Raw genomic sequence first — 115,343 nt, forward strand, 5'->3', positions numbered from 1 at the left:
ATGCAGCCCACCGGCTGTACAACCCGGCATGGGATGAAGCAACCAACGATAGGGTGTTTGGTAAATGCAATAACCCGAACTTTCATGGGCATAATTATGAACTGATCGTGAAACTGGTTGGCGAACCGGACCCTGCCACGGGTTATGTATACGACCTGAAACGGCTGAGTGACCTGGTCAGGTCAACGGTTATTGACCGTTTTGATCACAAAAACCTGAATGAGGACCTGGTAGAATTCAGGAACCTGAACCCTACCGCAGAAAACATAGTAGTTGTTATCTATAAAATATTAAGGGCAAAGATCGACCCGAAATACGACCTGCACGTGCGGCTTTATGAAACCGAACGGAATTTTGTGGAATACCCTGCGAACTAACAACAGGCAAACTTGTTTAACAGGCATTAAAGTAAAATAAATGGCTTATAAGAAGATCGAGCAGTATGATGATGCAACCACATCCGGGCTCATGAAGAATTACCGGAGTACCTTGCAATTGCTGGGAGAAGATCCGGACAGGGAAGGATTGCTGAAAACCCCTGAACGCCTGGCACAGGCCATGCAGTTCCTTACACAGGGATATGGCATTGATGCAAACGAGATACTGAATTCAGCCAAGTTTCATGAAGAGGTCAGCGAAATGGTGATCGTGAAGGATATTGAATTGTACAGCATGTGCGAGCACCACATGCTGCCCTTTTATGGGAAAGCACATGTGGCTTATATTCCCAATGGATACATTACCGGGCTGAGCAAGATCGCACGGGTGGTGGATGCGTACAGCCGCCGCCTGCAGGTACAGGAACGATTGACACACCAGATACTGAATTCGATAAAGGAAACACTGCAGCCATTAGGTGTTGCAGTGGTCATTGAAGCATCGCACCTGTGCATGATGATGCGGGGAGTGGAGAAACAAAATTCGGTTACGACCACATCCGCATTCTGGGGTGAGTTTGAAAAGAATGAGACCCGCAGTGAGTTTGTGAAACTGATCAGCGCCAAACTGCACTAAGTTTATTTGTTTATTAGTTTACCCGTTTATTTGTCGTTAGAACTTTTTAACTTCAGATAAACTTTTTTTATGCATACCCTTGAAGATCTGGAAGTTTATGACCTTTCCCAGGATTTTAGTGACCCGATATGGTTTATGGTAGATAAATGGGAAAATTTTGCGAAGTTTGGTATTGGGAAACAAATGACTGCAGCAGCAGATTCTATTTCAGCGAATAAAGCAGAAGGATATGGACGTTTTTTTATAAAAGAGAATATTAATTTTTGCTTTTACAGCAGGGGTTCAATTTTGGAGACAAAAAACTGGCTGCAAAAATCGGCCAGAAGAAATTTAGTTGATAAAGAAGAATATGATATTCTGGTGAATCTTTTGGAAATAATCCATGAAAAATTGAACGGGTATATCAAAGTACTGAAAGAGAATCTGAATAAACAAAAAAAGGACTGATCTCCAAACGAATAAACCAATAAACCAGTAAACGATTAAACGTCCAACGATGGCTCATGCATATATATTCCCCGGGCAGGGATCCCAGTTCAGCGGAATGGGAAAGAACCTATACGACTCAGATCCTTTTTCAAAAGACCTGTTTGAACAGGCAAATGAGATACTTGGTTTCCGGATATCGGATATCATGTTCAATGGCTCGGATGAGGACCTGAAGCAGACCAATGTTACGCAACCGGCCGTATTCCTGCATTCCGTGATCGCTTTTAAAACATTGCCTGATGCCAGGCCGGGAATGGTGGCGGGCCATTCCCTGGGAGAATTTTCAGCACTGGTGGCAAACGGCGCCCTTAGTTTTGAAAATGCATTGATGCTTGTTTCGATCAGGGCACAGGCCATGCAGCGGGCCTGCGAAATGAACCCTTCCACCATGGCAGCGGTGCTGGCACTGGCCGATGAAAAAGTAGAAGAGATATGCAAGGCCGTAACTACTGAAACAGGCGAAGTGGTAGTTCCTGCAAATTATAATTGCCCGGGCCAGCTGGTCATAAGCGGAACCATTAAAGGAATTGATATTGCCTGTGAACGGATGAAAGCCGCCGGTGCAAAAAGAGCGCTGGTCTTGCCGGTAGGTGGCGCTTTTCATTCACCACTGATGATGCCGGCGAAAGAAGAATTGGCAGCTGCCATTGATGCCACCCATTTCAACCATCCTTCCTGCCCGGTTTACCAGAATGTGGTGGCAAGGGCAGTAACCGATGCCGCAGAAATAAAGCGGAATTTAATTGACCAGTTGACCGGTGCGGTTAAATGGACGCAGAGTGTTCAGGCCATGATCGCAGGCGGTGCAAAACAATTCACAGAGGCCGGACCGGGAAAAGTGCTGCAGGGGCTGGTTTTGAAAATAAATAAAGAAATGCAGGTTGACGGGGTGAGTTAGTAAGAATCATCTTTGTTTTACCGGATGATCGTGGTTGCCCCCTTCCGCATAATGGTATTTCCCTTATAATCTATTCCTTCTCCTATCCAGATGAAGGTTCCGTAGTCCAGCTCCCGCCCGTTTATTTTCCCATCCCATCCTTTTGAAGGATCTGTAATGGTATACAGCAATTGGCCGAAACGGTTAAAGATCTTCAGGTAATGAAACTCCACCAGGCCAACCGGTATGGGCTTAAGCACATCATTCAGCCCGTCCCCGTTCGGCGTAAAAGAATTGGGTACATAAATTTCAGGTCCCCTGAATACCTTGATGCTGATACGGGCAGTTGCTGTGCAATGATAGGTGTTTGTTGCCTGCACGGTATACGTCATATCCCTGTCTAATTTTGCCACAGGATTTTTTATGAAGGGATTATTCAATCCATGGGTCGGCGACCAGCGGTAATCAATAAAGCCGCCATTGGCAGGGTCAATGGCGTTCAACTGTAATGGTTGATTGAAGGCAACAACGCTGTCGGCGTCAATAAAGACAGTGGCGGGTGCTGCAAATGTTATTTTCACCTCATCAGCCGTTTGCGATTCACATCCATTCACATCTTTTACTTTCAGGTGATAGGTAATGCTGCCTGATGTTCCCGGGTTTTTAACAACGGGGTTTGCAATATTTGCATTGTTCAGATACGTATCGGGAGTCCACAAATAACTTACACCACCACTTCCTTTAAGCTGGATATTATCTCCGGAGCAGGCAACCGTATCAGCCCCCGCATTGGCTTTGGGAGAAGTTAATGGCTTTACTTCCACGGGGGCAATAACGCTGCACCCGCCTGCTGTAACAGCTTTGATATAATAAATACCTGCTTTTGTCTTTGTTGGATCGGGATGAGGAATTGTTGCGGCTGCATCTAACCAATAAGTAAATGTTAAGCCAGGTGCCGAACCTGCAGTAATTGCCGGGTCTGTAAGATCAACAGTGCTTACGCCACAAATTCCTGCCGGGTTATTTACTTTTAACAAAGGAGGAGCGGCGGTTGTAAAATCTTTGACCGCCCGGGTACCGCTGCACGACTGGTTTATGACAGCAATGATCCGGTAATTTTTTCCAGCTGTTAAACCGGTAAAAATTCCTGTGGTATTGCTGCTGACCAGCACAGCGCCATCATACAGTTCATACGTAACTACAGAGCCCGTTGGAGGCGCAGGGTCAACGGATGCGGTAACAGATAAAGAAGAGCAGTCTGAATTCAGATTAATATTATAAACAGCAATCGTGCAATAAGATGACAGATCGTATGAAGCAACAAATCCATTGCCGCAGGCGTATAAAAGATTCTTGCCCTGGTCGTAGGCAAGATCATATACCGCAGCGGAAGGATTGCCTGTTATGCTGATATCCGGTGCCGCATTATCGTCAAAGGCAGATCCGTTGAAATTAAAAACCTTAATGATCCCATTCGATGAACCGACAAAGACATTATTGCATTCATCCGCAACGATGCCTCCCTGCATCAGCATTGTATTGGTTGAAAGGGTGAATGGCGATCCGGCAGGCGATCCGTCTGATTTATTAAAAGCAGCCAGGTTTTCCCATCCCAGTAAAAAAGGTACCGGGAATTAACTGCCAGAGTGTTGCTGGAATTATCCAGTCCGTTCATATAAGGCCGGTTGCTTGGCTCCCGCAGGGCAAAATAACCGGGCGATCGGGCCCATGCCATGTCTGCCGGGCTATACGGTGCTTTGTGTTTGTAGATATTATTGTCTCCCCCAGGATTGAGAACGGAGGTGGAAAATATGGTATACAGGTCATCTGAAACCGGGTCGGAAACAATATCTGAAATATCATTATGCCCCGTACTCATGCCGGTGATGTTTGACGCGTGGATATCGGTTGAAGGAGGCGAAAGATAGGCAAGTTCAATATTGGAAGAACTTCCTCCGCCTGCTATCAGAATCTTCGGTGTGCCCCCATTGCAGTTCCAGAGCATTTTCCAGTTTTCGGCAAATAAAGGATCAGCAGGCGTTATGTAGTTGTCGTACGAACCACCGGATGTAAGCCGTATTACCCTGAAGCCGCCGCCTGCCAGGCCCTGGCCCAGGTAAATATTACCGCTTATTTTTTCAACCACCCATCCGCCGTGTGCCCCTCCAAAATTCCAGGAAGGGCTGCTCAGCGAACCATTGAAGGTCCATTGCAGCGCACCGGAAGCATTGTATTTGGATAAACGCTGTACCGTACCATCACCACCGCCCACAACATAAATATTGCCCGCATAATCAAAATCAATGTCTTTTGCTTTACCACCGTCTGTGCCTGAAAGCCCCCCCGTACCTGAAACAAAGGGATCGATCACCAGTGTTTTCTGCCTGTCATAATCCCCAGGCAGTTTAAAATGGATGCTGTTGTTATTAATTTTAAAAGGCGATGTGAATTTCCGGTTACTGTTATCATTGTAATAACATTGTGCAACGGAAACAGAAATGCTGCCTGTATCCGATGCAATGACCAGGTTTCCATTCTTATCCTGCCGGATGTTTTTAACCTCCCCGCCGTATTTCATTTTCACTTTGCTGATGTCAGCGCCGGGCTTTGCAATAAGGCTGTATTCAAATCCCCCCTTTTTACCGGCTGCAAAAGAATAGACAAGGTCAATACCGGGATAAAGTTCTTTGTAGGTGATCTTCCGGAAAGTTTTTGCTTTTTGTGCCAGGAGCCCGTACGTGAAATAATCCGGATTTTCTTCTTCTGCAATAATGCCTGGAGCAGGGTTGGCATTGACCCATTCCATGCTGATGGTGCGGTTAACGGTATAATTTCTTATGATATCCCTTTCTTTCCATCCTTTTTTTTCCAGCCGCTCCATTTCTTCATGTGATAATTTTTTTGTCGCCCGCTGCAGGTGTATCAATCCCTTTGCCGTAAACAATACGGGCATATCCAATCCTTCATACCCGTAAAGGATCCTGCCCATCCTTCCGTAGTTGGCCAGGGTATACTTATACTGGCCTATGTTCTCTATAAAAGAACCGGAAGTTCCAAAGAGGTCATTTTGAGGGAGAGAAGTTAAACGGGAAGGAATATTTTTGCCGGATCCGGGATTCAGGTTTGCCACCTGGGCAATACTGTTGCCGCACATAAGCAGAGGTAGTATATAACATAGACCGGGGAGACGCCCCCCCGGACTCTTGCGATTGGTTTTCATGTACGTTAAGTAACGAATTAAAGGTAGCAATATTTCATAAAAAAGGCCCCTTTATTTTTATAAAGGGGCCTTAATAACCTATTGAAAATGAATCAGAGACTGAGGGTAGCCAGTACATCATTCATATTTCTTACCGCATCGGCGCTTTTGTTGAAAGCAGCCTGTTCTTCGGCATTCAGTTTATAGTCCACAATCTTCTCCCAGCCATTCTTTCCAACCACCACCGGTACACCTATGCAGATATCTTTTTGGCCGTACTCTCCTTCCAGGTAAACACAGCAGGGGAATAGTTTCTTTTCATCCCGTACAATGGACTCCACCAATGCAGCTCCGGCAGCACCGGGTGCATACCAGGCAGATGTGCCGAGTAAGCCGGTCAGTGTTGCTCCTCCAACCATGGTATCCGCCACTACTTTTTTCATCGCATCGGCATCAAGGTAATTGGCCACAGGTGTTCCCTGGAAGGTAGCTAACCTTGCCAATGGGATCATGGTGGTATCCCCGTGCCCGCCCACAACAACGGCCTGCAGGTCGGTAGCCGTGCAACCCATGGCTGTTGACAGGTAGTATTTAAAACGGCTGCTGTCCAGTATACCGCCCATGCCAATGATACGGTTCTTGGGTAACCCGCTTGATTTTAATGCCAGGTATGTCATGGTATCCATCGGGTTGCTGATAACAATGATGATGGCATTGGGTGAATGCTGTAAGATATTCTGTGTAACGGTTTTTACAATGCCGGCATTGATACCGATCAGTTCCTCCCTTGTCATGCCCGGCTTACGGGGAATACCGGAAGTGATCACGGCCACATCCGTACCGGCCGTTTTGGTATAATCATTGGTACAGCCGGTTATCCGGGTATCAAATCCAAGCAGGGTGGCGGTCTGCATCATATCCATCGCTTTGCCTTCGGCAACGCCTTCTTTGATATCCAGTAATACCAGTTCGGTACAAAGTTCTTTACGGGCAATATTGTCGGCACAGGTTGCACCAACGGCACCGGCACCAACTACAGTTACTTTCATGTATGATCTATTTATACGTTGAAGAAATTATTTCCGGCGCAAAGGTAATTAATTAAGGCCTCGGGAAAACTGATTTTATAAGATTTCGGCGATCTTTTTAATGGACTCGGGCCTTTCAAAGGCGGCTACAAATTTCCCTTTTTTATTGTAAACAAATACGGAGGGGATGGTACGGATGTTGAAAAAGGTTCCGAAAAAATTACCGGGATCCCTGCCCATAACGATACCGGGATAATCAGCGATCCGGTACGCTTCATAGAATTTTTTCAAATGCGCATAGTCGATGGGAGAGGCCATAATGATCAGGGCCTCTTTAAAAAGCCCGATATTGGCTTTCAGCTCTTCTGTTTCATGCTTGCAATGGTCGCAAAAAGGATTGAAAATAATGAACACCGTAGCTTTCTTATCTGCCAGGTCGTCTTTTGTAAACTGGCTGCTGTCTGCCAGATTTGTAAGGCGGAAGGGGGGGATCGTGGGAAACCGGAGGTAGATTCCGGCAGTATCGGCCTGGGCCATTCCCTGGTACCCTGCACAAACTAAAAACAGTATTAAAAAGGCCTTTTTCAAGTATCGTTTTTTTACAAAGCTACAGGTAAATGTGATAAGCGGGTGTTACGTGCGCAACGGGTTTTTGTTGACCTTGAATTTCGGATTTAGCCCCAGTATCATTACTTTTGCAGCCTCCCGGTAAAAACCGGGATAAAAAACAAGATATTATGGCAACAACAGCAGATATGCGTTCAGGGCTCATCATCAAAGTAGATGGCAGCCTGTACAGTGTTATTGAATTCGGGCAGAATAAAACAGCCCGCGCCGCAGCAAAGGTTTGGGCTAAACTTAAGGGGGTTGATAACAGCCGTACCATAGAAGTTACCTGGAACAGCGGTGAAACCATCTACCCGGTAAGGGTGGAGAAAAAACCTTACCAGTTCCTCTATAAAGACGATACCGGTTACAATTTCATGGATACCGAAACCTTTGAGCAGATAGCGGTACAGGAGAATATGGTAGATGCTCCTAAGTTTTTGAAAGACGGCCAGGAAGTATCTGTATTGATCAATGGCGAAACAGACCTGCCAATGGGGGTAGAGTTACCGGACAAGATCGTATTGCTGGTTACATACAGCGAACCCGGTATGAGGGGGGATACTGCCACACGTACCTTAAAACCCGCCACCGTTGAAACCGGGGCAACGGTAAACGTACCTTTATTCGTAAATGAGGGTGAACTGATTCGTGTAAACACCAAAACCGGTGAGTATGTTGAGCGGGTGAAGGACTAAAAAATTGATTGAACAAGCCTCTAAAATGGGTAATTGATACATCAGTTACCCATTTTTGCTTTTAGTAACTTTGCTGATTTTTTGGCCATTTTTGGGGTATTTTTGGCCATTTTTGGCCATAAAAGGCCTGTTTTCGGCTTATTTTTAAATTTTAGGTTGCAGTTATGATCAATCTTACCCTATCTTAGCAGCCGGTTTCAATATCAATACTTAACTACTTAAACCAAGCACATGGACATCAAGCAAATCCAGGAGTTAGTAAAGCTCATAAACAAAACCAATATCGGCGAGATCACCATTGAGGAAGAAGGGGTAAAGATCACAGTAAAACAGAAAAAAGATCCTGTACAGAAAATATATACCGGCGGTTCGGTACCGGCTTACCCGGCACCTTCCGTATCCTCACCGGCTCCGGCAGCTACGGCTCCGGCAGCATCAAAACCAGCGGCTGAACCGAAGGCCGATAACCTGGTTACCATAAAAAGCCCGATGATCGGCACTTTCTACCGCCAGGCAGGTCCCGGGAAACCCATTTTTGTAAGTGTGGGAGATGAGGTTACTCCCGGAAAGGTAGTTTGCATCATTGAAGCCATGAAGCTTTTCAACGAAATTGAAAGCGAAGTGAAAGGAAAGATCGTGAAGATATTGGTGGAAGATGCCAGCCCCGTTGAGTACGACCAGCCCCTGTTTTTAGTTGACCCTTCCTAAGTAGAAATTAAAAAGTCAAAAGTAAAAGGCCACTATCCCGGTTGATGATTTTTTAATTTTTAATTTTTAATTTTTAATTCAAACTATCGTGTTTAAAAAGATACTGATTGCCAACCGTGGAGAAATTGCTCTCCGTGTCATACGTACCTGCAGGGAAATGGGTATTAAAACAGTGGCCGTATATTCTACCGCCGATAAGGACAGTCTTCATGTGAAGTTTGCCGACGAAGCAGTTTGTATCGGCAAACCTGCCAGTGCCGACAGCTACCTGAATATGGCACATATCATGGCTGCTGCAGAGATCACCAATGCAGATGCCATACATCCCGGCTATGGTTTCCTGGCCGAAAATGCCAAGTTTGCGAAAATATGCGGCGACCATGGAATAAAATTCATTGGCCCCAAACCAGAGATGATCGATGCAATGGGGGATAAGATCACCGCCAAGGAAACAATGATAAAGGCAGGTGTGCCCGTTGTGCCCGGCGGCGGCGGACTATTGCAAAGTATTGAAGAGGCAAGGTCGATCGCCAAAGAAATTGGTTACCCGGTAATATTGAAAGCAACTGCCGGCGGGGGTGGTAAGGGTATGCGTATCGTTTGGGAAGAAAGCGAACTGGAACGTAACCTGGACTTGGCCAAAACAGAAGCCGCTGCCGCTTTTAAGAACGACGGGATTTACATGGAGAAATTTGTGGAAGAGCCCCGCCATATTGAGATCCAGGTGGCTGGCGACCAGTATGGTACTGCCTGCCATTTAAGCGAGCGGGATTGTTCAATACAGCGCAGGCATCAAAAACTGGTGGAGGAATCACCTTCCCCTTTTATGACGGCTGAACTGCGGGATAAAATGGGCGCCGCTGCAATCAAAGCCTGCAATGCCATCCGTTACGAGGGAGTGGGTACGGTAGAGTTCCTGGTTGACAAGCATCGCAACTTTTACTTCATGGAAATGAACACCCGCATACAGGTAGAGCATTGTGTAACGGAAGAAGTGATCAATTTCGACCTGATCAAAGAACAGATAAAAATCGCGGCAGGGGAAAAAGTGAGCGGAGTAAATTACCTTCCCCAGATGCATGCCATTGAATGCCGTATAAATGCAGAGGATCCATACAACGATTTTCGTCCCTCTCCCGGTAAGATCACCGTACTGCACCAGCCCGGCGGGCATGGGGTACGTGTTGACAGCCATGTGTATGCAGGATATGTTATTCCTCCGTACTACGACAGCATGATCGCCAAACTGATCGCTGTGGCACAAACCCGCAAAGAGGCCATTGACACCATGAGCAGGGCATTGAGTGAGTATGTGATCGAAGGCGTGAAAACCACCATCCCCTTTCACCAGCAGCTGATGAGAGATGAGAATTTTATCAGCGGGAACTTTACCACCAAGTTCCTGGAAAGTTTTGTTTTAAAATAACAGGGCTTCCCGGTAATATTATTCACAGGCATCCGCCCGCCGGCGGATGCCTTTTTTATGTTGACCACTTATCATTATTATACCCCGGGACTGCCTTTTACTATTTACATTTAGTCACTAAAACGACTGTTATGTTATTCAGAAGATCATTTCTTGCATTAACTGCATTGCTCTTTTCTTCAATTTCCTTTTCCCAGATTCTTCATACAATAGCCGATGGAGGTAATAAAAAGGCATCCGTATCGGAGCGTATCGGTATTACGGATGTAACCATTCAGTACGACCGGCCTGCTGTTAAGGGCAGGGAAGGTAAAATATGGGGGGAGCTTGTTCATAAAGGATTTGCCGATCTCGGGTTTGGAACGAGTAAAGCTGCGCCCTGGAGGGCAGGCGCCAACGAGAATACAACCATTTATTTCAGCACCGATGTGACGGTAGAAGGGAAAGCCTTGCCGGCCGGCACCTATGGTCTGTTCATGGCAATGGGAGACGGGGATGCAACCATCATCTTCAGCAAGAATTCCACTTCCTGGGGGTCTTATTTTTATGATCCAAAGGAAGATGCATTGCGGGTGCATGTTAAAACCGCTTCCTTGCCTGAAAGCGTGGAACGGTTGAGATATGAATTCATGGATGAGAAAGAGAACAGTGCCGGCATTGCATTGCTCTGGGAAAAGTTGAAGATACCTTTCCGGGTAGAGGTAGATTATGTTAAGACACAACTGGAATCTTTCCGGAAAGAGTTGCGGAACGAAAAGGGATTCCGCTGGGAAGCCTGGGTGGAAGCCATTGATTTCTGTGTGCAGCGGAATGTAAATCTTGAAGAAGCATTGCAGTGGAGTGATTATGCCATCACAGGCGTATTTGTAGGACAGCGGAATTTCAGGACGCTTGGTGCGAAAGCATCGGTATTGGCCAAACTGGGGAAAAATGCTGAAGCAGAATCCCTGATGAAAGAAGCCATGCCATTGGCCACCTTGCAGGAACTGCACAATTACGGAAGGCAATTGCTGCGGGAGAAAAAACCGGTACAGGCACTGGAAGCATTTAAACTGAATGCACAAAAGAATCCCAATGTTTATACCACGCACATGGGACTGGTGAGGGGCTATTCGGCCAACAGTGACTTCAGGAATGCATTGAAATACGCCAAAGCAGCCCAGCCACTGGCACCGGATAAGGCCAATAAAGATGTTCTTGATGGATTTATTAAAATGCTGGAAGCAGGAAAGGATATAAACCAGTGATAAGTTTTTTCATGTGCCGGTCAGGAAAGCCGGCACATCTTATTTCAACAACCCGATACAATTTTTGAGACTTTCTTTCCATCCGGGGATCGTAATACCAAATGTTGCTTTGATCTTTGAGGTATCCAGCACCGAGTAAGCCGGTCTTTTTGCAGCCGTGGGATAAGCGGACGTTGGAATTGGATTGACGGTACATACAGAATTGGTTAATTCTTTAATGGCGAGAGCAAATTCATACCAGCTGGTGATGCCTTCATTGCAGTAATGATAGATACCCGGCTTGCTGATCCCCGATGAAATGATCTTGATGACCGCATCTGCCAGGTCTGCTGCATAGGTAGGACAGCCAAACTGGTCGTTCACCACGTTGATGTTCTCCCGTTCTTTCATCAACCGCAGCATGGTCTTTACAAAGTTGTTCCCAAATGATGAATACAACCAGGATGTCCGGATGATGATGGAGGAGGGATCGTTTTGCAAAGCCCCTGTTTCTCCTATGTGCTTGGAAGCTCCATAGATTCCCAGGGGGCTGGCCGGATCTGTTTCTTTGTATGGCTGATCCGTGTTGCCGTCAAAAACATAGTCGGTGGATATATGGATGAGCTGAACATCCTGTTCATTGCATACCCTGGCAAGGTTTGCCACCGCATCTGCATTGATGCGGAATGCGCTTCCGGCATCTGCTTCTGCCTTATCTACAGCCGTATAGGCTGCGCAATTGATGCAGTATGCTACGGGGTTCTCAGCAAAGAATCCTGTTACCGCAGCAAAATCATCAATGGCCAGTTCCTTGTGTGAAACAAACAGGAAATGGTACGCAGGGTATCTGGAAGCAATGACTTTCAGTTCATTGCCCAGTTGCCCGTTTGCACCGGTAACCAGAACAGCATGGGTATTATTTTTCAAAAAACAAAATTGTTTTTACAATTTGCAAAAGAGGGATTTTCCAGGTCTTTGCCGGATACCACTTCCGTGCCGGAGGGTATCTTCCAGTCAAAATTCAGAACAGGGTCATTGTACAGGATCCCGCCTTCCGATTCTTTATTATAATAGGCGCTGCATTTGTAAAGCACTTCAGCCGTTTCACTCAATACCGAAAAGCCATGGGCAAAGCCAGCGGGTATGAATAACTGTTTTTTATTTTCAGCAGACAGTTCTGTTGAAAATACCTTGCCAAATGCAGGGGATCCTTTGCGTATATCAACAACCACGTCCAGGATATTTCCGCTTAATGCCCGTACTAATTTGGTTTGCGCATGCGGGTTCAGCTGGTAGTGCAGGCCACGGATAACCCCATGGAATGATCTTGACTGGTTGTCCTGCACAAATTTCATATGGATGCCTTCTGCGGCAAATACCTTTTCATTATAGCTTTCAAAAAAATGTCCACGGCTGTCTCCATAGACTACGGGTTCAAAAATGAGCAAGCCTGGAAATTCTGTTTTAGTGAATGGCATAATGAGGCCCTTATCAGGAATATTTTTTCTTAAAGAATTCGATCGTCTCAGCCAGGCCATCCTCAAACTTCCGGGTCGGCTGGTAATCCAGTAATTTTTTTGCCAGCGAGATATCAGCCAGTGAATTCCGGATATCTCCTGCCCTGGATTCCCGGTAAACAGGGGCTGCATCACTGTGAAGCTGATCGCAGCAGGCCTGGTACAGGTAATTCACTGAAAAATTCTCACCGATGGCCACATTGTACACCTTATTCAGCGCTGCTGCATTATCGGTAAGCATTCCTTTGATATTTATCTGAACCGCATTGTCCACATAAGTAAAATCACGGGTCTGGCCACCATCCCCATTGATATAAACGGGTGTTTGCTTCATGATGCTTTTTACAAACAGGGGAATAACGGCCGCATAGGCCCCGTCGGGGTCCTGGCGCGGGCCAAATATATTGAAGTACCTTAATCCCAGGAGCTTAATGCCGTAAACGTCTGCAAAGACCTGCGCATATAATTCGTTTGTCTTCTTGGTGGCTGCATAGGGAGATAAACATTTTCCCACCCGGTCTTCCTGTTTTGGTAAAGTTGGTTCATCGCCATACACGGAGGAAGAAGAGGCATAAACAAATTGTTTGATATTATTATCAACAGAAGCTTTGAGCATATTCACAAAGCCGCCCACATTCACTTCATTGAAGTAAACAGGCTCTTTGATACTTCTTGGTACGGAACCCAGCGCTGCCTGGTGGCTTACATAATCCATGCCTGTACAGGCATGGTGGCAGGTATCCGGGTTACGGATATCTCCTTCCATGAATTCAAAAGCCGGGTAATTTTTCAGGATATCAAGATTGGATTGAAACCCGTTTGACAGGTTATCAAGCACCCGCACCTTTTTTGCCCCATGCTTCAATAAGTATTCTGCTATATGGCTTCCGATGAAACCGGCGCCACCCGTTACCAGAAAAGAGGAATGCGTAAGGTCTTTTGTATGAAAACCCCCATCCCCTGAAGGGGGGATAATTGACGATTCTTTTTTTTGTACACTCATTTTCTCTTTATCTGTTATTGCTTATTCGTAATACATTTACAACTCTCCGCCAGCCGGCGGATATGGGGTTACAAACTCCAGTACCTTCTGGAACTGATCCTGCCACGGTAGATCCCTTTAAGGTCTGCCAGCATTGCATGTTCCTTGGTAATGGAAGCAAAATATTTATCGTCCAGATCTTTATATTCCTTGTGAGGTACGGTCACTATCACCGCATCGTAGTCGTTGCCGGGTGCAGGGGTGAGTTCAAAGCCATATTCATGTTTCAGTTCATCACTTTCTGCGTAGGGGTCGGTCACATCCACATTTAAAGAAAATGACCTCAGTTCCTTCACCACATCCGCAACTTTGCTGTTGCGTATGTCGCTTACATTTTCCTTAAAAGTGGCACCCATTACCAGCACTTTTGCCTCTTTCACATTGCCGTCGTAGCGAATGATATGCTTTAATATCTTTCTTGCCACATAGCCTGCCATGGCGTCATTGATGAACCTGCCGGCCAATATCACCTGCGAATTATAACCCAGTTTCTTTGATTTGTAGGTGAGGTAATAAGGATCAACACCAATGCAATGCCCGCCCACCAGGCCTGGCTGAAACTTGAGGAAATTCCATTTGGTCCCGGCTGCTTCCAGCACTTCATAGGTGTTGATGTTCATTTTATCGAAGATGATGGAAAGTTCATTCATCAATGCTATGTTCAGGTCTCGCTGGGTGTTCTCGATGATCTTTGCGGCTTCGGCCACTTTAATGGAAGATGCCCGGTGAACGCCGGCCTTTACCACCAGTTCATACACTTTGGCAATGGTATCCAGGCTCTCCCCGCAGCACCCGCTCACTACTTTGGTGATGGTGGTAATGGTATGTTCCTTATCACCCGGGTTTATCCGCTCGGGCGAATAGCCGATCTTATAATCATCCACCATTTTCAGGCCCGATAATTTTTCAATGATGGGCACACAGTCTTCTTCGGTGCAACCCGGGTAAACCGTACTTTCATAGACCACATAATCTCCTTTCTTAATAACCTTGCCGATGGTTTCACTGGCACGCTGCACCGGTCTCAGGTCGGGTACATTGTGTTCGTCCACAGGAGTGGGGACCGCTACAATAAAGAAATTAGCCTGGCGAAGCACATCCAGGTCATTGGTGAATTCAATGTCACATCCATCAAAGTCAGCTGTTTCCAGTTCCTGGCTTGGATCGATCTTATTCCGCATCATCTCTACCCGCTGGGCATTGATGTCGAAGCCGACGACCTTTATCTTTTTGGCAAACTCCAGTGCAATGGGCAGGCCAACATAGCCAAGGCCAATTACAGCCAGTTTCTTTTTCTTATCTAATAATTCCTGGTACATAATAAATGAAATGCCCGAAACCCGCCAACCGGCGGACTTTAAGCTCTTTTGGTTTTTATATTGTATTCCTCTTGTTTAACATTGTATCATCCAAAGTTTCAGGCACTGAAGTCCCCTTTAGGGGATTTAGGAGCGAATTCTTTTGGCAATTTATTCAATTCTTCTTTGGGCAGGCTTTTGAAATATTCATACGTGATCTTCAGTCCCTCTGCCCTGGAAACTTTTGGCTCCCATCCCAGCAATTTCCTTGCTTTGGTAATATCTGGCTGCCGTTGCTTCGGATCATCTTTTGGTAATTCCCTGTAAACGATCTTTTGCTTTGTCCCGGTAAGCCTGATTATTTCTTCGGCAAAATCTTTCAAGGATATTTCGTCGGGGTTACCGATGTTCACGGGTAATGCATAATCACTCATCAGCAACCGGTAGATGCCTTCAATAAGATCATCCACGTAACAAAAACTGCGGGTCTGGCTTCCATCCCCAAAAACAGTAAGGTCTTCGCCCCGGAGTGCCTGGCCAATGAAAGCAGGCAGGGCCCTTCCGTCGTTCAGCCGCATGCGCGGGCCGTATGTATTGAATATGCGTACGATCCTGGTCTCTACATTATGAAAAGTATGATAGGCCATTGTCATGGCTTCCTGGAAACGCTTTGCTTCATCATATACTCCCCGCGGGCCAACCGGGTTCACATTGCCCCAGTACTCTTCATTTTGAGGGTGTACCAGCGGGTCACCGTATACTTCACTGGTGGACGCTACCAGTATCCTTGCTTTTTTTGCCAGCGCCAGGCCCAGGCAATTGTGTGTACCCAGCGAGCCCACTTTTAAGGTCTGGATGGGGATCTTTAAATAATCGATCGGACTGGCAGGCGATGCAAAATGAAGGATATAATCCAGGTTACCGGTCACATGAATGAACTTGGAAACATCGTGGTGATAGAATTCAAATTCTTTCAGTTTAAAAAGATGCTCAATGTTCTTCAGGTCGCCGGTGATCAGGTTATCCATACCGATCACCTGGTATCCTTCTTTGATGAAACGGTCGCAAAGATGTGAACCCAAAAATCCGGCAGCGCCGGTTATGAGCACTTTGCCCCTGGCCTTGCCACCATCCCCGCCAGCTGGCGGGGTGTTTGATTGCGTCATATTTTTATCTGCAGGCACTTCGGTAACTTAAATTGATCTTTAATTTTAGTATGCTACGTTCCCCTTCAGGGCTTAGGGACAACTGCCTTTCTTCCCACACTTTCGTAATGAAATCCCAGTTCTTCCATTTTTACCAGGTCGAAGAGGTTCCTTCCGTCGAAAATTACTTTATTTTTCAGTAAGGCGATCATATTGGCAAAATCGGGCGTCCGGAATTCACTCCATTCTGTTGCGATGATGAGTGCATCGGCATCCACCAGTGCATCATATTGCCTTTCTGCAAAACGGATCCGGTTTCCCAGTAATGCCTTTACATTGGGCATTGCTTCCGGATCATAGGCAGAGACCGTTACTCCTTCCGCCAGTAATGCTTCGATCATATTCAATGCAGGCGCTTCCCGTATGTCATCGGTGTTTGGCTTGAATGATAAACCCCAGACAGCGATCTTTTTACCCTTCAGATCATTGTTGAAATAGCTTTTTATCTTGGGGATCAGGTGCATCTTCTGCTTTTCATTCACTTCCATCACCGCATCCAGTATCTTAAAGTTGTAGGCTGCATCTTTTGAGGATTTGGCCAGCGCCTGCACATCTTTGGGAAAACAACTGCCGCCGTAACCGATTCCCGGGAATAAAAAACGCCTGCCGATGCGTTCATCGCTGCCGATGCCTTTGCGAACCATATCCACATCGGCTCCCAGGCGCTCACATAAATGCGCTATCTCGTTCATGAACGTGATCTTCATGGCTAAAAAAGAATTGGCTGCATATTTGGTAAGCTCCGCACTTTTTTCATCCATGTAAATAATAGGATTGCCCTGGCGTACGAATGGAACATACAGGTCGTTCATTATCTTTTTTGCCCGTTCGGAACCGGTGCCAATGATCACCCGGTCGGGTTTCATGAAATCATCCACCGCAACTCCTTCCCGTAAAAACTCCGGGTTGGAAACCACATCAAATTCAACCCGGGCATTTTTTGCAATGGCGGCCTGTACTTTTTCTGCTGTGCCAACGGGTACGGTGCTTTTATCAACGATCACCACATATTCCGTTATTAATTCTCCCAGGTCACCGGCTACACCCAGGATGTATTTAAGGTCGGCACTGCCGTCTTCGCCGGGAGGCGTGGGCAGGGCCAGGAAAATGATCTGTGCTCCTGCAATCCCTTCTTTCAGGGAAGTAGTGAAATGCAGCCGGCCTTCTTTTTGGTTGCGGATAAAAAGTTTTTCAAGCCCGGGTTCGTAAATGGTCAGTTCTCCCCCTGATAATTTTTCGATCTTTGCTTTATCTATGTCAACACAGGTAACGCTGTTGCCTGTTTCGGCAAAACAGGTTCCCGTGACCAATCCGACATAACCGGTGCCAACAACTGCAATTTTCATGTACGTTATTTGTTAATAGTTATCTGTTATTTGTTTGTGCCGGCTTCTTTTGCCTTTTTCAGATAGTTAATATATCCGTTTAAAATTGCCAGACATTTATTGATCTGTTCTTTTCGTATGCTCAATTCTTCCGGCGTTATATAATTTTCTTCAGCAGCAATTATCAAATGATCTGTTATTTCGTGCAAAGATCCTCTGCTTATCCTGCAAAACTGGATATTTTCCTGGTGATTAAACCGGCCGTATCCTTCTGCAATATTATTTGTTACTGACCTCAGGCACCGAACCAGTTGGTCCTTCAACCTGTATTCCTCATTCTTCGGCAAACCATCGATCAGTGGTTTTAATTCCCTTCTTAATATTACCGCTTCTTTCCAGCAATTCAACTCTTCGAATGACCTCAGGCTGTCCATACCGTTAACTTTTAACAGATAACCATTAACGATTTACAAATTCAAGCACTTTACTTACAATAAAACGTTGCTGTTCTTCATCCAGTTCGGTATGGATGGGCAGGGAGATCACTCTTTCCGTCAACCAGTCTGTTACCGGGAGCTCATAACTGCTTCCGCCAAATGCATCAAACATCTTTTGCCGGTGTGCCGGTACCGGGTAATAGATCATGGAAGGCACGCCTTGTTCTGATAAGTACTGGTTCAGCCCGTCCCGGTCAACCCCATTCAATACCAGCGTATACTGGTGGAATACGTGTTTATTGTTGCCCTCCCTAAACGGAATAGATATGTTTTTATTTTCTGCAAATGCCTTATCGTAAAAATCAGCCGCTTTTCTCCGGGCAGCTATGTATTCGTCCAGGTGTTTCAGCTTGATATTGAGTATGGCGGCCTGTATGGCATCCAGCCTCGAATTGCAGCCCACCACATCGTGGTAATAACGTTTGCTTTGCCCATGGGAGGCGATCATCCTGAGTTTACCGGCCAGGTCATCGTCATCCGTGAACATGGCCCCGCCATCGCCAAATGCCCCCAGGTTTTTGGAAGGGTAAAATGAGGTACAGCCGATATGACCAATGGTTCCTGTCTTTTTGATCGTTCCGTTGCTGAATGTATAATCGCAGCCAATGGCCTGTGCATTATCTTCAATCACAAACAGGTTGTGTTTTTTTGCAATGGCCATTATTTTTTCCATATCGGCAGCCTGGCCGTACAGGTGTACCGGAATAATTGCCTTTGTCTTTGGGGTGATGGCTTTTTCAATAGCAGCTGGATCTATGCAAAAGGTCCTTTGATCCACTTCAATAAAGACCGGCTTAATATTCAGCAGGGCAGCAACCTCCACCGTGGCTATATACGTAAAGGACGGGGTGATCACTTCATCCCCGGGCTTTAAGCCCAGCGCCATCATGGCGATCTGGAGTGCATCGGTTCCGTTGGCACAGGGGATGCAGTGTTTGCTGCCGTGGTATGCTGCCAGGTTTGCGGCAAATTCATTCACCACTTTACCACCAATGAACATAGAACTTTCCATCACTTCTGTCACGGCATCATCCACTTCCTTCTTTATTTTGTGGTACTGGGTCTTGGTATCAACCATTTGCAGGGGCCTCATATATATGTTTTTATGCGGCGCAAAGATAAGGATTGCAGTATGAATGAAGAATTTGTAATATACACCGGCTGGTATTAAAAAATAGCCTTTAGATTTGTTGAAATTACATGCCGGGTAAATTCTTATACGATCTGTTCCTTGTCTTATATACTACAGGTATAAGGATCGCCTCTGTATGGAACCCCAAGGCCAGGAAATGGCTGGATGGCAGAAAAAACATCTTCGCTGAGGTCAACTCCAGGCTCCGCCCCACGAGCGCCAAAACAATATGGATGCATTGTGCCAGCCTGGGCGAATTTGAACAGGGCAGGCCTTTGCTGGAAGAAATCAAAAGTCAAAATCCAGAGATCAGAATTGTACTCACTTTTTTTTCTCCAAGCGGTTATGAAGTGATGAAGGATTATAAAGGCGCTGATCATATCGTTTACCTGCCGGTGGATTCTCCTTCCAATGCAAAACGGTTTTTGGATGCGGTGAACCCATCCCTGGTGCTTTGGGTGAAGTACGAATACTGGTTTTATTACCTGAAGGAAATAAAAAGGCGTAAGGTACCTGCATTGCTTGTGTCGGGCATATTCAGGCAGAACCAGCCTTTCTTTAAAAACTATGGAGGGATATGGAGGCAGATGCTGCAATCCTTCTCCCATTTCTTTTTGCAGGATTCAGCCTCGGGGGAATTATTAAGAACGATCGGCATAACCGAAAACGTAAGCATCAACGGCGATACCCGGTTCGACCGGGTGATCCGGATCGCAGAAACCCATCAGCCGGTTCCCCATATTGAAGAATTTTGCGGCAACCATATTGTGCTGGTGGCCGGGAGTACCTGGGAAGAGGATGAGATCGAGTTGATCCATTTTGTAAAACAGCATCCCCGGGTAAAATTCATCATCGCACCACATGAGATCGATGAAGAGAATTTAAAAGATGTAAAAGCAGCATTCCCGGATTCAATCTTCTATTCCCAGCTGGCACAAACCACAAACCTGCCTACCGGACAGGCAGGCCACAAACCTCAAACTTCAAACATTTTGATCATCGACAACATCGGTATGCTCTCCCGGTTATACAGGTATGCAACCATTGCCTATGTAGGTGGCGGTTTTGGAGAAGACGGGGTGCATAATGTGCTGGAGGCTGCTGTTTATGGCAAACCGGTGGTATTCGGGCCGGTGTATGATAAGTTCATTGAGGCGGCCGGTCTTGTGGAGGCAACAGGAGGCATCAGCATTGATGGCCCGTTGAATTTAGAGGGCACATTGAATAAACTGCTGGCTGATGAAGATGAATTAAAAAGAAGGGGCGAAGCGGCTAAGAACTATGTATATGCAAACGGGGGTGCATCCGGGAAGATCATTCAGTTCATTCAGGAAAAACGCCTTTTAACGAGATGATAGAACTGCTGAACGATCTCGTTGCTGTCGTTCCAGCCATTCTTTACTTTCAATTCCCGCTGTATCCAGTACTCGGCTTCGGGGAAAATGGAAAAACTGTTGATGGTCTTGATGCTTCTTTCATAGGCCGGTTCATCGCCCCGGAAAAGTTCATTGATAAACAGGAACCGGTCGTTAACGCCGATGGCTTTCCGCAGGTCGCGGATGGGAACTTCTGTAAGGGTATCGCCCAGGTCGATCCTCGATTGTTTTAATTTTTCATTCAGCGAAGCGGAGATATTGGTACCAACCGTTTCGTTTATCTCCTTTTTATCCTGTCCGGGTTTTGGTTTGTGGTGATTTTGATGCTGGTGGGTAAGGGTAGGGATGTCTTCTTCGCTGTCGATAATGATATGCGGCTTGTTCTGGATGCTCATTTTCTGCACGGCTTCAGCATTCCTTTTTATCTCTTCCAGCTCGGCTTCGATCTCGGCTTCATTTACCTGCAGCACTTCCACTGTTTTTATCTCCATATCAATATGGTTGTTGCCCGGCTGGTTTACCGCGGCCATCATGGCTGAAACAGTTATTGCCACATCCTGGTTGATCACAGAAGGCCCATGACTGCCCTGCAGGTGAAGCAATTCCGCCTGTAGCATCTGAACGGTAAGCAGCAATTGCTCCGGGGAGGCATTTTGCGTAAACTGTTCCTGTAATTTTTTAAGGAGTGTTTCCACTCTTTCCATGATAATTAATATACTTTTGATGCCCGGTTTAGGGAGGCAGGCGTAAATAATGCGTTGCGGTCCCCAAGTTACAAACAGATTTTTAAAAAATATAGCTAAATGTTTATTGAACCCAACCTGAAGGGAGAGCGGAGAGGCTGGATAGAAGTGATCTGCGGCAGCATGTTCAGCGGAAAGACCGAGGAACTGATCCGGCGTTTGAAGCGGGTGAAGATAGCCAACCTGAAGGTGGAGATATTTAAACCCGCCATTGATGTACGCTATGACCAGGAGAAGATCGTAAGCCACGATACCAATGCCATACTTTCCACGCCGGTAGATAATTCGCAGACCATTTTATTGCTTGCACAGGATGTGGATGTGGTGGGTATTGATGAAGCCCAGTTCTTTGATGACCAGATAAGTACGGTATGTGAGCAACTGGCCCAGAGAGGGATCCGGGTGATCGTGGCGGGGCTGGATATGGATTACCTGGGCAACCCGTTTGGACAGATGCCCAACCTGCTGGCCAAGGCTGATTATATTACCAAACTGCATGCCATCTGCCAGGTATGCGGCAATATTGCCAACATCAGCTACCGTAAAATAAATGAAGGCGGGCAGGTGCTGCTGGGTGAAAAAGATGTGTACGAACCCCGGTGCAGGATCTGCGCCCAACTGAAAGATTAACCTGCAATGATGACCAAACGGATATTTACACTCGTAAAAAAAGATGTATTGCTTGAGTTCAGGCAGAAGCATACTTTTTACGGTATCCTGCTTTACATCGCCTCCACCATTTTTGTTCTTTACCTGTCGATCGACCGGCCGGATGCCACGGTCTGGAACGGGTTGTTCTGGACCATCCAGCTGTTCATCTGTGTGAATGCCGTGGCCAAAAGTTTTTTGCAGGAGAGCAAGGGACGGATGCTTTATTTTTATTCGGTTGCATCGCCGGTGGAATTCATTGCTGCCAAGATCATTTACAACCTGGTATTAATGATCCTGATGAGCCTGATAAGCCTGTTCATGTTCTCTGTTTTTTTAAACAACCCGGTTGATAACGGTCTTCTCTTTACAGGGATCGTGGTACTTGGCGGCGCCGGCATCAGCATCGTATTCACTTTAATGAGCGCCATTGCTGCCAAGGCCCAGCAGAATGCAGCGCTCATTGCGATACTTGGTTTCCCGGTCATCTTACCGCAACTATTATTGCTGATGCGGCTCAGTAAAGCTGCTTTTGCCGAAGTCTTCAAAGAAGGAGCCGTATTGCAAATGGCAGGTCTCATTGCCGGGCTCGACGTATTGGTGATTGCCATGGCGGTAATATTGTTTCCTTATTTGTGGAAAGAATAAATGATCAGGGTCCGGATACTGGAGGCCAGATACCAGATACCAGATACCGGATACCAGATACCAGATACCGGATACCAGATACCAGATACCGGATACCAGATAGCTTATAATAACTAAAGACCTCTTAAATTCTCAGACTGTATCCAGTATCTTGTATCCTGAATCCTGTATCCGGCATCCTGAATCCTGTATCCGGCATCCTGAATCCTGTATCCGGCATCCTGAATCCTGTATCCGGCATCCTGAATCCAGTATCCAATATCAGTCTTTAAAAATAAACCTGACTTCCCTATCTTTGCCCCCTAATAAATTTTTCTTTTTTGAAGAAAAACTGGTGGAAAATATTATCCCTGCTTTTATTAATCTACACCGTTGTAGCTGGTTTCCTGGTAGCAGTACCCGACCTTCCCATTATTCATCAATCCATCCGTAACCTGTATTTCCACGTGTGCATGTGGTTTGGCATGATGATACTCTTTATCATAAGCTTTGTATACAGCATTAAATACCTCCGCGGGTTCAACCTCCGCAACGATATTTATGCACAGAATTATGCGGCGGTGGGTACCCTGTTCGGAATGCTTGGTTATGTAACCGGGGCCATCTGGGCCAATTACACCTGGCTTACTGACCAGAACCAGTCGTTGGGGTCTGTGCTGAAAGAACCTAAGCTGATCGGGGCTGCCATTGCCTTACTTATATACGGGGCTTATTTTGTTTTACGCGGCTCCTTTACCGATATCGACAAGAAAGCGAGGGTGAGTGCGGTCTATAATATTTTTGCATTTGCCATGCTGTTCCCCAGCATCTGGATCATTCCCCGGCTGGTTGGGAGTTTGCACCCCGGTGCACCGGGCAGCGACAGCGGTAACCCTGCCCTGAATGCCCAGAATGACCTGGACGCCGGGATGCGGATGATCTTTTACCCGGCCGTGATCGGCTGGACCCTGCTGGGCGTGTGGATCGCCGGTTTAAAAATAAGGTTACAATTGATAAAAGATAAAACCCTGCTAAATGAATAAGTTTATTTTACGTCTGGTGTTTTGTGTTTTGAGTTTTTTGATGTGCGGAGTTTCCTTTGCACAGGATAACACAGGATCTGCTGATGTGATGCGCAGCAATGGAAAAATTTACGTGGTGGTGGCGGTTTGCCTCACCATCCTGCTGGGCCTGTTCGGGTATGTTTTTTCAATAGACAGGAAGATATCCCGGCTGGAGAAAGAGAAATAATAAACAACAGGCAATGTGCAACAGGCAACAGGGCCTTTGCAGGAATACATTTTCTGCGTATTGCCTGTTGTCAATTGCCAATTAGAAAAAACGATTGCTAAATATTAAACCAATTTTATGAGTGCGCAACAGCCTTACAGTTTCTTCCACAGTGTGGAACGAAGTTTTGACAAAGCCGCCAAATTCACCAAGTGGGATTTGGGCATATTAGAACAGATAAAAGCATGTAACAGTGTTTACCAGATGCGTTTTCCCGTAAAGCGTGACGACGGAAGCATAGAAGTGATAGAAGCTTACCGTGTGCAGCACAGCCAGCACAAATCACCTTGTAAGGGGGGTATCCGTTTCAGCGATGAAGTAAACCAGGATGAAGTGATGGCGCTGGCCAGCCTGATGACCTACAAATGCGCTATTGTAAATGTGCCGTTTGGCGGCGGAAAGGGCGGTATCAAGATAAATCCCCGCAAGTACAGCGAGTATGAACTGGAGAAGATCACCCGTCGTTATACATCAGAACTGGTCAAGAAAAATTTCATTGGCCCGGGCATTGACGTTCCTGCACCGGATTATGGTACCGGCGAAAGGGAGATGTCGTGGATCGTGGATACCTATGGTTCATTAAAACCGGGCGAGATCGACGCAGCTGGTTGCGTAACCGGTAAACCCATCACCCAGGGTGGTGTACGTGGACGTAAAGAAGCAACCGGTTTGGGCGTGTTCTTCGGTATCCGGGAGGTATGTAATATGGAAGACGTGATGAAGAAACTCGGTCTTAAGGTTGGGGTAGAAGGGAAAACGGTAGTGGTACAGGGATTGGGTAATGTGGGCTATCACAGCGCCAAGTTTTTCCGCGAAGGCGGTGCTACAGTAATTGCACTGGCTGAATACGAAGGAGCCATCATGAATCCGGCGGGGCTGAATGAAGAAGAAGTATTCCAGCACCGGAAAAAGACCGGAAGCATATTGAATTTCCCGGGGGCAACCAACCTGGCAAAAAATACCGATGCACTGGAACTGGAATGTGATATCCTGATCCCGGCCGCATTGGAGAATGTAATTAATGGCGACAATGCTCCGAGAGTAAAGGCAAAGATCATTGGCGAAGCAGCGAATGGCCCGTGCACACCGGAAGCAGATGAAGTATTTGCACAAAAAGGAATTCTTTGTGTGCCGGACATGTACCTGAATGCCGGTGGGGTAACGGTCAGCTATTTTGAATGGTTGAAGAACCTGAGCCACGTTCGTTATGGCCGTATGGAAAAACGCTTTAACGAGAACATGAACATGCAGATCATTAACCAGATGGAGACCCTGACCGGAAAAAAGTGAGTGAATCCGGGAAGAAATCCATTGTGCATGGTGCAGATGAGCAGGAACTGGTGCACAGCGGACTGGAGGAAACCATGATCAGCGCAACCCGGGAGATAATGGATCTCTGGAAAAGCAATCCCGGTATACCCGATATGCGTACAGCAGCCTATGTGAGCGCCATCAACAAAGTGGCTACCAGCTATGCTGAATTAGGTATTTTCCCATAACAACTACACATCAATCCATAAAGATCCCACCTGCTTTTCAACAGGTGGGATTTTTTATTGGGGTTAGTGAAATCTATAAGGTCTGCAGTGAGGCCAACAAACCCGGCAGACCTTATAGTTTTATCCTGGTCTATAGTTTTACCACATCCATCTGTTCGCTGACTTTTTTCTGCCTGCTTACCTGGTATGTTACGGTCTTGCCTGATTTTTTTCCGGTGATCTCAAAATTCAGAACAGCGTCACCCAGGTCATCGGTGTTGAGCAGGAACTGTTTTGAGAAATGCTCCCCCTTTACATTGGCAGCATAAAGTACAACACCCGATTGATCGGTAATGGTGATGCTGAATGCATTCTCTTCTTTTGTTCCGGAGAAGTTCAGCTGTATCAAGGGCTGGTTCTTGTAATTGCCGGCATATTTCAGTTCTACGGGCAGTGTGCCGGGGCCGGTTGCTGTATCTGCGGCAGCGGCCTGCGTAAACAGCATTACAGAAAGAAAGGTGATCGCGATGAAGATGTTGTTGCGTTTCATAAAGTTTAATTTAATGGTTAATAAAAAGATCGCCAGTAAGCAACCGGATCATTTCAAACAGCAAGAAGGTTAAAAAAGAAGCGGAAAGATCCCGCGGTACGGACAGCAGGCAGGACGCCTGTTGCTTGGATGGTGTAAAACTAATCAACCCATCACGGGTATGCAAACCAACTTATAACATGAATTGATTTCTCCAAAGAAAAGAAACAAGGCTGAAATGCCTGTTAATAAAGGGTTTGAGAAAATAAACGGTATGACAGCCAACGGGGATCCCGGCCTTTTTTACTGCTTAGAATTTTATCAGGGGCAGGTCATTTTTCATTTTTGTTAACGTTCCGTTCACCTGCAACTGTTCATTTTTCCGGGTAACAGAGAGATCGATCTCTGCAATATTGGATAAACTTCCGGCCATGGCATCCGGCAAATACCTGAAAAGATCCTTCGGTATTTTTGTGAGCGCCAGGCGGAAAAAAAGAACCGCTTTGATGCTTTCATCAACATGGGCACTGCTGTAATTGGAGGAAGTGATGGATATGCTGGTGGCCGTTTTTTTATTGCAGTAAGACTTCACCAGCGGCATGGGTAAAAAAACATCCCCGGAAGCAGTACTTTCCAGTTTATTGTTGCGCTGCAGGTAATTGTAAATGGAGGATATATCCTTCCCGTTGATGTAAAGAGCGAAAGAAGGCTCCTGTATCCTGTTCACCACCCGCTTTTCCACTTTGTTGAATTCATCATCGTATGTGTACGTGATGGCAGAATCAGTCCGCTCTGTTATGTTCTGCAGGTTTAAACTATACGATGTGTTGCTTTGAACAAATACAGAATCCATATCCAGGCTTAACGCTTTCGAAATGTTGTTTTTATTCAGCAGGTCAAAAACAGCAGGGGAGGGTTGTGTGAACCCCAGGACACAAAGTGAACCGGACGGGTAAATAAATCTCTCTTCTTCAAGGCTGTATTGGTTGCGGGGAATAACCGCACCGTTTATCCTGATTTTCTCCTTATCAAAACCGGCAGTGAGGATACCCGTTTCCCGGATCAGATCATTGGCTGCCATATAAACAGCCAGGTGGCTTTTTGCATCGATGGCTTTTTTTAATTCAGTACGGGCAATGAATTTCTTTTCTTTGAAAAGTTCCTTTGCCACCTGCCTGATGAGGTTGCTGTCCTCAACAGGGATGTTACCCGCCAGGATCTTTTCATCCTGCGCCAGCAGATAGATACCCCCGGGTTTGCTCACGTATTCATTGCTGTTTATCATTTCAAACCCGAATTTTTTCAAACCGGCTTCAAAGCCTGTTTGGCTTTTTATTTCAAGCAATACAAACCAGGTATTGAGCGGTTGTCCTTTGGAATGAAAGGCAAGGATATAATCGGGTAGTTTAACCATGTCACGCCAGCTTGTATCCCTGCTTTTCTTCTGGAACAGTTTGCCGGTCTTCCATTGGCCGGGGGTGGTTAGAAAATTCCAGATCAGGGTATTTGTCACCCTTTTTACGTCGAGGGCAATAACACAATCCGCACTGGCGGGCACTGCATTTTCACTCCAGGTCTTGTAAAAGAGTTTTACATAGCCAAATACCAGCAGGAAGGCCAGTATGATCCATACCCATTTCTTCCTGCCCATTTAATAAAGCTTTTTCTCTTTTTCCTGCCTGTCCTTTTCCATGATGCTGTTGATGGCATCCATCATGTTGAAAAAGAATTCCAGGCTGTTGCTGTGGTTGCCGGTAATGTTCAGGGTGGTGGTACCCTGTATCATGCCGTCCTTCAGGCTGCTTTCCATCTTCAGGTCGCCCAGGTTCTTAAGCAGGTAATCGGTGATCTTCTTATTTACATCCGTGCTTACCTGGGTCTCCAGTTTCGCGATCAGCTTTTTGCTGTTGATGTTCAGGGAATAATTATTGCTGAGGATGGAATTCCTTGTCTTTTCATCCGGTGCGAACCCTTTGTTGCTGATGGTCATGTCGATCACCTCCTTCGAAGTAGTGATGATCACTTTGCCATCCTTCACCATAAAGAACAGGCTGCTGAACGGGTATTGGCCTTCTTTAAAAGCAAGCTCATAATAGCCCCCTTCTTTCTCTTTATAGTTGTATCCGTCCTTCTCCGCATATTTCAGCGGAAGGCGGGTTATCTTTTTCATGAAATTCTCTCTTCTTGTTTCCAGTGCAAAAGTAAAATCAGGCGACAGTTCCTTCCTGGTCTTTTTCACTTCCTTGCGGTTGAATTCATCATCATACTCGTAATCGGTATAGTTCACGATCTGTGGTTTCATGTCGTGCATCACAAACAGGTAATTACCGGGCAGCAGTTCGGCAATGGCTTTTTCATCAATGATGATCTCCAGCAGGTCAATGTACAGGTCCATGATATCTGCATAGTCCTTTGTGCCGTAGATATTGGCCAGGTACTTCTTCATGTAGGTATAGTAATAATTGGCCATGGCCTCGGTATTGATGCTCATGGAGAAATAGCCGATGTTATCCGGGTTCACGTAGTTTACCAGCCCGTTGCTTTGTTTGCTGTTCATTACATTTTTTGCCAGCGCATCCAGTCTGGCATTTGCCGAGAATGTTTTTTGCTCCATCCGCAACCGCTCTTTTTCAAAATACATATTCACCGAGGACTTAAAGCCGTCTGATGTATCGGCATTGTAATTGCGGTAGCTGTTCAGGATATTAAAGGATCCCCGGTAAAAATATTTCCAGTACTGCTCCATGATGCTTTCTGTATTTATCCATACACTGGCATGGGCTGCCGGGTCAATGATCCGGGTATAGCTGATGTCATTCTTTATGGAAGCGATGTTCTTTGAAAAACTCCGCCCCATGATGTTCTCCGAAGCAGCCCGTTGCTGTTTGCCGGCGATCATATCCTGTTGCTGCCACAGTTCCCATTTTAAATTATTGAGGCTGTCCCGTATCTTATTTTCTAGATCTTCGTTTGCTTCATCCGATTCGGTTTCCATGGGAACCACTTCAATGGCCATGCTGTCCGGCATTATTACTGCGGTATCCACCGCAGGTACTTCCGTTATGGTAACAGCGGTATCAATCATTGCAATGGCCGAATCAGCAAGGGATACGGGCGCTTCAACCACCACGGCCGTGGAATCAGACGGGTAACTATAATAATTATCGTAATAGCTTTTCCGGTTCTGGTAGGTGGCATTCACGATCATGGCCGTGGTCTTGTTCCAGCCAATATAGGACCCGTCGGAAACGGGCAGGAAGTTGAACCCGTTTTTTTTGATGGTCTTCTTTTTAGCGCTGTAGTTTGCCTTCACCAATTTCAGGAACTGTGCCTCGTTCTTCAGTGGCAGCAGGGTTATAAAGTTCATGCAGGTATCTTCTATAGAGACATACTGGTAAATATCTTTCTCAAAATCGATCCCTATGTTCTGCAGCGATGTAAGCGTATCGATACGCAGGGTCTTAAAGAAGTCGTCCCGGATGAAACCATAGCTGTCTAATTTTTTCAGTGGCAGGCTCCTGCTGAAATTCTCCCCGGAATATTTAATTACCATTGAAGCGGTGGACGGTACCCGGTTCAGCAGTTCCTGTGCCTGCGTGGTTTTACCGGCAAGGCAGAAAAGGGCGAGGGATACGATGATCTTTTTCATTTGCATTAGTTGGTTAAGTTGATCTTGTTTTCTATTGATCTTTTTTCGTGAATAACATCCAGGGCATTCAGTTTCAGCATGACGGCCTTTTTGCTGGGTGCAATCCTGGTTTGGGTATTGCTGGCTCCCGCTACGGTAGATTCAAATTTAAATACCGCCGTGTAATTAGCTGTGGCAAATATTTCCTTGTCGGCATTGCTCAGCTTCTTATAATCGTCTTTAAAGGAATACTTGTTGAGCCTTTCAAATACACCGGCATGGTACTCATAGATCTTTTCCGGCGCTTTTTTGGAAGCGTTTTCTTTTGTATAAATGTTCTTCACAACATCATTCAGCCGGGCCACATTTTTAAAATCGCAGCTGATGCTGGTGATGAAGTTGTCAAAGTCAACCGATGTTTTTACGCTGCTGATGCCGGGGGTTTTGGCCACCGTCTTTTCGATCTCTGCTATGCGGTTCTTTATTTCTTCTTTGGATGGTACATCATGCCCGTTGATCGTTTTCATCTTCATAATGGAGTTAATCCTTGTTTTGCTCCTGCTGAGGTTGAGTACCAGTTGAAAATTCCCGGTGCCATCGGATTTTAGGAATACCTGCTCTACAATTTCAAAGCAGCCCGAAAGGGTGATGAGGCAGGAGAACAGGAGTAAATAGGCGGCTGTTTTCATGAAGGGTCAAGTTACGGCAAAACTACAGATTTATACAGGTAAGCTCGTGCTACAGGGCATGAATTTTTAGCCGGGAGGCCGGAAAGACACGACCTTTGATCTTATTGTCGTACCGGCTCAATAAGATCCCACAGGTTACCGTACAGGTCTTCAAAAACCGCAACGGTTCCGTAGGGCTCGGTTACAGGAGGCCGTACAAAATTTATTTTTTGGGAAACCATGTTGTTGTAGTCTCTCCAGAAATCATCCGTATATAAAAACAGGAACACCCGGCCGCCTGTTTGATCCCCCACCCGGCTTGCCTGTTCTTCGCCGGCGTCCTTTGCCAGTAATAAACAGCATTGCCCTTCGCCGGCTGGTTTTACCATCACCCATCGTTTTGTTTCACTCAGCCTGCTGTCTTCAACCAGGGTGAAGCTGAGTTTTTCAGTGTAAAATTTTATGGCTTCATCGTAATCGTTCACTACAAGCGCTATGTGGGCCATGTGTTGGTTCATTGGGATCTTTTAATAGTGCTGCATCAACCAGGATCGTATTGCATTCATTGACAAATGCTGGCCAGCCAGGATCCCATTTTCATCGATCAGGAAATTGTCGGGGATGGCATAAGTATTGAATCTCGCCGCAAATTTATTTGCCCTCCAGTCTGTTAGTTCGCAGTAAGCCTTCCAGGGTTGTTTATCGGCCTGGATAGCGGCAAGCCATTTCTCCTTACTGGCATCCATCGAGATGCTGATCACTTCAAATCCCTTGTTGTAGTATTTTTTGTACAGTTTTCTCAGATCGGGTATCTGTTCACGGCAGGGTACACACCAGGAACTCCATACATCGAGTAATATCACTTTACCCTTCAGGTCTGCAAGCAACAATTCATTGCCGGCTGTATCCGTTAAGGTCAAATGCGGGAAGGGTTTCCCGGTTTCTGCAACTGCCAGGCGCTTTAAGGTTATATCAGCCCAGGCCCTGGTTGCTGAATGCTGAATAGAACTGTCAACAAGGCTTACCAGTTCGGCTGCCTGTTTGTATGAAAGATTTATTCCCCAGTATATAAAAGTGAAATTAAGTTCATGGGCGGGATGTTCAGTTATAAATGAACGGATCTTGTTGAAAAGGTCCTGGCGTTTTACAGAATCAGAAGTATTTGAACTTTCATTCTTCTGAATGAAATCCTGCATTTGAGATAAATAAAGATTATTTGCCAGGCCCATACTGTCTGTTGACTGGCTGAAAGAGTGATTGAGGCAGGTGATCAGTATGAAAAACAGCAGGTGCCGCATGATTGTATATATTCAAAAAACAAACTAAAGGAACGACAATTTTTCCGGAGCAGGAATTATTTCCTGTTACAGTTTAATGATGTCATTGACCCCTGCAATATTAAACCCGTTTTTGATCACCAGCCCGGCCTGCCTGCTTTTTTTGTTCAACACCGGGTTGGTATGATTGAAGTGAATGAAGTAGATCTTTTTCTTTTCCAAAGGTTTCAGGTCTTTGAAAAGTTTCATGCTTTCAATGATGAACGGGTGCGGAATTTCCGAGATATCCCGGTTATTGATCTCCGCTGCATCATAAAAAGTGCCGTCAATAAATGCATAATCTACCCTGGCAATGGCTTCAATGATATTGGTCTTCCATTTCTCCCATTTGTCAATATCCGGGATAAAAAGGGCTGTTTTGCGGGGCCCGGTTATCCGGTAACCAACTGTTTCAGAAAACTCATCCCGGTGCGGAACGGTAAACGGGATGACCTTCAGACCGGGACTTAGCCGGATCTCTTTTTCATCATTCATTTCCTCCAGCAGAATATTTTTATTGGCCAGCAACTGGCTCCAGGGGCCGTTCTTTTCCAAAAATGTTCTCATCCGGGGCATGGTATATACGGGAACATTGGTTGCATTCATGGCCTCTTTGCCCAGGTACATCAGGCCGGAGTAATGCCCGATATGTGCATGCGTTAAAAAAATACCATCTGGTATCTCATCTCCCATGGCGGATGAAGCCTCATACAGCATTCTCATTTGTGCCGGCATATCGGGGTGGCTTCAAACAGGTATTTTTTGTTGTTTTTTGCATCGGTCAAACCCAGTGAAACCACTTTCCTGCTTTTATCGGGATGCAGGAAAAGGTCTTTGCAGCAATCCTTTTTACAGCCGATCTGGGGCGAACCGGCATCCTGCACCGTACCCAGTACGGTCAGGTATACATCGTTTAAGACAGGGGTGGCGATCATTGCCTTGCCGGACCCGGCCGGTTGTTTGCCCGCCACAGGCAGTGATAGTAAAAAAAAGAAAGTAAAAAACTTCATCGCATACCGTAAATGATACCTGTTAAAGAAACGAAATATAATTTAAAACAGGAAACATGCATCCTGTCATCTGCAATGAAAATTTAGTGTGTATTGCATATTCCGGAGGGGAGAGCAGGTTCGCCGGAAGAAGGGAGCGATTGTGGCGAAAACTTTTTTTTACATCGCCTTGCATCAGCATTTCCAGTTCTAACTCTACATGCAAACGGTATTTCCTGTGTCCCAGGATACGGGCTGCCATATAACCGGGTGAGATAGACCCCCTGCTTTTAATGGATGATTTACCCGGTAAATTATTGGCACGGCCCTGCCTGGTAAAATACATAGTATCCCTGTCGGTCTGGCCACCCGTATAATAATGGTAAAATTCCCGGTGCTGGTTATAGAATATTTCCACCCGCTTCAACTGGTGCAGCCAGTATGTAACAAGCTGGTCCTTGTCGTTTGATGGTTTAAATAAAACGGCATGGTAACGCAACGTGTAATATTCCATGGCAGCAATGAATAAGGGCTTGATGTTCTTAAAGAAATTTATCTCATCGGTCTCATGCCTGAATGCAAAGGACTCTGAATGGTTTTTTATCTTATTCAAGTAAAGAAGGGCGATGTTAAAACAGCTTTCCACCTTTTGTATTTCATTTTTGCAATGAGCTTCTGCCTGGTTGATCTCTTCCTGCATTTGTGCATAAAGCTGAAACGAACTGAGGTTCATACTTTTTTTATTTAGTACCTGTGACTGATCCCGGTTATATTGTCATGCTGAAGCGCTGCAACGGTTTCATGCAGGACCAAAAAAGGCCCGATTAAAAAAGGATATTATTGTTTAACGATCTTCCGTTTCCATACATGGTCCCCGGCCAGTATGGTCAGTATATAGATCCCGGCCGGGACCCGGCCGGGTATTCGTACCTGCCATTGGTTACCTGAACGGACAAGTTGCGGGCTGCTTATCTCATCACCAAAAGCATTGGCAATGGTTGCGGTAGCCACCGGGTAATTGCCGGGTAAACTAACAAAGAGCCGGTCAGAAAAGGGATTGGGATAGACCTGTAATGAAGAAGGGGGCTTTTGCACCGCTATTGCAACCGGGGAGTACGTAATGAATTTTGAGGCTGTGTCGGCATATTTTATCCTGTAATAATTCAAGCCTGTACGAACGATCGCATCCGGGTAGGTATAAAAGCCGGTATTGTTTTGCTTATCCGCAGCAACGGAATGAAACTCTTTAAATTGCCGGCCGTCTGCTGATGTCTCAATATAAAATACAGCGGTTGAAGAAGGGTTTTCCATTTTCCAGTAAAGGGTATTTCCACCGGGATGCTGCGCTGCATAAAAAGAAGTAAAACGGGTTGGTAAAACATGAATGGACCCGCAACTGACACAGCCATTGAAAATATTGGCCATTCCCCACGAAGGTTTGCAGCCAAAAGGGATGCAGGTGGAATCGATACGGTGGGTAAGCCCCAGGCATACATTGATGTACGGATTGGCGGTCGCAAGGGTATCCCAAAGCTGGGAAAATTCTGATACCGATACGCAGGCAGATGGTTCAGGAGCAAAATAACTATTCTTCACCTTGTTGTAGAGTACGGTCATTACGGTCTCACTTCCTTTTCCAAGACAAACACTGCCCACAGAAGACTGCGGATCGGTTATGATCCCGTGAAAATATGCTTTTCCCTTATTTACGAACCAGGAGTTGGCGTTGTTGATCACGAAGTACTGGTTATTCATTTTAAAAACGGATGCAGGAATGGCATTGATCACCACATTGGGTTTTGACGGGCTGGCCCAGCCGTTTTCCAGGGAAAGGTTCCGCAGCACTTCCAGGGTGCCGTAGTTATAAAAATAGCTATGGCCTCTTAATACGAGGCCGGCACCTTCACCATTACCGATCACGAAACGGGCGCCGGGCTGTACGAAAATTTTACCCGAGTCCATATAGAACTTATCGATGGTAAGATTGCCGCAGACGATCAATGTCCCTCCTTTAAGTGTAAGCATGTTATAGGCAGCCACGGGACCGTAATACCATTTGGTGGTACCGGCATTTAATACTTCACCGTCGGTTACCAACGGTTCTGTATTTGTGCAGGTTGCCATGGGGGCTGTTAAACATTGACTGAACAGGTGGGAGAGCGGGGTGCAGGCCAGGCATAAAACAATGACCAGGTACATGAAAAGGTTTTTCATACTGTTGAATTTTAGGATATAGAATTTGCCGGTGTTTATAATAGCAGCAACCAATACCAGCGGTTTGCAGCAGTTGCATGGTAAACCTATGGACTTACCCGGCGAAAATGTAATGAACCTGCAGCAGTTGAAAAAAATGCTGCATTAGTTGTTGAAATCTGAACACAAACAGGAACAGGGGTGCTATTCCCCCAGCCATTTTTTAAAATTGACGATCCGTTCCCGGCTGACGATCATCTCTTTTTCAACCGCAGGGTTCAGGTTTATTTTAAAACGGTTGCCGGGGTATGCATGAATGACCAATATGGAATGTATGGAGATGATATAAGACCGGTTGATGCGGAAAAACAGCTGGGGATCAAGAATGGTTTCCAGTTCATCCATCCGGTATTCAATCAGGAATTTCCGGTTGTCGAACGTTTTAAAGAAAATGAACCGGTTATCGGAGAAGAAATAAGCAATTTCCTCCACGGCAATGGATAATAATTTCTGCTGGTAGGTTACCAGGAACCTTCTTTTGATCGCCTGTTGCAGGGAAGCTGTTCCAACCGCCTCGCCCGGGTAACTTCCATTGTGATCATTCCTGTTCTTTGGCAGATGTACATCCCCACCCGGTGGCCCTGGGTTCAGTAAATATTTTTGCAGGTATTCCAGGTTACTTACCCGGAAGGCAAGATAGACCAGGTGGTTGCTGCTGGATGTGATGATGAGTTTTGCTTCTATGTTCCGGTGTGTGGTTCCCAGGATCTGCCGGTTGATAAGTACCAGGTCGGGAAGGGGGGCGGTATTGATCCTTTTCAGTAATGTTTCCACATCTTTCACCGCCGGCAGCACTTCAATACTGCTGTCGATGGAGTACAGGGTACGTATCACTTTACGGACCACGTGTTTTTCCGGCTCCACTATTATTACTTTCATAGACGTTGAAATGGCTTACTTTAACTGCAAGTTCATTTTTTCGACTCACCCGTTCAAGTGCAACAGGAATGAACCGGAAGAATCAATGGATGAGTTGTGCCCTGTAGAAGCGGAATTTCAGCGGCGACAGAAAGAAAAGGCAAAGACTTTAAACCAAAGCATCAAGGTAAGAGACCGGGACGAGAGATAATCGGTGTTAAGAAATAAAATTTTATTTTAATCCGGGTTTATTGCAATGGTTTCAATGCCGGACTGTTCTCCAGGAATAACCGGAAATTATGATCAGGCCGGTTGATGACGTCATTATGTTCTTTAAGGCTGTGGACGAAAATGACCTGGTTTGACCTCAGCATAGATGCGTTCACTTCTTTTTCCCCGGGATTTATGAAAGGAATATTTTTTTCACGCAGGCCCTGCATCATTTTCTCAGACACTTCATCTGTTCCACCTCCTTTATTGGTATAAAGATTAACGAACCGGTGCGACGGGGCTGCCTGTATCCAGTTCGTGAATTTATCCACCTGGCTGTACAGGCCATCGAATAAAATGGTTTGCTTTACTTCCACCCCTCCGTTCTGTAATATATGTGCCATTATCCGGAAGGCGCCGCTGTGTCCCGCCAGAACAATGCTGCCTGCTTCCGTTCTTTTCCCAATGATCTTTTCCAGTTTTAATTTATCCAGCACATCCTGTAACAGCAGTTTAAAAATATCTTTCTGCTCCAGTTTACCGCCATAACTATCCGGTGCATTCTTTGCGGATTCGGGTAAAACAAGTACCGCATTCCGGTTTGCTGCCAGGAATTGTTTTGCCAGTTCGAAGTATTCGGCCGAGCTATCAATCGTATTTCGCCATCCGTGAAACCAGAAAACCACATCCACCTGCTTCTTTACCTTTAATTTTTGCGGCACCATGATAAGTACACTGCTGTCGCTGTAATGTTCAGCCGCTGCATAAAATATGTTGTCATAGCGATGTCCTTTGACCCTGCCGGTATCCGGGAAGGAAGTGTACGAAGAAGCAATGCGGAAAATGAGCGGCTCCGTTTGGGCTGCGCATTGGTTTGATAAAAAGAACAAAATAACAGGCAGTAGTTTGTACATGGATGGTAAAGTTAGAAATTTTAAACAAGGCCTCTTTACCCGAGGCAGCGATGATGCGATAAGTTTATACGGTTGTTAATGATCCTTAACAAATCATGGCAAGGTATATGTTTAGTTGGGTTTACAAGCATAAAAACAGAAACATGAAAAACCCAGGTCTAAAAACTTCCCTCTTTCCCTTCAGGTATTAAATCCCCTGAGCTAACATAAATTCAGATTTTCCGGCGATGCAGATCCAGGTCCGGCGGGCATCTCATGCCCGTAATAGAATTACCAAAATTAAGTTCCTGCCAGAGCTATCAATTTTCTGAGAAACCAGTTTCTCTTATTTATTATTTAATAACCTATAAATTAATCCACTATGAAATGTGTAAAATTTAAAAATGCAATTGCCGTTTTAGTGATCGTGGCTTTTGCATTCAGCGCCTGCAAAAAGGAAGATATTGCAAAACCTGTGGCTGGTGCAGCACCTCTCACCGATTCAGTACCCACGGCGGATACTGCCCTGGGATCTTTGGAGAAAGTCACCGTTGCGGGAACCTACTACATCAGTCCGCTTGGCAGTAATCTGACCGGCGATGGTTCATTGGGTAATCCCTGGAAAACATTGTACAAGGCAACGAATAATGTTGGTATTGCAGGGAGCATCATTCATGTTAAAGCAGGTACCTATACCGAAGCCAATCAATGCAACCTGGCCCCCGGGGTAAGTATTGAAGGAGAAGGTGCTGCCACTACCATTGTCCGGAGTGTAAAAACAGGCGACTGGTCAACATTCCTTTCATTGGAATCTGCTTCAGATGTCAACGGAAATCAAAGTATCTCAAACATTACTTTCAACGGACTGTATGTGAGTGAGACCAATTTTAAAACCTGGATGGGGATATGGGTGTCCCGCAGGAGCAATGTTGTTATCCGCGATTGCAAGATCATAAATTTCCGCGACCGGGGCGTAATATTTGACGGCAATGGGGTACAGAATCCTTTATCGGATCCCGGTCATTATGCCACCGGAAACAAGTTCTATAACAATACGATATTGAACTCAGCACAAAATAATGGCCAGTATGGTGCAGGTTGTTTAAATATCGGTGGTCAATCGGGGATGGAAATCTACGGTAATACCATTATTCAGAACCAGCGTCCGAATTTCAAAAATGGCTGGCCCATTAAGTATTGGGAGAATGGCTGGCTGAAAGGTGTGAAAATTTACAACAACACCCTTAAGAAAGCCTACTACCAGGGTACGTATCCGGGTGAGAACGGGGATTGGGACTTCGCCATTGAACTGTTCAACATCAGCGGCCTGGAAATTGCCAACAACAAGATCCAGGGCAGCATCGACCTGAACTACAACTACAAAGGTGCTTACAATTACTCTGCATGGATCCATCACAACGTATTGGATCACCCAACCGTAAACTCGAAATTTGAAAGCGGTATCATCCTCGAATTTGCAACACAATCCAGCATCATTGAAGACAACGTCATCAACAACAGCAGTACCGGTATCCAGTTCAACACCGGGGACCCGGCAATAGCGGTGGTTACACATACCCGGCTCCGGCGGGAGGATACAGCGCACTTACAAACAATATCATACGGCGTAATTTATTCTCCAACATTTACCGGGGCAACGGAAGCGGTATCGGTATTTTCAGCGAAGGAACAGACGACCCGTATGTGAACGGTTTGCATATATATAATAATACCATCGTTGCCAGGGCGGGTGATGCACCGTGGTGGGGTATCGATTTCTCATCGCAGCCAAAAGGCAACTGCAGCAATATTAATATCCGAAATAACATTGTAAACGGTTTTGCAGGTGCTTGGATCGTGGGATCAACAGGTAGTACCCGTATTACTGGTATGGTTTTAACGCATAATGATGCTTTTGGTAATGGAAATGGGAATAGCCCTTCCTGGCCAGCAGGCAACCCTGCCAGTTATACCTACAGTAATAATTCAGCGGTTAATCCTTTATTTCTATCTGCCACTGATTTTAAATTGCAGGCTGCATCACCCTGTATAAATACAGGAGTGAATGTAGGATTACTTTTTACCGGTATTGCTCCCGACAAGGGCTATGCAGAAACCGGACAGTGATAATTTAATATCCGGCCAATTAAGCAAAGAGTCTCAAAAGAGGCTCTTTGCTTTTAAGTACAAAGACGGGGGGGAAATGGTTCGTGACAGGGACCAGGGTGATGCCTGCATGCCGGGACCTGTATGAAAATGGAAAAATATATGCAAAAAAAGATCCCGTCCGCAATCAGCAAACGGGATCCTCTTATAACTTATTACTTAAAACCTCCTACTTATTCTTCGGCCTGTCCCTCATATAATCAAAACGCTTGCCGCTCACCTCAGCCATGTCGGGGATGGATTCCACTTTGTATTCTCCTGCATCGAGTTTTTTCTTGGTTGCTTCAAATGCCTTCAGGGTTGTTTCAATGTCTTCATCGGTATGGATGGCAGAAGGAATAAGGCGGTAAATGATATGTCCCTTTGGAATTACCGGGTATACCACAATGGAAGCAAATATGCTGTAATTCTCACGGAGGTCCATTACCATGGCAGTGGCTTCTTCCACGCCGCCCTTCATATACACCGGGGTAACCACGCTGTCGGTATTGCCGATATCAAATCCCCTTTCCTTTAAACCCTTTTGCAGTTTCAATGCATTGCTCCATAGTTTTTCTTTCAGCTCGGGGTGATTACGCAGCAGTTCAAGCCGTTTCAGGTTGCCCACCACCAACGGCATGGGTAAGCTCTTAGCAAATATCTGGCTGCGGATATTGTAGCGGATATAATCAATGATCTGCCGGTCGCCCGCAATGAAAGCGCCGATGGATGCCATTGATTTGGCAAACGTAGAGAAATAGAGATCAATTTTATCCTGGCATCCCTGCTCTTCACCGGCCCCGGCCCCGGTTTTACCAAGCGTGCCAAAACCATGTGCATCATCCACCAGCAGGCGGAATGAGTACGTATCTTTCAGCGCTGCGATCTCTGTTAATTTGCCCTGGTCGCCTGCCATTCCAAATACGCCTTCTGTGATTACGAGTATACCGCCGGTCCCCTGTTTTTCAACCAGGGCTGTGGCACGTTGTAATTGTTTTTCAAGATCAAGAAGGTCGTTGTGCTTGAATACATAGCGGTGGCCTGCGTGCAAACGCAATCCATCAATGATGCATGCATGGCTTTCGGCATCATATACGATGATATCGTGGCGGCTGCATAGTACATCAATGATGCTTACCATGCCCTGGTAACCATAATTAAGTAATGCAGCATCTTCCTTCATTACAAATGCAGCCAGTTCCGCTTCCAGTTGTTCGTGCAGGTCGCTGTTGCCGCTCATCATCCTTGCGCCCATGGGTAAAGCAAGTCCGTATTTGGCAGCACCTTCTGCATCGGCTTTGCGCACTTCGGGGTGGTTGGCCAGGCCCAGGTAGTTATTCAGGCTCCACACGATCATCTCTTTGCCGCGAAACTTCATGCGGCTTCCTATCTCACCTTCCAGTTTTGGGAATGCAAAATAGCCATGGGCCTTTGCACGATGCTGGCCGATGGGGCCATAATTCTTTATCAGTCTTTCAAAAATATCTGCCATAATTATAATTGTGAATTTACGATCGGGGGGTTAAAGAATCTTTGTTGTTTACGTTAATAATTGCAGCGCAAAATTAAGGTTTTGGAGGCAAAACGCATAACATTGGCATAACATGGAGGAGGGGCGGGATAAAACCGGTAATAATTACCTTTGTGCAAATTCAAAATATGAAGCGTAGGTACTTTCTCATTTCCTGTTTCCTGTTTCTTATTTCTTATTCCACTTCAGCCCAGGTAAACAGGCCAAAATTATTGGTGGGCCTGGTAGTGGACCAGATGCGTTGGGATTACCTGTACCGCTACCACGATATGTATGGCGCTGATGGATTCAAACGCCTGCTTAACCAGGGGTTTAGTTGTGAGAACACGATGATACCCTACACGCCTCCCGTAACAGGCGCCGGGCATACCTGTATTTACACGGGCAGTGTGCCGGCCATTCATGGCATTGTTGCCAATGATTGGATCGAAAGGGAGACCGGTAAGCGGATGTATTGTGCATCGGACAGTACGGTGAGGCCGGTTGGCTCTGCCAGTTTATGGGAAGGCCAGATGAGTCCACGCAATATGCTTACCAACAGCATTGCCGATGAACTGAGGCTGGCAACAAATTTCCGCAGCAAGTCAATTGGCATTGCATTAAAAGACAGGGGAGGGATATTCCCCGCGGGGCACAGCGCCAATGCCGCTTATTGGTTTGATGATAGAACAGGACAATGGATCACCAGCACCTATTACATGAATGAGTTGCCTGCCTGGGTACAACGTTACAATGACAGGCGCATACCCGATTCGTTGATGCGGACAGACTGGAATTTACTTTATGACAGATCGAAGTACATACAAAGTACGGGAGACGATATGCCGTACGAGCGTTTGCTGGAGAGTGACAAGAGCCGGACATTCCCGCATAAATACCAATCGGTGATCGGCAGTACGAGGTATGATCCTTTCCGGTCAAGTCCTTATGGAAATATATACACACTCGATTTTGCAAAAGAAATAATCCGCAATGAAAAGATGGGGCAGGGGGGTGAAACGGATATGCTTTCCATAAGCCTTTCATCCACCGATTATATCGGGCACCGCTTTGGCCCCAATTCCCTGGAAGTGGAAGATCTGTACCTGCGGCTGGATAAGAATATCGCCGATTTTTTAAACTACCTGGATAGAACCCTGGGTAAGAATAATTATTTGCTGTTCTTAAGCGCTGATCATGGCGCATCCCAGACAGCCGGATTTTTAAAGGAGAATAAATATCATACGGCCGGCACATTAAGTTCAGATGAAATGGCAAAAAAAATGAATCGTTTTTGCCAGGAAAAATTTGGTGACAGTATGCTCGTGAAAAAGATCTACGACTTCCAGGCTTACCTGGATAAAAAGCGCATCGAATCGCTTGGGCTGAATATGAAAGATGTCAAAAAGACGTTGGTTACCTATTTAAAAAGCCAGAATGAAATATGGAATGCTTTGGATGAGGAAGACCTGGCAACCACCATACTCCCGCCGGTTGTAAAAGAAAAATTAATGAACAGTTATTATTTCCGCCGCAGTGGTGACATACAATATTTTTATAAAGCGCAATACCTCGAAGGGGTAACAGCGGGCACTGAGCATGGGGCATGGTATCCGTACGATTCGCATATCCCACTGGTATGGTTTGGCTGGAATGTTAAACCCGGTAAGCTGAACAGGGAAACCTATATGACAGATATTGCTCCCACGATTGCTGCCATGCTGAAGATACAAATGCCCAGCGGCTGTATTGGTAAGGTGATCACGGAAGTGGTGAAATAGGCTAAGGGATGAAAAGGGGAGATGGAAGTATGCGATCTTTATCCTCTTTTATGCGCTTAGCAGGTTTTGCTTTTAGCAGGATCAATTTAACGAAACAACAATTACTGCTTGATGAACTTCGTCTCTGCAATCCGTTCATTGTTGCTGATGAGAACTACCATGTAACTTCCTCCCGAAAGGTTTGAAACATCCGTTGCAATGATGTTGTTGCCCGAAACGACCGAAGCCGTTAATGATTTGACTTCCCTTCCATCGGCATTATAGATTTTGCAGAGGATGGTTGCATTCTCCGATGTGGTCAACCGTATATTCAGATTATTGTTAACCGGGTTGGGGCTTACGCGGATATCTTTTACAACAGACTGGCTGAAGAGTACCGGTATGATATCCGAATAGTTGAAATTTCCATCCCTGTCAACCTGTTTCAGGCGGTAAAAATTCATTCCTTTGACCGGGGCGGCGTCAAAAAATTCATAGTCGGTAGGAGTAGCGCTGTTTTGATACCTGCTGTAAACCATGCCTGCCTTTTGAAAATCGGTACCGTTAAACGAACGTTCGATGTCGAAATGACCGGCATTCACTTCCTGTGCTGTGGTCCAGTTCAGTTTTATCTTATCATCCTGCTGGATGCCGGTGAACCTGGTTAAGCTGATGGGAACTACCACGCCGTTCCGGTATACCCAGATCGGGGCCGTCCAGATGATATCACCACCAACCTGCGTGATCCTGGCGAAATAATAATAGGGGGTGTTGATGGAAGAGGTATGCGAATAATTCAGGGTGGTACTCCCGGTATTGGAAGCCAGGATCGTTGCATTAACACCGCTTCCGGCAATGCCGTAATAGATCTCGATCTTATTGATATTGTCATTCGGGTCGCCGGGCGCATCGGGGTCAGTAATGGTAACAGCGATATTGGAATTATTGGTGGTCACAAAATCCCTGCCCATATAATTGCCGTTAATGCTGAAATTAACCTGGGCATTCCAGTCGTCGGATGCATAGAACCGCCTTGCCTTAAAGGCCGCCATGATGCTGTCCCTGTTGAGGCTTGTAGCCAGCACAACTGTTCTTGTCATGTTGGTCCTTCCAAACGTGGTATAGTGATTATCATGGTCAATATTGGGACCTATGTGATAACCAACAGCCAGCGCTTTTAAAAATTTAGATTCATAGGATGTAGCCGGTGGATCTGTGTACGTAGTGGTGGTGGAGTTTGCATTGCCGCTGCGTATGGCGATGCCTGAAATTACACTGTCTGTATTTGCATTGTATGCAGCCCCGTCCAACAGGTTTCCGTAATCATTTGTCTGGGTATGGGCCAGTGTACAAAAAGCCGTAGGATAGGTTTTTACAAGGGGCCAGAAACTGGCGAAGTCGCCCTTGGCGCAGTAGATATCATAGTTGTTGGTGGGTCCCCATCCGCCGCTGCCGCTTTCCCAGCCAATCAATTGCGGAACGCCATATACCACCACATGCCCGCCCTGGCTGATGGTGCCCCATTCCATGCCGTACATGGCAACAAAACTGCCGGCGTGGGTGGCGGTATCTGCCTGGTAAAGTCCCATGGGGTAATGCCCCACATGCATACCGGGATTATTGGTGGAACTGAAATGGTTATGCTCGGCAATGCCCAGGAAGTCCATGTGATAACTGGCTTTGGCATAGTTGTAATCATTTCCGGGATTGTAATAGCCGGTGGCAACGCTGTCCTTATTCCCATCTGAATAGGAAGAATGGCTGTGTAAATTGCCAAAGTAAAAATTGTATTGGCAAAATACGGTGATGCTGCTCAGTAATGGTATGATGATAAAAATGCGTCTCATGCCAGTTGACAAAATTAGATTTTTTAATCTAAACGTCAGATACAACGGGAAAAGTGTGACTTTACGTAATTAAAGATCATCATATCAAACCCCGCCCTGTTCTTAAATAAAAAAGGGACCGGAAATTCCCGGTCCCTTGGTTGGGTTACTAGGATTCGAACCTAGACAAACAGAATCAAAATCTGTTGTGCTACCTTTACACCATAACCCAGCTTTAATCGGGTGCAAAAATAAGGTTTCAACCTTTTTCGGCCAAAAGGATTTTGAATGGTACCAAAGTGCCGGCTTGAACCACATAGGCACATAGAAAAAATGGTTTCCTGTAAAGAGTTTGGAAATCATAATCATATAGGGACAAGGGTAAAGAACACCGAACCTGCCTGCAGGCAGGTTCATCATTCCGTTTCTTCTCTTGCTTTCAGTTCCTTGATCTTATCCAGCGCCCCTGCCACCACATCACACATGATGGTATATAATGCGCCGGGTACCTGGTTTGCATAGATATATTCCAGCGCCTCGTTCTCATTGGCAATGGTAAGGGTGGGTACATGGGGGTTCACTTTATCGATGCCTTGTTTCAGTAAACCGATGATCTCATCGGCGGTACGGCCACGCAGGTTCTTATCGCAGCGGATGATGATCTGGTCGAAGTATTGTGCTGAGATCTCACCCAGTTCCATGATGTCTTCATCCCGCCGGTCGCCGGTGCCGCTGATCACACCCACTTTTGTTTTGTATTCCAGTTTGCTTACAAAATCGCAAAGCAGTTTTAATCCATGCGGGTTATGGGCAAAGTCGGCCAGGAACGTGATGTTCCGGAAGTTGAAGAAATTCAGGCGGCCGGGTGTCAATGCTTCCCCGGGCATAAAGGTCTGCAATCCCAGTTTTATATCATCAATGGAAATATCACGGTATAAATAAGTAGCCAGTACGGCCGGTAAACAGTTGGCAATATTATGCACTGCCTTTCCTTCATAGGTAAGCGGGATATCCTTTGCTGCCATCACCCGTATCTTCCAGTTTCCCTTCATGATGGTTACAAAACCGTTCTCATAAACCGTTGCCAGCCCGCCGCCGGCACAGTGTTCTTTTATCCGTGGGTTATTTTCATCCATGCTGAAAAGGGCAATATTGCATGTCAGCCCGTCTTTCATTGCATAAACAAGGTCATCTTCTGCATTTAAAATGGCATAGCCATGCGGAAAGACAGTTTCCGGAACCACCGATTTCACTTTTGCCATTTGCTCCACGGTGTAAATACCGCCCAGGCCAATATGGTCAGCGGCCACATTGGTCACAATACCCACATCGCAGTTCTGAAAAGCCAACCCGCTTTTTAAGATACCACCCCTTGCACATTCCAGTACGGCAAAGTCAACCGTAGGGTCTTTCAGCACAAACGTGGATGAGATGGGCCCCGTACAGTCACCCTTCATCATTAACTGGTTCTGTATATATACGCCGTCGCTGGTAGTATAGCCCACTTTCTTGCCGGCGCTCTTTGCAATATGTGCAGTTAACCTGGTCGTGGTCGTTTTGCCATTCGTTCCGGTTACAGCAATGATCGGGATCCGCCCAACACTTCCTTTGGGGAACAGCATATCGATCACCGGTTCGGCAACATTGCGGGGCAGCCCTTCTGCCGGATCGATGTGCATGCGGAATCCCGGCGCTGCATTCACTTCCAGGATGGCGCCTCCATTTTCACTTACCGGGGTACGCAGGTCCACTGCCATTACATCAATGCCGCATATATCAAGGCCGATGATCTTTGCAATGCGTTCAAACATGAAGATATTGGTCGGGTGCACTTCATCGGTTACATCGGTTGACGTGCCACCGGTTGATAGATTGGCCGTTGGCTTCAGTAAGACCCGTTCTCCTTTTCCAGGGATCGTTTCCAGCGTAATGCCCGCATCATCCAGCATTTTTTGGGTGAACTGGTCCATGGTGATCTGCGTCAGCACTTTTTCATGCCCATAACCCCGGCGTGGGTCCTTATTGGTCTCATCGATCAGCCACTGGATGGTATGTACGCCATCACCCACCACCGAAGCGGGGGTACGCAATGCTGCACAAATGAATTTATTGTTGATCACCAGGCACCTGAAATCATAGCCTGTAATGAACCGCTCCACGATCACATTGCGGCCATATTGTTTGGCTGCTTCCAGTGCTCTGATCGCCTGCTCCCGGTTGGTGATGTTGGTAGTGTTGCCTTTGCCATGGTTGCCGTCGATGGGTTTTATCACCAGGGGATAACCAAATTTCTGTATCGCTTCGTCAAGCCCTGCTTCTGTCCGGATCACCGTTCCCCTCGGGACAGGGATCTCTGCTGCTTCCAGCAGCATTTTTGTTTCTTCCTTGTTGCAGGCAATATCCACTGCAATGTTGGAGGTGGTGGACGCAATGGTGGCCCTGATCCTTTTTTGATTCACGCCATAACCCAGTTGCACCAGGCTCTGTTTATTCAACCGGATGTATGGGATATTCCGTTTTGCGGCTTCATCCACAATGCAGCCGGTGGAAGGGCCGAGCCTTGTATCTTCCCGTATCTCCCTTAATTTCTGAATGTCTTCATCCAGATCATATTCCACGCCGTCCGTCACTGCCTGTGCAATGCGAACGGAGGCCTTGGCGGCATACACACCGGCATCTTCTTCCATGTACGTGAAGCATACATAATACACACCCTCTTTTTCATTGGCTGTTCTTGTTCTTCCAAAACCCACATCCATGCCGGCAAGGGTCTGTATCTCCAGCGCAATGTGTTCGATCACGTGGCCCATCCAGGTACCTTCATCCACCCGCTCAAAGAAACCACCCCGGTGCCCCACGCTGCAGCGGTGTTCGATCATGGTAGGGAACATTTTTTCCAACCGCTGCCTGAAACCATCAATCGAATTGGTGGGCCTTTGTTCCATCTCCTCCAGGTCCAGTTTCATCTGGATCAGTTTGGTCCTCCGCACACTCCAGTAGTTCGGCCCCTTGAGCACTTTGATTTCAACGATCTTCATAATTCAGTTTGTAGGTTTGATGTTTGCCCCTATTCCCTAACGGGGAACCCGGGAGACTAATGTATTATCGCTCTTTTTCTTCAGGTATACAGGATCATTGAAATGAAAATATTTTTATTCGTGATACCCCTTGTCCCTCTTTAGGGGATAGGGGCAAAATGGAAATTACCAAAATCATCTTGCTTTGCAAAAAACAAAATTTGTACATTGTAATTCTAAAATAATTCACATGTCCAACCGCCGTTCTTTCCTCAATAAAGCAGGGTTATTGTCTGCATCTGCGCTCACAGCCGGTTTATTTCAGCCGGCATGGAGCCGTGATCTGCAGTCGGCATTAAAAAATGCAGCGGCGGTACCACCGGCCGGCCTGGCAACCGATGAGGAATTCTGGTATTATGTGCAGCAGTCCTATACCATTGCGCCCAATTTTATCAACCTCAATAATGGGGGCGTGGCCCCTGCTCCTAAAGTAGTGGCCGATGCCATGAAGCGTAACTATGATTTCAGTAATGAAGCGCCCAGTTATTTCATGTGGCGCATCATTGACCAGGGAAGGGAGCCGCTCCGGAAAAGCCTGGCCCAGCTGGCGGGATGCGATAAGGAAGAGATCGCCCTGCACCGGAATGCATCGGAAGCACTGGAAACCGTGATATTCGGGCTCGATCTGAAAGCCGGCGATGAAGTGGTGCTGAGCAAACAGGATTATCCCAACATGATCGGGGCCTGGAAGCAACGGGAGAAAAGAGAAGGCATCAGGCTGGTCTGGATAAATCTGGAACTGCCCAGTGAAGATGAGAATTACCTGGTGAAACAATACACCGATGCATTCACTGCAAAAACAAAACTGGTGCAGGTTACCCACATGATAAACTGGATCGGGCAAAAGATGCCGGTACGGAAAATCGCCGATGCGGCGAAGAAGAACAATATTGACGTGTTGGTGGATGGCGCCCATACATTCGCTCACTTTGAATTTAAGGTGCCGGAACTTAACTGCGATTATTTCGGTACCAGCCTGCACAAGTGGCTGGGTGCGCCCATCGGTACCGGACTGTTGTATGTACGCAAGGAAAAAATAAAGACCATCTGGCCCTTGTTTGGCGCCGGCGAAAAAGAAGAAGCGGATATCCGCAAGTTTGAACACCTGGGCACCCGCCCGTTCTTTATTGAAGAAGCAACGGATAAGGCCATTGATTTTTATGACATGATCGGGGCCAAACGTAAAGAAGAAAGATTGCTTTACCTGAAGAACTACTGGATGGAACGGGTGAAGAATATTCCCAAAGTAAAACTGCATACTTCATTTAAAAAGGAATTCGGATGCGCCATTGGCCTGGTGAGTGTGGAAGGGAAAAAACCTGCAGAGCTTGACAGTTACCTGTGGACTAACTTTAAAATACACAGCGTGGGCATTGAGTGGGAGAATATCAGCGGTGTGCGCATTACCCCCAATGTTTATACCAGTACCAAAAACCTGGACAGGCTTGTAGAGGGAATTGAAAAGTTTGCAAAGGGCATTTGAACCGTTTCAGTCGTTTAAAACGTTTATGACGTTGTGCTTATGCTGATTTGAAACGGGTTAAACGAATGAAACGTTTTTAAACGAATGAGCATAATTAACAGCCCTTGATAAGTAGTTCTCACCTGCCAAACACGAATTCCCGTATTTTTGCGTTAATCATAAAAAGATTAAATGCAATTTGCTAAAGGAAAACTGATAGCGATTGGAGGAGCGGAAGACAAGGGAACAGACCTGGAGAAAGGAGAGATCCATCGCAATAACCTGAACTTTTTTGAACTCGGTATCCTCCGCCGCATTGTGGAAGAAGCCGGCGGCCCTCTCAGCCGTATTGAAGTGATTACTACCGCCAGTACCATACCCTACGAGGTGGGCGACAATTACCTGAATGCTTTTGGAAAGATAGGCTGCACCGATGTGGGTGTGATGCATATCCGTAACCGGGCCGATACCGGTAACCGGGAATACATCGATCGTATAGCTGCCTGCACGGTAGTAATGTTCAGTGGCGGTAACCAGTTGCGCCTCAGCAGCACATTTGGCGGTACTGTTTTTTTTCAGACAATAATGGACCGTTACCTGGATGAGGATGGCTTTGTTATTGCCGGCACTTCGGCAGGCGCCATGGCCATGAGTAATACCATGATCTATGAAGGGAATGCAGCAAGGGCCCATTTAAAGAGCGAAGTGAAGATCACCACCGGCCTGGGATTCATGGATAACGTGATATTTGATTCACATTTTGAAAAGCGGGGAAGGTTTGTTCGGCTGGCACAGGCCGTTGCCAGTAACCCGTCCTGCATAGGCATTGGCCTGGGGGAAGATACCGCCATGCTGGTAACGGGTGGAAATAAAATGGAAGCCATCGGCAGCGGGCTGGTTACGATCATCGACGGGCACGAGATGCTCCACTCCAATATTGCCGATATACCCGATGGCAATCCCATCAGTATCGAAAACCTGAAAGTGCATTTTTGTGAGCATGGAAACGGCTATCTTTTAAAAGAGCGTAAATTTTTAATGGAAGCCGGTACCGGTTCGCTGATAAAGAAACAGGTGGATGTGGAATAGAAACTCCTGAGCATTTATCGGATATCTCTTTATTCAATCCCGTTAGGGGTGATATTTTTGAATATCACTCCCGTGAAGCGCTTAAAACATCCCGATAACTATGGGACAGGCTGACATCCCGTTTAACTTCTGAGTCTTATTATTTTCTTTTACCTTACCGCCATGAACCGGAAAAAATTCATCCAGCAATCGTCTCTTGCATCGGCAGCTTTATTCATGAGCAATTATTCCTTTGCAGAACGGAACAATGATTTTCCCGTGGTAAGAGTGCCGGAAAGCCAGCGGAAATTCAAAAGCCCGGCAATCGAAAAACTGATCGCTGAAATAAAAAAGAACACCGGCAATAAAGAAATTGCCTGGTTGTTTGAGAACTGTTTCCCCAACACCCTGGATACCACCGTTGATTTTGAGATCATCAACGGTAAGCCCGATACCTTCGTCATCACCGGTGATATTGACGCCATGTGGCTGCGGGATTCTTCGGCACAGGTATGGCCTTACCTGCCACTGATGAGAGAAGATAAGAATTTGCAGGAATTGATAAAAGGGGTGATCAACCGCCAGGTAAAATGCATTTTAAAGGATCCCTATGCCAATGCTTTTTATAAAGATGAGAACAAGATCAGCGAATGGAAGGACGACAAGACCGAAATGAAACCCGGCATTCACGAACGCAAGTGGGAGATAGACAGTTTGTGTTACCCGATCCGGCTGAGTTATGGTTACTGGAAAGAAACAGGAGATGCTTCTGTATTTGATAAAGACTGGCAGGAAGCGATGCGGTTGATCGTAAAGACATTTAAAGAACAGCAGCGCTTAGAGAATAATGGCCCTTATAAATTTGAACGTACAACGAGTTGGGCAACCGATGGGGTACCATTGGGAGGTTATGGTTATCCAACAAGCAAAAACGGGCTGATACATGCAATGTTCAGGCCGAGTGATGATGCGACGGTTTTTCCATTCAACATTCCGGGTAATTATTTTGCAATGCTTTCATTGTTGAATTTGATTGAATTACATGAAGACAAGAATTTTACTCATGGTTGAAAAGCTAATAAAAAAAATTGCTGACGGAATTTGGAGCACAATGCTCCTAATTGAACAAAAGGGATTCGGCAAAATATATGCCTATGAGATAAATGGTTTTGGAAGTTTTAATTTGATGGATGACGCAAATGTTCCCTCATTACTTTCAATGGGTTATCTGGATACAAGAAGCCTAAATGACGAAATCTATAGAAATACGCGAAAATTTGTTCTTTCATCCGAGAACCCCTTCTTCTTCAAAGGCAAAGTGGCCGAAGGCATTGGCGGCCCGCATGTGGGTATGGATTATATCTGGCCGATGAGTATCATCATGAGAGCACTGACCAGCAATGATGATAAAGAAATAAAGATGTGCTTGGATATGTTGCAGAAGACCCATGCCGGCACCGGTTTCATGCATGAATCGTTTCATAAGGACGATGCCACAAAATTCACCCGCAAGTGGTTTGCCTGGGCCAACACGCTTTTTGGAGAATTAATATGGAAAATCTATAAAGAAAGAAGACATTTGCTGAATTGATCTTTTATGAAGACGCTGCTTTTTACCTCCATTTTCGCTTTAATTGCCTTGCTTATGCCTTCCAGTCTTAAGAAACGGGTCATCTTTTTCGGGGATTCCATTACCGAAGCGGGGGTACATCCGGGCGGGTATATCCTGCGGATGGATTCGATGATCACAAAGCAGGGCCTTGGCGACCGTTTTGAATTGCTGGGATCGGGGGTTAGCGCCAATAAAGTGTATGATCTTTTTCTGCGTATGGAAGATGATGTGCTGAAAAGGGAACCGTCCATTGTGGTGATCTATATCGGGGTGAATGATGTGTGGCATAAACGTACCGGTGGCACCGGCACCGATGCGGATAAGTTTGAACGGTTTTACGAGGCTATTATAAAAAGACTGTCAGATAAGAACATCAAAGCAGTACTCTGCACGCCGGCAGTGATCGGGGAGAAGACAGACTTCAGCAACGAACAGGACGGCGACCTGAATAAATACAGCAATATCATAAGGGATATTGCTGCCAGAAATAACCTGCCCCTGGTTGACCTCCGCAAAGCCTTCCTGGATTATAACCTGAAGAACAATCCCGGCAATAAAGAGTACGGTATCCTTACCACCGACCGGGTTCACCTGAATGCCCGCGGGAACCAGCTGGTTGCGGAAGAAATGTTAAAAATCATACTGGCCTTATAATTCACTGCTGAACCTTTTATTGTCTTTAAAAAAGATTTATCTTCAACTTCTGCTTACCTGGTCCCCACAGCCTTTACTCACCAACAAAACAAACGCCATGAAGATCATTCAAAAACAAGTGCTGTGGCTGTTATCAGCGATCCTGATCACGGTTTCGGCCTGTACCTCCAAAACAGAAAAAGAAGAAAAGCCGCCGCTGGTAGCGCTGGAAGATTTTTTCAAAAATGCCGATAAGACCGGCTGGCAGATATCTCCCGACGGGGAATACATTTCTTACCGCTCCAATCATCTGGGTCATATGAATGTATTTGTTCGGAGGATATCGGATTCGGTTGGCATCCCGGTAACCTTCGATTCGGTAAGGCCTATTTTTCAATATCAGTGGAAGGGCAACCGCATATTATACCTGCAGGATGTAGGGGGGGATGAGAACTTCCAGTTGTTCTCGGTATCCATTGACGGGAAAGACCAGAAAGCATTGACACCCTTCCCCAAGGTGCGGACAATGATACTGAACGACCTCCGGTATGTACCAGGTAAAGAAAAGGAAGTGATGATACAAATGAATAAGCGGGATACCCGTTATTTTGATCCCTACAGCATCAATATAGAAAGCGGGGAATTGAAGGAACTGTATAAGAATGATAAGAACTTCGAAAGCTGGTATACCGATCACAACGGGGTGATCCGGCTTGCGACCAAAACCGATGGGGTAAACATCACGCTGTATCACCGGGCAACCGAAGCAGATCCGTTCGATTCCCTGCTGACCACCAGTTACAAGGAAGCATTTAACCCGAACCTCTTCACCTTTGATAATAAGAATATTTATGTGGCCAGTAATATCGGCAGGGATAAGACCGCCATTGTTGAGTATGACCTGGCTGCCAAAAAGGAAATAAGGGAAATTTACAGCAACCCGGAGTATGATGTGGACGGGGTGGATTATTCACCCAAACGAAAAGTGCTGCAGTCGGCTTTCTTTACCTCCTGGAAAAATGAGCAGCATTTTATAGACAAGGAGGCAGAAGCAGAGTATACGAAGATGAAGGATAAGTTCAAGGGATATGAAATTGCTATTTACGGAAATAATAATGAAGAGGACAAGTTCATTGTATGGACCGGTAATGATAAACTGCCCTCTAAATTTTATTTCTACGACAGGAAGAGCGGGGAAACAAAATACCTGGCTACCGGAAGGCCGTGGCTGAAGGAAGAAGATATGGCAACCATGAAACCCATTGAATATAAGTCGAGGGACGGGTTGACCATTCATGGTTACCTCACATTGCCGAAGGGTGTTGAAGCAAAAAACCTGCCTGTGATCGTTAATCCGCATGGCGGCCCATGGGCCAGGGATGTGTGGGGCTTTAATAATGAAGTGCAGTTCCTGGCAAACCGGGGCTATGCTGTGTTGCAGATGAACTTCAGGGGTTCTACCGGCTATGGCAAAGCATTCTGGCTGAAGGGTTCCAAAGAATGGGGCAAAAAAATGCAGGATGATATTACCGATGGGGTTAACTGGTTGATCAAAGAGGGCATTGCGGATAAGAAAAGAGTGGCTATTTATGGCGGCAGTTATGGCGGCTATGCAACCCTGGCCGGCGTTGCATTCACTCCCGACCTCTATGCCTGTGCAGTAGATTATGTTGGGGTATCCAATATGTTCACGTTCATGAATACCATACCTCCCTACTGGGAACCCTTTAAAAAACAGATGTATGAACTGGTAGGCGATCCTGTAAAAGACAGTGCCCTGCTTGCAGAAGTATCCCCGGCACTGCATGTTGGGAACATAAAAGCGCCCTTGTTCATTGCCCAGGGTGCCAACGACCCAAGGGTGAACAAAGCCGAAAGCGACCAGGTGGTGGAAGCGCTGAAGAAAAGAGGCGTATCGGTTGAATACATGGTGAAGAATGATGAAGGGCATGGTTTTGCCAATGAGAACAACCGCATCGATTTTTATAAGGCGATGGAAAAATTCTTTGATAAACACCTGAGCGGTAAACCGGCAGAACAGAAGAAACAGTAATGCACAGGTAATAAATAAAAAATGCCCCTCCAAAAGTGGGGCATTTTTTTTATGCAGTAACTCATTTATGCAGTCCTTGCATTGGAACTTTCAACAACCGTGTATCTTAACTTCAGCGTTAGGAACCATTTCTCGATATACGTATAGGAGAACCAGGATACGAATACAGTGGCAGCGATCACAAAGCAGTAAACAAAGCCATATTTCAGTATGGGCGGCATATCCAGGCCTCTGAGGAGCTTTGCTGAGAAGAAAATGATCAGCGGGTGTATCACGTAAATGCCGTAAGATATCTTGCCGAGAAAATCACAGGGTTTGATATCAAGGTTCACCAGCCTGTTCTTTACAGTGATCTGTCCCATGATCAGGGCTACGGTGACCACACTCACAATTTCATGGTCGATGATGGATGCGATGTGAAAGATGTTCAGTACCAGCAGTACAATAACAAGCCATGCAACCGCCTGTGTTGCTTTTGATGTGAATACCCTCAGGAACAACGCATGCTTGTTGAAATACAGAATGGCGCCCAGGCTCCCGATCAGCATGCAGTCAAACCGGATAACATCGAAGCATGCAGCCAGGATGGAACGGGGGTACAGGAAATGGAACCCGACTTTCAGTACAATGAAAACCGAAACGAACCCGATCACAAAATGTACGAGGTTGTTTTTTATTTTCTTCACCACCCACGGCCAGAACAGGTAGTATTGCTCTTCCACGCCCAGTGACCAGTAGTGTCGCAGAAAAGGCAGGGGCGTATCGGTTATATGCGGAATATTGGCTGCAAAGAAAATATAGGTCAGCAACATAGTTCCGTTAAAAGGCATGCTGTAATAAAAGATCACCGCCACGGCCACCGCCAGGTACAGGTAATAGAGGGGCCAGATCCTCAATATCCGCCGGAAGTAAAATTTACGGATACCTATTTCCTGTTTTTGTTTTTCGGCGAGCAGGAGGTAGGTTATCAGGAAGCCGCTTAATGCAAAAAAAATGGTAACGCCAAAACCCGCCATGGCAAAACCTTTTGGAGATCCATCAGACAATGTTCCAAAAATATACGGGTCCAGGTTGAATTCGGCAAAGTCACGGGTAAGGTGGAAAATAACCACCGATATGGCAGCCAATGCCCTTAAGCCGTTCAGTCCCGGGAAAAATATTGGTTTGTTGCTGTGCATTAATCTTGGTAATGGAACAGGATCGTTTTGTCGGTTGATGCGTTAACGCCGGTAAGCCGGGTTAAATTGCTGGCAACCCGTATATTTCTTTCCCCGGGGCAACTTGTTTTTTAGATCGCAATGACCCGGGGTTGATATTATACAATGCTTACCAGGTAATAGTTCTTCTTTCCCCGCTGCACCAGCAGGTATTTGTTGTGAAGCAGCAAGCTGTTTTCAATTCTCATGTCGGCACTTTCCACTTTATGCCGGTTGATGCTCACGCCGCCGCCCTGCACCATCTTTCTTGCTTCTCCTTTACTGGGGAAGATGGAAGACTCAGCCAAAAAAGAAACCACATCAATTCCGGAGGCTATTTTTTCTTTGGGGAAACCGATCTTCATTACACCATCCATTTCTTCCAGGTCTTCTGTGCTGAGGCTTTCTGCCGGTGCATTTTGATTGGCGAATAATTTTTCTGTTGTCTCAATGGCCTTGTTGTATTCATCAACGCCATGTACAAGAATGGTAACTTCCCTGGCCAGGGCCTTTTGCAAAACCCTTCTGGAGGCATCTTTTTTCTGTTCTGTGATCAGTTCATTAATGGCAGCCTGGCCCAGGAACGTGAATATTCTGATCCAGGTTTCTGCATCGGCATCATTGGCATTAAGCCAGAACTGGTAAAACTGGTAAGGCGTTGTTTTATGAGCGTCCAGCCAGATATTACCCTGCTCGGTCTTGCCAAATTTACCCCCATCGGCTTTTTTTATCAGCGGGCAGGTGAATGCAAATGCTTCACCGCCGCATTTGCGGCGGATAAGTTCTGTGCCGGTAACAATATTTCCCCATTGGTCGCTGCCGCCCATCTGCAGTTTACAATTCCTGTTTTGGTACAGCCAGTAAAAATCATAGCCCTGCACCAGTTGGTAAGTGAATTCGGTAAAGCTCATGCCGTTCTCGCCTTCCAGCCTTTTCTTTACGCTGTCTTTTGCCATCATGTAGTTAACGGTTATGTGCTTGCCCACATCCCGGATGAAGTGGAGAAAAGAAATTTCTTTGAACCAATCGTAGTTGTTGGCCATTTCGGCTGCATTGGGTTTGCTTTTGTCAAAGTCCAGGAATTTCTCCAGCTGGGCTTTCACACAGGCCACATTATGATTCAGCACTTCTTCACTCAGTAAATTCCTTTCTTCACTTTTGCCGCTGGGGTCACCAACCATGCCGGTGGCGCCGCCTACCAGGGCAATGGGTTTATGCCCTGCTTTTTGCAAATGAACCAGGAGGATGATGGGTACCAGGCTGCCTATGTGGAGGCTGTCGGCAGTGGGGTCAAAACCTATATATGCCGTGGTCATCTCCTTGTCCAGTTGCTCCTTGGTACCGGGCATAATATCCTGTATCATTCCCCTCCATTGTAATTCGTCAATTAAAGAATGCATGTTCTTTGTAAAATTTTTAAAATCAAACCTTAAAGATCGATCCGCCGTACATCATTTTGGCAAAAATGCTCATAAAAATTGATAAAAAAGCAATCCGGCAGGTCCGGCATTCTTATAAACTGCATAAAGTTTTATAAAGTGCAAACATTTGCCCCGTTTTCCCGTTCTTTTCAAGGCATCTTTTTAAAGGGGAAAGGCCTCTTGTTTTAAGCCAGAACCCCATTTTTTAACAGCCGCCGGATTTTGCAGGATGAGGGTTTGAAATTGGGGGAATAGGCTTAATTTTATATTAATATATGTACACAATTTACCAAGTATAATTACGTTTAATTAAAATCCGCCCTAATAAAATCAAAATTACTAACCCGATGACATTATGAGAATTTACCTGACTATATGCTTATTGGCCCTCCTGGCCATTTCCATCCCCGGTCATTCGCAGTTTCGGAAATATTCAAATGAATTTTTAAATATAGGTGCGGGCGCAAGGGGCCTGGCCATGGGAGGAGCACAGGTGGCTACTGCAAAAGATGCAACCGCCGGGTACTGGAACCCTGCGGGGCTGACCGGCTTGAATGGTATTCCAAATATCGGCCTGATGCATGCCGATTATTTTGGCGGCATTGCCAAGTACGATTATTTATCGGGAGCCATGCCCATACAGGACAATAAACGGGCCTTGGGAATTTCCATTTTACGTTTTGCAGTGGATGATATCCCCAATACATTGTTTTTGGTGGAACCCGATGGCAGCATCAATTATAACAACATCCAGACCTTTTCATCTGCTGATTATGCGTTCCTCATTTCGTTTGCTCAAAAGCTGAAAGAAACGGAAAACAGGAACATAAGTTTTGGACTCAATGCCAAGGTCATTTACCGCAAGGTGGGCAAATTTGCCACCGCCTGGGGGTTTGGGCTGGATGCAGGTTTACAGATACGCAGCGGGAGATGGCATGGGGGCCTGGTAGCCCGTGATCTGACCACCACATTCAATGCATGGTCGTTTAAGTTCACAGAAAAAGAAAAGGAAGTACTTTACCTCACCAGGAATGATATCCCGGTCAAGTCAACTGAACTGACAGCACCCCGGCTGATCATCGGGGGCGGTTATGACTTCCGGCTGGGCAGGTCGGTAAGCCTGATGGCAGAAATAAATGCAGATGTGACCTTTGACGGGAAAAGGAATACAGTACTTAGCGGGAATACGGTAAGTGTTGATCCGCATGTTGGCCTGGAAGCAAACATAAAAGATGTTTTTTTTGTAAGGGCCGGGATCACAAATTTTCAACGGGCGCTTAAAGACGGAGATACCACCAACCAGAAGAAAGTATGGATATACCAACCCAGTGCCGGTGCCGGATTTAAAATAAAGAATGTGATGATCGATTATGCATTTACCAACCTGGCCAACCAGTCAAACCCATTATACACTCATATATTTTCTATCCGCCTGAATATCCCTGGAAAAAGAGAAACGGTAGAATAAACATAATTTGAAATCAGTATGAAAAAGATTCTGTTGACCCCCCTTATTGTATTGCTGGTAGCCACCGGTTATTCGCAATTGAACAATAGCTGGATCGATTATAGCAAGACCTATTACAGGTTCAAACTTGCCAAGGATACCCTCACCCGTATCCCGCAGCCGGTATTGGCTGCCGCAGGATTGGGAAATGTTCCGGCAGAAAATTTCCAGCTTTGGAGAAACGGGCAACAGGTACGCATATTCACTTCTGTTCCCACGGGCATATTGGGTTCAGGCGACTACCTGGAGTTCTGGGGCGAAATGAATGACGGAAAACCAGACCGGGCCCTTTACCGCAACCCGGATTACCAGCTTTCTGAAAGACACAGCCTGGAAACAGATACGGTCAGTTATTTCCTTACAGTGAATGCTGCCGGTAGCAATCTCCGATATGTTTCCGCTCTCAACAACACGGCTGGTAATGTATTGCCTGCTGATCCATACTTTATGCGCAGGATCGAAGTGAATTACCGCAACCAGATCAATAAGGGGTATGCAGCCGTTATTGGTGAGTATGTTTTTTCTTCGGCCTATGATATCGGCGAGGGATGGACAAGCAATGATATATATCCCTGCTGCGGGCTGTCAAATGTTCTGCTGGATGTAAACAGGTATTCCGGAGGGCCCGCCAATAGTGTAATGGTTACCACCGCCGTGGCCGGAAATGCCCTGTATACCAGGGACCTGGTGGTCAAGATCAACAACAGCACGATCCTGCAGACCCCCATGCCTTATTTCAATTACCGGAAGGACACCATAAGGAACCTGCCATTATCTATATTGACAAGCCCTTCATTCATCGGGGTAAGTATCAATGGCAATTCCTCCAATCCAAACGACCGTGTAGTGGTAAGTGCGTTCTCGGTAACCTACCCGTCTACGTTTAATTTTAACAACCAGAAGAATTTTTATTTTGAATTAAAGAACAGTGATGTCGGCAATTTCCTGGTAATTACAAATTTCAATACCAATGGGACCGCACCGCTGCTGTACGATTACAACAATGGACGGAGATACCTGGGAGATATCAGTACCCCGGGACAGGTACGTTTTGCATTGCCGGTCTCAACAGATACGGTAAGAAAGTTCAACCTGGTAAGCCAGGATGTTTCGAATATCAATATGGTTACTTCGCTTACCGGTAAAACATTCACCAATTTTGCAAACAGCTCTCTCCAGGGCGATTACCTCATTATAAGCAATGCGGCACTTTATAATAATGGTACCGGCGTCAACTATGTTGATCTGTACCGGCAATACAGGGCTTCGTTTGCGGGAGGGGGATTCAATGTCAAGATCTATGACATCGATGAACTGAATGACCAGTTCGGGTTGGGCATTAAGAAGAACCCGGCCTCTATTAATCATTTTATCCGCTATGCGAGCCAGCAGTTCAGCGTTACACCTAAGTATGTATTCATTATCGGCCGTGGATTAAGTTATATAGATTATGTGGCCAACCAGGCCAACCCGATGACCGAGCGTATAGACCTGGTGCAGACATTCGGATGGCCTGCATCAGATATCCTGTTATCCTGTTTGCCCGGTACCAATGTTCCCCTGGTACCGATCGGCAGGCTGGGGGCCATCAACGGAAATGAAGTTGGCATCTACCTCGATAAAATGAAGCAGTATGAACAGGCTCAGCAATCCACCAATCAGACCATTGCAGACAAAGGATGGATGAAGAACATATTGCATACTATTGGCGGGAAAGACAGTACAGAAAATGCGGATTTCCTGGTTTACATGAACGGGTATAAAAACATTGCGCAGGATACCTTGTTCGGCGCCCATGTGGAAACATTTTCCAAAACCTCTGTTGTTACCATTGAGCAGCAGCAGAGCCTGCGCATCAGTGAACTTTTCCAGGAGGGGCTGAGCTATGTTAAATATTTCGGCCACTCTTCTGCAAACGAACTGGCCATTAACCTGAACTACCCCGAGAACTATCAGAACTATGGCAAATATCCTTTTATGCATGTGAGCGGTTGTACCGTTGGAAACTTTTTTACCTACAATCCCATACGTGTAAACGGGTATGGTGGTATGTCGCTTTCCGAAAAGTATATCTTCCTGGACCAACGGGGCAGTATCGGCTTTTTAGGAAGTACACACTTTGGCATTGCGCCGTTCCTTAATTATTACAATACGAGTTTCTATGATAATTTCTGCAAGTCCATGTATGGCAATACGGTGGGTAACCAGATAAAGAGCACCCTCCAGACATTGGGAGGCAACCCCGGCAGCCTGGACTTTTATACCCGGATACACCTGGAAGAAATAAACCTGCATGGCGACCCTGCCCTGCGTATAAATTATTTTGCCAAACCTGATTATGTAATAGAAGATCAACTGGTGAAATTCACACCCAATATCATTACGGTTGCAGCCGGTACTTTTAAAGTAGATGTGAAATTCATGAACATAGGGAAGGCGATCAGGGACTCCATGCGGGTATCCATAAAACAAAAATTACCCAATGACAGCATCCGGGTTTTATACAACCAGTTGATACCTGCCACCCTTTATATGGATTCGGTGAGCCTTATTGTGCCAATCAATCCCATAACGGATAAGGGGCTTAATAAACTGATCGTAACGCTCGATGTGGACAGCCGCATCATCGAACTGTCTGAAATGAACAATACGCTGACAAAGGATTTTTACATTTTTGAAGATGAGCTTCGTCCTATTTCTCCCTACAACTATTCCATCGTTAACCAGCAGAACATATCGTAATATGCAAGTACTGCCAACCCACTGAGTGGCCAACGGCAGTATGTGATGGAGATAGATACCACCGAACTGTTCAACTCTGTATTCAAGAAAGTTTACAATGTGACCGGTACGGGTGGTGTTATCCAGTTCACGCCGTCAAATATTACGTTTACCGACAGTACCGTCTATTACTGGAGAACAACAACCGTTCCTTCATCGGGCAATAATTATATCTGGAATAATTTCTCTTTCATTTACCTGGCAAACAGTCCGGCAGGATTCAACCAGTCGCATTATTACCAGTTCCAGAAAAATGCATACAGCAATATTCAACTGGATAACAACCGGACATTCAGCTTTAGTACAAGGCCCATTGAATTTAATGTACGAACGGGTGTATATCCTTTTGCAAACCAGACCAATGATTATTCGCTCCGGAATGATGGCCTGATCGAGCAGGCGGGCTTTTATGGTCCGGGGCTTGCACCCAATACCGAAGTGTTGCGGTTTTATGTAATTGATACGGTTACCCAAAAAGCCTGGGTAAATATTGATAACGGAACCTCGGGCCTGTATGGAAGTGTGCGGCCAATCCCGATCAACGGTACCGTGTTGCCGGGATTCTTCCAGTTCAAACTGACCACCCCGGCAGAAAGAAAGAACATCATGGACTTCCTGGAACTGATCGTTCAGAATGGTAATTATGTGGTTGTAACAAACAGCCCTGCGGCCCCATTCAGTTACTACCCGGCTGATTGGCGTGCGGATACTTCCATTTACGGTTCCGGCCGGTCATTATACCATACATTGAAAAGTGCCGGTTTCAGCTATATTGATTCCATAAAGACACATATACCATTTGTGTTTGTTTACAAAAAAGCCACCCCCGGTGCGGTAAATCAAACCATTGCATTGCAGAACAGCGATAAACTGGACGTGATCTTCTATACCGTGGGCAATTATCTTACGGGTAATATTACATCAGACAGGCTTGGCCCGGCCAGAGGTGGAAAGATCTTCACTGGCGCGGGTTTGCGCTTGAAACCCCAACAACCGACTCGGTAGCGATACAGGTATATGGGATAACTTCATCCGGTACTTCCGACCTGCTTGCTACGGTAAGGCCAGCAACAGATACTTCCCTCAGCTGGATAAATGCCAGTACCTATCCATACCTGAAATTAAAAATGCTGAATACCGATTCTGTAAAAGCCACTCCTTACCAACTCAGGTACTGGAGGGTGAATGCAGATTACATACCCGAAGGCGCCGTAGCTCCGAACATACTGTTTGTGATAAAAGATACCTGTGAGCAGGGAGAGCAGGTTGATTTCAAACTGGCATTTAAGAACATCAGCCAGACAGCATTCTCCGACAGCATGCGTATAAATTTTGTCATTACCGACCAGGGTAATGTTCCGCACCCCATTACATTGCCAAAAGGCAAAGTACTGGTATCGGGAGATACACTGGTGGTAAGTTACCGGATCGACACCAAAAATTACCCGGGCAACAATACCCTGTTCGTTGAAATAAACCCCAACAATGCACAGCCGGAACAATATCATTTCAATAACATCCTGTTCAAGGAACTGTTTGTAAAACCGGATAATTACAATCCATTGCTGGATATAACATTTGATGGAGTGCATATCCTGAATAAGGACATTGTTTCGGCCAAGCCCCATATCCTGGTAAACCTAAAGGATGAAAGCCGTTTTATGGCCTTAAGTGATACGGCCTATATCAAAGTGCAGGTCCGCTTCCCGGATGGTTCATTGCGTACCTATCACTTCGGCGACTCGATGCGCTTTACGCCTGCCAATCTTTCAACAGGAAACAACACGGCAACCATTGACTTCCTCCCTTATTTCCCGGAAGAAGGAGAATATGAACTGATCGTTTCCGGAAGGGATGTGGTTGGCAACACCGCAGGTGCCATTGATTACCATGTAACATTTACGGTGATCTCAAAAGCCATGATCAGTAACCTGCTCAATTACCCCAATCCGTTCAGTACTTCAACCGCATTCGTATTTACCATTACCGGAAGCGAAGTACCGCAGAATATGCGGATACAGATACTTACCATTACGGGAAAAGTAGTGCGGGAAATAACCATTGATGAACTGGGCCCGCTGCATGTGGGAAGGAACATCACCGAATTCAAATGGGATGGTACGGATATGTACGGCGCCAAACTGGCAAACGGGGTTTACCTGTACAGGGTACTTACAAACCTGAATGGCAAATCGCTGGATAAGTACAGGGCCGAAGGCGATAAGACCGATAAATTCTTTACCAAGGGATATGGCAAAATGGTCATACTCCGGTAAAATATGATCCTAAGCAAGAGAGGCTGCTTTAACAGGCAGCCTTTTTTATTTGTTACCTTTGACAAAAAATATTCAATGGCTAAAATTGCTATCAACATAGCCACGGGGAGTCTGCAACAGGATGAAATGATCGTGGGTATCGACCTGGGTACCACCAACAGCCTGGTGGCCATCATTCATCCCGAAAGTAAAGAACCGGTGGCCCTGAAAGAGCACAACAGCAGTTCTCTGGTTCCCTCTGTTGTTCACTTTGAAGAGAACGGATCTGTAACAGTAGGAGAAGAAGCAAAAAAATATCTTGTCACCGATCCTGCCCATACGGTCTTTTCAGCAAAAAGGCTGATGGGCAAGACCTACAATGATGTGAAGAATAATACGGCTTCCCTGGCGTATAAGATCATTGATGATGAAAACAGGCTGGTGAAAGTGCAGGTGGGAAAACAGTTCTATTCACCGGTGGATCTTTCTTCGCTCATTCTGAAAGAACTTAAAAAACAGGCTGAACATATTTTAAAGACCCCGGTGAGTAAAGCGGTCATTACCGTGCCGGCTTATTTTAATGATGCACAAAGACAGGCAACAAGGGATGCAGGTAAACTGGCAGGGTTCGATGTGCTTCGCATAATTAATGAACCTACGGCAGCCAGCCTTGCTTATGGATTTGGCCTGCACAAAGAAGAAAATAAAACCATCGCTGTGTATGACCTGGGCGGCGGAACTTTTGATATTTCCATTTTGAATATCTCAAATGGGATATTTGAAGTGCTTTCCACGCATGGAGATACGTATCTGGGTGGCGATGACCTGGATAATGCCATTGTGGACTACTGGATCCGGAAAAATGAACTGGGAGATTCAGGGGAGGAGCAAAAGCATCGGCAGGTACTCCGGTTAACTGCTGAAGAAGCAAAAAAGCAGTTGTCGCTAAATGAAAGATTCGAAACAACCTATGCCGGTAAAACAATCTCAATAACCAGCGATGCATTTGAATCGCTTATCAGGCCGGTCGTTGACAGAACGATAAGTTCCTGCACCCATGCACTGAAAGATGCCGGCCTGGACAAAGCTGCTATTGATGAAGTGGTGATGGTTGGCGGAAGTACAAGGGTGCCCCTGGTGAAAAAGATGGTCTCCGCTTTTTTTGGCAAACCACTGAACGACCGTGTGAACCCGGATGAAGTGGTTGCCCTGGGTGCCGCCATACAAGCCGATATCCTGGCTGGTAATACAAAAGATATATTATTGCTGGATGTTACACCCTTATCACTTGGTTTGGAAACAATGGGCGGACTGATGGATGTATTGCTTCCCAGGAACTCAAAAATACCCACCCGGGCATCCCGGCAATACACTACGTACAAAGATGGACAAAGCGGTATGAAGATATCCGTTTTCCAGGGTGAAAGGGATATGGTGAAAGATAACCGCCGGCTGGCCGAATTTAACCTGGCGGGAATACCGGCCATGCCTGCCGGCCTGCCAAAAGTGGAAGTCAGTTTTTTAATAAATGCAGACGGCATCCTGCTGGTGAAAGCAAAGGAACTGCGCAGCGGCACCGAACAGTCAATTGAAGTAAAGCCGCAATACGGCCTTACGGATGAAGACGTGGAGCGGATGTTGCTGGATTCAATGACCCATGCGAAGGAGGATATGGAGACCCGTGCGCTGACCGAGGCAAAAACGGAGGCAGAGCAGCTTTTGCAGACCACGGAAAAATTTATTCAACGTAATTTCAGGGAACTGACCGGAAAAGAGATCTCTGCAACATCGCTTGCCATGCAGGCGCTGCAGTTGTCGCTGGATATGAATGACAAGAACCTCATACAGGCCAAAACAGAGGAATTGAACGATGTTTCTCGTCCGTATGCAGAGCGGCTGATGGATGAAGCCATTCAAAAAACAATGAAGGGGAATAAAATTGACCAGGTTTAATGAGCAACAGGCCGATATACTATTACCCCCAGCTTGACTCCATCCGGGGCTTATCCTTCCTGGCGGTATATTTCTTTCACGCCGTCCATCCCGGATTTGGCCAGGACCTTTTCAGCCGGATGCTTGAATTCTTTTACAGGAACCTTGTTTTATCCATCGATGTCTTTTTTTATACTCTCTGCGTTCCTGCTTACCTGGCTTGGGATGAATGAGTATAAAGTAAAAGGCAACTTTTCTTTCATCAGTTATTTTATCCGCCGGGCGCTGCGTATCTGGCCGCTTTATTTTTTGCTGATGATCTTTTCCTTTGTGCTGGTTCCCTATGCTTCTGCTTATTTCCATGTACCCGTCAGCCTGCCGCCTGCTTATTATTACCTGTTCTTCATTTCAAACTTTTACCTGGAAGGACATGTTTATTTCCTGCGGTTTTTGTGGACCCTGGCCGTGGAAGAACAATTCTACCTGTTATGGGGTTTTTGTTTATGGTTTCTTCAAAAACACATCCAGGCATGTGTGTTTGTGTTTACAGGCGTAAGTGTTACCTATACAGTTTATGCAATTCTCAACGGTATTCACCATGATTTTCACACACTGACCTACCTCTTTGATTTTGCAGCCGGCATATTGGCGGCATACTTTCTTCACAAGGAATATGCTTTTGTTTCGTGGTTTAAAAATGCCGGGAAGGCCAGGTCCTTATTGTTTCTAATGGTCCTGCCGGTACTTTTCATTTTGCTTTTTTTCATGGTGGATATGGCCCCGGCGGGTTATGCACCCTGGCTCGATCTCATCGGGCGGTACCTGTTCATTATCTATGTTGCCCTTTTCATCATTGACCAGATGGTGAATGACCAGGCTGTCTTAAAACTCCGGTCATCAAAATTTCTGGTTTACACAGGTAAGATATCATACGGCCTGTATTGTTTTCACGGCATTGTACTCACGTTCGGGTTGCTGGCGTTGGAGAGACTGGATATTGTAATGCCGGTCATTTTAAGGGTCTTTGTTTTTCTTGCCCTGAACTACCTGGTATCCGCTATAAGTTACCGGTTTATTGAAAGCCCCTTCCTTGATCTGAAAAAGAAATTGAGGAGAGTTTAAAAGCGCATAAAGCCCCAGGACCAGCTAAGTTAAACCCTGGATACGGTTTACATATTTTCCGATCATATCAAACTCAATATTGACCAGGTCGCCTTTGGCCAGCCATTTCATATTTGTGTGCTCGTAGGTATAGGGTACAATGGCAACGGTAAATGCTGAGTTACTGATGTTAAAGAGGGTGAGGCTTATGCCATTAACTGTAATGGATCCCTTTTCAATGACCAGTTTTGCGAATTTTTCAGGGAAACGGAAATGATACTCCCAACTTCCGTTCTTATTCACAATATCAATACATTCTGCGGTGGTATCCACATGCCCCTGTACAAAATGGCCATCGAGCCTGCCGTTCAGTTGCATACACCTTTCCAGGTTAATGATGGTCCCTTTCTGCCATGTGCCCAAATTGGTCTTTGCCAGGGTTTCGGCAATGGCCGTAACCTGGTGCTGGCCGTTCTGGAGGTTCTCGATGGTGAGGCAAACGCCGTCGTGGCTCAGGCTTTGGTCAACTTTTAGTTCATTGTATAGGGGGGAAGATACCCGGAATGACCTGTTATTGCCATTTGATAATACCTCTTCGATCATTCCCGTTTTTTCGATAATGCCTGTAAACATGTGCCAAATTTCGGATTTTGTTGTAAGATTTTAATTTTTAAATATAATCTGTTATCTTTGCGGCCCTGCTGATAAAGGCAGTAAAAATCACCTAAAGGAGGTATATAATAATTTATGTTAATCATTGATTCAAAAGATTGCGAAAACATCGACAAAGCGCTCAAAAAGTACAAGAAGAAATTTGAGAAAAGCAAGATCCTTTTGCAATTAAGGGAAAGGCAGTCTTACACCAAGCCCTCTGTACGTCGCCGCAAGGAAGTGCTGAAGGCAGTTTACAAGGAGCAGGTTTCTGCCGGAAAGCTCGACTGATAATTTAAGTCAACAATATAGTGAACTGATACCCGGTTATCCTAACTTTGGGTATCAGTTTTTTTATGCTCCAAACCGCCGAACAATCCATCCGGGACTTCCTCAGTTATCTCAAATTCCAGAAAAGGTATTCGCAGCATACCATTGTATCTTACAAAAATGACCTGGACGCCTTCTTCAGCTTTATTCATGATCAGTTTGGAGGAACCCTGTTGCAGGAGATAAACGCAGGTTTTATCCGGTCCTGGCTGGCCTCTCTTAAGCAGCAGGGAATGGAGAGCAAGACCATCAACCGGAAAATATCAACCCTTAAATCTTTCTTTAAATACCAACTGCGCTGCGGGGTAATTGCGGTAAGCCCGATGACAGCGATCATATCTCCCAAGGTAAATAAGCGGTTGCCGCAGTTTGTAGACAGTGAGTCCATGAACACATTATTTACTCATGTTGAATTCCCGGATAACTGGGATGGAAGGACACAGCGGCTTTTACTGGAACTTTTTTACAATACGGGCATGCGCCAGGCTGAATTGGTCGGTTTAAAGGAAATGCATGTGGATAAGGCCAACTCTTCGGTCAAGGTCCTTGGCAAGGGGAATAAGGAAAGGATCATACCCGTGAGCAAACAACTGGTTCAGCAGATGAAAGAGTATACGGCCGCCAAGTCCGTTTTTTTTGAGGAATATGATAAAACATTCCTGCTGGTAACCCCAACAGGGAAAAAGCTCTATCCCAGGTATGTATATAATACGGTAAAAAAATACCTGGGCCTGGTAACCACCATCGACAAAAAAAGCCCCCATGTGCTCCGGCATACCTTTGCCACCCATTTGATGAACAGCGGGGCTGACCTGAATGCCGTTAAGGAATTGCTGGGCCACAGCAGCCTTGCTGCCACGCAGGTATACACACATAATACCATTGAAAAACTGAAGGATATCCATAAAAAAGCCCATCCCAAAGCCTAGGGAATTTTAACAGCCCGGATGCAAATTTTATTTTGAAAAAATACCCGGAAACAGTATCTTCATTATACAAAAGAGAATAACCGGCAACGCTCCAAAAACCCGCCTATGATGTGAATTTCTACCTGTGGTTTTCAAATTATTTTTCACCGATAAAAAGAGACGACATGAACGTTAACATTCAGACAGTACATTTTGATGCTGACATGAAATTACTTACCTACATTGAAAAAAAACTTTCCAAATTATCACAGTATCACGACAGGATAACCAAAGTAGAGGTGTACCTGAAACTGGATAATGTGGTACACACGATCAAGGACAAAGTAGCCGAGATACGGGTTTCCATCCCCCGGCACGAATTCTTTGTAAAACAGTCTTCCAAATCATTTGAGGAAAGTTTTGACGGTGCGTTGGATTCACTCATCACCCAAATGAAAAGAAAAAAAGAAAAACAGGCAGCCTGAATACCCGGATCTGTAAGTACTTCAATCCCGCCCTGGTGGCGGGATTTTTTTGGTTATTCACATTTTGATGATCGCCGCTAAAAAAAACCAATTCAAAGTTTTGGTATTAAGCATTTTCTCTTACCTTTGCCTTCCCAAAAAAAGGGGTGCTTCTTCATATGCCTTATTTTGTGAGAAAGGAAGTTCTTTAAAGCAATGCCGAAGTAGCTCAGTTGGTAGAGCAACTGATTTGTAATCAGTAGGTCGGGGGTTCGACTCCCTTCTTCGGCTCAGGAAATAGTTTAATTGTTTATTAGTTAAATAGTTAATCCCGAGGGACTGATCAACAAATTAACCAATTAACTAGAAAGGGCAGATGGCCGAGTGGTTAAAGGCGACAGACTGTAAATCTGTTCTCTCACGAGTACGTAGGTTCGAACCCTACTCTGCCCACTACATCAATTTGATGATGATTCAATTTGGTGATTTGAAAATGAACAGTTCTTTTAAATTTTGAGATGTGTTAATTGGTTAATTACCAAATCATCACATCTTCAAATAAATTTGCGGAAGTAGCTCATTTGGTAGAGCGATAGCCTTCCAAGCTATAGGTGGCCGGTTCGAGCCCGGTCTTCCGCTCTTAAAAGGAAGTGATTAAGTCATTAGGTCATTTGTCATTAGTGGTCCCGGAATGACTTAATGACTCTTCTGACTCAATGACTTAACAAAGTAAGCCGTGGTAGCTCAGGGGTAGAGCACTTCCTTGGTAGGGAAGGGGTCGTGAGTTCGATTCTCACCTATGGCTCAAAAAAAGATAATGGTCAATGGTTTACAGACTTTAAATGCAAACCGATTTCAAAACAAATATTAAAATATAAACAATGGCAAAAGAATCTTTCAAAAGGGATAAACCCCATTTAAACGTTGGAACTATCGGTCACGTGGATCATGGTAAAACAACACTTACAGCCGCTATAACCGATGTTTTGTCAAAAAAAGGTTTGGCGGAGAAAAAGAATTATGATGATATCGATGGTGCTCCGGAAGAAAAAGAAAGGGGTATTACGATCAATACAGCACACGTTGAATATGCGACGGCTACCCGTCACTACGCTCACGTGGACTGCCCTGGTCACGCTGACTACGTTAAAAACATGATCACCGGTGCTGCCCAGATGGACGGCGCGATCCTGGTGGTAGCCGCTACAGACGGTCCTATGCCCCAAACAAAGGAGCACATCCTCCTTGCCCGCCAGGTAGGTGTACCCAAGATCGTTGTATTCATGAACAAGGTTGACCTTGTTGACGATCCGGAATTGCTGGAACTTGTTGAAATGGAGATCCGTGAGTTATTGACCTCTTATGGATTTGACGGTGATAACACACCCATTATCCAGGGTTCTGCTACCGGCGCTTTGGCTGGTGAAGAAAAATGGATTGCCAAGATCAATGACCTGATGGACGCGGTTGATTCCTACATTCCATTGCCTCCACGGTTGGTTGACCAGCCTTTCCTGATGTCAGTGGAAGACGTATTCTCGATCACTGGTCGTGGTACTGTTGCTACCGGACGTATCGAAAGGGGCCGTATCAAAGTAGGAGAAGCCATCGAGATCGTGGGTCTCCAGGAAAAGCCACTGGCTACAACCTGTACCGGTGTTGAGATGTTCAAAAAATTACTGGACGAAGGCGAAGCCGGGGATAATGCAGGATTGCTATTACGTGGTATTGAAAAGACCCAGATCCGTCGTGGTATGGTGCTTTGCAAACCAGGTTCTATCACCCCGCACACCGAATTCAAAGGCGAAGTTTACGTACTGAGCAAAGAAGAAGGTGGACGTCACACTCCGTTCTTCAACAAATACCGTCCCCAGTTCTATTTCCGTACTACCGACGTGACCGGAGAGGTTACTTTGGCAGCGGGTACAGAAATGGTGATGCCGGGTGATAACACCAACCTGACTGTTAAGCTCATCCAGCCGATCGCGATGGAAAAAGGTCTGAAATTTGCGATTCGTGAGGGTGGCCGTACAGTAGGTGCCGGACAGGTTACGGAAATAATAAAGTAAAAAAGCCTCCCCAAACCCCTCCGAAAGAGGGGTTTAAGAAAGCTAACGATAAACAAAGTACCTTTGGTTAATCACCTTTGGTACTTTGCTTTTTAAAAAGTTCTTTAAATTATCAGTCTCTCAAATCCCTCCTTTGGAGGGGTAGGGAGGCTTTATACGGGCATGGTGCAACGGTAGCATACGGGTCTCCAAAACCTTTGATCTGGGTTCGAATCCTAGTGCCCGTGCTAAATACAACGTTAATCTGTTAATTGGTTAACTAGTATTCACTGATTAACCAATTAACTAATAAACAAATTATAACCAAACAGATGAACAAATTTACAGCATACCTGAGGGATTCCTACAAAGAACTGATTCATAAAGTGAGTTGGCCGAACTGGGACCAGTTGCAGCAATCAACCATGATCGTTCTTGGAGCCACCCTTATCATCACTGCCCTGGTCTGGGTGATGGATTTCGTTTCTAATAACGGAATGAAACTGATTTACTCCCTTTTTAAATAAATAATATGGAAGCAACAACACCGATAGTAGAGAAAACGGAAAAGGCGGAGAAAGAAAGCAAATGGTATGTGCTGCGTGTGGTGAGTGGAAAAGAACGCAAAATAAAGGAATACCTGGATAAGGATATTGTACGCAATGGCTGGAATAATATTGTGAAGCAGGTTTTTTTACCGGTAGAAAAAGTGTACAAAGTGGTGAATGGAAAGAAGGTGATGCGGGAGCGTAACTTTTACCCGGGTTACATCATGATCGAAGTGGCAGACGGGAAACTGAATGATGACATGATCCAGTCCATGAGCAATATCAGCAACGTGATGCACTTTCTTACAGATGGCAAAGGGTCAAAGGGCAATATCATCTCGTTACGCAAAGCCGAGGTGAACAAAATGCTGGGTAAAGTGGATGAAATGAGTGATGTGGGCGGAATGACCATGAGTGAGCCATTTATCATTGGAGAGACCATTAAGATCATTGACGGACCATTCAACGATTTTAACGGGGTAATTGAAGAAGTAAATGATGAAAAGAAAAAACTGAAGGTCCAGGTAAAGATATTTGGAAGAGCTACTCCTGTGGAACTAAGTTATATGCAGGTAGAAAAAATAGTTTAATTTGCAAGGCCACGAACGTGGCTTTTTTTTAATGATAAAACCTGTTTGTATGAAAAAAATGATCCTGACGATCCCCGCGCTTTTAATAGGCATTTGCCTGCTGGCTCAGCCACCCAAGGGCCCTGCAGATAAGGGAATGACCTTTGGTGAAAAAACGACGGCAGATGGGGCTGTTTCAGCCAATGAACTTGCCGCTAAACTGAAGGGAACGGAAGCCGCTGAAGTGAAGGTGACCGGAAAAGTGGTGGAAGTTTGTAAGGCAGAAGGGTGCTGGTTGCGTATGGAAACAGCCAACGGGCCCATGCTTATCAAGATGAAGGACCATGCTTTTTTAGTTCCCCTGTCAATGAATGGGAAGACAATTGTGGCCGAAGGTACAGCTACGCTTAAAGAAACATCCGTTGAAATGCTTCGCCATTATGCCGAGGATGCAGGTAAGAGCAAGGCTGAAATAGAAGCAATAAAAGAGCCCAAAACGGAAATAACCATGCAGGCAAAAGGCATATTGGTCCTCTGACCGCCCTTAAGATAGTACTGATCCCGGGTTTTCCGGGATTTTTTTTGTGAAAAACACAGGAATTGTCCGGTATATTCCTTAGCTTTGCCGCCCCAAATAGTTCTTTAGTACTCCCGATAGCTTTCGGGAAACTTGGGAGTCTCGCCGCAGGCGGGACGTTATCACCAAAAAAAGTAAAAAAATGGCAAAAGAGATCACCGGCTATGTCAAACTCCAGTGTAAAGGAGGACAAGCCAACCCGGCACCGCCGATAGGACCTGCTTTAGGTTCTAAGGGTATCAACATCATGGAGTTCTGTAAGCAGTTCAATGCCAGGACCCAGGAAAAACAAGGTAAGGTACTTCCCGTATTAATTACCGTTTACGCAGATAAGTCATTCGACTTTATCATTAAAACTCCCCCTGCTGCAGTCCAGTTAATGGACGCTGCCAAAGTTAAAGGCGGCAGTAAAGAACCCAATCGTGTTAAAGTTGGAAAAGTTACCTGGGCACAGGTAGAAGAAATTGCCAAAGATAAAATGGCAGATCTGAATGCTTTTACACTCAACAGCGCCATGAACATGGTAGCTGGTACCGCACGCAGCATGGGTTTAACTGTTGAAGGAAAAGCTCCCTGGGAAAATTAATATTCAACCTTAAAATTTGTAAGAAATGATTACGAAAAAAAGAAAAGTAGCAAATGCTAAGGTTGATACCAATAAAGCTTATTCCCTGAAGGAAGCTTCAACCTTGGTTAAAGAAGTGAACACAACAAAATTCGATAGTTCCGTTGACCTGCACATCCGCCTGGGTGTTGACCCCAAAAAAGCAGACCAGGCCATCCGTGGTACTGTTTCTCTGCCACACGGAACCGGGAAGACCAAAAGGGTACTCGTTCTTTGTACGCCTGATAAAGAAGCCGAAGCAAAAGCTGCCGGTGCCGATCATGTGGGCCTGGATGAGTTCATTACCAAAATTGAAGGGGGCTGGACAGATATTGATGTGATCGTGGCCACCCCGTCGGTGATGCCTAAGATCGGTAAACTGGGTAAAGTACTGGGTCCGCGTAACCTGATGCCAAACCCAAAAACCGGTACGGTTACAAACGATGTTGCCGGCGCCATCAATGACCTGAAAGGCGGTAAGATTGCATTTAAAGTAGATAAGGTGGGTATCATCCACGCTTCTATCGGAAGGGTAAGTTTTACTTCGGAAAAGATCGCTGAAAACAGCCAGGAACTCATCAATGCCATCATTAAGCTGAAGCCATCCTCATCAAAAGGTACGTACCTGAAGGGTGTAAGTATGGCCAGCACCATGAGCCCCGGTATTTCAATTGACACCAAATCTGTTCAAAACTGATCCCTGGCCTTGCCGGGATGATAAAAAATATTTGATATGACAAAACAGGAAAAAAATGAAGTGATTGAGTTGCTGAAAGGCAAATTCTCTCAATACAACAACTTCTACATAACCGATACCGAAAGTTTAACGGTAGAACAGGTTGGCAAACTACGCAGGCATTGCTTTAACAAGCAGGTGGAAATGAAAGTGGCCAAGAACACCCTGATCAAAAAGGCGCTGGAAAGCCTGGATGCGGAAAAGTACAATGGCGTTTACGACTCCCTGCACAAGGTGACCGCCCTGCTGTTCAGCGAAAACCCGAAAGATCCGGCTATGATCATCAGCAGCTTCCGTAAAGAAACCAACAACGAGAAGCCTTTGCTGAAGGCAGCGTTCATTAACGGGGATGTATTTGTAGGCAACGACCAGTTGAAGGCACTGACCCAGATCAAAACCAAGAATGAACTCATTGGTGAGGTTATCGGGTTGTTGCAGTCACCCATACAGCGTGTACTGGGTGCCCTGCAAAACAGGCCGGAAGCAGCAGCCGAAGCCGCTGCAGTACCAGCAGAGTAATTATTTGAATTAACATAACTGGCCGGATAGTTATAAAGGCAAAACAATTTTTTTAAACACTCCGCCGGAGTCAAAAAACAATGAAGGCGGGAAAAATTAAACACTATGGCAGACGTAAAAGCATTAGCTGAAAACTTAGTAGGCTTAACAGTAAAAGAAGTTCAGGAATTAGCTGAATTCTTAAAGACCGAATACGGTATTGAACCAGCTGCAGCTGCAGTTGTAGTAAGCGCAGGTGGTGGCGAAGGTGCCGCTGCTGCTGAAGAAAAAACATCTTTCAACGTGATCTTAAAGAGCGGCGGACCCAACAAACTGGCCGTTGTTAAGATCGTTAAAGAATTGACCGGTTTGGGTCTTAAAGAAGCGAAAGACCTGGTAGACGGCGCTCCAAAACCTCTTAAAGAGGGTGTTGATAAGGGCACTGCAGAAGACCTGAAAGCCAAATTGACCGAGGCAGGAGCCGAAGTTGAGATCGCTTAATGATTTCTGGTAAAATAGCTTTAAAAGCCGGGGAGCAATTCCCGGCTTTTTCTTTTAAAAACCGGAGCTGAAAGTAAAAAGCCCGGTTATCCACAAAAACCCTTCCAAATCCTTAAAAAATCGTATTTCGGTAACCCAAAATAGCAAAAGATTTCCTACCTTTGCCGTCCTTTAATTTAGGGTTAGTGGCACATGTTGTGGCCTGCCCCCATAATCTGAAGGATCTTCTGCACACTAAAACGTTTTAATTACAATATGTCTGCAACAAAAACAAACCCTGCTAAACGCTTCAATTTCGGTAAAGTTGAACTTTTAGCAGAGACTCCCGATTTGCTGGGAATCCAGATCCAATCGTTTAAAGATTTCTTCCAGTTACAAACCACTCCCGACAAGCGAAATGTAGAGGGATTATTCCGGGTGTTCAAGGAAAATTTTCCGATCACCGATACCCGTAACATCTTCGTACTGGAATTCCTGGATTATTTTGTAGATCCTCCACGCTACACCATCGAAGAATGTATTGAAAGGGGATTGACCTACGCGGTTCCCCTGAAAGCAAAACTGAGGTTAAGTTGCAACGACGAAGAACACGTCGACTTCCAGACCATCGTCCAGGATGTGTTCCTGGGTAATATACCATACATGACCCCCCGCGGTACGTTTGTCATCAACGGAGCCGAAAGGGTAGTGGTAAGCCAGTTGCACCGTTCACCCGGTGTATTCTTCGGCCAGTCGATCCATCCAAACGGAACCAAGATCTATTCTGCAAGGGTCATTCCTTTCAAAGGCGCCTGGATGGAATTTGCTACCGACATCAACAACGTGATGTTTGCGTACATCGACCGGAAGAAAAAATTCCCGGTAACAACCCTGTTGCGTTCCATCGGGTACGAAACGGATAAAGACATCCTGGAATTATTCGGCATGGCGGATGAAGTGAAGGCCGACAAGAAGAACCTGGAAAAATGCATCGGCAAACGCCTGGCAGCCCGTGTACTCCGTACCTGGGTGGAGGATTTTGTGGATGAGGATACCGGTGAGGTTGTTTCCATTGAAAGGAATGAGATCGTATTAGAGCGTGACAGTGTATTGGATGAATCCAACATTGTCATGATCATGGAAATGGAAGTGAAAAGCATCTTCATCCAGAAAGAAGAAGTAAGCGGTGATTATGCGATCATCTACAATACACTGAATAAAGATACTTCCAACAGTGAACTGGAAGCGGTTCAGCATATCTATAAGCAATTGCGTGGTGCGGATGCCCCGGATGATGAAACAGCCCGTGGTATCATTGATAAATTATTTTTCAGCGATAAACGTTATGATCTTGGTGAAGTGGGCCGTTACAAGATCAACCGTCGCCTGGGACTGAACTTCCCGATCACTAAAAAGGTATTGACCAAAGATGATATCATTGCCATCATTAAAACCCTGGTGTTATTGACCAATGGTAAAAGTGAAGTGGATGATATCGATCACCTGAGCAACCGTCGTGTACGTACCGTAGGCGAACAGTTGTATGCCCAGTTCGGCGTTGGCCTGGCCCGTATGGCCCGTACCATCCGTGAGCGGATGAACGTAAGGGATAACGAGGTATTCACACCGGTTGACCTGATCAATGCAAGAACACTTTCTTCTGTGATCAATTCATTCTTTGGTACATCCCAGTTGTCGCAGTTCCTGGACCAGACAAATCCACTTTCTGAAATAACGCACAAGCGCCGTATATCGGCCCTCGGACCCGGTGGTTTAAGCCGTGAGCGGGCAGGCTTTGAGGTTCGTGACGTACACTACAGCCATTACGGCCGTCTTTGCACCATCGAAACCCCGGAAGGACCAAACATTGGTCTCATCTCCACACTTTGTGTGCATGCCAAGATAAATGAGATGGGCTTTATCGAAACGCCTTACCGCAAGGTGGAGGATGGTAAAGTGGATATGAAAAAGATAACTTTCTTAAGTGCAGAGGAGGAAGATACAGCCAAGATCGCCCAGGCGAACGTGGATATTGATGCAAAAGGAAATTTTGTTGAAGATAAGATCAAGAGCCGCCAGACCGGTGACTTCCCGATCCTTGATAAAACAGAAGTGGAATTCATGGATGTTGCGCCGAACCAGATCGTTGGCCTGAGCGCTTCCCTGATCCCGTTCCTGGAGCACGATGATGCCAACCGTGCCCTGATGGGATCGAACATGCAACGCCAGGCGGTACCATTGATCAAACCGGAAGTGCCTATCGTTGGTACCGGTCTGGAAGCCAAGGCTGCCCGTGATGCAAGGATCCAGATCCATTCAGATGGCGATGGCGTGGTGGAGTTCGTGGATGCCAATGAGATTCACGTTCGTTATAAAAGAAATGAGATACAGCAACTGGTTAGTTTCGACGAAGACCTGGTTGTTTATAAATTAACCAAGTTCGTTCGTACCAACCAGGAAACATGTATCAACCTGCGCCCGGCTGTTACCAAAGGACAAAAGGTTACCGAAGGTGATTTCCTGACCGAAGGGTATGCAACCAAGGGAGGTGAGATCGCGTTGGGCCGCAACATGAAAGTGGCCTTCATGCCATGGAAGGGTTACAACTTCGAGGATGCGATCGTGATCAGTGAAAAAGTAGTTAAGGAAGACCTGTTCACGTCTATTCATATTTCTGAATTTGAAATTGAAGTAAGGGATACCAAACTGGGTGAAGAAGAACTGACCCCGGATATTCCGAACGTAAGTGAGGAAGCCACCAAAGACCTGGATCAGAATGGCATCATCCGTATAGGCGCCCATGTGAAGGAAGGCGATATCCTTATTGGTAAAATAACACCAAAGGGAGAAAGCGATCCTACACCGGAAGAAAAATTACTGCGTGCCATCTTCGGCGACAAGGCCGGTGATGCAAAAGATGCTTCATTGAAAGCACCAAGCGGTACCGAAGGGGTGATCATCGACAAGAAACTGTTCCAGCGTGCCAAGAAAGATAAGAACGCCAAGGTACGGGAGAAGGCCCAGCTTGATAAGATCGAAAAGACGCACGAAAAGAATGAGGCCGACCTGCTTGAATTACTCATCAGCAAATTGCAGACCTTGCTGAAAGACAAGACCAGTGCAGGTGTCAGCAACAACTTTGGTGAAGTGCTGATCGGCAAGGGTGCAAAGTTCAATGCAAAGAACCTGGCCAACATCGACTACCAGAATGTAAATCCATTAGGCTGGTGTGGGGATGCAAAAACAGATGAGCTGATCAACATCCTGCTGCACAATTATAACATCAAGTTCAACGAAGAACTGGGAAGATATAAGCGGGAAAAATTCAACATCTCTATTGGGGATGAATTACCTGCAGGTGTATTGAAACTGGCTAAAGTGTATATGGCGGTCAAGCGTAAGCTGAAAGTGGGAGATAAGATGGCCGGTCGCCACGGTAACAAAGGTATCGTTGCCAAGATCGTTCGCCAGGAAGACATGCCGTTCCTTGAGGACGGAACACCGGTTGATATCGTACTGAATCCATTGGGCGTACCAAGCCGTATGAACCTCGGACAGATCTATGAAACGGTTCTTGGCTGGGCTGGTGAAAAACTCAATGTTCGTTTTGCAACGCCGATCTTCGACGGAGCAAGCGTTTCTGAGATTGACGAACAGATCACCAAAGCGGGTCTGCCTAAGTTCGGTCACACATACTTATTTGATGGTGAAACAGGTGACCGCTTCGATCAGAAAGCAACCGTTGGTATCATTTATGTGATCAAACTTCACCACATGGTGGATGACAAAATGCACGCACGTTCTATCGGACCATACAGTCTCATTACGCAGCAGCCGTTGGGTGGTAAAGCCCAGTTCGGTGGCCAGCGTTTTGGTGAGATGGAAGTGTGGGCACTGGAAGCATATGGCGCTTCAAACATTTTGCAGGAGCTGTTGACGCTTAAATCGGATGATATCATCGGAAGAGCCAAAACATACGAAGCGATTGTTAAAGGCGACAACATTCCAAGAGCCGGTATTCCTGAATCATTCAACGTACTGGTTCATGAATTGAGGGGATTGGGACTGGATCTGAAATTTGACTAACCTCACTCCAGCCCTCTCCAAAGGAAAGGGAGAATGGTCGGAATTAATTTGAGAGTAACGTTGTTGAATGATGGTATGTAGTACAAGTGAGTGACACAACGATGTTGATCTTTGTACAACAGTCGGCAACAACAAATAACAAACTACAAACAGTAAACAAAATATGGCATTCAAAAAAGAAAACCGCCCAAGGCCTACATTTTCTCAAATAACAATTGGTTTGGCTTCGCCGGACAGCATTTTGGAAAAAAGCTATGGTGAAGTTTTAAAGCCCGAAACGATCAACTACCGTACCTACAAACCGGAACGTGATGGTTTGTTCTGCGAACGGATATTCGGGCCCGTAAAGGATTATGAGTGTGCCTGCGGTAAATACAAGCGCATCCGTTACAAGGGTATTGTGTGCGACCGTTGCGGTGTGGAGGTAACAGAAAAGAAAGTGCGTAGAGAAAGAATGGGACACATCAAACTGGTGGTTCCCGTGGTGCATATCTGGTACTTTAAATCATTGCCGAACAAGATCGGTTACTTACTGGGAATGAGCTCTAAAAAATTAGAGAGCATTGTTTACTACGAACGTTTTGTAGTGATACAGTCCGGTATCCGTGCCGACAAAGGGCAGAACTACGGAGACCTGCTGACCGAAGAAGAATATTTAGACATATTGGATACGCTGCCAAAAGACAACCAGCACCTGCCCGATGAGGATCCGAACAAATTCATTGCCAAGATGGGTGCGGAAGCGGTGCATGATATGTTACAGCGTATTGACCTGGATCAACTGAGTTTTGACCTGCGTAATGCTGCTGCCAACGAAACATCGCAGCAACGTAAGGCAGATGCTTTAAAAAGATTGAGTGTGGTGGAAAGCTTCCGGGATGCCAATACAAGGATCAACAACCGTCCGGAGTGGATGGTGATGCAGTACATTCCTGTTATTCCGCCGGAATTGCGCCCGCTGGTCCCACTGGATGGCGGCCGTTTTGCATCTTCTGACCTGAATGACCTTTACCGTCGTGTCATTATACGTAATAACCGTTTGAAAAGGTTGTTGGAGATCAAGGCGCCTGAAGTGATCCTGCGTAATGAAAAGCGTATGCTGCAGGAAGCGATCGATTCATTGTTTGATAACAGCCGTAAATCAAATGCCGTAAAAGCAGAAGGTGGACGTGCCCTGAAATCATTAAGCGATGTGCTGAAAGGAAAGCAGGGGCGTTTCCGCCAGAACCTGTTGGGTAAGCGTGTTGACTACTCCGGCCGTTCTGTTATCGTGGTAGGCCCTGAACTGAAGATGCACGAGTGTGGTTTGCCAAAAGATATGGCCGCTGAATTGTTCAAGCCGTTCATCATCCGTAAACTGATCGAAAGAGGTATCGTAAAAACAGTAAAGAGTGCCCGTAAGCTGGTGGATAAAAAAGAAGCCATCATCTGGGATATTCTTGAGAACATATTGAAGGGTCACCCGGTCATGCTGAACAGGGCCCCAACGCTTCATCGTTTATCGATCCAGGCATTCCAGCCAAAACTGATCGAAGGGAAAGCGATACAATTACACCCGTTGGTAACCACGGCCTTCAACGCCGACTTTGATGGTGACCAGATGGCAGTTCACGTGCCGTTGAGTCATGCTGCGATCCTGGAAGCCCAGTTACTGATGCTTTCTTCCCACAACATCCTGAACCCGCAGAATGGTACGCCAATCACCCTGCCTTCACAGGACATGGTTCTTGGTCTGTACTACATCACCAAGGGTAAGAAATCAACCCCGGAAGAAAAAGTAAAAGGCGAGGGCAAAACTTTTTATTCATCAGAAGAAGTGATCATTGCATATAATGAGAAGATGATCGATCTGCATGCCAATATAAAAGTAAAAGCAGATTTCCGTAACCCGGATGGATCTTTGACCAATAAAATAATTGAAACCACGGTTGGCCGTGTGATCTTTAACCAGCATGTTCCTAAAACGGTAGGGTTCATTAATACACTTTTGACCAAGAAAGCATTGCGTGAGATCATCGGCGATATCATCAAGTGGACAAGTGTTCCCATCACGGCAAAATTCCTGGATGATATCAAAACACTGGGATACCGCATGGCATTCCGTGGAGGATTGTCGTTCAACATCAACGACCTTATCATTCCGGAGATCAAGACCATGCTGATCGAGAACGCCCAGACAGAAGTGGATGAAGTGTGGGAGAACTATAACATGGGTCTTATCACCAACAACGAACGTTACAACCAAATCATTGATATCTGGAGCCGTGTGGATACAAAAGTCACCGAAACACTCATACATGAACTGGCAACCAATAAGCAGGGATTCAACTCTGTGTTCATGATGCTGGATAGCGGCGCCCGGGGCAGCAAGCAGCAGATCAAGCAGCTTGCCGGTTTGAGGGGATTGATGGCCAAACCGCGTAAATCCGGTTCATCAGGAAGCGAGATCATCGAGAACCCGATCCTTGCCAACTTTAAAGACGGGTTAAGTGTATTGGAATACTTTATCTCTACCCACGGTGCCCGTAAAGGCCTGGCCGATACGGCGCTTAAGACAGCCGATGCCGGTTACCTCACCCGTCGTTTGGTTGACGTAAGCCAGGACGTGGTAATTAATGAAGAGGATTGCGGAACCTTACGGGGTATTGCAACTTCTGCATTAAAAGATAATGAGGATATCATTGAACCATTGAGCGACCGTATCGAGGGACGTACTTCCCTGCACGATATCTTCCACCCGGTAACAGAAGAATTACTCATCAATGCCGGCGAAGAGATCAGTGCTGAGATGGCAAAACTGATCGAAGAAAGCGGCATTGAGACCGTTGAGATACGTTCGGTACTCACCTGCGAAAGCAAGCGGGGTGTTTGTGTGAAATGTTATGGTAAGAACCTGGCATCCGGCATGCTGGCACAGCGTGGAGACGCCGTGGGTATCATTGCAGCACAATCCATCGGTGAACCGGGTACACAGTTGACCCTGCGTACTTTCCACGTGGGTGGTGTGGCAGGTTCTGCTTCGGTAGAATCTTCATTACCGGCCAAGTTCGACGGTACCCTGCAGTTTGACGGGTTACGTACGGTTGCCACCGAAAATAATGAAGGCAAGAAAGTACAGGTTGTTATCGGCCGTACCGGTGAGATCAGGAATATTGATGTAAAATCTGACCGCTTACTCAACAGCATGCACATTCCGTATGGTGCGACGCTTAATGTAAAGGACGGACAGAAAGTTAATAAAGGAGATATCATCTGTACATGGGATCCGTTCAATAACGTAATTGTTGCTGAAACAAACGGTATCGTACATTTTGAGAGCCTGATCGAAGGCATCACCTACCGGGATGAGGCGGATGAACAAACCGGTCACCGCGAAAAAAGTGGTTATCGAGACAAAAGATAAGACCAAGCTGCCGACCATTATTGTGGAAGGAAAGGAAAAGAAAATTTATAACCTGCCGGTAGGCTCACATATTGTGGTGGAAGAAAAGGATGACGTGCGGAGTGGCCAGGTGCTGGTGAAAATTCCAAGGGTATTAAGCAAACTGAAGGATATTACCGGTGGTCTGCCACGTGTAACAGAATTATTTGAGGCACGTAACCCAAGTAACCCTGCCGTGGTTTGCGAAATAGACGGTGTGGTAGCTTTCGGGGCTATCAAACGTGGTAACCGCGAGATCATCGTGGAGGCAAAAGACGGAGTGGTTAAAAAATACCTGGTCCCGCTGAGCCGCCAGATCCTGGTTCAGGATGGTGACTTTGTAAAAGCAGGCGCTGCCCTGAGCGATGGACAGATCGCACCGGTTGATATCCTGTCGATCAAAGGCCCGTATGCCGTTCAGGAATACGTGGTGAATGAGATACAGGAAGTGTACCGTTTGCAGGGTGTGAAGATCAACGACAAGCACGTGGAAGTGATCGTAAGGCAGATGATGCGTAAAGTACGTATTGAAGATGCCGGTGATACAAAATTCCTGGAAGGAGATACCGAAGACCGCTTCGACTTTAATATGGAGAATGACTTCATCTTCGATAAGAAAGTGGTCACAGAGGCCGGCGAAAGTACCAAGCTGAAATCCGGTCAGATCGTAAGCCTCCGGGAGGTACGTGAAGAGAATTCCGTATTAAGAAGGGCAGATAAGAAACTGGCCGAATTCCGGGATGCCAAACCTGCCACTTCATCACCGTTGTTGCTGGGTATCACAAAAGCATCACTGGGTACACACAGCTGGATCTCTGCTGCGTCATTCCAGGAAACGACCAAGGTGCTTTCTTCTGCTGCCATACAGGGCAAAACGGATGAAATGCTTGGCCTGAAAGAAAACGTGATCACCGGGCATCATATTCCTGCCGGTACCGGTATGCGTGAATTTGAGAACATGATCGTGGGTAGCAAGGAAGAATATGAGTTGCTGATGACCACCAAAGAAGCGATGAGCTTCGATGAGGAGGAATAATTGACCTGCCTGCCGGTGGCAGGTTTGAAGATCCGGTGATTTGAAAAATCACCGGTACATAAAATTGAAGGAGTAAGATTGATTTCTTACTCCTTTTTTATTGGCTATGCTGCATTTCGTCACGTAAATGCCACCGGTGCTGTAACGGGTATTACCAAAGGGAATTTGTACTTTTATTTTTGAGCTATGCAAAACGCCGCTTTCTTTATTAAGTATAAATTACACCATCTCATCCTCTGGATGCTGGTATTCGGGCTCTGGTTCTTTTTGCGTTATGAGGACTATGCCCTGGAAGCCACTGCTTTTAAGGTAACTCTCATAAAAGTAGCCGACCTGGCCATCATGGTTTACCTGACCAATTACCTGCTCATCCCAAAACTCCTTTATAAAAGAAGGTATTTCTTATTCGGGTTTGTATTTATCCTGGTGATCCTCACCAGCAGTGTGGCAAAAATGAATATCCTGGGCCATGTCACCAATAACCCGGCCCTGTTGAGTTTTTCGGGTAACCTGAAGGCGAGGATCTATGATAACGTCATCCCTCATTTCTTCCTGGTACTTTCGGGCGCTGCCATTAAACTGATGATGGATTATACCCGTATGCAGCAACGCATGGTTGAAATGGCAAAGGAAAAGGCAGAGGCAGAACTCAATTTCCTGAAGTCCCAGATCAACCCCCATTTTCTTTTCAATTCGCTCAATTCGGTCTATTTTCTCATTGATAAGAATAATGCCGATGCCCGGGATGCCCTCCATAAGTTCTCGGCCATGCTTCGTTACCAGTTGTATGAAATGAACGGCGACCGGGTAACCGTTGAAAAGGAGATCGCATACCTGGAAGACTATATCGATCTTCAAAAACTGCGTAAGGACGAGCATTACCAGGTCAGTTTTAACCGTGCGCCGGAAGTAAGGGGATTTTCCATTGAACCGCTGCTGCTGATCCCTTTTGTTGAAAATGCATTCAAACATATTTCCCATCATAAAAATCAGCTTAATTTTATAAGGCTGGAATTGGGTATGAAACAGGGTGTATTTCATTTTGTGGTGGAAAATTCAAAAGAGGCCATCGGAAAAGCCGGCACCGCTCATTCGGGTATCGGGCTGAATAATGTGCGGCGCAGGCTGGATCTTTTGTATCCCCGGAAACACCAGTTAAGGATCACGAACGGCATCGATGTTTTCAAAGTGGACCTGTCCATTAATATTTAACAGCAGATTCATGACCATCAATTGCATCCTGATAGACGATGAACCCCTGGCAAGGGCAGGCCTGGAGGAATATATTGCCGATATCGATTTCCTTAACCTGCTGGGTACATTTGCCAATCCACTGGCTGCAACCGAAATACTCGCAACAGGCAATGTGCAGTTGCTTTTCCTGGATATCCAGATGCCCAGGATCACCGGGCTGGAATTCTTTAAAACGCTTAAAAACCCGCCGCCGGTAATATTCACCACGGCCTATCCGCAATATGCATTGGATGGCTTTGAGGTGAATGCACTGGATTACCTGGTAAAACCCATTTCATTTGACCGGTTTTTAAAGGCAGCGCTTAAGGCAAAGGAATTTTATGAAGTGCGGCAGGTAAACAGAACGGAAAACGGTACTGGAGATGCCGGATCCTATTTCTTCATCAAAGCGGATAATAAACTGGTAAAGATCTTTTATGAAGATATCCTGTTCATCGAAGCATTGCAGAATTATGTGAATATTCATACCGCCGGTAAAAAGTATATGAGCTATCTCACGTTCAGGTCTGTAGAAGAGTACCTGCCGGCCGGCCGCTTTATTAAAGTACATAAGTCCTTCATCATAGCTGCAGCCCGGGTAGACAGCATCGATGGCAACGAGATACGCATGGGCGAATACCGCATACCCATCAGCCGGGGTTTAAAAGATGAAGTGATAGAAAAACTGGTGGCAGGTAAATTCCTGAAAAGATAAATTTCCTTTTAACTTAAATGGTCTTACTTGAAAACAATGCTCCCCATTATTTTTTGGGCTGTTTTATTGTGCACATCCGTACTGGCATTTGCCACAAACGTCACTAAATAAAGTTTCGACTTATAAAAACAGAACCATTGGGTGCAACGCACTTTAATGGACTCATCTGTCTTGTTATAGCCGGAGTAGACCAGTTCGGCCGCATCCATATTGTTCCATTTAAAATACTTCAGGCTTTCTTCTTTAAATTCTTTGAAAGCGCTGCTGACCTGTGCTGTTACACCCGGGAACAGGTCTTTGACCTTTGTATCTCCGCCATACGCCTCATTGTAACTTACGGAAATATTGATGTTCTCATAAAATTTATCCGCATCGCCGTCGGGAGGGGATGTGAAAAATACCCGGTTATTTGCCTTTATCTTATTCGTCCAGCCGGATGGGTAGGTTGCCGTGAACTGGCCGGCAGTATCGGTAAAGTTTTTCCATTCCTGGCTAAAGGAAAAAAGAGGGAGCAGGATGACCAGCAGGGTTAAAAGGGAGCGGTTCATAACTTTATTTTGCATCTAAGATAAAAGGAATTGTGTAATATCCCCCTGCTTAAATCCCGGGGCGCCATTTTTTAAATGACGATTGCCCCCGTTAACCCTTTCCTAAAAATTTTCTAGGGCCATTGCCCTGTCTGGGTTTGTAAGTATATTGCCGCCAAATAAAGCAAATGATGAAAAATTTATCCCTGGTACTGAATATGGTGTTGCTGGCAGCGGTGGGTTACCTGTACTACTACGATTTTTCGGGTAAAAAGACGAAAGAAGTGGCAGAGAAGATCAGTCACACCTACATGCCTTCTGACAGTAATGCCCGCCGGCCTGCACTGGCTTATGTAGACCTGGATTCCCTGAACGAGAACATTACGTATATAAAAGTGAGGCGTAAGGAACTGGATGCCGAAATGAAAGCCATCGAGACCGAACAGGAAAATGCGTACAAAGGATTGCAGGAACAAAGCGATAATTTCATGAAAAAAGGGGCTGCCATCAAAGAAGAGGAGGCCCAGGCTTTCCAGAACAAGCTGATGGAACAGAAGCAGCAGATCGATACCCGGAAGCAAATGCTCAGCCAGAAACTGAATGAGAAAAGTTTTGGCATCATGGAAGACATCAAGAAACAACTGAAGGATTTTTTAACCGAGTATAATAAGGATAAGAACTTCATGTATATTTTCACCACCGGCACTGGGCTCGATTACATGGTATATAAAGACTCCAGTCTGAACATTACCGACGACGTGATAAAAGGGATGAATGCAAAAATGAAAGCGGCCCCGAAACAATAAATTGCCACAATTTCTATATCTTGTTCTGGTATAAACCGGGATTACTATGACAGAACAAACTGCTTCTTTTAAACCAACACTCAGCCTGTTGGATTCCACCATGATTGTTGCCGGATCCATGATCGGTTCCGGTATTTTTATTGTAAGCGCCGACATTTCCCGCAACGTAGGCAGCGCCGGCTGGCTGATCGCTGTGTGGCTCATCACCGGTTTCATGACCCTTACCGCCGCCCTCAGTTATGGCGAACTGAGCGCCATGTTCCCGAAAGCAGGGGGTCAGTACGTTTATCTCAAAGAAGCATTTAACCCGCTGGCAGGGTTCTTATATGGCTGGAGTTTTTTTGCGGTGATACAAACCGCCACCATTGCTGCCGTGGGAGTGGCGTTCAGTAAATTTGCAGCGTACCTCCTGCCTGCACTGAGTGAAAAAAATATCCTGGCAGACCTTGGCTTCGTACAGGTCTCTGCAGCCCAGGTGGTGGCCATCATCCTGATCGTGCTGCTTACATATATCAATTCGAAGGGCATACAGAATGGCAAGATCATACAGACCGTATTTACCGCTACAAAACTGCTGAGTTTATTTGGCCTTATCGTATTTGGTTTTGTACTGGCTGCCAGATCGGAAATATGGAATGCGAACTGGACGGATGCCTTTTCCATGAAGGGCTGGAATGGGGAAACAAAGTCATGGCATGAAGTGATCGGCATGGGTATGGTAGGCGCTGTGGCAGCCTCCATGGTGGGCTCCATCTTCAGCAGCGATGCCTGGAACAATGTGACATTTATTGCAGGGGAAGTTAAAAATCCCAAACGGAATATCGGCCTGGCACTGTTTTTAGGAACACTGATCGTTACCGTGATCTATGTGGCTACTAATTTAATGTATGTATCGGTTCTGCCGATGAATGAAATTGCCTTTGCCGAAAATGACCGGGTGGCTGTAACGGCTTCCAATGCCATTTTTGGGAATGCAGGTACCATTGTGATCGCCGTGATGATCATGATATCAACCTTTGGTTGTAATAACGGACTGATACTTGCCGGGGCCCGGGTTTACAATGCGATGGCGATCGATAAGCTCTTCTTCAAAAAAGCGGCTACGCTTAATAAGCATGCGGTGCCTGAATATGCGTTGTGGGCGCAATGCATCATGGCTTCCATACTTTGCCTGAGCGGAAAATATGGCGACCTGCTTGACATGATCTCCTTTGTGGTGGTTTTGTTCTATGCCATCACCATCATAGGCATTTTTAAACTGCGCAAAACAAGGCCTGATGCTGAAAGGCCTTACAAGGCATTTGGATACCCGGTGTTGCCCGCCATTTATATCCTGCTGGCAATGGTGTTTTGTGTATTCCTCATCATTTTTAAGCCGCTCTATGCCGGCATAGGATTGGGGATCGTATTACTGGGCGTTCCGGTTTATTATGCTTCTATCTCCAACCAGAAAAAAAATTAACCCATGATGCCGGGGATCGATTTTGATAAACTCTTTCACCAGTTCACCCAACTGAAAGTGGCTGTGGTAGGGGATGTAATGCTGGATACCTACTGGTGGGGCAATGTGGACCGGATCTCGCCGGAAGCACCCGTGCCGGTAGTTGCCGTAACAAAAAGGGAACAGCGTATCGGCGGCGCAGGCAATGTGGCACTTAATGCCCGGTCACTGGGGGCAGCGGTAAGTATGATCAGCATCCTGGGAAAGGATGATGATGGGGAACAACTGACTGCATTGCTTCAGCAAAATAACATCCAGACAAAATACCTGGTACATAGTGAATACCGCATCACCACCAATAAGATCCGCATCATCAGCCGTAACCAGCACATGATGCGCCTGGATGCAGAACTTTCGGATGATATCCGTAAAGAAGATGAAGACAGGCTGCTGTATGCTTTTGAGAATTATATAGCCGCCGAAAACCCGGATGTGGTGATACTGGAAGATTATAATAAAGGCGTGCTTACTACCGGTATTATACGGAAGGTCATTGAGCTTTGTCAAAAACATAATATTCTTACATCCGTAGATCCAAAGCGGAAGAATTTCTTTGCCTATGAAGGCGTAGGAATATTCAAGCCCAACCTGAAGGAAGTGAAGGACGGGTTGAATATGATGCCGGAAACCATTAACCTGAGTGTTCTGAAGGATATGCACCTGCTTTTGCAGGAAAAATTGAAGCAGCAGGTGTCGCTCATCACCCTGTCTGAAAAAGGGGTCTTTTACCAGCAGGAAAATGAAGCCGCCATCATACCTACGCACATACGCAGCATTGCCGATGTGAGCGGCGCCGGTGATACGGTGATCGCCGTGGCCTCGCTGGTGTATGTTGCAACAAAAGATGTGAAACTGATGGCAGAGATCGCCAACATTGCCGGTGGTCTTGTTTGCGAAGAAGTGGGAACCGTTGCCATTGATGCCGGTAAATTACTTGCCGAATGCAGGCTATTGCTCAGGGGATGATGATCCTTTTTCAGCGAATTCTTTCTTTTGTTTTGCTCTTGCTTCCGCCACATCGATGAAGCGGTCGAATTTTATAAAGGACTCAAAATATATTTTTACCAGGGCCAGTACCAGTATAAAGATCCGGGTGGCGCCAAAGGTCAGGAACATAGACCCGATGATGACCACAAACTGCTGCACAAATATCCGGCCATAGGGCTGAAACATCAGCTTCATCATGGAGATCGTTTTGTATTCCCCGGAAAGGAAAAAATCATACAGGGTTTGAAGGGTGTAATAAACAATGAAGATCAGCAGCAGCAGCCGCCCTTCATGTCCCAATGCCCTGGGTATTTCCCGGTAGGTGCCAAGCAGGGAACCATCCTTTATCAGTCCGCTTACCCCAAAAAAGATCTGCGTTTGCACAAAAACAAAAATGCCGTAATGCACCATGAAAAAGAGGATAAAGAATAACCCCGTGGCCATTGCGGATCCTTTGGCTACATTCCATTCTTCTCTTGGTTTAACGAAGATCGTAACACAGGCCAGCTTGACCACGGTGAATAACCCGATGATGACCGTTTCCAGGCAATACACCAAAAATATCTGTGCGGCATTCCAGCCTTCAAACCAGACCCCGTAAACCGGAATGAGATTCACGATTATCAACAGATAATCGCCTGCAGTTAATTTTCTTTTAAGTAATCGCATAAAATTGTAGAAAGTTTGCGATGGTAAATTAGATAATTTTGAGTGAAAACAAATACCCACTCACACGTATGCAGCAATACTCCATGGTAATACACGGCGGCGCCGGAACCATCCTGAAGGAAGACATGACCCCCGAACTGGAAGATGCATATATCAAAGGCCTGGATGAATCCCTGGCGGCAGGTTATGCAGTGCTGGAACAGGGAGGCTCGGCCATCAATGCGGTGAAAGCTTCCATTGTGGTGCTGGAAGATAATTTATTGTTTAATGCAGGAAGGGGTTCTGTTTTCACCAAAAAAGGCGTGCAGGAAATGGATGCGGCCATCATGGATGGAAAGGACCTTTCGGCCGGTTCCGTTGCCGGTATCCGGAATGTACGCAACCCCATTGAGCTGGCCGCGGAAGTGATGATCAACAGCAACCATGTTTTTTTAAGCGGAAAGGGTGCCAACGATTTTGCCATCAAACAGGGCATTAAACTGGAGCCGGATGAATATTTCTTCTCCCAGTTCCGGTACGACCAATGGAAGGAAATAAGGGACAGTGATAATTATTCGCTGGATCATACCAATAAGGGGCTGGAAGAACTGATGAAGGATAAAAAATTCGGAACGGTGGGCGCAGTAGCCTGTGATCAAAACGGAGATATAGCCGCGGCCACCAGCACCGGGGGCATGACCAACAAAAAATACGGCCGCATTGGCGACAGTCCCCTGATCGGCGCCGGAACTTATGCCAATAATAAAACCTGTGCCATCAGTTGTACCGGCCATGGCGAACCTTTTATATGTGCCGTTGCGGCACACGATGTAAGCTGCCTGATGGAATACAAGGGGATGACCCTGCAGCAGGCAATGAATGAAGTGGTGAATATAAAACTGGTAAAGATGGATGGAGAAGGGGGCATGATCGGCGTGGACGCACAGGGGAATGCAGCGATGATTTTCAACAGCGCCGGTATGTACCGGGCCATGCAGAACAGCAGCGGGGTAAAAACGATCGGGATCTATAAGGATTAACCACGGTCGGGACGCTTTAAGCGGCCTGATGCTAATCGGTCGGGACGCTTTGGGCGGCCTGAACGCATGAAAATCCCAACGTCCTGAACGCTGAACCAATGAATTTGTAAACCGATATTAGCGGCCTGACCGCTGACCAACATGAAAAAATTTGTCGTAATAGTTGCCGGGGGAAGCGGGAGCCGGATGAATAATCCCACACCCAAACAATTCCTGTTGCTGAAGGGCAAACCGGTCCTGTATTATTCCATCAACAGTTTTCTCCAGTCATACGACGACATGCAGGTAATATTGGTATTGCCCGAAGACCATATTGCCACCGGGCAGGAGATCATTGATGCATTTTTCGACAGCAGCCGCATACAGATCACCACCGGCGGAAGCACCCGCTTTCATTCCGTACAGAACGGGCTAAAACTGGTGGATGAAGAAAGCATTGTTTTTGTTCATGATGCGGTGCGTTGTTTATTGAGTACCGGCCTGGTAAAGCGCTGTTATGATGCTGCCATGGAATTTGGTTCTGCCATACCCGTTACAGATTGTAAGGACAGTGTTCGTTTTGTTTCCGGCGATGGAAATGAATCGCTGGACAGGGCTTTCGTAAAGCTGGTGCAGACACCCCAAACCTTTCACAGCAAGATACTGCTGCCAGCCTACCAGATAGACTATAAAGATAAATTCACCGACGAAGCCACCGTAGTAGAAGCCTTCGGACTTAAAGTGAAACTGGTGGAAGGAGAGGAGAATAATTTTAAGATCACGAGACCGGTTGATATGGCGCTGGCGGAGATGCTGATCGGGGAGGATTGAGATCTTTCCCGGGCCGGATATTTTTTTACCACAGATTTACCCAAATTATTCTCACAGATGACCCAGACTATCGTGTAAATCTGTGGTTAATTCCAGCAAATAGCCATCCAGAACTGCATTTCCTTTTTTGCCTTTTCTTTCCGCAAACAAAAAGTCGCATCCTTCGGAGCAAAAGGGGAGTTAAAGACAAGTTAAACGGACCTTATAAGGATGTTACCCCTACGCTATAAGGATTTTACCTACATGCACTCCGCATCCAGTATCCTGTATCCTGTATCCTGTATCCTGTATCCTGTATCTTGTATCCCTCATCCTGCACCTATTCCTTATCCCATCCCTTCTTTTCCAGTTTGTTGATAATTACCAAGTCAATTAAAATCCCTGATCCAACTCCTGTTCCATACATCAATATGTCCAAAGGATCATACGTGCTGCCAAGAAAATGGATACCGTAAAATTGTAACAACTCCACCATTATGCCAAATGAAAAGGTAAGAACCGCCCCGGTGACCCTGGACCTGTAAACGGACAATCTCTTTCTAAAAGAAATCTGAAGTAATAAATAAAGATTCATTGGTAACAGGATATCAATCAAATAACCACGGATGAAATGCCGGCAGATCCCCTGGTAATCAGGGCCTATTAAAATATGCAGGAGTGCAACAAACAGCGAGATCATGACAACCAGGTATATGCTTTTCTTATTTTTCATCCTGGCTGGCATTATTGGTTTTGGCATCCTTTGTGTGCAAGAGCAGCTTTTTGATCAGAACGATCTGTCCCAGGTGGTAGTGCGCATGCTCAATGATCCCTTGTAGATTCCTGTAATAGATCCCGTATTTTTCAACTAAAAAGACCTCTCCTAATTTATTCTCCGGCAGATTTTCGATCAGTGCAGCAAAGACTTCAGCCTCCGCCCAGGTCTTATCCAGCAATTTCTGCCAGTCTTCCTGGGATTGGATCGGCGGGTGTGCGAAACTGAACTTGTCTTTCGATTCCAGTGGTACTCCCTGTAAAACTTTCAGCACGGCACTTACATAATAGTTCATATGGTAAATGAGTGTGGCAATGGTATTAAAAGAATATACCGGGGTAGTGGCCTGTTGCCAATCCACATCAGCCAGGGTTTCTTTAAGGTTAACAGATGTCCAGTTGCCTCCAAAATGGACCTCACGTAGGTGCTTTGCAATTTGCTCGGATACGTTCATGATCTCTTTTATTATAGGTAATATTTATTTTTCCGCAATCGCCCAACCACTTCGTGCCTCACGAACCGGATAAAGGCATCCGGCATCCGGTATCCAGTATCCAGTATCTTGCATCCAGTATCCAGTATCCGGTATCCAGTATCCGGTATCCTGTATCCGGTATCCTGTATCCTGCATCCCGCATCCCTACCTTTTCAACCACCTCAACCAAAAAGGCAGCCTGTTCAACCTGATGGCGCTGTACCTCTCTTCCCTTGCCCCAAAACTGCTGTAATAATGCGCCAGGCTGGGTATATCGCTTCCTTCAAAATCAAGCAGCAGGTTCTGCCCGGCATGGTCTTTAATAAATGCATTGATGAGCGCATGCGAAGCGCCCTGTGTTTTACCATCGGGGTGGTTGCCCACCATGATATAATAGGCCCGGTTATGCGAAAAGAAAAAAACAGCCCCTGCCATCAGTTGCCCTTCCTTTGTGTACACCCCATAGGTGGTGGCTTTTTCCTTTTTGTAGAGAAGCTGGTACAGTATTTTAAAGTGCTCAAAATCTTCCGAAGAAAGTTTTGCAAAATTCCTTGCCTGTTCCCTTACCAGCAGGATCACTTCTGCCACGGCAATGTTCTTACTGATAATAAGATCCAGTTTTTCACTTCTTTTGATATTTCGGTCGATGTTGTGCCTGTAATTCTCCTGCAGGTTTTCATAAGGCAGATCCAGCGGCAGTACATAATTCATCCGTTCGTACAGATCAGGATCAGCCAGGCTGAAAAAATTGCCGTGGTTCAGGTAAATATCCCAATACCTGAATTTTGGCGGTATGGATTTGAGAAAATCACTGACTGTTGCAGCGTTGAGCTGTTTGCCAAATACACCCAGGCAGGCGGTGAACGGGGGCTGGTACAGGTAGTGGATCCCGTATTTTTTCTTCCAGGTAAGGGGCATCACGGCTTCATAATCATTCAGCACCAGGGCATCCCAGTGCTTTGCCATACTGTCTAAATAAAAAGAATATGCATAGATGAGGCCGTTGTATGCCCCGTCTATACAGGCATCCCATTTGGGTTTATCGATCTGCCGGTATGTAAGATATCTGATGGCCTCCATTAAAAAGGTATTTGTGGTATCATCCTTCTCAGGTTGATGTTCTGTATATCGATGCTGAAGGAAATATTCTTCCAGAACCTTTTTTCCGGGATGGTCGATTTGAAATAATCTTTGTACACTTTACTGTACAGGATGGGTACATAAATGTTCAGCGTATTCCTGAACAGGGAAAGCTGTAATCCTGCATCGTAAATGAACCGCCCGGTGGCTGCATTCTGTTTCCAGGCATCGGCATAAGTGCCGATATCCAGGAACATTTTTATGGGGACCTCAAAGGGCAGTATTGACAAAGGATTAATGGCTTTGGGAATGGGGCTGGTGAAATTGGCAGCCATCAGCCAGTCATCTGTTTTACCGATCTTATTGCTCAGCAGGTCGGTGCGTACCTTAAAACCACCATCCCGGATCATGATCTGCTGGGAGGAGAATTTCTCAAATTCATTCCTGCCGATAAAATAATTGCTGTAGGTATAGTCCTCGTATCCCTTGGGCCCGGTCATGTTCAGGTGATACGGATCGGTCTGGAATTGTTTCAGGAATGTTTTGTCGCCGGTATAGAAGAATTTGCCTGCAAATACACGTACATCCAGTCCGCCGCCTTTGGGATAGTTGAAATAATAATTGCCGGTGAATGCAGCACGCACAAAACCATCTCCCTGCTCCAGCTGCATTTCACCGCGGTATGGATACAGCACCCGGTTGTTCTCCAATACAAACTTCAGCTGGTTGATATACCTGCTGGCTGTTGGAAATGTGATCAGGTCCACCTGGTTGATCGTATCCCGGGTGAACAGCAGCCCCTGTTCCCGGATAAGGAATGTCTTCCACTGGATGAATTTGGTGATGCTGCTGCGTGGGTTCCTGTTTGCAAAAACGTACCTGAGCGAAGGAACGATCTTTGAAAAACGCTGGTTATGCACCACGTTGGCTGAGTCGGTGAAATTGTCGCCTGAAAAAGCAGCGCCTGCCAGTGCCAGTTCAAATTTCTGGCCGTTGCTGCCGGGATACCAGGTATAACTTAACCGGCCCAGTCCATTGAACTGTTTGCTTTTTGTGGCATACAAGGGCGCCACAACGAAATGAAATTTACTTAATGGAAGCGTATAATTATGCAGCAATGCCCCCAGCATCAGCTTATCGTAAAAGTTATAGCCAATGGCAGGGGAAGCAAAGATATAATTATGCTTATCCGTTTCCTTCAGGCTGAAGAATGCAGCCAGGCGGATGTCTTTTCTTTTGGCTGTATGAACGAGCGGGCCTTTTCTATTCAGTAAAGAAAAGCCAGCGTCCAGGTTTCTTCCGCTCACTTCTTCCACTGTTCTTTTAAAATCTTCCGGGTATGGATGTTTGAACTGCCAGCGCCGGTAATATTCCCGCATGCAGCTGTCAAATAAAGAAGTGCCCAATTCGGTTTCCAAAACCTTCATCCACTGGCCCGTTTTTGTATAACCGATCATATTGTAGTTAAGGATGTTGAATTTTTCTGAAGTGGTTTCAATGGGCTGGTCTTTTTTAATGCCGGTGATGGTTTGCAGCATGGTTTGCTGGATATCATCGGGCATCCGGTTGTTTATGAATTTCGACTTTGAAGGAACGATGTCAAGATTGGTATTGCCGTATTGCAGCAGGGAATACCGGTTATCGTAATAGGTGTTCATGCCTTCGTCCATCCAGGGATGCGTACGCTCATTGCTGGCCAGGATCCCCTGGAACCAGTTGTGGCCCACTTCGTGGTTGATGACAAAGTCCAGCATCTTTTCTGAACCGCCCGATTCCAGGACAGTGATGGTGGGGTATTCCATGCCGCCGCCATTGCCGCCATCTACTACACTCACCACATTAAAGGGATATTCTCCCAGCCATTTGCTTTTTGTGAGCACAGCCCTTTTTATCATGGGGATGCAGTTCTTCCAGTCATTTTCATTGGTTGCATAGTAATAAGCAGATACGGAGATGATCTTCCCGGAAGCCAGGCGGGCTGTATCGGTTTTGATGCTAAAAATTTTATCGGCAAACCAGGCAAAGTCATGCACGTTATCCTGTTTATACACAATGGTCTTTGTTATAGCAGAAACCGGCTTAGTAACTTCTACCCCTGTCTTTTTCTTTACGGGTTGTTTCTTTTGTTTCGGTTCCGGCTGGGGCGGCTTCCTTGTCTTTAACCACTGTTTTTCACTTTCCGTTTGAAGTTCTCCGGTAGCAGCCACCACGTAATCCTCCGGCAGGGTTATCTGCACTTCATAATTCCCAAAGTTGCTGTAAAATTCTCCCTGGTCCAGGTAGGGCATGGGATGCCAGCCCTTACGGTCGTAAACCGCCGGCTTGGGAAACCATTGCGTGATTTGATATGTGTTGTCAATATGTCCTCCCCTTGAAAAGACATAAGGCAGTTTTACATGAAAGGGGGTTTCAATTTTAATGGAAGACCCGGGCGCTAGTGGTTTCGGTAAAAGAAGTTTGATGATATCCTGGTGAAGGGGATGGTCTTCCACTTTGGCAGCAGTTCCATTCACCCGGAGGTCGAGGCGGTTGATATAACCCCGTTTATCTGCATCGCTGAAGTAGAATTTAGTGCTTCCGTTCTCCAGCACCTGGTCGGTAAAAGCCGTCTTGTCGTTTTTATAGGCGTTTGCCCAGAGATGGATCCAGATGAAATGAAGGGTATCGGGTGAGTTGTTGAAATAATCCATCTTCACAAACCCGTCTAATGTATGGTCAACATCATTAAGTGTAACGTCGATCTTATAATTCACCTGTTGCTGCCAGTATGAGGAAAGTTGGCAGTTGGCGGTTGGCATTTGGCAATAAAAAAACAGGAGTAAACCGATGGTCCTTTTCAAAGCAGGGTTGTTTCATCAAAAATAAACAAATCGGGGCAATCCTGATGATAGGGGCTAATTGGATAATGGTGGAGTTTTGAACCACATAGACACATAGGGAACATAGGGTTCACATTGATCAACTATGTTTCCTATGTGTCTATGTGGTTCAAAGATCATTTATTTACCTTGTCCAAGCAGAATAATGCGAATGGTATGCAGCATGATCTTGAAGTCAAGCGCCAGCGAAACGTTCTCGATATACATCAGGTCGTAGGGCATGCGTTCGATCATTTCTTCCAGGGAGGAAGCGTAGCCGAATTTCACCATGCCCCAGCTGGTCAGGCCGGGTTTTACTTTCAGCAGGTAGTTGTATTCGGGGTGTTGTTTTATCAGCTGGTCGATGTAGAATTTCCTTTCCGGTCTTGGCCCTACCAAACTCATTTCACCTTTTAGGATATTCCATAGCTGGGGCAGTTCATCGAGCCGCCATTTGCGCATTACTTTGCCCCAGTTGGTGATGCGGGGATCATGATCGGTACTAAGCACAGGGCCATTGGGTTCTGCATCCGTTATCATACTGCGGAATTTGATCATCGTAAAAGACTTGCCTTTGTAGCCGATCCTTTCCTGCAGGTACAGCAGGCTTCCTTTTGAGGATAGCTTTACACGGATGGCCGTATAAATAAAAAGCGGGGCGAGGAGGAGCATACCCAGAACAGAAACAGCTATATCCAGTATGCGTTTGAGATTCTGTTGCCAGAGCGGAAGTAAACCACTGTGCAGGTCGATCAGGGGGATACCAAGTATGTTGCTGGTTTTTACAGCGCCGCTGATGATGTCGACCGTATCGGCTGTTATTTTTATGTTCACATCCTTATCACTCAGTTGCTGCAGTACCTTTTCCAGCTGGCCCCTTTCTTTCTTTTCCACGGCAATGATCACTTCTTCAATTTGGTTATCCTGTATCACCGGGGCGATATTGGCTGCATTCCCAAAATTTCCGGGGGCATCCGGCAGGGAAGAACCCTGGTGCCCGTTGGTGTTCACAAAACCCAGTATGCGGAAACCGGTCGTTTCTTTATTGCTGGTGATGGTCTTATAAAACGATGCGGCATTATGGCTGGAGCCGATGATAAGTGTATTAAAATAGACAAGGCCTTTGTTCAGTTGCTTTTTTGCCATTGCCAGGAAAAAAAGACGGCTACTATAGGTGAAGCATGTCTGTAGTCCCCACAGCGACAGGAATTCCTTGTAATAAATATCATAATCGCCGGTGGCATCATAGATGAGAAAGAGGAAAAGGATGCCGATACTTCCAAAAAAGTATGGATCAGGGTATTGAGTAATTCTATTACCCTCGATTTCTGGTATAATGCATTGTATGAACCCGCCAGGTAATAGAGCACCAGCCATACCAGTGGGAAGAGAATGATGCCGGTGTAGAATTTGGGACCAATGACAAAGGGTTCTTCAATGATGTATTTGCGTACAAAATAGAAACTGATCCAGGCAAGCAGGGCGGCAATAAGATCGCCAAAAGCATACCAGCCGATATGTATCCTGTGTTGTTTCAATGGGGGGATCCCCTTCCGGGGACCGGTTTATTTTTTTAATGGGTGGTCATGTTGCCGATCTTTTCCAGTATCTGGTGCGCCACTTCCATGGCCCGGAAACCATCTACCACACTTACCGGCGTATCGGTATTGTTCACAATGGCATCCCTGAACAGTTCGAGTTCCATCTTAATTGCATTCACATCTTCCACCACCGGGTTGGCAATGGCAATGGTCTTCTTGCCGTTGTTGGTATCAATATCAAAGGTGAAAACATTTTTATCGCCGGGTGTGTTGAGGCGGATGATCTCTGTTTTCTTTTCCAGGAAGTCGATGCCTATGTATGCATCCTTCTGAAACAGGCGCATCTTACGCATCTTCTTCATGGATATGCGGCTGCTGGTAAGGTTGGCCACACAGCCGTTGTCAAATTCAATGCGTACGTTGGCAATATCGGGTGTATCGCTCATCACCGCCACACCGTTTGCGCTGATATAATTCACATTGCCTTTTACCAGGCTCAGGATGATGTCGATATCATGGATCATCAGGTCCAGGATCACGCTCACATCGGTGCCACGGGGGTTGAATTGCGCCAGCCGGTGCACTTCAATGAACATGGGTTGCAGCACCTGGCCTTTCAGTGCTAAAAATGCAGGATTGAACCGCTCCACATGCCCCACCTGGAATTTTATATTGGCCTCCTTCGCCAGCTTCACCAGCTCTTTTGCCTCATCCATCGTGTTGGCAAGGGGCTTCTCTACAAAAACGTGTTTGCCTTTTTTTATGGCCAGTTCGCAAAGCTCAAAATGGGAAGAGGTAGGGGCAACAATATCTATTGTATCGCAGGCATCGATCAGTTTTTCGGCATCTTCAAATCTTGTAAGGTTGTATTTCTGGGCCACGGCATGGGCATTGGCATCATCGGTATCGCAAAAACCAACCAGTTCTATGCCTTCAATATTTTTCCAGTTGTTCAGGTGAAATTTTCCCAGATGCCCTGCACCTATTTGTCCAACTTTTAGCATATCATTATTTCTTTATTATTCCGTTCAGGAGTTTTTTTGGTGACGTATTTTGTCATGCTGATCCGAAGCTTTCGGGAGAGCACTTAGAACCGGTACTTCTTTTTTGTGGCGATGTTTTATTCATCCCAGAATCCCATCTTCCCGAATTTTTCAATGCGCTGTTTCACTCTTGTTTCGGGGTCGATCGCTTTCAGTTCTTTCAACACCGGTAAAAGGTAATTCTTCAGTATCTCTGCGGCTTCCTTATAATCCCAGTGTGTGCCGCCCAGCGGTTCGGGGATCACGCCGTCTACAAGCCCGAATTTCAGCATATCATCACCCGTGAGCCTCAGCTGTTCGGCTGCTGTTTCTTTCTTGTCCCAGCTGCGCCATAAGATGCTGCTGCAGCTTTCGGGCGAGATCACCGTGTACCAGGTATTTTCCATCATGAATACCCGGTCGCCCACGCCAATACCCAGGGCGCCGCCGCTGGCACCTTCGCCAATGATGACGCAAATGATCGGTACTTTCAGTCGTATCATTTCGTAGATATTACGGGCAATGGCCTCCCCCTGGCCCCTTTCTTCTGCTTCCAGGCCCGGGAAGGCGCCGGGGGTATCGATCAGTGTAATGACGGGTTTGTTGAATTTTTCGGCCAGTTTCATCAGGCGCAGGGCCTTACGGTATCCCTCGGGATTGGCCATGCCAAAATTGCGGAGTTGGCGTGTTTTTGTATTGGAGCCCTTTTGCTGCCCTATCATCATCACTGTTTCTCCTCCGAGCTGGGCAAAACCGCCGATCATGGCCTTATCGTCCTTCACGTTCCGGTCGCCGTGCATTTCAATAAAATTGGTGCACATGGTCATGATGTATTTGAGGGTATAGGGCCTGTCGGGATGGCGGCTGAGCTGTACTTTCTGCCAGGGGGTTAAATTGGCCGTAAGGTGCTTTTTGGTTTCCACGATCCGGTCTTCCAGCATGGCAATGGCGCCGCTCATATTGGTCTTCGATTTTTCGGAAGTGATCTTCAGCTGCTCTATCTGGTCGTATAGTTCTTTGATGGGTTTTTCAAAGTCGAGAAATTGCCGTTTTTTAAACTCGATCATGTGGTTGGTTTAATGGTTTATTTTCCGTTTTATCATACCCTGGTAAAATGGGAACTGTAAGATAGTTTGTAAAATTATGGCTTACAATCTTTTTATAAAAGTTTTGGATGACAAAGATAAAAAAACCTATCTTTGCCGTCCCGAAAAATGAGGCAGGAACGGGTCATCCCGGTACCTATCCAGGCCTTGGGTAGTAGGATTGGTAGTTCAGTTGGTTATCTCGCCTGAGGCGAGACGCCCTGTCAGGGCGGAGGTCGCTGCTGATAGTTGAGAAGTTCTTTGGTCATGTATTATGTTTATATAATTGAAAGCCGGCAATCAGGTATTTTTTACAAAGGAAGTACCAGTGATTACAAGAGAAGGTTGGTTGAACATAATAGTAATATTAATGACTATACAAAAGGGAAGGGTCCCTGGAAGCTTGTATTTGTCCAGGTATTTGAAACTAAATCAGAAGCTTTGGTAAAGGAGAAAAAGCTAAAGCGATGTAATAAGGATTATTTGCGATGGCTGTTACAGCAACCTGTGAATATCTTAAATAAGAAGTTGGATTGGTAGTTCAGTTGGTTAGAATGCCGCCCTGTCACGGCGGAGGTCGCGGGTTCGAGTCCCGTCCAGTCCGCAAATTTTAAGCCCGTAATCCTTACGGGCTTTTTCTTTTCCAGGATTTTAACATCAATTTTACCTGTTGGCCTGAACAGCATGCAGAAATGCGGTTATTTTTATCCTCAAAATAAAACCTGTTTTCATGTATAAAAACCTTACATTTCTCACCCGTGGTTTTCTCCATTCCCGCCGCAGTTACCTGGTCCGTTTTAACGGCATAGCACTGTTCTTTGTGTTGGCTTTTAGCGGCACATCAGCAGCCCAGGAAAATAAAACCGTTGCGATCATGGATTTTGTAAAGATCCGGGATGGAAAAACGGCAGAGGCCCTGTTCTTTTATGAGAACAACTGGAAAGTTTACCGTGACCAGGCCATCCGGAAAAATGTGATACAGTCTTACGAACTGGTTCAGGCTGCACCCGATACACTCAATAACTTTGACCTGGTACTGGTAACCGTGTACAAGGATTCTGCACAATATGCGAACAGCGAGGAAAATTTCAGGCCTATATTAAAAGAATTACGGCCCAATGGTCCCCTGCTGCTGAACGACCTTAAGCCGGATGATTTCCGGAAGAATGTTTTTGTAAAGATCGTGAGACCGGTGTATTCATCGGTAAATGAAATGAAGAGGAAGTGATAAGTGCGGTCGCTTTTACAGAGAGAAAATATTCAATTATCAATGATCCGTTGCCCCGGTTCGTGACTCACCGAACCGGAATAAAGAGATGCTCCCGGGAAAAATCTCAAAAAAAAACGTAGAAATACCCTTTTCCCGGATACTTGCTCTTGATAACTTTGGTCTAAGGTTTCTATATATTCTCATGCTTGTAGGAATGCCGGGGTTACATTTGTTGTCCCGGCTTCCTTTTTCTCCTGTACAGGGTTTCTGTGGCCTTAGCTTCCTGGCCATCCGGAGTGACGTTATACGCCGTGATTATAACCTGCTTATCATGGCTGATCTCAATTTGGGTTCGCCATCCCCAGCGTTGTTCTGTTTCAGGGGTTATATAATAATAACTTCCCAGCATAGAGAAAATATCTTCTCCTTTCATTCCTTCTGAGAACATGATGGCGGTGTCGTTGTGAAAACTGTCGATCCAGGCGCTTTGAAATATTCCACGTTCAAGCTGGTACCCGTAGAGGGCAATGCCTTCCAGGGGTTTGCCGCTGAAACTTCCCTGGTATGTTGGGGTGATGATGATATGGGGTTCTGTCCAGGGCCCCGTTATTTTATCTGCCATCCGTATCCCGATCTGTCCTTCACCAAAACCGAAGGACTGCACCTGCACAAAAAGATATTAACATCTGCAAACAAAACGGGTTTTGCTGTTGAAGAAACTGAAAAAACGATGTAACTTTTGGAAGGAAAGAATAAAGAAACGCACATACAGGAATGCAAGTACATCTCGCCTTTCTGGATGAAGTTGGATGGCACTTCGTTCACTGCGCCCACGTTACCTCTGCTATTGCACAGATGCTGGAAATAAACCCTGGTCTTACCCCTGCGCAGATCCGTACCATTTTATTAAGTACGGCAAAGCGATTGCCCGCTGAACAGCAAGGATATGGGATGCTGCATCCCGGGAGAGTAATTGTAAAATCACTGCAAAATTTATTCGCTATGAAACAACATACATCCCCTTACATCAATAAAAGAAAAAAGGCCATTGAATTTTATATCCAGAACCCCTGTGCCTCCCATATTTCACTGGCGGGAAGTTTCAATCACTGGGCACATGATTCATTGCTGATGGAACCATCGGCAAACGGGTTGTGGAAGATCGAGATCCCGATGTTACCCAAGGGTACGTACCAGTACAAATTTTTCGTAGATGACCGGACCTGGCTGGAGGATATTGACAATCCTTACCGGGAGCCCGACGGGCTGAACGGGTTCAACAGCATTTTACTGGTGGGAAACTGAAGATCATGATGATGGCATTTAAAAAACCAAAGTGATGTTCAGTATTCAACGATCAATGTTCAACGGCATTCCGTTCCATACTTGCAAAATCTACGCATTGGTTCCTGGCGCACGAACCAGTTACGGCAAAAACCTTGATGAGAAGTACCGGCTAACCGGTCATTTTTTTATTGCCGCCAGTTTATTATACACATCCTCATAAAACCGCAGCGTTGCTGCACTGTCGATCCAGGCGGTATGGTACAGAACAAAGACCGGGATCTTTTCGGTGGCAGGAACAACGATGGGAGAAAGGTTCTTTAAACAACCCTTCTCGGTCAGTGTATCAATGGCAATGGAATTGTCTTTTAAAATATACCGGCCAAGGTTCATCGCTTTTTCCACCCGCATGCAGCCGTGACTGAAGTACCGTTTGTTTAAACCAAACAGGCTTTTGCCGGGCGTGTCGTGCAGGTAAACAGTAAAGGGGTTGTAGAAATTGAGTTTTATCAGTCCCAGTGCATTGTCGCAACCTGTCGACTGGCGGATGGTGTACGGGAAATTGCCGGGGCCCAGTGCACTCCAGTTGACGCTTCCGGGGTTCACCACTTTGCCGTTGCTGTTCAGCACCTGGTAATTATTCGCATTGAGGTAGCCGGGGTTTCTTTTGATGTAGGGCAACAATTCTTTGGTTGCGATCTTGTACGGAACATTCCAGTAAGGATACAGGATCACTTCGGTGATGGTGCTGGATAAAGTAGGGGTGGGCGTTGATCGCTTGCCAACAATGATCCTTGATTCCATCACCACTTTGCCGTGTTCATAAAGGAGAAGCGTGGCAGAAGGTATATTCACCATCACCACATGCTGCTCCTGTTTGATGCAATGCAGCCAACGGATGCTGTTGAGTGTGATCTTCAGTTCTGTTACCCGTACATGCAACGGCACGTTCAGCGCCTGCACGATCGTACTTCGAAGCGCCCCATCGCTTAACAGGGAGAACAGGTTCTGCGCTTCTTTCAATTTAGTTTTTACGGCCGCTTCACTCAGGGTTAATGTATCGGAAGGGAGGAAACCTAATTGATAAAGACGTGTGAGCAGGTCTTTATTGGTACGGAGTATCTTCGAAGTTTTTACAACAGCATCTTTAAAACCTGCTGCGGCCATTGTTCGTTGGAACAAATTCAGTTTCGACCTCACGGCCAGGTATTCTGCCTGCCTTGGTTCAAGCTCGGCCATCATTACCGGAAAACGCCCAAAGGAAAGATAGGCATTGAGCAAGGCCGGAATATTGTAACAGGAAGGGCTGTATTTCACTCCGTGGTACCCAAGCGGCTCGGTTTTATTGCCCAGCATCAGGTCATGCAGGAAATGGATGGCCGCATCGGTAAACTTTATTTCAGCAACCAGGGAATCATATTCGGTTGCAGCAGGTAATTGTGCGGAACGGTAGGCCTTTAATAATCCAGGTTGATAATCGCCCTGCGCCAACCCGAATGTTTCTGCAGACTGTATGTTGCCTGCAAGCAGGGTAAGGTTGCTGCTGTTCTGCTTTGTGAGCCAGGAAAAACCGTGGCCGTTGAGGCCATAAAATTCTCTTACTTCTTTTGGGTACTTAATTCCGGAAGCCGGAAACGAATCGCTGCTGACAAAGGCCTTCAGCCTGTCGGAAAAAGACTGGGCATTTACAAATGCAGGGCAGAGGATCACCAGTAAGATGAATATTGAAAGGCGGTTAAAAACCATTATGCGTGAACTTTCTGCCAGCGTTTCAGATGCGGCAGTGCTTTTAGTGATTGTTGAATGATCCCTTCGGGGAGTTTGATCTTCCTCATCTGCTTCTCCACCAGTTCCTTCATCTGATCAAGTGTCATTTCCGGCTCCACCATGTTTCCGCCCTTGTAGCAATACCTGCAATACTCGGTACTTTTTGAGCCATCCATTTCGGTTCCCCTGTCGGCCATGTTATCAATAGGCATTGTACAACTCTGGCAAATAAATTCCGGGTACATAAAAAATAGTTTACGTTAATAATTTCATTTTACTTCTTGAACCATTTGCCGAACTTACCCATGAGCCTGTCCTCGGCTTTGCTGGCCAGCCTGGAAGCGAACCTCAGTGCCATCTCGGATAATATTCCCGAACCAGGTCTGTTCTCTGGTTCTGTTTTGCTTCGTAAGCCTGCCATTACCTGCCCGGCAATATTCTTTGGTGTAAGACTCGTTTTCACATCACGCCAGTCATACCGGATGGCTTTCTCCAGTTCGGCCCGGCGCATTTTAAGCCGATTCTTTTCTTCCTTTAGCTGCTTTGCATTTTTAAACTTTTTCATTGCCTTCCTCCTCGTCTTTGAATAATTGCTGCAAAATGGCATTCATGATGGGCAGCTTCAACAGCCTTACCCGCAGTGTCCACACCAGCACAGCAAACAATAAATAAATACCGGCAACGATCAAAAAACCCCAGTAATATTCGCCGGTAAGTTTAGCAAAAACAAAAGCCAGGGCCACACTGCTGAATACCAGGAAAAAAATAAAGACCATCAGCACGATGGCCACGGCAATGATATTAGACAACACACCCGACGTTTTCTCGGCAATGCTCAACTTGGCCGATGTGATGTGGTTATTCACATACTCTTTTACGTGTTCGGCCATTTCTTCCACTTTGGCGAATGTGTTTTCCATTACGGGCTGTTTTGCTTTTTATTTTGTTTATGCAAATTCCTCCACTTTCTCTTTTAGACCGGTTTTCAGTTCATTCAGTTTTTCCATTCCCTTGCCGAATTTGTGCTTTACATCATCGGTCATTTTTTTTCCTTCATCTACAATTTTTTTCCGGGTATCGGAACCTTTACCCGGGGCAAACAGGATCCCCAGAACAGCGCCTGCGGCAACGCCGGCTGCAAGGGCAACGAGTATTTTACTGCTGTTTTTCATTTTGATTTGTTTTAGTTGTTTTGCCGGTATTTACCGGTAAACAAATATTAGGTTTTTTTCTGCTTTTTTCAATGATAACTGTCATCAAATATTTTGACCCTTGTCATTGCAGTGGCGGGCTTGCGGCGATAAGTTTACAAAAAAATCATGCAAAAGATCATCGCCGCATTCGACGGCCTCAAATATTCAACCAGCACAAGGGATCATGCCATTGCCCTGGCCCGGTCCGGCAACATGCACCTGACGGGTGTTTTCCTGGATGATGTTACCTACACCAGCTACAAGGTTTATGAGCTGATCACCAAAGACGGGGTATCGGATAAAAAGCTGAAACAGCTGGCTAAGAAAGACTATGATACCCGTAACAAGGCGGTTGCTGATTTTGAAAATGCCTGCCGGAAGGCCGGCGTGGAATACAATATCCACCACGACCGGAAAACCGCCCTGAAAGAACTGCTGCACGAAAGCATTTATGCCGACCTTATCATCATCGACAGCAAAGAAACGCTTACACATTACGACGAAAGCCTGCCCACCCGTTTCATACGTGAACTCCTTACCGACGTGCAGTGCCCGGTATTGCTGGTACCCCAGAAATATAAACCCATCGAAAAGATCGCATTGCTCTATGACGGCAGGCCATCATCGGTTCATGCCGTACGGATGTTCAGCTACCTGTATCCGGCACCCGCTGCCATGCATGTAGAAGTGATCTCGGTGAAGGGAATGGGGAACGACATGCATTTACCCGACGGTAAACTGGTGAAGGAATTCATTAAGAATCATTATCCCAAAGCCATTTTTAAAGTATTGAAGGGATTGCCGGAAATAGAGATCGTGAAACACCTGGCACAGGAAAATAAAAATGTACTGGCGGTGCTGGGCGCTTACCGGAGGGGGACGGTATCCCGCTGGTTCAAGGCGAGCATGGCCGATGAACTGATGATCGAATTAAAAACCCCGCTGTTTATTGCACATACCAGGTAACCGGGTTTCATGAAAGTTCAGGCACCACTCCAATTCATAAAGATCGTTCATACGGTTATCTGGCTTTTTTTCAATGCCGTGCTGTTCTATTTGTTCTATGCCGTGATCGCCAATAAAATTGATAAATGGGTATGGATAGGGATTGGCCTTTTTTTACTGGAAGGTATTGTGTTGCTCCTCTTTAAAAATTTCTGTCCCCTGACCATTATTGCCCGTAAGTATTCTGACTCAACCAGGGATAATTTTGATATTTACCTGCCGGAATGGTTAGCGAGGTATAATAAAATTATTTACACAAGTCTGCTTGGAGTTATAATTTTGATCCTCGTATACCGACTGCTGTCAAATTGATATAAAATTGGATTCTATTACCCACATAGCTATTGGTGCCTGTATCGGCGAAGCTTTTTTTGAAAGAGGCTTTGGAAAAAAAGCCATGGTATGGGGTGCCCTTGCACAAAGCATCCCGGATATTGATTTTATCGCCGGGTTGTGGTCTTCGCCTGCCGGCGACCTGCTGGCTCACCGGGGTTTCACCCATTCCATTTTATTCGCCTTGCTCATCATCCCGGCCTTTGCCTTATCGGCCGACAGGATCCACCGGCCGCATAATATTGCCTTCCGTACCTGGTTATTGTTTTTTACAACGGAGGTATTCGTTCACCTGTTCATTGATGCATTTAATAATTACGGCATCGGCTGGTTCGAGCCGTTCAGCCATGTCCGCTATTCATTCAATACGGTTTACGTGGCCGACCCGTTCTTTTCGTTGTGGCCGGGTATTGCATTGTTCATGCTGGTCATTTTGAACCGGTACAGCCCCAAAAGAAGATTCTGGTGGCGGCTGGGTGTGATCCTGCCTTTTCTTTATCTCGGGTATTGTACCATCAATAAAATAAAGATCAACCGGGATGTGCAGCAGGTATTTGCAAAGCAGCACATCCCGCATGAAAGATATTTTACCACGCCGGCCCCGCTGCAAAACTGGTTGTGGTATGTGGTGGCAGGAAATGACAGCGGGTATCACGTCGGCTTCCGTTCCCTGTTCGACAGTAAAAAGGAGATCCGCTTTGAATATTTTCCCAGGAATGATTCGTTGCTTAAGCCCGTAGCCATGGATGAGGACGTGCACAAACTCATCCGGTTCTCCAAACAGTTTTATACCGTGGAAAAATGGAAGGATACCCTTGTGTTCAACGACCTGCGTTTTGGCCAGATCATCGGATGGGAAAATCCAAAAGAGAAATTCGTGTTTCATTATTACCTGCAATACCCGGAAGACAATAAGATGGTGGTGCAGCGGGGGCGCTTTGCCGGCTGGGACTGGGAAGTGGCAAAGAATTTCTGGCGCCGCATTAAGGGTGATTGATGCATCACAGCTATGATGGAATTCCGGGATACTAGGCTTTGTGCTTAAAATAAAAAGTGAATAAATAAAAAACGGTACGAATGAACTGGTAAGAAAGCCAGCGGTTGAACTGTTTAAAAATATTGTTTGTTTTGATGTGCTGTTCAAAAGTAATGCGGGTGCAATCTTTCTCAATGATCTGCTGTAAAACCTGCCTTGTTTCTTTTGCAAATGCGGGGTTGCGTACGTCGAGGTTCAGTTCAATGCTTGCATAGGCGCTGATGTTATTGATATTATAGGAGCCGGCCGTCATCCATTCCTCATCAGAAACAGCCATTTTACCATGCAGGATGTTCTTCTGGTATTCATAGAGTTCAATGCCGTTCCGCAATAACCAGTCGTACAACCAGCGTTCTGCATTTTTAGCCACTTTCACATCTGAATTGCCTGCAGCGATCACCCGGATGGAAACCCCCCGTTTAATGGCATTTACCATTTGCCGCCGGATAAAGATGCCTGGTAAAAATAACTGCAGAGGATGGTTACTTCCGACCGGGATGAACGCAATATTTTCACGTAGGTGGATGATATCTGGTTCTTGCGCCTCACCCAGTCGTTACGCCGCATCCGGACTTCGCTCTGTTCTTCCGGCAAAAAATCAAAACTTACCTGTTTTTCTTCGCAGGGGGTTATGCCCATGTTCACCGGGTAACTCTTCCACGATTTCCAGCAAAGCACACAAAGTTCCCTGGCAACTTCCCCTTCCACGAACAAAGCAAAATCAAGCCATGCGGGTTGCCCGGGCATGTCGTTGTAACGGTTGCTGATGTTTACGCCGCCAACCAGTGCATACCGGGTGTCAACCACCGTCATTTTATGATGCATGCGCCTGCCAAAATAAAAGTACCGGCTTTTGAAAAACGTTTCAAAAAAACGGAAATGGATGCCGGCATTTTTCAGGTCGGCGATGAATGATTTTGACATTGCCTGCGAAGCATACCCATCGGCCATGAGATGAACCTCCACGTTTCGCAGCACGGCTTCTTTCAGCGCATTGGCCACCAGCCTGCCCGTCTCGTCATCTTCATAAATATAGGTTTGCAGGTGTATACTTTCTTTCGCCATGCCAATAAGCTGAAGCAGTTTATCAAAATAGGCCCTGCCTCCCCGGATGAGCTGCACCTTGTTCTGTATGGTAAAATTATTTTTTATGGAAGCATGATTTTATTTCTTCAGCAGGGTTGTTTTCTCCAGTTCTCCGGCGCCCAGCCTTTTTTCCGGCGGAATATAACGGTAACCGAACAGGTCATAAATGCTTTGCTCCGTTTCACCGGCCAGCCTTCTGCCGGTCTTGTTCTCAAACACCCCGTATTCATTCATCTTCCAGCCCTTTTGTTTTGCGATCAGCCGCAGTTTGATATTGTGTTCCTTGCTGCCGGTAAAATAAAAAAGGGCCGAGCCGTATTGAGCGGGTTCCACCACCCGTATGTCAACCTGTACCTGGCTGCTGTACAGCTGCACGCTTGCTTTTGTGTCACCGGCGGCCAGCACTTTTTCGATCAGCGGTATCTTGATGAACTGTTTAACGATCCTGTGGTGGTCTCTTTTTTGCGCCACGATGATGATATCAATATCGCCGATGGTCTCTTTCTTCCGGCGGATGCTGCCGGCAATTTCAGCGTGCTCCACAAACGGTATTTGCTTTATCTCTTCCAGGACCTTATTGGCGATCGCCCGGGCTTCTGTTAGCGGGATCCTTTTTTTCTCTTTATCGGGTTTCAGTAACGCTTTTAATTTTTCGGTCTTCTTTGCTGCAAAACCTTTTACGTTGGCCAGTTTTCCCACTTCAATGGCTTTGGCGAGCTGGCCGGGTGTGTTCACATGCAGTTCGTCGTGCAGTTGCCGGATGGTGGCCGGGCCAATGCCTTCTGCACTCATCAGTTCCAGCAGTTGCAGCGGGACCTTCTTTTTCAGTTTTTCGAAAGTGGCGATCTTACCGGTGTGAATGTATTCAATTATTTTTTGTGCAATGCTTTCGCCAACGCCTTTCAGTTCATCAAGCGCTTTTATATCATCCCCGTAAATATCCACAGGTTCTTGCATATTGGCCAATACGCCCGCCACGGTCTCGTAAGCCCGGGCCCGGAAACGTTCCTCCCTGCCCAGGTAAGCATAACAATCGGCCATTTTGCGGAAAATAGCCGCCAGTTCAGCATTGTGCTGCAAAGAAGCGGTTTTCTGTATTGCGGAAGCCATAAATTTCAGGTATTAAAATTATCATTCCGGGCAGGGCGGTTAAATGAGTAAAGTCATAGTATTCCGTGATTAGAGTTATAAAAAATCAGCGATTATAAAAATAACTTTAATACTCAACTTACACACCATGACACAAACATTTTCCCCCGAAGAAAAAGCCGTTCTGAATGCAGTGAAATACCTGCCGGCCATTTCCATGATCCTGCCATTTGAGCCAAAGATCAGCGTCAAGTCTGAACTGGAATACCGCCTGAAGATGGCTTTCAATAAAGTGGAGAAGGAGTTGATGAATAATTACCCGCCGGAAAAGGCTTCACCCATCATCAACAAGCTCCGGCACCTTATCCACGAACTTAATTTCAACACCCATAAAAAAAGCATCGCCATCTTTCTTTCCCCCATGGTAGAAAAAGTATTCTACCTGGATATCCCGGTAGAGGAGAAGGTGATCATTGATGAGACCTTTGAGATCCGTGACCTGGTTTACCAGAAAAAGCAGGAAGTGCAATACCTGGTGCTGATGCTGAGTGCAAAAAGATCCACCATGCACCTGGCCAATGGATCAGACATGCGGTTGATAAAATCCAACCGGTCTGAGCATACCCTCTTATCCGAAAAAGACCTTCCGGAAAGGGTGGCGAATTTCTCTGACCCCGACAACATGGCGGAAGTGTTCCTGGAAAAATTCCTTCACCAGATGGACGAAGACCTTACCCTGATGCTGAAGGCTTACCCGCTGCCTGTTTTTGTGATGGGCGCTGAACGGGTGCTCGGCCATTATAAGAAAATAACAAAACATGCCCAGGAGATAACTGATTTCATCCACGGCAATTATGAAGAACTGACCGAGCCTGAAATATTCAAGGTTGTTCAGCCATACGTAAGTAACTGGAGAAAGGTAAAAGAGATGGATGTGCTGCACCAGGTGGAAAATGCGATGGGAGCAAAAAAACTGGCACACGGAATTGAGGAGGTATGGCAGGCTGCAGCCCACAAGAACTGCCGGCTGCTGGTGGTGGAAAGGGGTTTCATGTACACTGCCCGCCAGGGCGCCGAACCGGATGTTATCTATAAAGAGAACTGCCTTCCGATTATCCCTTCTATATCAAGGATGCCGTGGATGATGTGATACAGAAAGTGCTGGAGAACGGCGGTGATGTGGAGTTTACAGAAGATGGCACACTGAAGGATTACGGGCGCATTGCGCTGATACAATATTATTGATCCATTCATATCAAAAACAAATAAAATGAAAAAGATATTGGTTGCCGTTGACTTTTCGGAAGCTTCCCGCAAGGCGATGGACTACGCGGCTGCGCTGGCCAAATCGTTCAATTCAGACATTGTTCTGCTGCATGCTTTTTATATACCCGTGCCGATGGGCGATGCCCCGGGTTATATCCCCCTTTCCCTTGCCGAAGTACAGGAAGAGAATGAAGCATTGATGCAACGTGAAATGGAATACCTGCAGGGCAAATACGGCATCGGCGCCGAAGTTTATGTGCGCTATGGCCTGGCAGCTGCCGCTATTAAAGAACTGGCAGCAGAGATCAATGCCGGCCTGGTGGTGATGGGCATGAAGGGAGCCGGTAAAACAGGCGGCATCTTCGGCAGTACGGTGATCTCGGCCATCCGCAAAGCAAAAGTTCCCTTATTGATCATACCCGAAAATGCGGAGTTCAGCTTTATCAAGCACATCAGTTTTGCCGCCGACTTTGAAGAAAGGCCCGGGACGAGACCGTATGAATTGCTGGAAGAGATCGCCGGGCATTTTAATGCCGATGTGCAGGTATTGCACGTGCAGAAGAGCGAGATGCTGATGACTGCCGGGGAAGCAGCAGGAAAGATCGGGACAGACGTGCTTTTCAACGGGTTGCCGCACAGTTTTCATACCATGGTGGATGCGGATGTTGAAAAGGGGATCGGCGATTTTATTGCCACACATCCCACCGACCTGCTGGTGATGGTGGCCCACCATCATAATATCTTTGAACGCCTGTTTGGTAAGGAACACACCAAACTGGTGGCCTACAAAACACAGGTACCGTTGCTGGTTCTGCACGATGCGTAGAAAAAAAATTACTGATGAGGGTCATCCTTTGTGTTGACGGCGGTCGTTTTTTCCGGGCCTGTCAAATGCTAACTTGAACAAGTAACAAGATTCAATAACAAAAAAACAAAGGAGGTTGTTATGTCAACAAAACCATTAATAAGAACAGGTGACTTGATGCCAACTGTCTTTAACGATTTCTTTAAACCATGGAATAACTGGTTTGACATGAACAACGGAGGCAGCCTTTGGGGAAATATGCTCACCATACCTGCCGTGAACATAGTGGAGGAAAAGGATGATTTCAGGATCTCATTGGCTGTGCCCGGTATGAAAAAAAGTGATTTCAGGATTGATGTGGAAGGAGACATGCTTACCATCAGTGCCGAGACCAGGGAAGAAAAAGAGGAGAAGGAGAAAAAGTTCACGCGGAAGGAGTTTAACTATACTTCTTTCAGCCGCACTTTTACCATTCCAGACGGAACAAAGGCCGACAAGATCGACGCCCGTTATGAAGATGGGGTTTTAAAACTCCTGATCCCAAAAACTGAAGAAACCAGGAAACTTGAGGCTAAACACATAGCCGTTAAGTAAGCAGGCTTCTGTCCTGTTTAATTACCCTGCCGTACAGGGCGGCAGGGTTTCTTATTTTCTGTACTGAACATTTTTAAACATTTTGTTATGAAAAACATTCAAATCATTGCAGCAGCCGTTTTGCTGCTGCTGTTTACAAGCTGCTCCAGCAGCCGGATAACCAGTTCCTGGAGCGCAGCGGGCAGTGCTCCCAAAAAATATAATAAAGTGATGGTGCTTGGATTGATCCGGGACCAGGACCGGAGCATTTGCCAGTTCATGGAAAACCATTTGGTGGGCGACCTGAAAGAACTTGGCTATAATGCCGTTTCAGCCCAGGCACAGTTCGGGCCAAAGGCATTTGAGAACATGTGCGAAAAAGATGCGGTGGACAAGATCCGCAACAGCGGCGCAGATGCCGTGGTCACCATTGTGCTGCTGGACAAATCAAAAGAGCAGTATTATGTGCCGGCGCAAAGGCAGAACCTGCCCCGTTCGGTTTACTACAACCGGTTTGGAGGCTATTATACCACCATTTACGAGCGGATATACACACCCGGCTATTACGTAACCGATACCAAGTATTTCTGGGAAAGCAATCTGTACGACATGAATACAAAGGACCTTGTGTATTCTGTACAAACAGAATCTTTCGACCCGGCCTCTTCTGAAAGCCTGGGACATGAATATGGTAAACTGATCGTAGAGGATATGATGAAGAAGAACGTAATGATAAAGCAGTAAATAGTTACTGCTTTATCCTTGTGCAATATCCGTCATGCTTGATAATGAAGAGAACACAACCCCTATCTTTTTTCAAAGCGGCCGGTAAGTTTATTGATCCGGATACGGTACATGATTGGTTTTACCCGGTTGCTGTCATCGATCTTTCCTTTTTCCTCATGCCCGTATGAATGAACGGTACTGCTGGTCATTAAGGGGAATACCCTGTTGAAAAGGATATCCCTGGCCTTCTCCGAATCTTTTTTGCTTTTCAGTTCCTCGAATTCGCCAAATACCAGCACCGATCTCCAGTTCCGCATATCGGTCATCATGTCTACTTCAAAACATACTTTGGGATTTTTGCGGAGCAGTTCCAGTTTCATGCCCTCATTGATCTGCCCGTAAATGTATTCCCCATCGTAGGTGTAAGTGAGGGGAACGATGTACGGTTGATCTCCATCAGTACAGGCAAGCCTGCCCAGCACCTGGCTGGAAAGCACATTCTTTATTTCCATTTCGTTCAGTTCGCCCAGCATGTTTACGCATTTGTTGAACAAATGTATCATTCCGGGGCAGCGGCAGAAATGACAAGCATCACCATTCCCGGTAACAATGCTCATTGATTTACCAGTTGCATTACCGTTACTTTAGAATGTAAAAATGACAAGATGAAAGACGATCCCAAAAAGATACCTGAAATTCCGCCGGTAAAAGACCCGGAGATACACCCGGATGCTGTCCCCGATCTGCCACTGGCACCGGATGAGGATCCGGAGATCATTCCGGACGAAGACCCGTTTGAGAATCCGCCGCCTTTTGAGATACCGGAGCCGGGAGAAGGGCCGTAGGCGAGGGAGGAGTAGTAAATAGAGTAGAAAGTATATACAGTGAAAAGTAAATAAAGGAGGAAGTGAGAACGCTGTTATTCATATTGGTTTGTTTTGTTGCCATTACTTCAATTGCATCAGGAGCGTTGATGATCAGCGATCCCGGTGGGGCTGTGATGCAGCTTTCTCCCAGCCTGCTGGAGGGTACACCGTTCAGCGATTTCAGGGTGCCGGGAATTATCCTGGCAGCACTGGTTGGGGGTGTTAACCTGCTGGCGGCTTTTTTTAACATGAAAAGAAGCCCCCGCCGTTACCACTGGGCAATGGCGGGTGGCATCCTGGTCAGTGGCTGGATCGTCGTCCAGGTGTCGCTTATCGATACTGCTCACTGGCTGCATTTTATTTACCTTGGCGTCGGGATCATCATCATGCTCACTGCTTACCAACTGATGGGCAAGGCGCTTATTTAAGTGTTACAAGGACCGGATCATGAACAGCACCATACACGATATCAGTAAAATAAGATTCACGATGCAAACGGCCTGGTTCGCCACAGTTCTGTTGCTCATCATGTCTTACCGGCAGGTGAAAGACCTGGTCGTTTTCATCTTATCAAAAGGGTACGAATTTATTATTCAACAAAATGAAATTAAACCATGATCATAGAAATCAACGATAGCAAAACCATCGGTGACATACAGGACAAGTTCAGCACGTTCTTTCCATTTCTTAAGATCGATTTTTATGAACGTCCGCACCATTGGCACGAAGGCTCGGAATCAAAAACTGCCTTCCCCCGGGATAAAAAATTAGGTGAGATACGGAAGAACCATCCGCATGGTGCACTGGAGATCCATTCCTGGTACCGCACGGGCGACCTGGAGCAGGCATTTCACAAGAAATTCATCCTGAATGTTCAGGTGCTGCGCCTGCACGGCAATCATTGGGTGCAAACAGCCGGTACGGATAAGCTGAC

Annotated in this window: 107 protein-coding genes, 7 tRNA genes and 4 pseudogenes (2 of these 118 cut by a window edge); 68 read left to right on the forward strand and 50 right to left on the reverse strand. The window is 46.0% G+C overall.

Annotated elements, in window-relative coordinates:
• The 4 genes from IPJ02_13775 to fabD all read left to right on the forward strand — a co-directional run.
• Positions 1 to 377 carry the 3' portion of a 6-carboxytetrahydropterin synthase gene (locus tag IPJ02_13775; protein ID MBK7376579.1) on the forward strand. It extends 40 nt beyond the left edge of the window, so 377 of the gene's 417 nt are visible here — the last part of the coding sequence; the start codon falls outside the window, past its left edge; it ends in the stop codon at positions 375 to 377.
• Between the two features lie 40 nt (positions 378 to 417).
• Complete coding sequence (gene folE, locus IPJ02_13780; protein MBK7376580.1) at positions 418 to 1,014, forward strand: GTP cyclohydrolase I FolE; 597 nt, start codon at positions 418 to 420, stop codon at positions 1,012 to 1,014.
• Positions 1,015 to 1,083: 69 nt separating this feature from the next.
• On the forward strand, positions 1,084 to 1,461 hold the full coding sequence (locus IPJ02_13785) for a four helix bundle protein (protein ID MBK7376581.1): 378 nt from the start codon (positions 1,084 to 1,086) through the stop codon (positions 1,459 to 1,461).
• A gap of 49 nt (positions 1,462 to 1,510) precedes the next feature.
• On the forward strand, positions 1,511 to 2,401 hold the full coding sequence (gene fabD, locus IPJ02_13790) for an ACP S-malonyltransferase (protein ID MBK7376582.1): 891 nt from the start codon (positions 1,511 to 1,513) through the stop codon (positions 2,399 to 2,401).
• A 17-nt stretch (positions 2,402 to 2,418) separates the two neighbouring features.
• Here fabD and IPJ02_13795 read toward each other — a convergent pair whose 3' ends face one another.
• From IPJ02_13795 to IPJ02_13810, 4 genes are all read right to left on the reverse strand, one after another.
• Positions 2,419 to 3,915, reverse strand: a complete 1,497-nt coding sequence (locus IPJ02_13795) for a gliding motility-associated C-terminal domain-containing protein (GenBank protein MBK7376583.1) — start codon at positions 3,913 to 3,915, stop codon at positions 2,419 to 2,421.
• Positions 3,909 to 5,534 carry a hypothetical protein gene (locus tag IPJ02_13800; protein ID MBK7376584.1) on the reverse strand — a complete coding sequence of 542 codons (1,626 nt, stop codon included), beginning with the start codon at positions 5,532 to 5,534 and terminating at the stop codon, positions 3,909 to 3,911. Before IPJ02_13800 ends, IPJ02_13795 begins: the two co-directional genes overlap by 7 nt.
• 158 nt (positions 5,535 to 5,692) lie before the next feature.
• Positions 5,693 to 6,628 (reverse strand): malate dehydrogenase, encoded by a 936-nt coding sequence (gene mdh / locus IPJ02_13805; protein MBK7376585.1) that lies wholly within the window; start codon positions 6,626 to 6,628, stop codon positions 5,693 to 5,695.
• A gap of 75 nt (positions 6,629 to 6,703) precedes the next feature.
• Positions 6,704 to 7,195: a redoxin domain-containing protein gene (locus tag IPJ02_13810; protein ID MBK7376586.1), complete on the reverse strand. Its 492-nt coding sequence runs from the start codon at positions 7,193 to 7,195 to the stop codon at positions 6,704 to 6,706.
• A 149-nt stretch (positions 7,196 to 7,344) separates the two neighbouring features.
• Here IPJ02_13810 and efp point away from each other — a divergent pair, with 149 nt between their 5' ends.
• From efp to IPJ02_13830, 4 genes are all read left to right on the forward strand, one after another.
• On the forward strand, positions 7,345 to 7,911 hold the full coding sequence (gene efp, locus IPJ02_13815) for an elongation factor P (protein MBK7376587.1): 567 nt from the start codon (positions 7,345 to 7,347) through the stop codon (positions 7,909 to 7,911).
• Between the two features lie 231 nt (positions 7,912 to 8,142).
• Positions 8,143 to 8,619 (forward strand): acetyl-CoA carboxylase biotin carboxyl carrier protein, encoded by a 477-nt coding sequence (gene accB, locus IPJ02_13820; GenBank protein MBK7376588.1) that lies wholly within the window; start codon positions 8,143 to 8,145, stop codon positions 8,617 to 8,619.
• Positions 8,620 to 8,707: 88 nt separating this feature from the next.
• The gene (gene accC, locus IPJ02_13825) at positions 8,708 to 10,045 is read left to right on the forward strand and encodes an acetyl-CoA carboxylase biotin carboxylase subunit (GenBank protein ID MBK7376589.1); all 1,338 of its coding nucleotides are present in this window, start codon (positions 8,708 to 8,710) and stop codon (positions 10,043 to 10,045) included.
• 131 nt (positions 10,046 to 10,176) lie between these two features.
• Positions 10,177 to 11,292 (forward strand): DUF2911 domain-containing protein, encoded by a 1,116-nt coding sequence (locus IPJ02_13830; protein ID MBK7376590.1) that lies wholly within the window; start codon positions 10,177 to 10,179, stop codon positions 11,290 to 11,292.
• A gap of 39 nt (positions 11,293 to 11,331) precedes the next feature.
• Here IPJ02_13830 and rfbD read toward each other — a convergent pair whose 3' ends face one another.
• From rfbD to IPJ02_13870, 8 genes are all read right to left on the reverse strand, one after another.
• Positions 11,332 to 12,198 carry a dTDP-4-dehydrorhamnose reductase gene (gene rfbD / locus IPJ02_13835; GenBank protein ID MBK7376591.1) on the reverse strand — a complete coding sequence of 289 codons (867 nt, stop codon included), beginning with the start codon at positions 12,196 to 12,198 and terminating at the stop codon, positions 11,332 to 11,334.
• Entirely contained in the window at positions 12,195 to 12,749 is a 555-nt protein-coding gene (gene rfbC, locus IPJ02_13840) for a dTDP-4-dehydrorhamnose 3,5-epimerase (protein MBK7376592.1), read from the reverse strand. Before rfbC ends, rfbD begins: the two co-directional genes overlap by 4 nt.
• A gap of 13 nt (positions 12,750 to 12,762) precedes the next feature.
• Positions 12,763 to 13,791: an SDR family oxidoreductase gene (locus tag IPJ02_13845; protein ID MBK7376593.1), complete on the reverse strand. Its 1,029-nt coding sequence runs from the start codon at positions 13,789 to 13,791 to the stop codon at positions 12,763 to 12,765.
• Between the two features lie 68 nt (positions 13,792 to 13,859).
• Entirely contained in the window at positions 13,860 to 15,149 is a 1,290-nt protein-coding gene (locus IPJ02_13850; protein ID MBK7376594.1) for a nucleotide sugar dehydrogenase, read from the reverse strand.
• A 98-nt stretch (positions 15,150 to 15,247) separates the two neighbouring features.
• Positions 15,248 to 16,294, reverse strand: coding sequence for an SDR family oxidoreductase (locus IPJ02_13855; GenBank protein ID MBK7376595.1), 1,047 nt, complete (start codon positions 16,292 to 16,294; stop codon positions 15,248 to 15,250).
• Between the two features lie 65 nt (positions 16,295 to 16,359).
• Positions 16,360 to 17,679, reverse strand: coding sequence for a UDP-glucose/GDP-mannose dehydrogenase family protein (locus tag IPJ02_13860; GenBank protein ID MBK7376596.1), 1,320 nt, complete (start codon positions 17,677 to 17,679; stop codon positions 16,360 to 16,362).
• Between the two features lie 26 nt (positions 17,680 to 17,705).
• Positions 17,706 to 18,092: a four helix bundle protein gene (locus tag IPJ02_13865; protein MBK7376597.1), complete on the reverse strand. Its 387-nt coding sequence runs from the start codon at positions 18,090 to 18,092 to the stop codon at positions 17,706 to 17,708.
• 25 nt (positions 18,093 to 18,117) lie between these two features.
• Complete coding sequence (locus IPJ02_13870) at positions 18,118 to 19,248, reverse strand: DegT/DnrJ/EryC1/StrS family aminotransferase (GenBank protein MBK7376598.1); 1,131 nt, start codon at positions 19,246 to 19,248, stop codon at positions 18,118 to 18,120.
• Between the two features lie 107 nt (positions 19,249 to 19,355).
• On the opposite strand from IPJ02_13870, the gene IPJ02_13875 reads away from it, so the two are divergent.
• On the forward strand, positions 19,356 to 20,642 hold the full coding sequence (locus IPJ02_13875; protein ID MBK7376599.1) for a 3-deoxy-D-manno-octulosonic acid transferase: 1,287 nt from the start codon (positions 19,356 to 19,358) through the stop codon (positions 20,640 to 20,642).
• Here IPJ02_13875 and IPJ02_13880 read toward each other — a convergent pair.
• Positions 20,615 to 21,367, reverse strand: coding sequence for a hypothetical protein (locus IPJ02_13880; GenBank protein ID MBK7376600.1), 753 nt, complete (start codon positions 21,365 to 21,367; stop codon positions 20,615 to 20,617). The two genes, IPJ02_13875 and IPJ02_13880, sit on opposite strands and share 28 nt — an antisense overlap.
• 99 nt (positions 21,368 to 21,466) lie before the next feature.
• Here IPJ02_13880 and IPJ02_13885 point away from each other — a divergent pair, with 99 nt between their 5' ends.
• From IPJ02_13885 to IPJ02_13905, 5 genes and pseudogenes are all read left to right on the forward strand, one after another.
• Positions 21,467 to 22,036, forward strand: coding sequence for a thymidine kinase (locus IPJ02_13885; protein ID MBK7376601.1), 570 nt, complete (start codon positions 21,467 to 21,469; stop codon positions 22,034 to 22,036).
• Positions 22,037 to 22,045: 9 nt separating this feature from the next.
• On the forward strand, positions 22,046 to 22,702 hold the full coding sequence (locus IPJ02_13890; GenBank protein ID MBK7376602.1) for a heme exporter protein CcmB: 657 nt from the start codon (positions 22,046 to 22,048) through the stop codon (positions 22,700 to 22,702).
• A 320-nt stretch (positions 22,703 to 23,022) separates the two neighbouring features.
• On the forward strand, positions 23,023 to 23,724 hold the full coding sequence (ccsA, locus tag IPJ02_13895) for a cytochrome c biogenesis protein CcsA (GenBank protein ID MBK7376603.1): 702 nt from the start codon (positions 23,023 to 23,025) through the stop codon (positions 23,722 to 23,724).
• 40 nt (positions 23,725 to 23,764) lie between these two features.
• Positions 23,765 to 23,932, forward strand: a complete 168-nt coding sequence (locus tag IPJ02_13900) for a CcmD family protein (protein MBK7376604.1) — start codon at positions 23,765 to 23,767, stop codon at positions 23,930 to 23,932.
• 117 nt (positions 23,933 to 24,049) lie between these two features.
• Positions 24,050 to 25,470: pseudogene (locus tag IPJ02_13905) on the forward strand (Glu/Leu/Phe/Val dehydrogenase).
• A 130-nt stretch (positions 25,471 to 25,600) separates the two neighbouring features.
• On the opposite strand, the gene IPJ02_13910 reads toward IPJ02_13905, so the two are convergent.
• The 11 genes and pseudogenes from IPJ02_13910 to IPJ02_13960 all read right to left on the reverse strand — a co-directional run bounded on the left by IPJ02_13910 (position 25,601) and on the right by IPJ02_13960 (position 36,814).
• On the reverse strand, positions 25,601 to 25,999 hold the full coding sequence (locus IPJ02_13910; protein MBK7376605.1) for a hypothetical protein: 399 nt from the start codon (positions 25,997 to 25,999) through the stop codon (positions 25,601 to 25,603).
• Positions 26,000 to 26,288: 289 nt separating this feature from the next.
• Positions 26,289 to 27,629 (reverse strand): hypothetical protein, encoded by a 1,341-nt coding sequence (locus IPJ02_13915; GenBank protein ID MBK7376606.1) that lies wholly within the window; start codon positions 27,627 to 27,629, stop codon positions 26,289 to 26,291.
• A complete protein-coding gene (locus IPJ02_13920; GenBank protein MBK7376607.1) occupies positions 27,630 to 29,627 on the reverse strand; it encodes a hypothetical protein in 1,998 nt (665 codons plus the stop codon). It abuts the gene before it with no gap.
• A gap of 5 nt (positions 29,628 to 29,632) precedes the next feature.
• On the reverse strand, positions 29,633 to 30,295 hold the full coding sequence (locus IPJ02_13925) for a hypothetical protein (protein MBK7376608.1): 663 nt from the start codon (positions 30,293 to 30,295) through the stop codon (positions 29,633 to 29,635).
• Positions 30,296 to 30,396: 101 nt separating this feature from the next.
• A complete protein-coding gene (locus IPJ02_13930) occupies positions 30,397 to 30,792 on the reverse strand; it encodes a VOC family protein (GenBank protein MBK7376609.1) in 396 nt (131 codons plus the stop codon).
• A 9-nt stretch (positions 30,793 to 30,801) separates the two neighbouring features.
• Positions 30,802 to 31,572, reverse strand: coding sequence for a TlpA family protein disulfide reductase (locus IPJ02_13935; GenBank protein ID MBK7376610.1), 771 nt, complete (start codon positions 31,570 to 31,572; stop codon positions 30,802 to 30,804).
• A gap of 66 nt (positions 31,573 to 31,638) precedes the next feature.
• Positions 31,639 to 32,600 (reverse strand): annotated as a pseudogene (locus IPJ02_13940) (MBL fold metallo-hydrolase).
• A 22-nt stretch (positions 32,601 to 32,622) separates the two neighbouring features.
• Entirely contained in the window at positions 32,623 to 33,312 is a 690-nt protein-coding gene (locus tag IPJ02_13945) for an RteC domain-containing protein (protein MBK7376611.1), read from the reverse strand.
• A 104-nt stretch (positions 33,313 to 33,416) separates the two neighbouring features.
• A complete protein-coding gene (locus IPJ02_13950) occupies positions 33,417 to 34,793 on the reverse strand; it encodes a T9SS type A sorting domain-containing protein (GenBank protein ID MBK7376612.1) in 1,377 nt (458 codons plus the stop codon).
• Positions 34,794 to 34,976: 183 nt separating this feature from the next.
• Entirely contained in the window at positions 34,977 to 35,711 is a 735-nt protein-coding gene (locus IPJ02_13955; protein MBK7376613.1) for a LytTR family transcriptional regulator, read from the reverse strand.
• 227 nt (positions 35,712 to 35,938) lie between these two features.
• Positions 35,939 to 36,814: a hypothetical protein gene (locus IPJ02_13960; GenBank protein MBK7376614.1), complete on the reverse strand. Its 876-nt coding sequence runs from the start codon at positions 36,812 to 36,814 to the stop codon at positions 35,939 to 35,941.
• 361 nt (positions 36,815 to 37,175) lie between these two features.
• Between IPJ02_13960 and IPJ02_13965 the strand changes: the two genes are divergently transcribed.
• Both IPJ02_13965 and IPJ02_13970 read left to right on the forward strand, forming a co-directional pair.
• A complete protein-coding gene (locus IPJ02_13965; protein MBK7376615.1) occupies positions 37,176 to 38,501 on the forward strand; it encodes a hypothetical protein in 1,326 nt (441 codons plus the stop codon).
• Positions 38,498 to 38,920, forward strand: coding sequence for a hypothetical protein (locus IPJ02_13970; GenBank protein MBK7376616.1), 423 nt, complete (start codon positions 38,498 to 38,500; stop codon positions 38,918 to 38,920). Before IPJ02_13965 ends, IPJ02_13970 begins: the two co-directional genes overlap by 4 nt.
• A gap of 208 nt (positions 38,921 to 39,128) precedes the next feature.
• Here IPJ02_13970 and IPJ02_13975 read toward each other — a convergent pair whose 3' ends face one another.
• A complete protein-coding gene (locus IPJ02_13975) occupies positions 39,129 to 40,430 on the reverse strand; it encodes an aminotransferase class I/II-fold pyridoxal phosphate-dependent enzyme (protein ID MBK7376617.1) in 1,302 nt (433 codons plus the stop codon).
• 167 nt (positions 40,431 to 40,597) lie between these two features.
• Between IPJ02_13975 and IPJ02_13980 the strand changes: the two genes are divergently transcribed.
• The gene (locus tag IPJ02_13980) at positions 40,598 to 42,229 is read left to right on the forward strand and encodes an alkaline phosphatase family protein (protein ID MBK7376618.1); all 1,632 of its coding nucleotides are present in this window, start codon (positions 40,598 to 40,600) and stop codon (positions 42,227 to 42,229) included.
• Positions 42,230 to 42,330: 101 nt separating this feature from the next.
• Here IPJ02_13980 and IPJ02_13985 read toward each other — a convergent pair whose 3' ends face one another.
• The 3 genes from IPJ02_13985 to cphA all read right to left on the reverse strand — a co-directional run bounded on the left by IPJ02_13985 (position 42,331) and on the right by cphA (position 47,072).
• Entirely contained in the window at positions 42,331 to 44,055 is a 1,725-nt protein-coding gene (locus IPJ02_13985) for a T9SS type A sorting domain-containing protein (GenBank protein MBK7376619.1), read from the reverse strand.
• A 137-nt stretch (positions 44,056 to 44,192) separates the two neighbouring features.
• A tRNA-Gln gene (locus IPJ02_13990) sits at positions 44,193 to 44,266 on the reverse strand.
• Positions 44,267 to 44,450: 184 nt separating this feature from the next.
• Positions 44,451 to 47,072 (reverse strand): cyanophycin synthetase, encoded by a 2,622-nt coding sequence (cphA, locus tag IPJ02_13995; GenBank protein MBK7376620.1) that lies wholly within the window; start codon positions 47,070 to 47,072, stop codon positions 44,451 to 44,453.
• Positions 47,073 to 47,301: 229 nt separating this feature from the next.
• Here cphA and IPJ02_14000 point away from each other — a divergent pair, with 229 nt between their 5' ends.
• The 5 genes and pseudogenes from IPJ02_14000 to IPJ02_14020 all read left to right on the forward strand — a co-directional run bounded on the left by IPJ02_14000 (position 47,302) and on the right by IPJ02_14020 (position 53,939).
• Positions 47,302 to 48,594 carry an aminotransferase class V-fold PLP-dependent enzyme gene (locus tag IPJ02_14000; GenBank protein MBK7376621.1) on the forward strand — a complete coding sequence of 431 codons (1,293 nt, stop codon included), beginning with the start codon at positions 47,302 to 47,304 and terminating at the stop codon, positions 48,592 to 48,594.
• A gap of 171 nt (positions 48,595 to 48,765) precedes the next feature.
• A complete protein-coding gene (locus IPJ02_14005) occupies positions 48,766 to 49,662 on the forward strand; it encodes a cyanophycinase (GenBank protein MBK7376622.1) in 897 nt (298 codons plus the stop codon).
• A 162-nt stretch (positions 49,663 to 49,824) separates the two neighbouring features.
• Positions 49,825 to 51,232 (forward strand): annotated as a pseudogene (locus IPJ02_14010) (glycoside hydrolase family 125 protein).
• A gap of 6 nt (positions 51,233 to 51,238) precedes the next feature.
• Entirely contained in the window at positions 51,239 to 51,907 is a 669-nt protein-coding gene (locus tag IPJ02_14015) for a G-D-S-L family lipolytic protein (GenBank protein ID MBK7376623.1), read from the forward strand.
• Positions 51,908 to 52,004: 97 nt separating this feature from the next.
• Positions 52,005 to 53,939, forward strand: a complete 1,935-nt coding sequence (locus IPJ02_14020; GenBank protein ID MBK7376624.1) for a S9 family peptidase — start codon at positions 52,005 to 52,007, stop codon at positions 53,937 to 53,939.
• Between the two features lie 65 nt (positions 53,940 to 54,004).
• Here the strand turns inward: IPJ02_14020 and IPJ02_14025 are convergent, their stop codons facing one another.
• On the reverse strand, positions 54,005 to 55,117 hold the full coding sequence (locus IPJ02_14025) for an acyltransferase (protein MBK7376625.1): 1,113 nt from the start codon (positions 55,115 to 55,117) through the stop codon (positions 54,005 to 54,007).
• A 137-nt stretch (positions 55,118 to 55,254) separates the two neighbouring features.
• Positions 55,255 to 56,535, reverse strand: coding sequence for a tyrosine--tRNA ligase (locus tag IPJ02_14030; GenBank protein ID MBK7376626.1), 1,281 nt, complete (start codon positions 56,533 to 56,535; stop codon positions 55,255 to 55,257).
• 376 nt (positions 56,536 to 56,911) lie between these two features.
• Here IPJ02_14030 and IPJ02_14035 point away from each other — a divergent pair, with 376 nt between their 5' ends.
• From IPJ02_14035 to IPJ02_14060, 6 genes are all read left to right on the forward strand, one after another.
• Positions 56,912 to 58,024, forward strand: coding sequence for a PorV/PorQ family protein (locus IPJ02_14035; protein MBK7376627.1), 1,113 nt, complete (start codon positions 56,912 to 56,914; stop codon positions 58,022 to 58,024).
• Between the two features lie 18 nt (positions 58,025 to 58,042).
• Complete coding sequence (locus tag IPJ02_14040) at positions 58,043 to 60,805, forward strand: hypothetical protein (GenBank protein ID MBK7376628.1); 2,763 nt, start codon at positions 58,043 to 58,045, stop codon at positions 60,803 to 60,805.
• Between the two features lie 42 nt (positions 60,806 to 60,847).
• A complete protein-coding gene (locus IPJ02_14045; protein MBK7376629.1) occupies positions 60,848 to 61,849 on the forward strand; it encodes a hypothetical protein in 1,002 nt (333 codons plus the stop codon).
• Between the two features lie 122 nt (positions 61,850 to 61,971).
• Positions 61,972 to 63,120, forward strand: coding sequence for a hypothetical protein (locus IPJ02_14050; GenBank protein ID MBK7376630.1), 1,149 nt, complete (start codon positions 61,972 to 61,974; stop codon positions 63,118 to 63,120).
• 75 nt (positions 63,121 to 63,195) lie between these two features.
• Positions 63,196 to 65,052 carry a Fe-S protein assembly chaperone HscA gene (hscA, locus tag IPJ02_14055; protein ID MBK7376631.1) on the forward strand — a complete coding sequence of 619 codons (1,857 nt, stop codon included), beginning with the start codon at positions 63,196 to 63,198 and terminating at the stop codon, positions 65,050 to 65,052.
• A 159-nt stretch (positions 65,053 to 65,211) separates the two neighbouring features.
• A complete protein-coding gene (locus tag IPJ02_14060; protein ID MBK7376632.1) occupies positions 65,212 to 66,153 on the forward strand; it encodes an acyltransferase in 942 nt (313 codons plus the stop codon).
• Positions 66,154 to 66,177: 24 nt separating this feature from the next.
• Here IPJ02_14060 and IPJ02_14065 read toward each other — a convergent pair whose 3' ends face one another.
• Positions 66,178 to 66,765, reverse strand: a complete 588-nt coding sequence (locus tag IPJ02_14065; GenBank protein MBK7376633.1) for a riboflavin synthase — start codon at positions 66,763 to 66,765, stop codon at positions 66,178 to 66,180.
• A 114-nt stretch (positions 66,766 to 66,879) separates the two neighbouring features.
• On the opposite strand from IPJ02_14065, the gene IPJ02_14070 reads away from it, so the two are divergent.
• The 20 genes and pseudogenes from IPJ02_14070 to IPJ02_14165 all read left to right on the forward strand — a co-directional run bounded on the left by IPJ02_14070 (position 66,880) and on the right by IPJ02_14165 (position 85,036).
• Positions 66,880 to 67,074 (forward strand): 30S ribosomal protein S21, encoded by a 195-nt coding sequence (locus tag IPJ02_14070; GenBank protein MBK7376634.1) that lies wholly within the window; start codon positions 66,880 to 66,882, stop codon positions 67,072 to 67,074.
• A gap of 65 nt (positions 67,075 to 67,139) precedes the next feature.
• Positions 67,140 to 68,042 carry a tyrosine-type recombinase/integrase gene (locus IPJ02_14075; protein MBK7376635.1) on the forward strand — a complete coding sequence of 301 codons (903 nt, stop codon included), beginning with the start codon at positions 67,140 to 67,142 and terminating at the stop codon, positions 68,040 to 68,042.
• A gap of 164 nt (positions 68,043 to 68,206) precedes the next feature.
• Positions 68,207 to 68,506 carry a ribosome-associated translation inhibitor RaiA gene (locus tag IPJ02_14080; GenBank protein ID MBK7376636.1) on the forward strand — a complete coding sequence of 100 codons (300 nt, stop codon included), beginning with the start codon at positions 68,207 to 68,209 and terminating at the stop codon, positions 68,504 to 68,506.
• Between the two features lie 197 nt (positions 68,507 to 68,703).
• Positions 68,704 to 68,776: transfer RNA gene (locus IPJ02_14085), tRNA-Thr, on the forward strand.
• Between the two features lie 79 nt (positions 68,777 to 68,855).
• Positions 68,856 to 68,938: transfer RNA gene (locus IPJ02_14090), tRNA-Tyr, on the forward strand.
• A gap of 113 nt (positions 68,939 to 69,051) precedes the next feature.
• A tRNA-Gly gene (locus tag IPJ02_14095) sits at positions 69,052 to 69,124 on the forward strand.
• Between the two features lie 94 nt (positions 69,125 to 69,218).
• Positions 69,219 to 69,290, forward strand: a tRNA-Thr gene (locus tag IPJ02_14100).
• Between the two features lie 76 nt (positions 69,291 to 69,366).
• A complete protein-coding gene (gene tuf / locus IPJ02_14105) occupies positions 69,367 to 70,554 on the forward strand; it encodes an elongation factor Tu (protein MBK7376637.1) in 1,188 nt (395 codons plus the stop codon).
• A 156-nt stretch (positions 70,555 to 70,710) separates the two neighbouring features.
• Positions 70,711 to 70,781 (forward strand) — tRNA-Trp (locus IPJ02_14110).
• An 84-nt stretch (positions 70,782 to 70,865) separates the two neighbouring features.
• Positions 70,866 to 71,060 (forward strand): preprotein translocase subunit SecE, encoded by a 195-nt coding sequence (gene secE / locus IPJ02_14115; protein MBK7376638.1) that lies wholly within the window; start codon positions 70,866 to 70,868, stop codon positions 71,058 to 71,060.
• Positions 71,061 to 71,065: 5 nt separating this feature from the next.
• Positions 71,066 to 71,671 carry a transcription termination/antitermination factor NusG gene (gene nusG / locus IPJ02_14120; GenBank protein ID MBK7376639.1) on the forward strand — a complete coding sequence of 202 codons (606 nt, stop codon included), beginning with the start codon at positions 71,066 to 71,068 and terminating at the stop codon, positions 71,669 to 71,671.
• A 49-nt stretch (positions 71,672 to 71,720) separates the two neighbouring features.
• Positions 71,721 to 72,188, forward strand: a complete 468-nt coding sequence (locus IPJ02_14125) for a DUF4920 domain-containing protein (GenBank protein ID MBK7376640.1) — start codon at positions 71,721 to 71,723, stop codon at positions 72,186 to 72,188.
• Positions 72,189 to 72,369: 181 nt separating this feature from the next.
• Complete coding sequence (rplK, locus tag IPJ02_14130; protein MBK7376641.1) at positions 72,370 to 72,813, forward strand: 50S ribosomal protein L11; 444 nt, start codon at positions 72,370 to 72,372, stop codon at positions 72,811 to 72,813.
• A 25-nt stretch (positions 72,814 to 72,838) separates the two neighbouring features.
• A complete protein-coding gene (locus IPJ02_14135) occupies positions 72,839 to 73,528 on the forward strand; it encodes a 50S ribosomal protein L1 (GenBank protein ID MBK7376642.1) in 690 nt (229 codons plus the stop codon).
• 36 nt (positions 73,529 to 73,564) lie between these two features.
• A complete protein-coding gene (locus tag IPJ02_14140) occupies positions 73,565 to 74,086 on the forward strand; it encodes a 50S ribosomal protein L10 (GenBank protein MBK7376643.1) in 522 nt (173 codons plus the stop codon).
• A 105-nt stretch (positions 74,087 to 74,191) separates the two neighbouring features.
• Complete coding sequence (rplL, locus tag IPJ02_14145) at positions 74,192 to 74,566, forward strand: 50S ribosomal protein L7/L12 (protein MBK7376644.1); 375 nt, start codon at positions 74,192 to 74,194, stop codon at positions 74,564 to 74,566.
• A 255-nt stretch (positions 74,567 to 74,821) separates the two neighbouring features.
• A complete protein-coding gene (gene rpoB, locus IPJ02_14150) occupies positions 74,822 to 78,631 on the forward strand; it encodes a DNA-directed RNA polymerase subunit beta (protein ID MBK7376645.1) in 3,810 nt (1,269 codons plus the stop codon).
• A 163-nt stretch (positions 78,632 to 78,794) separates the two neighbouring features.
• Positions 78,795 to 83,088: pseudogene (gene rpoC / locus IPJ02_14155) on the forward strand (DNA-directed RNA polymerase subunit beta').
• A 186-nt stretch (positions 83,089 to 83,274) separates the two neighbouring features.
• Positions 83,275 to 84,300, forward strand: a complete 1,026-nt coding sequence (locus IPJ02_14160) for a histidine kinase (GenBank protein ID MBK7376646.1) — start codon at positions 83,275 to 83,277, stop codon at positions 84,298 to 84,300.
• A 10-nt stretch (positions 84,301 to 84,310) separates the two neighbouring features.
• Positions 84,311 to 85,036, forward strand: coding sequence for a response regulator transcription factor (locus IPJ02_14165; GenBank protein ID MBK7376647.1), 726 nt, complete (start codon positions 84,311 to 84,313; stop codon positions 85,034 to 85,036).
• Positions 85,037 to 85,059: 23 nt separating this feature from the next.
• Here IPJ02_14165 and IPJ02_14170 read toward each other — a convergent pair whose 3' ends face one another.
• Entirely contained in the window at positions 85,060 to 85,584 is a 525-nt protein-coding gene (locus tag IPJ02_14170; protein ID MBK7376648.1) for a hypothetical protein, read from the reverse strand.
• A 167-nt stretch (positions 85,585 to 85,751) separates the two neighbouring features.
• Between IPJ02_14170 and IPJ02_14175 the strand changes: the two genes are divergently transcribed.
• Genes IPJ02_14175 through IPJ02_14185 form a run of 3 tightly spaced genes read left to right on the forward strand, consistent with a single transcriptional unit; the run spans position 85,752 to position 88,836 of the window.
• Entirely contained in the window at positions 85,752 to 86,369 is a 618-nt protein-coding gene (locus IPJ02_14175; protein MBK7376649.1) for an OmpH family outer membrane protein, read from the forward strand.
• Between the two features lie 46 nt (positions 86,370 to 86,415).
• Positions 86,416 to 87,831, forward strand: a complete 1,416-nt coding sequence (locus IPJ02_14180) for an amino acid permease (protein MBK7376650.1) — start codon at positions 86,416 to 86,418, stop codon at positions 87,829 to 87,831.
• A gap of 6 nt (positions 87,832 to 87,837) precedes the next feature.
• A complete protein-coding gene (locus IPJ02_14185) occupies positions 87,838 to 88,836 on the forward strand; it encodes a carbohydrate kinase (protein ID MBK7376651.1) in 999 nt (332 codons plus the stop codon).
• Here the strand turns inward: IPJ02_14185 and IPJ02_14190 are convergent.
• A complete protein-coding gene (locus IPJ02_14190; protein ID MBK7376652.1) occupies positions 88,819 to 89,526 on the reverse strand; it encodes a hypothetical protein in 708 nt (235 codons plus the stop codon). The genes IPJ02_14185 and IPJ02_14190 overlap by 18 nt on opposite strands.
• A 68-nt stretch (positions 89,527 to 89,594) precedes the next feature.
• On the opposite strand from IPJ02_14190, the gene IPJ02_14195 reads away from it, so the two are divergent.
• Both IPJ02_14195 and IPJ02_14200 read left to right on the forward strand, forming a co-directional pair.
• Positions 89,595 to 90,545, forward strand: coding sequence for an isoaspartyl peptidase/L-asparaginase (locus IPJ02_14195; protein ID MBK7376653.1), 951 nt, complete (start codon positions 89,595 to 89,597; stop codon positions 90,543 to 90,545).
• 141 nt (positions 90,546 to 90,686) lie between these two features.
• Positions 90,687 to 91,355: a 2-C-methyl-D-erythritol 4-phosphate cytidylyltransferase gene (locus IPJ02_14200; protein MBK7376654.1), complete on the forward strand. Its 669-nt coding sequence runs from the start codon at positions 90,687 to 90,689 to the stop codon at positions 91,353 to 91,355.
• 701 nt (positions 91,356 to 92,056) lie between these two features.
• Here IPJ02_14200 and IPJ02_14205 read toward each other — a convergent pair.
• The 7 genes from IPJ02_14205 to IPJ02_14235 form a co-directional block, all read right to left on the reverse strand.
• On the reverse strand, positions 92,057 to 92,563 hold the full coding sequence (locus IPJ02_14205) for a DUF1572 domain-containing protein (protein ID MBK7376655.1): 507 nt from the start codon (positions 92,561 to 92,563) through the stop codon (positions 92,057 to 92,059).
• A 58-nt stretch (positions 92,564 to 92,621) separates the two neighbouring features.
• On the reverse strand, positions 92,622 to 92,747 hold the full coding sequence (locus IPJ02_14210; GenBank protein ID MBK7376656.1) for a phosphotransferase: 126 nt from the start codon (positions 92,745 to 92,747) through the stop codon (positions 92,622 to 92,624).
• A gap of 2 nt (positions 92,748 to 92,749) precedes the next feature.
• On the reverse strand, positions 92,750 to 93,664 hold the full coding sequence (locus tag IPJ02_14215) for a hypothetical protein (protein ID MBK7376657.1): 915 nt from the start codon (positions 93,662 to 93,664) through the stop codon (positions 92,750 to 92,752).
• Entirely contained in the window at positions 93,664 to 96,504 is a 2,841-nt protein-coding gene (locus IPJ02_14220) for a M1 family metallopeptidase (GenBank protein ID MBK7376658.1), read from the reverse strand. The genes IPJ02_14215 and IPJ02_14220 overlap by 1 nt, the downstream gene beginning before the upstream one ends.
• Before the next feature lie 159 nt (positions 96,505 to 96,663).
• Complete coding sequence (locus IPJ02_14225) at positions 96,664 to 97,899, reverse strand: sugar transferase (GenBank protein ID MBK7376659.1); 1,236 nt, start codon at positions 97,897 to 97,899, stop codon at positions 96,664 to 96,666.
• 196 nt (positions 97,900 to 98,095) lie between these two features.
• On the reverse strand, positions 98,096 to 99,067 hold the full coding sequence (locus IPJ02_14230) for a Gfo/Idh/MocA family oxidoreductase (protein ID MBK7376660.1): 972 nt from the start codon (positions 99,065 to 99,067) through the stop codon (positions 98,096 to 98,098).
• 116 nt (positions 99,068 to 99,183) lie between these two features.
• Positions 99,184 to 100,152 (reverse strand): acetyl-CoA carboxylase carboxyltransferase subunit alpha, encoded by a 969-nt coding sequence (locus IPJ02_14235; GenBank protein ID MBK7376661.1) that lies wholly within the window; start codon positions 100,150 to 100,152, stop codon positions 99,184 to 99,186.
• A 285-nt stretch (positions 100,153 to 100,437) separates the two neighbouring features.
• On the opposite strand from IPJ02_14235, the gene IPJ02_14240 reads away from it, so the two are divergent.
• From IPJ02_14240 to IPJ02_14250, 3 genes are all read left to right on the forward strand, one after another.
• Positions 100,438 to 100,710, forward strand: a complete 273-nt coding sequence (locus IPJ02_14240) for a GIY-YIG nuclease family protein (protein ID MBK7376662.1) — start codon at positions 100,438 to 100,440, stop codon at positions 100,708 to 100,710.
• Positions 100,701 to 100,774, forward strand: a tRNA-Asp gene (locus IPJ02_14245). Before IPJ02_14240 ends, IPJ02_14245 begins: the two co-directional genes overlap by 10 nt.
• Positions 100,775 to 100,900: 126 nt before the next feature.
• The gene (locus IPJ02_14250) at positions 100,901 to 101,398 is read left to right on the forward strand and encodes a hypothetical protein (protein ID MBK7376663.1); all 498 of its coding nucleotides are present in this window, start codon (positions 100,901 to 100,903) and stop codon (positions 101,396 to 101,398) included.
• A 205-nt stretch (positions 101,399 to 101,603) separates the two neighbouring features.
• On the opposite strand, the gene IPJ02_14255 is transcribed toward IPJ02_14250, so the two are convergent.
• Positions 101,604 to 102,050 (reverse strand): DUF1579 family protein, encoded by a 447-nt coding sequence (locus IPJ02_14255; GenBank protein ID MBK7376664.1) that lies wholly within the window; start codon positions 102,048 to 102,050, stop codon positions 101,604 to 101,606.
• 104 nt (positions 102,051 to 102,154) lie between these two features.
• Here IPJ02_14255 and IPJ02_14260 point away from each other — a divergent pair, with 104 nt between their 5' ends.
• Positions 102,155 to 102,685: a S8 family serine peptidase gene (locus tag IPJ02_14260; GenBank protein MBK7376665.1), complete on the forward strand. Its 531-nt coding sequence runs from the start codon at positions 102,155 to 102,157 to the stop codon at positions 102,683 to 102,685.
• A 159-nt stretch (positions 102,686 to 102,844) separates the two neighbouring features.
• On the opposite strand, the gene IPJ02_14265 is transcribed toward IPJ02_14260, so the two are convergent.
• The 5 genes from IPJ02_14265 to IPJ02_14285 are packed head-to-tail and all read right to left on the reverse strand — an operon-like array spanning position 102,845 to position 105,603.
• Positions 102,845 to 104,410 carry a L,D-transpeptidase family protein gene (locus IPJ02_14265; GenBank protein ID MBK7376666.1) on the reverse strand — a complete coding sequence of 522 codons (1,566 nt, stop codon included), beginning with the start codon at positions 104,408 to 104,410 and terminating at the stop codon, positions 102,845 to 102,847.
• Entirely contained in the window at positions 104,410 to 104,676 is a 267-nt protein-coding gene (locus tag IPJ02_14270) for a zinc ribbon domain-containing protein (protein MBK7376667.1), read from the reverse strand. Before IPJ02_14270 ends, IPJ02_14265 begins: the two co-directional genes overlap by 1 nt.
• A gap of 29 nt (positions 104,677 to 104,705) precedes the next feature.
• Positions 104,706 to 104,996, reverse strand: coding sequence for a hypothetical protein (locus IPJ02_14275; GenBank protein MBK7376668.1), 291 nt, complete (start codon positions 104,994 to 104,996; stop codon positions 104,706 to 104,708).
• Positions 104,983 to 105,351: a phage holin family protein gene (locus tag IPJ02_14280; protein MBK7376669.1), complete on the reverse strand. Its 369-nt coding sequence runs from the start codon at positions 105,349 to 105,351 to the stop codon at positions 104,983 to 104,985. The genes IPJ02_14275 and IPJ02_14280 overlap by 14 nt, the downstream gene beginning before the upstream one ends.
• A gap of 27 nt (positions 105,352 to 105,378) precedes the next feature.
• Complete coding sequence (locus IPJ02_14285; GenBank protein MBK7376670.1) at positions 105,379 to 105,603, reverse strand: YtxH domain-containing protein; 225 nt, start codon at positions 105,601 to 105,603, stop codon at positions 105,379 to 105,381.
• Between the two features lie 147 nt (positions 105,604 to 105,750).
• Here IPJ02_14285 and IPJ02_14290 point away from each other — a divergent pair, with 147 nt between their 5' ends.
• Genes IPJ02_14290 through IPJ02_14300 form a run of 3 tightly spaced genes read left to right on the forward strand, consistent with a single transcriptional unit; the run spans position 105,751 to position 107,959 of the window.
• Entirely contained in the window at positions 105,751 to 106,590 is an 840-nt protein-coding gene (locus IPJ02_14290) for a universal stress protein (GenBank protein ID MBK7376671.1), read from the forward strand.
• Between the two features lie 9 nt (positions 106,591 to 106,599).
• Positions 106,600 to 106,941: a hypothetical protein gene (locus IPJ02_14295; protein MBK7376672.1), complete on the forward strand. Its 342-nt coding sequence runs from the start codon at positions 106,600 to 106,602 to the stop codon at positions 106,939 to 106,941.
• Positions 106,942 to 106,948: 7 nt separating this feature from the next.
• The gene (locus IPJ02_14300) at positions 106,949 to 107,959 is read left to right on the forward strand and encodes a metal-dependent hydrolase (GenBank protein MBK7376673.1); all 1,011 of its coding nucleotides are present in this window, start codon (positions 106,949 to 106,951) and stop codon (positions 107,957 to 107,959) included.
• 31 nt (positions 107,960 to 107,990) lie between these two features.
• On the opposite strand, the gene IPJ02_14305 is transcribed toward IPJ02_14300, so the two are convergent.
• Genes IPJ02_14305 through IPJ02_14315 form a run of 3 tightly spaced genes read right to left on the reverse strand, consistent with a single transcriptional unit; the run spans position 107,991 to position 110,194 of the window.
• Positions 107,991 to 108,434: a hypothetical protein gene (locus IPJ02_14305; GenBank protein MBK7376674.1), complete on the reverse strand. Its 444-nt coding sequence runs from the start codon at positions 108,432 to 108,434 to the stop codon at positions 107,991 to 107,993.
• A complete protein-coding gene (locus IPJ02_14310) occupies positions 108,428 to 109,120 on the reverse strand; it encodes a hypothetical protein (protein ID MBK7376675.1) in 693 nt (230 codons plus the stop codon). Before IPJ02_14310 ends, IPJ02_14305 begins: the two co-directional genes overlap by 7 nt.
• A gap of 42 nt (positions 109,121 to 109,162) precedes the next feature.
• A complete protein-coding gene (locus IPJ02_14315) occupies positions 109,163 to 110,194 on the reverse strand; it encodes a hypothetical protein (protein MBK7376676.1) in 1,032 nt (343 codons plus the stop codon).
• A gap of 127 nt (positions 110,195 to 110,321) precedes the next feature.
• On the opposite strand from IPJ02_14315, the gene IPJ02_14320 reads away from it, so the two are divergent.
• The 4 genes from IPJ02_14320 to IPJ02_14335 all read left to right on the forward strand — a co-directional run bounded on the left by IPJ02_14320 (position 110,322) and on the right by IPJ02_14335 (position 113,561).
• Positions 110,322 to 111,323, forward strand: a complete 1,002-nt coding sequence (locus IPJ02_14320; protein MBK7376677.1) for a hypothetical protein — start codon at positions 110,322 to 110,324, stop codon at positions 111,321 to 111,323.
• Between the two features lie 120 nt (positions 111,324 to 111,443).
• Positions 111,444 to 112,265 (forward strand): universal stress protein, encoded by an 822-nt coding sequence (locus IPJ02_14325; protein ID MBK7376678.1) that lies wholly within the window; start codon positions 111,444 to 111,446, stop codon positions 112,263 to 112,265.
• 120 nt (positions 112,266 to 112,385) lie between these two features.
• Positions 112,386 to 112,838 carry an Hsp20/alpha crystallin family protein gene (locus tag IPJ02_14330; GenBank protein MBK7376679.1) on the forward strand — a complete coding sequence of 151 codons (453 nt, stop codon included), beginning with the start codon at positions 112,386 to 112,388 and terminating at the stop codon, positions 112,836 to 112,838.
• A gap of 87 nt (positions 112,839 to 112,925) precedes the next feature.
• Positions 112,926 to 113,561 carry a hypothetical protein gene (locus tag IPJ02_14335; GenBank protein ID MBK7376680.1) on the forward strand — a complete coding sequence of 212 codons (636 nt, stop codon included), beginning with the start codon at positions 112,926 to 112,928 and terminating at the stop codon, positions 113,559 to 113,561.
• A gap of 62 nt (positions 113,562 to 113,623) precedes the next feature.
• On the opposite strand, the gene IPJ02_14340 is transcribed toward IPJ02_14335, so the two are convergent.
• The gene (locus IPJ02_14340; GenBank protein ID MBK7376681.1) at positions 113,624 to 114,160 is read right to left on the reverse strand and encodes a pyridoxamine 5'-phosphate oxidase family protein; all 537 of its coding nucleotides are present in this window, start codon (positions 114,158 to 114,160) and stop codon (positions 113,624 to 113,626) included.
• Positions 114,161 to 114,208: 48 nt separating this feature from the next.
• Between IPJ02_14340 and IPJ02_14345 the strand changes: the two genes are divergently transcribed.
• The 4 genes from IPJ02_14345 to IPJ02_14360 all read left to right on the forward strand — a co-directional run.
• Positions 114,209 to 114,388 carry a hypothetical protein gene (locus IPJ02_14345; protein ID MBK7376682.1) on the forward strand — a complete coding sequence of 60 codons (180 nt, stop codon included), beginning with the start codon at positions 114,209 to 114,211 and terminating at the stop codon, positions 114,386 to 114,388.
• Between the two features lie 62 nt (positions 114,389 to 114,450).
• Positions 114,451 to 114,837 carry a hypothetical protein gene (locus IPJ02_14350; protein MBK7376683.1) on the forward strand — a complete coding sequence of 129 codons (387 nt, stop codon included), beginning with the start codon at positions 114,451 to 114,453 and terminating at the stop codon, positions 114,835 to 114,837.
• Positions 114,838 to 114,856: 19 nt separating this feature from the next.
• Positions 114,857 to 115,027 carry a hypothetical protein gene (locus IPJ02_14355; GenBank protein MBK7376684.1) on the forward strand — a complete coding sequence of 57 codons (171 nt, stop codon included), beginning with the start codon at positions 114,857 to 114,859 and terminating at the stop codon, positions 115,025 to 115,027.
• A protein-coding gene (locus IPJ02_14360) for a hypothetical protein (protein MBK7376685.1) crosses the window boundary here: on the forward strand, positions 115,024 to 115,343 show its 5' portion. Its footprint extends 91 nt past the window's final position; only the first 320 of its 411 coding nucleotides appear in the window; the start codon lies at positions 115,024 to 115,026; its stop codon lies off the right edge, out of view. The genes IPJ02_14355 and IPJ02_14360 overlap by 4 nt, the downstream gene beginning before the upstream one ends.

This window comes from Chitinophagaceae bacterium (assembly GCA_016710165.1).
Taxonomy (GTDB): Bacteria; Bacteroidota; Bacteroidia; order Chitinophagales; family Chitinophagaceae; genus Ferruginibacter.

Coding starts and splice junctions, on each gene's coding strand:
- IPJ02_14295 (MBK7376672.1), top strand. CDS start 106,600: ATGAAAGTTCAGGCACCACTCCAATTCATAAAGATCGTTCATACGGTT.
- IPJ02_13785 (MBK7376581.1), top strand. CDS start 1,084: ATGCATACCCTTGAAGATCTGGAAGTTTATGACCTTTCCCAGGATTTT.
- IPJ02_14290 (MBK7376671.1), top strand. CDS start 105,751: ATGCAAAAGATCATCGCCGCATTCGACGGCCTCAAATATTCAACCAGC.
- IPJ02_13985 (MBK7376619.1), bottom strand. CDS start 44,055: ATGAGACGCATTTTTATCATCATACCATTACTGAGCAGCATCACCGTA.
- IPJ02_13860 (MBK7376596.1), bottom strand. CDS start 17,679: ATGAAAATTGCAGTTGTTGGCACCGGTTATGTCGGATTGGTCACGGGA.
- IPJ02_14215 (MBK7376657.1), bottom strand. CDS start 93,664: ATGGAGGCCATCAGATATCTTACATACCGGCAGATCGATAAACCCAAA.
- IPJ02_14065 (MBK7376633.1), bottom strand. CDS start 66,765: ATGTTTACAGGCATTATCGAAAAAACGGGAATGATCGAAGAGGTATTA.
- IPJ02_13935 (MBK7376610.1), bottom strand. CDS start 31,572: ATGCGGCACCTGCTGTTTTTCATACTGATCACCTGCCTCAATCACTCT.
- IPJ02_14025 (MBK7376625.1), bottom strand. CDS start 55,117: ATGCACAGCAACAAACCAATATTTTTCCCGGGACTGAACGGCTTAAGG.
- IPJ02_14180 (MBK7376650.1), top strand. CDS start 86,416: ATGACAGAACAAACTGCTTCTTTTAAACCAACACTCAGCCTGTTGGAT.
- IPJ02_14050 (MBK7376630.1), top strand. CDS start 61,972: ATGCTGAATACCGATTCTGTAAAAGCCACTCCTTACCAACTCAGGTAC.
- IPJ02_13845 (MBK7376593.1), bottom strand. CDS start 13,791: ATGAGTGTACAAAAAAAAGAATCGTCAATTATCCCCCCTTCAGGGGAT.
- IPJ02_14260 (MBK7376665.1), top strand. CDS start 102,155: ATGCAAGTACATCTCGCCTTTCTGGATGAAGTTGGATGGCACTTCGTT.
- IPJ02_14075 (MBK7376635.1), top strand. CDS start 67,140: ATGCTCCAAACCGCCGAACAATCCATCCGGGACTTCCTCAGTTATCTC.
- IPJ02_13830 (MBK7376590.1), top strand. CDS start 10,177: ATGTTATTCAGAAGATCATTTCTTGCATTAACTGCATTGCTCTTTTCT.
- IPJ02_13855 (MBK7376595.1), bottom strand. CDS start 16,294: ATGACGCAATCAAACACCCCGCCAGCTGGCGGGGATGGTGGCAAGGCC.
- IPJ02_14285 (MBK7376670.1), bottom strand. CDS start 105,603: ATGAAAAACAGCAGTAAAATACTCGTTGCCCTTGCAGCCGGCGTTGCC.
- rplL (MBK7376644.1), top strand. CDS start 74,192: ATGGCAGACGTAAAAGCATTAGCTGAAAACTTAGTAGGCTTAACAGTA.
- accB (MBK7376588.1), top strand. CDS start 8,143: ATGGACATCAAGCAAATCCAGGAGTTAGTAAAGCTCATAAACAAAACC.
- IPJ02_13865 (MBK7376597.1), bottom strand. CDS start 18,092: ATGGACAGCCTGAGGTCATTCGAAGAGTTGAATTGCTGGAAAGAAGCG.
- IPJ02_13975 (MBK7376617.1), bottom strand. CDS start 40,430: ATGGCAGATATTTTTGAAAGACTGATAAAGAATTATGGCCCCATCGGC.
- IPJ02_14265 (MBK7376666.1), bottom strand. CDS start 104,410: ATGGTTTTTAACCGCCTTTCAATATTCATCTTACTGGTGATCCTCTGC.
- IPJ02_14015 (MBK7376623.1), top strand. CDS start 51,239: ATGAAGACGCTGCTTTTTACCTCCATTTTCGCTTTAATTGCCTTGCTT.
- hscA (MBK7376631.1), top strand. CDS start 63,196: ATGGCTAAAATTGCTATCAACATAGCCACGGGGAGTCTGCAACAGGAT.
- IPJ02_14320 (MBK7376677.1), top strand. CDS start 110,322: ATGACACAAACATTTTCCCCCGAAGAAAAAGCCGTTCTGAATGCAGTG.
- secE (MBK7376638.1), top strand. CDS start 70,866: ATGAACAAATTTACAGCATACCTGAGGGATTCCTACAAAGAACTGATT.
- IPJ02_14070 (MBK7376634.1), top strand. CDS start 66,880: ATGTTAATCATTGATTCAAAAGATTGCGAAAACATCGACAAAGCGCTC.
- IPJ02_13925 (MBK7376608.1), bottom strand. CDS start 30,295: ATGAAAACAGCCGCCTATTTACTCCTGTTCTCCTGCCTCATCACCCTT.
- IPJ02_14315 (MBK7376676.1), bottom strand. CDS start 110,194: ATGGCTTCCGCAATACAGAAAACCGCTTCTTTGCAGCACAATGCTGAA.
- IPJ02_14080 (MBK7376636.1), top strand. CDS start 68,207: ATGAACGTTAACATTCAGACAGTACATTTTGATGCTGACATGAAATTA.
- IPJ02_14190 (MBK7376652.1), bottom strand. CDS start 89,526: ATGCGATTACTTAAAAGAAAATTAACTGCAGGCGATTATCTGTTGATA.
- efp (MBK7376587.1), top strand. CDS start 7,345: ATGGCAACAACAGCAGATATGCGTTCAGGGCTCATCATCAAAGTAGAT.
- IPJ02_14340 (MBK7376681.1), bottom strand. CDS start 114,160: ATGAGCATTGTTACCGGGAATGGTGATGCTTGTCATTTCTGCCGCTGC.
- IPJ02_13885 (MBK7376601.1), top strand. CDS start 21,467: ATGTTTATTGAACCCAACCTGAAGGGAGAGCGGAGAGGCTGGATAGAA.
- folE (MBK7376580.1), top strand. CDS start 418: ATGGCTTATAAGAAGATCGAGCAGTATGATGATGCAACCACATCCGGG.
- cphA (MBK7376620.1), bottom strand. CDS start 47,072: ATGAAGATCGTTGAAATCAAAGTGCTCAAGGGGCCGAACTACTGGAGT.
- IPJ02_14280 (MBK7376669.1), bottom strand. CDS start 105,351: ATGGAAAACACATTCGCCAAAGTGGAAGAAATGGCCGAACACGTAAAA.
- IPJ02_14000 (MBK7376621.1), top strand. CDS start 47,302: ATGTCCAACCGCCGTTCTTTCCTCAATAAAGCAGGGTTATTGTCTGCA.
- IPJ02_13980 (MBK7376618.1), top strand. CDS start 40,598: ATGAAGCGTAGGTACTTTCTCATTTCCTGTTTCCTGTTTCTTATTTCT.
- IPJ02_14325 (MBK7376678.1), top strand. CDS start 111,444: ATGAAAAAGATATTGGTTGCCGTTGACTTTTCGGAAGCTTCCCGCAAG.
- IPJ02_13850 (MBK7376594.1), bottom strand. CDS start 15,149: ATGTACCAGGAATTATTAGATAAGAAAAAGAAACTGGCTGTAATTGGC.
- IPJ02_14020 (MBK7376624.1), top strand. CDS start 52,005: ATGAAGATCATTCAAAAACAAGTGCTGTGGCTGTTATCAGCGATCCTG.
- IPJ02_14270 (MBK7376667.1), bottom strand. CDS start 104,676: ATGTACCCGGAATTTATTTGCCAGAGTTGTACAATGCCTATTGATAAC.
- IPJ02_13915 (MBK7376606.1), bottom strand. CDS start 27,629: ATGGGCAGGAAGAAATGGGTATGGATCATACTGGCCTTCCTGCTGGTA.
- IPJ02_14335 (MBK7376680.1), top strand. CDS start 112,926: ATGAAAAACATTCAAATCATTGCAGCAGCCGTTTTGCTGCTGCTGTTT.
- IPJ02_14275 (MBK7376668.1), bottom strand. CDS start 104,996: ATGAAAAAGTTTAAAAATGCAAAGCAGCTAAAGGAAGAAAAGAATCGG.
- IPJ02_14135 (MBK7376642.1), top strand. CDS start 72,839: ATGATTACGAAAAAAAGAAAAGTAGCAAATGCTAAGGTTGATACCAAT.
- IPJ02_13955 (MBK7376613.1), bottom strand. CDS start 35,711: ATGAAAGTAATAATAGTGGAGCCGGAAAAACACGTGGTCCGTAAAGTG.
- rplK (MBK7376641.1), top strand. CDS start 72,370: ATGGCAAAAGAGATCACCGGCTATGTCAAACTCCAGTGTAAAGGAGGA.
- rfbC (MBK7376592.1), bottom strand. CDS start 12,749: ATGCCATTCACTAAAACAGAATTTCCAGGCTTGCTCATTTTTGAACCC.
- IPJ02_14235 (MBK7376661.1), bottom strand. CDS start 100,152: ATGATCGAGTTTAAAAAACGGCAATTTCTCGACTTTGAAAAACCCATC.
- IPJ02_14230 (MBK7376660.1), bottom strand. CDS start 99,067: ATGCTAAAAGTTGGACAAATAGGTGCAGGGCATCTGGGAAAATTTCAC.
- IPJ02_13910 (MBK7376605.1), bottom strand. CDS start 25,999: ATGAAACGCAACAACATCTTCATCGCGATCACCTTTCTTTCTGTAATG.
- IPJ02_13800 (MBK7376584.1), bottom strand. CDS start 5,534: ATGTGCGGCAACAGTATTGCCCAGGTGGCAAACCTGAATCCCGGATCC.
- IPJ02_13960 (MBK7376614.1), bottom strand. CDS start 36,814: ATGTACAAACTACTGCCTGTTATTTTGTTCTTTTTATCAAACCAATGC.
- IPJ02_14035 (MBK7376627.1), top strand. CDS start 56,912: ATGAGAATTTACCTGACTATATGCTTATTGGCCCTCCTGGCCATTTCC.
- fabD (MBK7376582.1), top strand. CDS start 1,511: ATGGCTCATGCATATATATTCCCCGGGCAGGGATCCCAGTTCAGCGGA.
- IPJ02_14030 (MBK7376626.1), bottom strand. CDS start 56,535: ATGCATTCTTTAATTGACGAATTACAATGGAGGGGAATGATACAGGAT.
- mdh (MBK7376585.1), bottom strand. CDS start 6,628: ATGAAAGTAACTGTAGTTGGTGCCGGTGCCGTTGGTGCAACCTGTGCC.
- IPJ02_14330 (MBK7376679.1), top strand. CDS start 112,386: ATGTCAACAAAACCATTAATAAGAACAGGTGACTTGATGCCAACTGTC.
- IPJ02_14355 (MBK7376684.1), top strand. CDS start 114,857: ATGAACAGCACCATACACGATATCAGTAAAATAAGATTCACGATGCAA.
- IPJ02_13795 (MBK7376583.1), bottom strand. CDS start 3,915: ATGCTGATGCAGGGAGGCATCGTTGCGGATGAATGCAATAATGTCTTT.
- IPJ02_13945 (MBK7376611.1), bottom strand. CDS start 33,312: ATGAACCTCAGTTCGTTTCAGCTTTATGCACAAATGCAGGAAGAGATC.
- IPJ02_14060 (MBK7376632.1), top strand. CDS start 65,212: ATGTCTTTTTTTATACTCTCTGCGTTCCTGCTTACCTGGCTTGGGATG.
- IPJ02_13930 (MBK7376609.1), bottom strand. CDS start 30,792: ATGAACCAACACATGGCCCACATAGCGCTTGTAGTGAACGATTACGAT.
- IPJ02_14205 (MBK7376655.1), bottom strand. CDS start 92,563: ATGAACGTATCCGAGCAAATTGCAAAGCACCTACGTGAGGTCCATTTT.
- IPJ02_13880 (MBK7376600.1), bottom strand. CDS start 21,367: ATGGAAAGAGTGGAAACACTCCTTAAAAAATTACAGGAACAGTTTACG.
- IPJ02_13875 (MBK7376599.1), top strand. CDS start 19,356: ATGCCGGGTAAATTCTTATACGATCTGTTCCTTGTCTTATATACTACA.
- IPJ02_14040 (MBK7376628.1), top strand. CDS start 58,043: ATGAAAAAGATTCTGTTGACCCCCCTTATTGTATTGCTGGTAGCCACC.
- IPJ02_14165 (MBK7376647.1), top strand. CDS start 84,311: ATGACCATCAATTGCATCCTGATAGACGATGAACCCCTGGCAAGGGCA.
- IPJ02_13920 (MBK7376607.1), bottom strand. CDS start 29,627: ATGAAAAAGATCATCGTATCCCTCGCCCTTTTCTGCCTTGCCGGTAAA.
- IPJ02_14185 (MBK7376651.1), top strand. CDS start 87,838: ATGCCGGGGATCGATTTTGATAAACTCTTTCACCAGTTCACCCAACTG.
- IPJ02_14160 (MBK7376646.1), top strand. CDS start 83,275: ATGCAAAACGCCGCTTTCTTTATTAAGTATAAATTACACCATCTCATC.
- IPJ02_14175 (MBK7376649.1), top strand. CDS start 85,752: ATGATGAAAAATTTATCCCTGGTACTGAATATGGTGTTGCTGGCAGCG.
- IPJ02_14210 (MBK7376656.1), bottom strand. CDS start 92,747: ATGCGGGATGCAGGATACAGGATACCGGATACAGGATACCGGATACTG.
- IPJ02_14170 (MBK7376648.1), bottom strand. CDS start 85,584: ATGAACCGCTCCCTTTTAACCCTGCTGGTCATCCTGCTCCCTCTTTTT.
- IPJ02_13890 (MBK7376602.1), top strand. CDS start 22,046: ATGACCAAACGGATATTTACACTCGTAAAAAAAGATGTATTGCTTGAG.
- IPJ02_14240 (MBK7376662.1), top strand. CDS start 100,438: ATGTATTATGTTTATATAATTGAAAGCCGGCAATCAGGTATTTTTTAC.
- IPJ02_14005 (MBK7376622.1), top strand. CDS start 48,766: ATGCAATTTGCTAAAGGAAAACTGATAGCGATTGGAGGAGCGGAAGAC.
- IPJ02_14225 (MBK7376659.1), bottom strand. CDS start 97,899: ATGGCTGGTGCTCTATTACCTGGCGGGTTCATACAATGCATTATACCA.
- IPJ02_14140 (MBK7376643.1), top strand. CDS start 73,565: ATGACAAAACAGGAAAAAAATGAAGTGATTGAGTTGCTGAAAGGCAAA.
- IPJ02_14125 (MBK7376640.1), top strand. CDS start 71,721: ATGAAAAAAATGATCCTGACGATCCCCGCGCTTTTAATAGGCATTTGC.
- IPJ02_14345 (MBK7376682.1), top strand. CDS start 114,209: ATGAAAGACGATCCCAAAAAGATACCTGAAATTCCGCCGGTAAAAGAC.
- tuf (MBK7376637.1), top strand. CDS start 69,367: ATGGCAAAAGAATCTTTCAAAAGGGATAAACCCCATTTAAACGTTGGA.
- rpoB (MBK7376645.1), top strand. CDS start 74,822: ATGTCTGCAACAAAAACAAACCCTGCTAAACGCTTCAATTTCGGTAAA.
- IPJ02_13950 (MBK7376612.1), bottom strand. CDS start 34,793: ATGAAAAACCTTTTCATGTACCTGGTCATTGTTTTATGCCTGGCCTGC.
- IPJ02_13870 (MBK7376598.1), bottom strand. CDS start 19,248: ATGAGGCCCCTGCAAATGGTTGATACCAAGACCCAGTACCACAAAATA.
- IPJ02_13965 (MBK7376615.1), top strand. CDS start 37,176: ATGAAATGTGTAAAATTTAAAAATGCAATTGCCGTTTTAGTGATCGTG.
- IPJ02_14195 (MBK7376653.1), top strand. CDS start 89,595: ATGCAGCAATACTCCATGGTAATACACGGCGGCGCCGGAACCATCCTG.
- IPJ02_14250 (MBK7376663.1), top strand. CDS start 100,901: ATGTATAAAAACCTTACATTTCTCACCCGTGGTTTTCTCCATTCCCGC.
- IPJ02_14305 (MBK7376674.1), bottom strand. CDS start 108,434: ATGGTAAATGCCATTAAACGGGGGGTTTCCATCCGGGTGATCGCTGCA.
- nusG (MBK7376639.1), top strand. CDS start 71,066: ATGGAAGCAACAACACCGATAGTAGAGAAAACGGAAAAGGCGGAGAAA.
- IPJ02_13900 (MBK7376604.1), top strand. CDS start 23,765: ATGTGCGGAGTTTCCTTTGCACAGGATAACACAGGATCTGCTGATGTG.
- IPJ02_14200 (MBK7376654.1), top strand. CDS start 90,687: ATGAAAAAATTTGTCGTAATAGTTGCCGGGGGAAGCGGGAGCCGGATG.